89 protein-coding genes and 3 tRNA genes (1 of these 92 only partly in view) are annotated in these 106,495 nt (G+C 65.3%); 39 read left to right on the forward strand and 53 right to left on the reverse strand.

The window, feature by feature from the left end; genetic code table 11:
- Positions 1 to 257 carry the beginning of a methyltransferase domain-containing protein gene (locus tag NZU74_07900; GenBank protein MCS6881243.1) on the reverse strand. Its footprint begins 424 nt before the window's first position, so the window shows 257 of its 681 coding nt (coding positions 1-257); it begins with the start codon at positions 255 to 257; its stop codon lies beyond the left edge, outside the window.
- Positions 258 to 368: 111 nt separating this feature from the next.
- Positions 369 to 722: a 50S ribosomal protein L19 gene (gene rplS, locus NZU74_07905; GenBank protein ID MCS6881244.1), complete on the reverse strand. Its 354-nt coding sequence runs from the start codon at positions 720 to 722 to the stop codon at positions 369 to 371.
- Positions 723 to 1,350: 628 nt separating this feature from the next.
- Between rplS and glnA the strand changes: the two genes are divergently transcribed.
- Positions 1,351 to 2,772 carry a type I glutamate--ammonia ligase gene (glnA, locus tag NZU74_07910; GenBank protein ID MCS6881245.1) on the forward strand — a complete coding sequence of 474 codons (1,422 nt, stop codon included), beginning with the start codon at positions 1,351 to 1,353 and terminating at the stop codon, positions 2,770 to 2,772.
- 143 nt (positions 2,773 to 2,915) lie between these two features.
- On the opposite strand, the gene NZU74_07915 is transcribed toward glnA, so the two are convergent.
- Positions 2,916 to 3,197, reverse strand: coding sequence for a hypothetical protein (locus NZU74_07915; protein ID MCS6881246.1), 282 nt, complete (start codon positions 3,195 to 3,197; stop codon positions 2,916 to 2,918).
- Between the two features lie 563 nt (positions 3,198 to 3,760).
- On the opposite strand from NZU74_07915, the gene NZU74_07920 reads away from it, so the two are divergent.
- From NZU74_07920 to NZU74_07950, 7 genes are all read left to right on the forward strand, one after another.
- Positions 3,761 to 4,429, forward strand: coding sequence for a hypothetical protein (locus tag NZU74_07920; protein MCS6881247.1), 669 nt, complete (start codon positions 3,761 to 3,763; stop codon positions 4,427 to 4,429).
- Positions 4,426 to 5,505, forward strand: coding sequence for a hypothetical protein (locus NZU74_07925; GenBank protein MCS6881248.1), 1,080 nt, complete (start codon positions 4,426 to 4,428; stop codon positions 5,503 to 5,505). The genes NZU74_07920 and NZU74_07925 overlap by 4 nt, the downstream gene beginning before the upstream one ends.
- A 13-nt stretch (positions 5,506 to 5,518) precedes the next feature.
- Entirely contained in the window at positions 5,519 to 7,309 is a 1,791-nt protein-coding gene (locus NZU74_07930; protein MCS6881249.1) for a hypothetical protein, read from the forward strand.
- Between the two features lie 193 nt (positions 7,310 to 7,502).
- On the forward strand, positions 7,503 to 7,871 hold the full coding sequence (locus tag NZU74_07935) for a phage holin family protein (GenBank protein MCS6881250.1): 369 nt from the start codon (positions 7,503 to 7,505) through the stop codon (positions 7,869 to 7,871).
- Between the two features lie 162 nt (positions 7,872 to 8,033).
- The gene (locus NZU74_07940; GenBank protein ID MCS6881251.1) at positions 8,034 to 8,747 is read left to right on the forward strand and encodes a polysaccharide deacetylase family protein; all 714 of its coding nucleotides are present in this window, start codon (positions 8,034 to 8,036) and stop codon (positions 8,745 to 8,747) included.
- A 22-nt stretch (positions 8,748 to 8,769) separates the two neighbouring features.
- A complete protein-coding gene (locus NZU74_07945) occupies positions 8,770 to 9,738 on the forward strand; it encodes a DUF937 domain-containing protein (protein MCS6881252.1) in 969 nt (322 codons plus the stop codon).
- A 175-nt stretch (positions 9,739 to 9,913) separates the two neighbouring features.
- Positions 9,914 to 10,930: a hypothetical protein gene (locus NZU74_07950; GenBank protein ID MCS6881253.1), complete on the forward strand. Its 1,017-nt coding sequence runs from the start codon at positions 9,914 to 9,916 to the stop codon at positions 10,928 to 10,930.
- 214 nt (positions 10,931 to 11,144) lie between these two features.
- Here NZU74_07950 and NZU74_07955 read toward each other — a convergent pair whose 3' ends face one another.
- A complete protein-coding gene (locus NZU74_07955; GenBank protein ID MCS6881254.1) occupies positions 11,145 to 12,371 on the reverse strand; it encodes a radical SAM protein in 1,227 nt (408 codons plus the stop codon).
- A 445-nt stretch (positions 12,372 to 12,816) separates the two neighbouring features.
- On the opposite strand from NZU74_07955, the gene NZU74_07960 reads away from it, so the two are divergent.
- The 5 genes from NZU74_07960 (at position 12,817) to NZU74_07980 (ending at position 17,880) form a co-directional block, all read left to right on the forward strand.
- Positions 12,817 to 14,226, forward strand: a complete 1,410-nt coding sequence (locus NZU74_07960; GenBank protein ID MCS6881255.1) for an alpha-glucosidase/alpha-galactosidase — start codon at positions 12,817 to 12,819, stop codon at positions 14,224 to 14,226.
- 214 nt (positions 14,227 to 14,440) lie between these two features.
- Complete coding sequence (locus NZU74_07965; GenBank protein ID MCS6881256.1) at positions 14,441 to 15,832, forward strand: MFS transporter; 1,392 nt, start codon at positions 14,441 to 14,443, stop codon at positions 15,830 to 15,832.
- 194 nt (positions 15,833 to 16,026) lie between these two features.
- On the forward strand, positions 16,027 to 16,608 hold the full coding sequence (locus NZU74_07970) for a TetR/AcrR family transcriptional regulator (GenBank protein ID MCS6881257.1): 582 nt from the start codon (positions 16,027 to 16,029) through the stop codon (positions 16,606 to 16,608).
- A 444-nt stretch (positions 16,609 to 17,052) separates the two neighbouring features.
- Positions 17,053 to 17,577, forward strand: a complete 525-nt coding sequence (locus NZU74_07975) for a glycine/sarcosine/betaine reductase selenoprotein B family protein (protein MCS6881258.1) — start codon at positions 17,053 to 17,055, stop codon at positions 17,575 to 17,577.
- A gap of 18 nt (positions 17,578 to 17,595) precedes the next feature.
- Entirely contained in the window at positions 17,596 to 17,880 is a 285-nt protein-coding gene (locus tag NZU74_07980; protein MCS6881259.1) for a hypothetical protein, read from the forward strand.
- Positions 17,881 to 18,051: 171 nt separating this feature from the next.
- On the opposite strand, the gene NZU74_07985 is transcribed toward NZU74_07980, so the two are convergent.
- On the reverse strand, positions 18,052 to 18,321 hold the full coding sequence (locus NZU74_07985) for a 4Fe-4S binding protein (protein ID MCS6881260.1): 270 nt from the start codon (positions 18,319 to 18,321) through the stop codon (positions 18,052 to 18,054).
- A gap of 362 nt (positions 18,322 to 18,683) precedes the next feature.
- Between NZU74_07985 and NZU74_07990 the strand changes: the two genes are divergently transcribed.
- Positions 18,684 to 19,355: a Crp/Fnr family transcriptional regulator gene (locus tag NZU74_07990; protein ID MCS6881261.1), complete on the forward strand. Its 672-nt coding sequence runs from the start codon at positions 18,684 to 18,686 to the stop codon at positions 19,353 to 19,355.
- Between the two features lie 116 nt (positions 19,356 to 19,471).
- Here the strand turns inward: NZU74_07990 and NZU74_07995 are convergent, their stop codons facing one another.
- A complete protein-coding gene (locus tag NZU74_07995; protein ID MCS6881262.1) occupies positions 19,472 to 20,194 on the reverse strand; it encodes a response regulator transcription factor in 723 nt (240 codons plus the stop codon).
- Positions 20,191 to 21,237 (reverse strand): histidine kinase, encoded by a 1,047-nt coding sequence (locus tag NZU74_08000; GenBank protein MCS6881263.1) that lies wholly within the window; start codon positions 21,235 to 21,237, stop codon positions 20,191 to 20,193. Before NZU74_08000 ends, NZU74_07995 begins: the two co-directional genes overlap by 4 nt.
- Positions 21,238 to 21,444: 207 nt before the next feature.
- Here NZU74_08000 and NZU74_08005 point away from each other — a divergent pair, with 207 nt between their 5' ends.
- Both NZU74_08005 and NZU74_08010 read left to right on the forward strand, forming a co-directional pair.
- The gene (locus NZU74_08005; GenBank protein MCS6881264.1) at positions 21,445 to 22,293 is read left to right on the forward strand and encodes a DUF2085 domain-containing protein; all 849 of its coding nucleotides are present in this window, start codon (positions 21,445 to 21,447) and stop codon (positions 22,291 to 22,293) included.
- A 190-nt stretch (positions 22,294 to 22,483) separates the two neighbouring features.
- Positions 22,484 to 23,563: an NAD(P)-binding domain-containing protein gene (locus tag NZU74_08010; GenBank protein ID MCS6881265.1), complete on the forward strand. Its 1,080-nt coding sequence runs from the start codon at positions 22,484 to 22,486 to the stop codon at positions 23,561 to 23,563.
- Positions 23,564 to 24,033: 470 nt separating this feature from the next.
- Here the strand turns inward: NZU74_08010 and NZU74_08015 are convergent, their stop codons facing one another.
- From NZU74_08015 to NZU74_08025, 3 genes are all read right to left on the reverse strand, one after another.
- Complete coding sequence (locus NZU74_08015) at positions 24,034 to 24,258, reverse strand: type II toxin-antitoxin system RelE/ParE family toxin (GenBank protein ID MCS6881266.1); 225 nt, start codon at positions 24,256 to 24,258, stop codon at positions 24,034 to 24,036.
- 184 nt (positions 24,259 to 24,442) lie between these two features.
- Positions 24,443 to 25,996 carry an ABC transporter permease gene (locus NZU74_08020; GenBank protein MCS6881267.1) on the reverse strand — a complete coding sequence of 518 codons (1,554 nt, stop codon included), beginning with the start codon at positions 25,994 to 25,996 and terminating at the stop codon, positions 24,443 to 24,445.
- On the reverse strand, positions 25,989 to 26,981 hold the full coding sequence (locus NZU74_08025) for an ABC transporter ATP-binding protein (GenBank protein ID MCS6881268.1): 993 nt from the start codon (positions 26,979 to 26,981) through the stop codon (positions 25,989 to 25,991). The genes NZU74_08020 and NZU74_08025 overlap by 8 nt, the downstream gene beginning before the upstream one ends.
- A gap of 668 nt (positions 26,982 to 27,649) precedes the next feature.
- Between NZU74_08025 and NZU74_08030 the strand changes: the two genes are divergently transcribed.
- Both NZU74_08030 and NZU74_08035 read left to right on the forward strand, forming a co-directional pair.
- A complete protein-coding gene (locus tag NZU74_08030; protein ID MCS6881269.1) occupies positions 27,650 to 27,916 on the forward strand; it encodes a ribbon-helix-helix domain-containing protein in 267 nt (88 codons plus the stop codon).
- On the forward strand, positions 27,906 to 28,253 hold the full coding sequence (locus NZU74_08035) for a type II toxin-antitoxin system PemK/MazF family toxin (GenBank protein ID MCS6881270.1): 348 nt from the start codon (positions 27,906 to 27,908) through the stop codon (positions 28,251 to 28,253). Before NZU74_08030 ends, NZU74_08035 begins: the two co-directional genes overlap by 11 nt.
- Before the next feature lie 187 nt (positions 28,254 to 28,440).
- On the opposite strand, the gene NZU74_08040 is transcribed toward NZU74_08035, so the two are convergent.
- The 11 genes from NZU74_08040 to NZU74_08090 form a co-directional block, all read right to left on the reverse strand.
- The gene (locus tag NZU74_08040; protein MCS6881271.1) at positions 28,441 to 29,262 is read right to left on the reverse strand and encodes a CPBP family glutamic-type intramembrane protease; all 822 of its coding nucleotides are present in this window, start codon (positions 29,260 to 29,262) and stop codon (positions 28,441 to 28,443) included.
- 473 nt (positions 29,263 to 29,735) lie between these two features.
- Complete coding sequence (locus NZU74_08045; GenBank protein MCS6881272.1) at positions 29,736 to 30,974, reverse strand: glycosyltransferase family 4 protein; 1,239 nt, start codon at positions 30,972 to 30,974, stop codon at positions 29,736 to 29,738.
- 104 nt (positions 30,975 to 31,078) lie between these two features.
- Positions 31,079 to 31,312 carry a hypothetical protein gene (locus NZU74_08050; protein MCS6881273.1) on the reverse strand — a complete coding sequence of 78 codons (234 nt, stop codon included), beginning with the start codon at positions 31,310 to 31,312 and terminating at the stop codon, positions 31,079 to 31,081.
- 79 nt (positions 31,313 to 31,391) lie between these two features.
- Positions 31,392 to 32,705, reverse strand: coding sequence for a hypothetical protein (locus NZU74_08055; protein ID MCS6881274.1), 1,314 nt, complete (start codon positions 32,703 to 32,705; stop codon positions 31,392 to 31,394).
- 126 nt (positions 32,706 to 32,831) lie between these two features.
- Positions 32,832 to 33,644: a DUF1616 domain-containing protein gene (locus NZU74_08060; protein MCS6881275.1), complete on the reverse strand. Its 813-nt coding sequence runs from the start codon at positions 33,642 to 33,644 to the stop codon at positions 32,832 to 32,834.
- Positions 33,641 to 35,548 carry a hypothetical protein gene (locus tag NZU74_08065; GenBank protein ID MCS6881276.1) on the reverse strand — a complete coding sequence of 636 codons (1,908 nt, stop codon included), beginning with the start codon at positions 35,546 to 35,548 and terminating at the stop codon, positions 33,641 to 33,643. The genes NZU74_08060 and NZU74_08065 overlap by 4 nt, the downstream gene beginning before the upstream one ends.
- A gap of 25 nt (positions 35,549 to 35,573) precedes the next feature.
- Complete coding sequence (locus NZU74_08070; protein MCS6881277.1) at positions 35,574 to 36,872, reverse strand: polysaccharide pyruvyl transferase family protein; 1,299 nt, start codon at positions 36,870 to 36,872, stop codon at positions 35,574 to 35,576.
- Positions 36,853 to 38,016 (reverse strand): glycosyltransferase family 4 protein, encoded by a 1,164-nt coding sequence (locus tag NZU74_08075; protein ID MCS6881278.1) that lies wholly within the window; start codon positions 38,014 to 38,016, stop codon positions 36,853 to 36,855. Before NZU74_08075 ends, NZU74_08070 begins: the two co-directional genes overlap by 20 nt.
- Positions 38,013 to 39,011 carry a glycosyltransferase gene (locus NZU74_08080; protein ID MCS6881279.1) on the reverse strand — a complete coding sequence of 333 codons (999 nt, stop codon included), beginning with the start codon at positions 39,009 to 39,011 and terminating at the stop codon, positions 38,013 to 38,015. Before NZU74_08080 ends, NZU74_08075 begins: the two co-directional genes overlap by 4 nt.
- A gap of 15 nt (positions 39,012 to 39,026) precedes the next feature.
- The gene (locus tag NZU74_08085; GenBank protein MCS6881280.1) at positions 39,027 to 40,277 is read right to left on the reverse strand and encodes a glycosyltransferase family 2 protein; all 1,251 of its coding nucleotides are present in this window, start codon (positions 40,275 to 40,277) and stop codon (positions 39,027 to 39,029) included.
- 713 nt (positions 40,278 to 40,990) lie between these two features.
- Positions 40,991 to 42,016: a hypothetical protein gene (locus NZU74_08090; GenBank protein ID MCS6881281.1), complete on the reverse strand. Its 1,026-nt coding sequence runs from the start codon at positions 42,014 to 42,016 to the stop codon at positions 40,991 to 40,993.
- 454 nt (positions 42,017 to 42,470) lie between these two features.
- Between NZU74_08090 and NZU74_08095 the strand changes: the two genes are divergently transcribed.
- Positions 42,471 to 43,004: a DUF308 domain-containing protein gene (locus tag NZU74_08095; GenBank protein MCS6881282.1), complete on the forward strand. Its 534-nt coding sequence runs from the start codon at positions 42,471 to 42,473 to the stop codon at positions 43,002 to 43,004.
- A 392-nt stretch (positions 43,005 to 43,396) separates the two neighbouring features.
- Here the strand turns inward: NZU74_08095 and NZU74_08100 are convergent.
- Positions 43,397 to 43,491: transfer RNA gene (locus NZU74_08100), tRNA-Sec, on the reverse strand.
- Between the two features lie 408 nt (positions 43,492 to 43,899).
- Between NZU74_08100 and NZU74_08105 the strand changes: the two genes are divergently transcribed.
- Positions 43,900 to 45,237 carry an IPT/TIG domain-containing protein gene (locus NZU74_08105; protein ID MCS6881283.1) on the forward strand — a complete coding sequence of 446 codons (1,338 nt, stop codon included), beginning with the start codon at positions 43,900 to 43,902 and terminating at the stop codon, positions 45,235 to 45,237.
- A 324-nt stretch (positions 45,238 to 45,561) separates the two neighbouring features.
- Here the strand turns inward: NZU74_08105 and NZU74_08110 are convergent, their stop codons facing one another.
- Complete coding sequence (locus NZU74_08110; protein MCS6881284.1) at positions 45,562 to 46,173, reverse strand: (2Fe-2S)-binding protein; 612 nt, start codon at positions 46,171 to 46,173, stop codon at positions 45,562 to 45,564.
- 85 nt (positions 46,174 to 46,258) lie between these two features.
- Entirely contained in the window at positions 46,259 to 47,269 is a 1,011-nt protein-coding gene (locus NZU74_08115; protein ID MCS6881285.1) for a tagatose 1,6-diphosphate aldolase, read from the reverse strand.
- Between the two features lie 457 nt (positions 47,270 to 47,726).
- Between NZU74_08115 and NZU74_08120 the strand changes: the two genes are divergently transcribed.
- Both NZU74_08120 and NZU74_08125 read left to right on the forward strand, forming a co-directional pair.
- A complete protein-coding gene (locus tag NZU74_08120) occupies positions 47,727 to 47,897 on the forward strand; it encodes a hypothetical protein (protein ID MCS6881286.1) in 171 nt (56 codons plus the stop codon).
- A gap of 102 nt (positions 47,898 to 47,999) precedes the next feature.
- Entirely contained in the window at positions 48,000 to 49,742 is a 1,743-nt protein-coding gene (locus tag NZU74_08125; protein MCS6881287.1) for a long-chain fatty acid--CoA ligase, read from the forward strand.
- 63 nt (positions 49,743 to 49,805) lie between these two features.
- On the opposite strand, the gene NZU74_08130 is transcribed toward NZU74_08125, so the two are convergent.
- Positions 49,806 to 50,246, reverse strand: a complete 441-nt coding sequence (locus NZU74_08130) for a phage holin family protein (protein ID MCS6881288.1) — start codon at positions 50,244 to 50,246, stop codon at positions 49,806 to 49,808.
- A gap of 606 nt (positions 50,247 to 50,852) precedes the next feature.
- Here NZU74_08130 and NZU74_08135 point away from each other — a divergent pair.
- Positions 50,853 to 51,638: a class I SAM-dependent methyltransferase gene (locus tag NZU74_08135; protein ID MCS6881289.1), complete on the forward strand. Its 786-nt coding sequence runs from the start codon at positions 50,853 to 50,855 to the stop codon at positions 51,636 to 51,638.
- Between the two features lie 136 nt (positions 51,639 to 51,774).
- Here the strand turns inward: NZU74_08135 and NZU74_08140 are convergent.
- From NZU74_08140 to NZU74_08155, 4 genes are all read right to left on the reverse strand, one after another.
- Positions 51,775 to 51,850 (reverse strand) — tRNA-Ala (locus tag NZU74_08140).
- A gap of 232 nt (positions 51,851 to 52,082) precedes the next feature.
- A tRNA-Ile gene (locus NZU74_08145) sits at positions 52,083 to 52,159 on the reverse strand.
- 47 nt (positions 52,160 to 52,206) lie between these two features.
- Positions 52,207 to 52,521, reverse strand: coding sequence for a hypothetical protein (locus tag NZU74_08150; protein ID MCS6881290.1), 315 nt, complete (start codon positions 52,519 to 52,521; stop codon positions 52,207 to 52,209).
- Positions 52,522 to 52,778: 257 nt separating this feature from the next.
- Positions 52,779 to 53,774, reverse strand: a complete 996-nt coding sequence (locus tag NZU74_08155) for an oxidoreductase (GenBank protein MCS6881291.1) — start codon at positions 53,772 to 53,774, stop codon at positions 52,779 to 52,781.
- Positions 53,775 to 53,856: 82 nt separating this feature from the next.
- Between NZU74_08155 and NZU74_08160 the strand changes: the two genes are divergently transcribed.
- The 3 genes from NZU74_08160 to NZU74_08170 all read left to right on the forward strand — a co-directional run bounded on the left by NZU74_08160 (position 53,857) and on the right by NZU74_08170 (position 57,155).
- Positions 53,857 to 54,624: a VOC family protein gene (locus NZU74_08160; protein ID MCS6881292.1), complete on the forward strand. Its 768-nt coding sequence runs from the start codon at positions 53,857 to 53,859 to the stop codon at positions 54,622 to 54,624.
- 146 nt (positions 54,625 to 54,770) lie between these two features.
- Positions 54,771 to 55,790, forward strand: a complete 1,020-nt coding sequence (locus NZU74_08165; GenBank protein ID MCS6881293.1) for an inositol monophosphatase — start codon at positions 54,771 to 54,773, stop codon at positions 55,788 to 55,790.
- A gap of 6 nt (positions 55,791 to 55,796) precedes the next feature.
- Positions 55,797 to 57,155 (forward strand): hypothetical protein, encoded by a 1,359-nt coding sequence (locus tag NZU74_08170; protein ID MCS6881294.1) that lies wholly within the window; start codon positions 55,797 to 55,799, stop codon positions 57,153 to 57,155.
- Here the strand turns inward: NZU74_08170 and NZU74_08175 are convergent.
- The 6 genes from NZU74_08175 to NZU74_08200 all read right to left on the reverse strand — a co-directional run bounded on the left by NZU74_08175 (position 57,148) and on the right by NZU74_08200 (position 64,466).
- Entirely contained in the window at positions 57,148 to 57,984 is an 837-nt protein-coding gene (locus tag NZU74_08175) for a phosphonoacetaldehyde hydrolase (protein ID MCS6881295.1), read from the reverse strand. The genes NZU74_08170 and NZU74_08175 overlap by 8 nt on opposite strands.
- A 196-nt stretch (positions 57,985 to 58,180) precedes the next feature.
- On the reverse strand, positions 58,181 to 59,443 hold the full coding sequence (locus NZU74_08180) for a PAS domain S-box protein (protein MCS6881296.1): 1,263 nt from the start codon (positions 59,441 to 59,443) through the stop codon (positions 58,181 to 58,183).
- 461 nt (positions 59,444 to 59,904) lie between these two features.
- Positions 59,905 to 61,602 (reverse strand): putative 2-aminoethylphosphonate ABC transporter permease subunit, encoded by a 1,698-nt coding sequence (locus NZU74_08185; GenBank protein MCS6881297.1) that lies wholly within the window; start codon positions 61,600 to 61,602, stop codon positions 59,905 to 59,907.
- 298 nt (positions 61,603 to 61,900) lie between these two features.
- On the reverse strand, positions 61,901 to 62,971 hold the full coding sequence (locus tag NZU74_08190) for a putative 2-aminoethylphosphonate ABC transporter ATP-binding protein (protein MCS6881298.1): 1,071 nt from the start codon (positions 62,969 to 62,971) through the stop codon (positions 61,901 to 61,903).
- Positions 62,972 to 63,055: 84 nt separating this feature from the next.
- Positions 63,056 to 64,123 carry a putative 2-aminoethylphosphonate ABC transporter substrate-binding protein gene (locus NZU74_08195; protein ID MCS6881299.1) on the reverse strand — a complete coding sequence of 356 codons (1,068 nt, stop codon included), beginning with the start codon at positions 64,121 to 64,123 and terminating at the stop codon, positions 63,056 to 63,058.
- A gap of 169 nt (positions 64,124 to 64,292) precedes the next feature.
- On the reverse strand, positions 64,293 to 64,466 hold the full coding sequence (locus tag NZU74_08200) for a hypothetical protein (GenBank protein MCS6881300.1): 174 nt from the start codon (positions 64,464 to 64,466) through the stop codon (positions 64,293 to 64,295).
- A 330-nt stretch (positions 64,467 to 64,796) separates the two neighbouring features.
- Between NZU74_08200 and NZU74_08205 the strand changes: the two genes are divergently transcribed.
- The 9 genes from NZU74_08205 to NZU74_08245 all read left to right on the forward strand — a co-directional run bounded on the left by NZU74_08205 (position 64,797) and on the right by NZU74_08245 (position 74,884).
- Positions 64,797 to 65,753, forward strand: coding sequence for an arsenic resistance protein (locus tag NZU74_08205; protein MCS6881301.1), 957 nt, complete (start codon positions 64,797 to 64,799; stop codon positions 65,751 to 65,753).
- A 307-nt stretch (positions 65,754 to 66,060) separates the two neighbouring features.
- Positions 66,061 to 68,109, forward strand: coding sequence for a hypothetical protein (locus tag NZU74_08210; GenBank protein MCS6881302.1), 2,049 nt, complete (start codon positions 66,061 to 66,063; stop codon positions 68,107 to 68,109).
- A gap of 394 nt (positions 68,110 to 68,503) precedes the next feature.
- A complete protein-coding gene (gene modA / locus NZU74_08215; GenBank protein MCS6881303.1) occupies positions 68,504 to 69,328 on the forward strand; it encodes a molybdate ABC transporter substrate-binding protein in 825 nt (274 codons plus the stop codon).
- Entirely contained in the window at positions 69,325 to 70,008 is a 684-nt protein-coding gene (modB, locus tag NZU74_08220; GenBank protein ID MCS6881304.1) for a molybdate ABC transporter permease subunit, read from the forward strand. Before modA ends, modB begins: the two co-directional genes overlap by 4 nt.
- 191 nt (positions 70,009 to 70,199) lie before the next feature.
- Complete coding sequence (locus tag NZU74_08225; GenBank protein MCS6881305.1) at positions 70,200 to 71,360, forward strand: ABC transporter ATP-binding protein; 1,161 nt, start codon at positions 70,200 to 70,202, stop codon at positions 71,358 to 71,360.
- 321 nt (positions 71,361 to 71,681) lie between these two features.
- Complete coding sequence (locus tag NZU74_08230; GenBank protein MCS6881306.1) at positions 71,682 to 72,368, forward strand: glycosyltransferase family 2 protein; 687 nt, start codon at positions 71,682 to 71,684, stop codon at positions 72,366 to 72,368.
- 16 nt (positions 72,369 to 72,384) lie between these two features.
- Positions 72,385 to 72,984, forward strand: a complete 600-nt coding sequence (locus tag NZU74_08235) for a CDP-alcohol phosphatidyltransferase family protein (GenBank protein ID MCS6881307.1) — start codon at positions 72,385 to 72,387, stop codon at positions 72,982 to 72,984.
- Positions 72,985 to 73,007: 23 nt separating this feature from the next.
- Positions 73,008 to 73,976, forward strand: coding sequence for a hypothetical protein (locus tag NZU74_08240; protein ID MCS6881308.1), 969 nt, complete (start codon positions 73,008 to 73,010; stop codon positions 73,974 to 73,976).
- 5 nt (positions 73,977 to 73,981) lie between these two features.
- Positions 73,982 to 74,884 carry a phosphatidate cytidylyltransferase gene (locus NZU74_08245; protein ID MCS6881309.1) on the forward strand — a complete coding sequence of 301 codons (903 nt, stop codon included), beginning with the start codon at positions 73,982 to 73,984 and terminating at the stop codon, positions 74,882 to 74,884.
- Between the two features lie 5 nt (positions 74,885 to 74,889).
- Here the strand turns inward: NZU74_08245 and NZU74_08250 are convergent, their stop codons facing one another.
- From NZU74_08250 to NZU74_08270, 5 genes are all read right to left on the reverse strand, one after another.
- Positions 74,890 to 76,095: a BtrH N-terminal domain-containing protein gene (locus NZU74_08250; GenBank protein MCS6881310.1), complete on the reverse strand. Its 1,206-nt coding sequence runs from the start codon at positions 76,093 to 76,095 to the stop codon at positions 74,890 to 74,892.
- A 161-nt stretch (positions 76,096 to 76,256) separates the two neighbouring features.
- Positions 76,257 to 78,236, reverse strand: a complete 1,980-nt coding sequence (locus NZU74_08255) for a hypothetical protein (protein MCS6881311.1) — start codon at positions 78,234 to 78,236, stop codon at positions 76,257 to 76,259.
- On the reverse strand, positions 78,233 to 79,153 hold the full coding sequence (locus NZU74_08260) for a bifunctional riboflavin kinase/FAD synthetase (protein ID MCS6881312.1): 921 nt from the start codon (positions 79,151 to 79,153) through the stop codon (positions 78,233 to 78,235). Before NZU74_08260 ends, NZU74_08255 begins: the two co-directional genes overlap by 4 nt.
- Positions 79,154 to 79,222: 69 nt before the next feature.
- Entirely contained in the window at positions 79,223 to 82,270 is a 3,048-nt protein-coding gene (mutS, locus tag NZU74_08265) for a DNA mismatch repair protein MutS (GenBank protein ID MCS6881313.1), read from the reverse strand.
- A 153-nt stretch (positions 82,271 to 82,423) separates the two neighbouring features.
- The gene (locus NZU74_08270) at positions 82,424 to 82,933 is read right to left on the reverse strand and encodes a shikimate kinase (GenBank protein MCS6881314.1); all 510 of its coding nucleotides are present in this window, start codon (positions 82,931 to 82,933) and stop codon (positions 82,424 to 82,426) included.
- A gap of 335 nt (positions 82,934 to 83,268) precedes the next feature.
- On the opposite strand from NZU74_08270, the gene NZU74_08275 reads away from it, so the two are divergent.
- Positions 83,269 to 84,432, forward strand: coding sequence for a glycosyltransferase (locus tag NZU74_08275; GenBank protein ID MCS6881315.1), 1,164 nt, complete (start codon positions 83,269 to 83,271; stop codon positions 84,430 to 84,432).
- Positions 84,433 to 84,502: 70 nt separating this feature from the next.
- Here the strand turns inward: NZU74_08275 and NZU74_08280 are convergent, their stop codons facing one another.
- From NZU74_08280 to NZU74_08340, 13 genes are all read right to left on the reverse strand, one after another.
- Entirely contained in the window at positions 84,503 to 85,270 is a 768-nt protein-coding gene (locus NZU74_08280; protein ID MCS6881316.1) for an inositol monophosphatase, read from the reverse strand.
- Between the two features lie 379 nt (positions 85,271 to 85,649).
- Complete coding sequence (locus tag NZU74_08285) at positions 85,650 to 86,450, reverse strand: 5'/3'-nucleotidase SurE (GenBank protein ID MCS6881317.1); 801 nt, start codon at positions 86,448 to 86,450, stop codon at positions 85,650 to 85,652.
- Positions 86,451 to 86,532: 82 nt separating this feature from the next.
- The gene (locus NZU74_08290) at positions 86,533 to 86,901 is read right to left on the reverse strand and encodes a DUF192 domain-containing protein (GenBank protein MCS6881318.1); all 369 of its coding nucleotides are present in this window, start codon (positions 86,899 to 86,901) and stop codon (positions 86,533 to 86,535) included.
- A 16-nt stretch (positions 86,902 to 86,917) separates the two neighbouring features.
- A complete protein-coding gene (locus tag NZU74_08295) occupies positions 86,918 to 87,832 on the reverse strand; it encodes a type II secretion system F family protein (protein ID MCS6881319.1) in 915 nt (304 codons plus the stop codon).
- A 245-nt stretch (positions 87,833 to 88,077) separates the two neighbouring features.
- Positions 88,078 to 89,067 (reverse strand): type II secretion system F family protein, encoded by a 990-nt coding sequence (locus NZU74_08300; protein ID MCS6881320.1) that lies wholly within the window; start codon positions 89,065 to 89,067, stop codon positions 88,078 to 88,080.
- An 18-nt stretch (positions 89,068 to 89,085) separates the two neighbouring features.
- Entirely contained in the window at positions 89,086 to 90,468 is a 1,383-nt protein-coding gene (locus NZU74_08305) for a CpaF family protein (protein ID MCS6881321.1), read from the reverse strand.
- Between the two features lie 20 nt (positions 90,469 to 90,488).
- A complete protein-coding gene (locus NZU74_08310) occupies positions 90,489 to 91,763 on the reverse strand; it encodes a response regulator (GenBank protein MCS6881322.1) in 1,275 nt (424 codons plus the stop codon).
- Between the two features lie 237 nt (positions 91,764 to 92,000).
- The gene (gene cpaB, locus NZU74_08315; protein ID MCS6881323.1) at positions 92,001 to 93,002 is read right to left on the reverse strand and encodes a Flp pilus assembly protein CpaB; all 1,002 of its coding nucleotides are present in this window, start codon (positions 93,000 to 93,002) and stop codon (positions 92,001 to 92,003) included.
- Between the two features lie 799 nt (positions 93,003 to 93,801).
- Positions 93,802 to 96,534: a hypothetical protein gene (locus NZU74_08320; protein ID MCS6881324.1), complete on the reverse strand. Its 2,733-nt coding sequence runs from the start codon at positions 96,532 to 96,534 to the stop codon at positions 93,802 to 93,804.
- A 600-nt stretch (positions 96,535 to 97,134) separates the two neighbouring features.
- Positions 97,135 to 99,714, reverse strand: a complete 2,580-nt coding sequence (locus NZU74_08325) for a pilus assembly protein TadG-related protein (protein MCS6881325.1) — start codon at positions 99,712 to 99,714, stop codon at positions 97,135 to 97,137.
- 643 nt (positions 99,715 to 100,357) lie between these two features.
- On the reverse strand, positions 100,358 to 100,993 hold the full coding sequence (locus tag NZU74_08330) for a pilus assembly protein (protein MCS6881326.1): 636 nt from the start codon (positions 100,991 to 100,993) through the stop codon (positions 100,358 to 100,360).
- A gap of 13 nt (positions 100,994 to 101,006) precedes the next feature.
- Complete coding sequence (locus tag NZU74_08335) at positions 101,007 to 101,588, reverse strand: pilus assembly protein (protein ID MCS6881327.1); 582 nt, start codon at positions 101,586 to 101,588, stop codon at positions 101,007 to 101,009.
- A gap of 194 nt (positions 101,589 to 101,782) precedes the next feature.
- Positions 101,783 to 104,440 (reverse strand): pilus assembly protein TadG-related protein, encoded by a 2,658-nt coding sequence (locus NZU74_08340; GenBank protein ID MCS6881328.1) that lies wholly within the window; start codon positions 104,438 to 104,440, stop codon positions 101,783 to 101,785.
- 653 nt (positions 104,441 to 105,093) lie between these two features.
- Here NZU74_08340 and NZU74_08345 point away from each other — a divergent pair.
- The 3 genes from NZU74_08345 to NZU74_08355 all read left to right on the forward strand — a co-directional run bounded on the left by NZU74_08345 (position 105,094) and on the right by NZU74_08355 (position 106,227).
- A complete protein-coding gene (locus NZU74_08345) occupies positions 105,094 to 105,570 on the forward strand; it encodes an SRPBCC family protein (protein MCS6881329.1) in 477 nt (158 codons plus the stop codon).
- 66 nt (positions 105,571 to 105,636) lie between these two features.
- Positions 105,637 to 105,882, forward strand: a complete 246-nt coding sequence (locus NZU74_08350) for a hypothetical protein (GenBank protein ID MCS6881330.1) — start codon at positions 105,637 to 105,639, stop codon at positions 105,880 to 105,882.
- An 18-nt stretch (positions 105,883 to 105,900) separates the two neighbouring features.
- A complete protein-coding gene (locus NZU74_08355) occupies positions 105,901 to 106,227 on the forward strand; it encodes a peroxiredoxin family protein (protein MCS6881331.1) in 327 nt (108 codons plus the stop codon).
- The last annotated feature ends 268 nt before the right edge of the window (positions 106,228 to 106,495 follow it).

A 106,495-nucleotide genomic window follows, 5' to 3' on the forward strand; every position in this document is an offset into this window, starting at 1 on the left:
CGGGCGGCGATGCGCGCCATCTGCGGCGAGGCGTCAATGCCGGCGACATCCGGGCGCGCGGCCAGGGCGAGTTGCAGGTGACCGGTGCCGAAGCCCAGTTCCAGCACTCGCCCGCGCACTTCGGGCAGAGCGGCCCGCACCCAGCCGAACCACAACCCCCCCGATACTGCCCAGGCCACTGCATCGAAGGTCCAGGCGAACTCGCGGTAAAAATGGTGAAAAACGCGCCGGATGAAACGGCGATACAAGGCGCTCATCCCCTCATATGACCGACAAGGTTTCTCAAGGCGGGCGCCGGCGGGACGGAAAGCGATTTCCCGGGAGAGCCTCGCCCTCCCGGAGCCTGCCGCGTGCAGCCTGTCCGGGCCTCAACTCCGTCGCTCTTTGATGCGCGCGGCCTTGCCTGAGCGCCCGCGCAGGTAGTAGAGCTTGGCGCGGCGCACCTTGCCGCGGCGGATGACCTTGATCGAGTCCACCCGCGGGGCGTGGAGCAGGAAGGTGCGTTCGACGCCGATGCCGTGCGAGGCGATGCGGCGCACGGTAAAGTTCTCGTTGATTCCCCCGCCGCGGCGGCGGATCACCACGCCCTCGAACTCCTGGATACGCTCGCGGTTCCCTTCCACCACCTTGACACCCACGCGCACGGTATCGCCAACGCGGAAATCAGGGATGTCCTGCTTCATCTGGCGCTGGGCCAGTTCCATCAAAATCTGATCCGACATCGCCGGACGCTCCTTGCCATCGTACCAGGCCGGCGCCAGGCGCCCGAACGCCCTCGGGACTGGCGGGCCACTCCAGTGACACAACAAATCTGGCAGGCGCGCGTGCCACCTGCCAGATCGGCTACCGACGGGATTATAGCACAGCCCGGCGCAGCCGGCAAGCGCGCTGGCGCCGGGCGGGAGCCTTCCCGCGGAAGGGAGTCGGGCAACCCGGGATCCCCACGTTCATCGCGCCAGGTGATGCGGGGCGCGGCGGATTGGCCTATTCATCCAAACTGCCGTGGCCTGAGATTGTGCAGGATCACCGTAGCCCCGACCGAGGACTAAGATTAAGATAACGTGAAAGGTTCCGCTGGAGGCAACTCGCCTGATCCCACGCAGGAGATCATCGCATCGTGGCGCGCAAGGCACACGATGTGTCCGACTTAGCGACGGCGCACCGAGTCGACACGATCGGTTCACCCCATCTCGCCTCAGCAACACTCGCCAGCATAACTGCCGTTCCGGCCGTTGGCTGGCCTTTACCCGTTGAATCCGCTGTGCCACCGGCTAACGTCTCGCGGCGCGCGGACGCCCTGCATGCGCCCGTAAGACCACGTTCGTCTGTTGCGACAAGGAGACCAGAGGTATGAGCATGACCCCGAAGGACGTCCTGAAACTCATCAAAGACAACGGCATTCAGATCGTTGACACGCGCTTTACCGACCTGTTCGGCGGCTGGCAGCACTACTCGATCCCCGCCTCGCGTCTAACCGAGGACATGTTTGTAGACGGGCTGGGCTTCGATGGCTCTTCGATTAAGGGCTTCCAGGTGATCAATGAGAGCGACATGCTCATGGTTCCCGACCCCAACTCGGCGTTCATTGATCCCACCCTCAAGGTGCCGACGCTGGTGCTGATCTGTGACATCATCGATCCGATCACCCGGCAGCCCTACACGCGCGATCCGCGCACGGTGGCGCGCAAGGCCGAGGCCTATCTGAAGAGCACCGGCATCGCCGATACGGCCTACTTCGGACCCGAAGCCGAGTTCTTCCTCTTCAGCGATGTGCGCTTCAGCCAGGCCGCCGACCACGGCTTCTACTTCATTGACAGCCCCGAGGCGGTCTGGAACACCGGGGCCCAAGTCGAGGGCGGCAACAAAGGCTACCGTATCCGCCACAAGGAGGGCTACTTCCCCGTACCGCCCACCGACACCCTGCAGGACATCCGCTCGGAGATGATCCTGAAGATGATGCAGATCGGCATTGAGATCGAACTGCACCACCACGAGGTGGCCACCGCCGGCCAGTGCGAGATTGATATGCGGTTCGACTCGCTGGTCAATATGGCCGATAAACTGCAGAAGTACAAGTACATCGTGCGGAACGTGGCCCGCGCCCATGGGCTTACCGCCACATTCATGCCCAAGCCGATCTTTGGCGATAACGGCTCAGGCATGCACACCCACCAGAGTCTGTGGAAGGACGGCGAGCCGCTGTTCTTCGATGAGGCGCGCTATGCCCTGCTCTCCGAGATGGCGGAGTACTACATCGGCGGCATTCTGCATCACGCCCCGGCGCTGCTGGCGATCTGCGCGCCGACTACCAACAGCTATCGCCGCCTGGTGCCCGGCTTCGAGGCGCCGATCAATCTGGTGTACTCGGTGCGCAACCGCTCGGCGGCCATTCGTATCCCGACGTACTCCTCCTCGCCTAAATCGCGCCGCATCGAGTTCCGCGCCCCCGATGGCATGTGCAACCCCTATCTGGCCTTCGCGGCGATGTTGATGGCCGGTCTGGACGGCATTCAGAACAAGATCGCCCCGCCCAAACCGCTCGATGTGGACATCTACGAACTCTCGCCAGAGGAGAAGGCCGGCATTCGCGGCACTCCCGGATCGCTCAGCGAGGCCCTGGACGCCCTCGAAGCCGATCATGCCTTCTTGATGAAGGGGAACGTCTTTACGGAGGACGTGATCGCCACCTACATCGAAGGGAAGCGCAAGGAGGCGGTCGCCATCTCTCTGCGCCCGCATCCCTACGAATTCATGATGTACTACGACGCCTGATGGCAACCGCCTCGCACGGAGCGGGGGCGCACAACGAGGGGCGTGGGGAAAGCAAGTTTCCCCACGCCCCTTCCAATGGCACCAGGGTAGCGCAACCTTCCCGTCTGGCCCCGGACTGGCGAACGAAACCCCGCCGGCTGCAGCTACGGGCGGGTGCGCGGCGGGCGCGCGCGGGCCCCGGCAAGCACGAAGAGGGTCAGCAGCGCAGTGGTCAGGCCAACGTACAGCGCCGCGGCATCGGTCGCCATCAGGCCGGCCAGCACGAAGCTGCCAAAACCGGGCGTCATCCACGCCACCCAGCTACAGATCAGCATCCCCCGGCGTTCGTTCGCATTCAAACGGGGCGAGTCCTGCAACAGGAGGATGGTGGCCGCCCATCCCATCAGCGCCAGAAAGAAGCCCGGAACTTGCATCAGGATCTCCATCTTGAGCCTCCACACGCCTCATTGCAGTGTCGGTAGCCCTATCCTAGCAAACCTCCTGTACATTTTCAACAACTTGAAGGTTGTGATTTATGTACTTTTTGCACAAATTGTGAGAGATAATGGCGCTTCGCGGCGTAGACCCGCCATGGCGGGGAGGGTAGCGCAACCCTCAGGGTTGCGCACTACTTCGGCGGGGGCGCGGAGCAACTCGGGAGGGCTGCACCTTCCCGGCAGGGGCATGTTGTGGTAGCAGGCGGCCGGGGAAACCCTTTACTGCCGTGGGCGCAACCTGGAAGGTTGCGCCCACGGTCAGTCTATGCCGCAATTGTCCTCCAGGATCAGCGACAACTATCCTTTTAGCCATTTCCTTTCCCGGACTCTCATTGCACAATACACTGCACGTGAGCGGTTCACTCCTCGCCACTAGCTGTGTGGAGCGCGGATGCGCACCCCTGCCGATGTAGCGCAATCCTGAGGGTTGTACGCAGCCAGGGGAAACCCTGCTTCCTGCAACCAGATGTCAATCGTCCGGGGAAAATCTCTTAAGCGGCAAGTGAGGGAAGATGTTCGAGTTTATCAGAGCCATGTGGGTGGGTACGATAGAAGCCATGCGCCTCAATCCGCGCGCCTTCGAGATCGTGGAGGCGAATCCCCGCACGGGCTGGGTGGTGCTCGCCGTGGCGATCGTGGGCGGCGCGTCGCTGTTGCTGGGCCAGAGCGTGATCCTCTTCGTCAACCGCGTTCGCCCGGGGCGCTTCGTGCTGAGTTTGCTGCTCAACGGCGTCGTCTTTGCGCTAAGCCTGATGGTCTGGGGAGCGGCAATCTGGCTGACGAGCAAGGCGCTCTTTCCCAATGAGATCCCGCTCTCGAAGGCCCTGCGCCTGACGGCCATGGGCGCGGCGCCGTATGTCTTCGGCTTCCTGGTGCTTTTGCCCTACGCGGGCAATTTCATCGGCAAGGTGCTGGCAGTCTGGAGCTTTCTGGTGGTGCTCGCGGCGATGACATCGCTGGCCAACGGAAACTTTGGCCCGGCGCTGGTTTGCACGGTGATCGGCTGGCTGCTCGTTATGGTGATGAGCGCGACGATCGGGCGGCCGGTGATCTACGCGCGGAATGCGATCTACCGGCGCATTACCGGCGCCGATCTCGACGCGAGCGTGCAGGATATTCTCACCCAGTTCGCCGCTCCGCCTGAAGAGGCCTCCAGCAAGAGCCGGAAAGGTGCGCCATGATACTCTCGACGCTAAGCCTGTTGCTCACTGGTCTGATCCTGCTGATTATCCTTGGCGCGCTGCTGGCCCCCTTCGAGAGCCTGGGGTGGTGGGCGGGCTGGTTCGGCGAGAAACCGGCGTTGCCCGGTCAGAAGATGACCGAGGCGCACAGGGCGATACCGGAACATCCGGCGGGATCGGCGGTGGTGTACCTGTCGGGCATCGGCGCGATTGACGCCGACTCGATCCCCCAGGAGGAGATAGACTGGGGAATGATGGCGATCAAGCGCCTGCCGGGGGTGCTGGTGGTGCCGGATGTGTATCCCTACTCGGTCACCAACGCCGGGTTGACCGCTGATCGCGGCTTCTCGCGGATCTATCGCTGGATCGAGCAGCGGCGCCTGGAGAACCCCTACGACCTGTTGCAGTTTGTGATCAACCTGCGCAACCTGTTCCAGGTGGCCGTATCGGCCGACCGGCGCTACGGGCCGATCTACAATCTGGGGGTGGCGAACGAGATTGTCAAGGCCCTGGCGAACCGCGGCTACCGGGTGGGCAGCGGCAAGCCGGTGACGCTGGTCGGCTTCAGCGGGGGGGGGCAGATTTCCCTGGGGGCGGCGACCTACCTTGCCCCGGTGCTGAAGGCGCCTATCCGCATTATTTCGATCGGCGGGGTTATGGCCGATGATCCGGGGTTGAACCACATCACCAGGCTCTACCATCTGTACGGTGAGGCCGACCCGGTGCAGAAGCTGGGCCACTGGCTCTACGCCGGGCGCTGGAAGTGGTTCCCGCAGAGCGACTGGAACCGCGCTATGGCTGCGGGCAAGATTGAGATGATCAGCATGGGGCCCATGGCTCACAACGGCGCGAAGAACTACTTTGGCTGGACGGCCTTCACCCCCGAAGGAAAGTCCTATGCCATCGCCACGATTGACAAGATCGGCGATCTGCTGGCGAAAGACGGGTTGATCGACCCGGCGGCGTTGCAGGCGGCACGCGCGGCCAATGATCCTGAGGCCAGGGCCTATGAAGCTGCGCGTGTGGCCGAGGCCGCCCGCGCGAAGGAAAAGCAACGCCAGGCCAAGACAGCATAGTGAGGATTGAGCCATGCGGCGCAAACGAGAGCGGGTTCCCGTCGAGAGCAACTACGCGCGCTACCGCGCGGCGCAGTTCAATCGGATCGAAGAGTATCCCGTCGCCCAGAGCCTGGACCCGGCCCGCTACCGCCCGGTGGGGGCGTGGATGGGGCGACTGGTCCTCCCCGCCATTCAGGAGCGGGCGCTGGTCCTGGGCGCCTGGATGGAGGTGCGTCATGCCCCCGAGTCCCACCGCGGGCTGGTAGGGACGCAGGTGCGCCTGCGCTGGATGTCCACCCCCGATCTCAACGCCCGGCTCTGGGGCGCGTCGCGCACCGTCGTGCTCGACGAGAACGCCTGGGAGTCGGTGGAGAAAGGGACAGTGGTGGGCGAGCGTCTGCACGGTCTGACCCACGTCAACCCGCTCGAGTCGCTGGCCGGCGCCCATCCCTACGATGACATCCTGGTGCGCCTCGATGGACCCGTCGCGGTGGATCTGGCTCCGGGCGATGGAGGCCCGCCAATCGTGACGATCAGCCGGATGCCGGTGGAGATCAGCGCGCCGTTCTACGCGCTGGCGCGGTTCCTCGGTCCTGCCGAGGCGCCCGACACCTACCGCGTGGTCCATTATCAGGCTGCGGCTGGCGACTTTAGCGGCCCTGAGGAAGTAGTGTACATGCCCGAGGTGATCCCGGACATGCACGATACGCGCAATTTCACCGTCGCGGGCATCGAACGCTCGCCCTGCAACGAGCAGGGCTGGTACCTCTATGGCGCGCAGGATCGCCAGGGGCGCTTCGTGGTGCGGGCCGTGGCAGCGCGACAACTCTTGCGCCTCAATCCGCTCGCCGTGGTGGTGGGAAGCGGGGAAGCGATGGACTACCTGCGCCCGCGGCAGTGGCGGCGGGCCGCGGCCAAGGGGCAGGCCACCCAGGTCCTGCTGGTCCCCGACGGGATACACCCCGAGGCGGCGCGCGCCGGCTGGGGCGAGGGCGATCAGGCCCTGGTCATTCACATCTACGGCGGCATCGGCGGCAACAAGACTGAACCGGCGGCCCGCACGCCGCTCTACTGGGGCCATGTCGCCTTCGGCGTCGCCACGGTCGTCCATGAGCCGCTGGCCGGCGAATTGAGCTTTGATATCGTCTATCACCAGGTCTACGCCCACAATGCCGATGGCCTTGCCTCCGGGGCGATCCACTACAGCCGCTACAGCGGCGACCGGCAGTTCGGCTGGGCAGGCGTCCGGCCCATCCAGGATCTGCTGGTCAAGATTGACGCCCTGAGCGGCGCGTTTACGATCTTCGACACCGAAGTTGCCGCGCTGGAGCAGATCTGCAAGTACCTTGAGGTCATGGAGGCGCGCTATCGGGTGGCCGACGGGCGCGGAGCCACCTTCGTCGGCGCGCTCAACAATTGCGCCCAGGACTCGGCCCAGGCGCTCTACATCGCCGTGCGCGAGGTGGGACGCATACTCGGGTCGCGGGCCGATGTGCGCGCCGAGATGACCGATACGCCGGAGGAGGCCCGGCGCCTCGAAGCGCTACAGGAGCTGGGGGAGGAGATCCGGCGGGTGTTGCTGCCCTGGGGGTCGGCGCGCAGCGACTGGGAGTACGAGGCCGCGGTGCTCGGCGGCGGTGGCTCCGGGCTGCTCGGCGCTATTGGCGATGCTATGAAGAGCTGGCGCACCATGCTGCCCCCGGTGATGGCCCGCGCCCTGGCCGAAGTCTTCCTCGAACAGGGCGCCACAATCTACGCCCTGCGCACCTACCAGGTCGGCGGCGATGACCCGGATGTTGAGCCGATTGTGCCGAATGTGTAACTTCCCGGAAGGAATACGGCAACAACGGGTTTCTCCTGCCAGCGCAACCCGGAGGGTTGCGCCAGCGGGGAAATCCAGTTAGCCCCTTGTTGCCGAGGGGAGTGGAGTTCCGGGAGAGAGTCGCCCTCCCGGAAAAATTCGCTTGCAGCCCATTGTCGCGCGGCGAAGCCGCACTGATGAAAGAGGAACCTGTATGCAGCTTCTGCTGCGCTGGCTGTTGACGGCCGTGGCGCTGGCGATTACCGCCTGGATCGTGCCGGGCATCACCGTGGAAGGTCAGACGGGCATCTTCGCCGTGCTGGTGATGGCGGTGGTCTTCGGGTTCGTCAACGCCTTTATCCGGCCCTTGCTCAAACTGCTGTCGTGTCCCTTGATTATTCTGACCCTGGGCCTGTTCACCCTGGTCATCAATGCCATCAGTTTCTCCCTCTCGTCGTGGATCGCCCAGAACGTGTTCGGGGCGAAATTCATCGTTGATGGCTTCTGGCCGGCCTTCTGGGGGGCAATTGTAGTGTCGATCGTCTCGTTCCTTCTCTCGCTCTTGCTGCCAGATAAGGATTAGCGTCGCAAAGGGCTTATCCGGCTATCTCCGGTCTGGGAGGGCTGCGCCCTCCCGGGAACGCTCCTTACGCACTCGCCTGTGAGGAGGGCGGGGAAACCAGGTTTCCCCGCGCCCCTGCCGATGGAGGGTTTGGGAAGGCTGCGCCCTTCCGGGAACTTCCCGATGAAAGCCTTGCTCCAACTCGTAGAAGCCTACACCGTTGCCTCGCTCAACGACGCGGTGCGGGAGCTTGAGCGGCAGTTCCCGGAGGCGCTCTGGTCGGTCGGGCGCGACTCGAACCAGGTGGCCCTGACCTTCGATGACGGGCCGCACGAGCGCGATACGCCCGCGCTGCTGGCGGCGCTGGCCAGACACGGTGTGACGGCCACTTTCTCCTGGCTTGGCGAGCGGGTGGAGCGAATGCCGGAACTGGCAGCCGCCGCAGCCGCTGCCGGTCACCAGTTGATGATCCACGGCTACCGGCACCGTTCGTTCCTCGTGGAGCGTCCCGAGGCGCTGCATGCCATGCTTGACCGGACGCGGGAGTTGCTGGCGCGCTACAGCGGGCGCGATCCGGCGACGATCACCTGCGTGCGCCCGCCTTACGGGCACTTGAGCCGGACGCTTGCCCGGCGCCTGCTGAGCTGGGGCTACCAGCCGGTCATCTGCAGCATTATGCCAGTGCACTGGCTGTTGCCCGCGGAACTGAGCGTGCGCCAGGTTGTGCGCCAGACGGAGGGCGGATCGCTTATTGTCCTGCATGAGACGCTGCCCGGCCCTCCGGTGGCCGAGTTGACCGATCAGATTCTCACCCGGCTGGCCGATCGGGGCTTCAGCTATGTTACGGTCGATACCCTACGCGCAGAGCGCGCCGCGCTGGGCGGCGCGCTGGGTTAGCTCAGGTAAGGAGAGCATGCCAATGTCCACGATGTTTGCTCCGCTTGAGGCGGTGATGACGCCAGAAATGTACGCGAAGGTTGGCGAGCGGTTTGGGGTTCCTGGCGACATGGTGCAGAAGGGCATCAACGTCGCCCTTCCGCTGCTGACCCGGGGACTGTCTATGGCCGCCGACACCCCTGAAGGTCAGGTCGCGATTGCTGAGGCGGTAAAGGAAGCTGACGCGGGAGTGCTGGGCAACCTGACCAGTTTTCTGGGCTCGCTGAGTGGAAGCGAAGCCGGCGCAACCATGTTGACGCGACTCTTCGGCGATGAAAGCCGTGTCGTGACCGCAGGGATCAAAGAGGCTACCGGACTTGATATCACGCCGGTCGTCGGGATGCTCGGCCCGCTCATCCTCGGCTTCCTCAACAGCACTGCGCAGAAAGAAGGCATGGACACCAATGCGCTGATTAAGAAGATCAAGAGCGAGGCGCGCAGCGTCGAGCGGCGCAAGAGTGACGAGGCCACCCTGGTCAACGACGTGCTCGGGAAGGTCACCGAGGTGCGCGCGATGAAGGGGCGCTTCTCGGCCCAGGAGTGGGCGCAGGTGCGCAACGGGCCGATGGCGGCCACGACCCTGGTGATCGCTGCCTCGCCCTCCAGCGCCGGCAAGACGGCCCAGGAGATGGCCGCGGCGCTGGACTCGGTGCGCGAGTCGGTGAAGGATGCGGCTCCGACCAGCCTGCTCGCGGCCCTCTACCACCCTGGCGTGGATGATCTGACCGCCGAGGGCATTACTGACGCGCTGGGGGCGGCGAAGCAGGCGGCGGCGCTGGTGGAGAAGAACGTTCCAGAGGAGGCTAAGGCGTACAAGGAGTTGCTGGTGAAGGCCGCCTACGCCGCGGCAGAGTCGGTCAAAGAGGGCGGGTTCCTGGGGATCGGCGGCAAGAAGGTTACGCCCGAGGAACAGGCGGCGATTGACGCCCTCGTCGCCGCCCTAGGGGTATAGCCCCGGCCTTCTTGCCGCGAGGGTCCGCGAGGGCTGCGCCCTTCCAGGAACTCTCCCTCGCCGGTCGGTTGTGAGGGGGGTGGGGAAACCTGGTTGCCCCACGCCCCTGCCCGAGGGAAGGGTCCGGGAGGGCTGCGCCCTCCCCGTAGCGTTTCATCGAAACAAGGGAGTCCTCATGCGCGTCGTTGCGCGCCTCGCCGCATTACTGCTGGCCGTGCTGGCAGCAGTCTTTCTCGGCATTGGCCCGGCGCGGGCCCAGGATGTCAGCGTCTCGCCCGACATCGGCCCCCCCGGTACGACCTTTCACTTCAGCACCGGCGGCTTCGCGCCCAATGAAATCGTGCGCGTGGCGTATCGCACCCCCTCGGGGCGGGTCCTCCGCTTCGCCGATAGCGCCGGCTTCGATATTAACCTCTTCGCCGATAGCGCCGGACGGGTGACGTGGAGCTATACCAGTTCGCCAGACGCCGAGTCGGGGGTGTACATCGCCGAGGCCAGCAACATCGGCGAGCGGGTGCAGCGGCGCCTCGGCTTTGTGATCCAGGCTGGCGCCGTGCCCCAGGAAACCCTGCCCCCCGTGCCGCAGGGCAGCGTGGTGGTGCGCCCTAAAGTGGGGCCGCCCGGCCAGTTGTTTGTCTTTCGCGCCGGCGGCTTCAAACCCACCGAGCGGGTGGGCATCTGGCTGCACTCTCCCGATGGGAGCGTTTCGACCCTGACCATCGACATCAGCGGGCGCGCCGTGTTCTTTGCCGATCGCAACGGCGACCTGCAATGGACCGTGGGAACCCGCGCCGATACTCCCGAGGGGCGCTACGTGGCGGTCGCGGCAGGTACAGTCAGCGGCGAGGTGCGGATCGCTGATCTGATCGTTGATCGAAAGGCCGGTCAGAGCGCGCCCGGGCCGACCGACAACGCTTTCGTGACGCCGGTTACGGGGCCGCCGGGTACCAGCTTCGCCTTCACGGCCACGGGCTTCTTGCCCCTGGAGGGGATCGGGATCTGGATCCACCGGCCCGATGGCAGCATTGCCGCCATCAGCGCCGATGGGGCCGACGTGCAGGCCGATCGCGCCGGCGCGGCACGCTGGAGCGTCACTGCCGGCCCGGGACTTGCCGCTGGCGTGTATGCCATGGTCGCCGAGGGCATCATCAGCACCCAGGTGCGGGTGGTGCGCTTCGAGGTGCGCCCCTGATACCCATGTCGCCCCCTGCTCGCGGAGAGGGGCTGAGAGAGCCGCGCCCGCTCGGAGCGCAAGGGGAGGATCCGGGAGGGCTACGCCCTCCCAGGAGAATCTAACCCGACCATCGGGGGCGCCGGGTTGCCCATCCCCCGCCTGCCCGCGGAGAGGGGCTGAGAGAGCCGCGCCCGCTCAGAGCGCAATCGGATCCAGGTTATTGGATTGCGCTCTAATATAGCCACTCCTCGATATGGTAGAGGGCCACGCGGGGGCGCCCGGCGGTGGCCGCGCGCGCGCCGGTTTTCAACTCTTCAAGCTGGGCTGCGAGTTCAGCGGGGGACAGGGGCGTGAGGCCCAGGGTGCGGGCGCGGCGCGCGTAGTCGCTATCGTCGGCCACGATCAGCGGCGAGATGTAAACCAGGTCGTCCGCATCGAGTTCCATGGCCGAGAGCGCCGCCAGCGACCGGGCCACGTGCCGGCGCGCGAGATCGGCCCCGCCCGCCCCGGCCAGCAGAATGACACCCACTTGCAGGCCCACCGCTTTCAGTTGCACCACCGTTTCGACCCCCTGCTGCGGCGAGCCGGGCTTGTTGAGCAGGCGGAACACCGCGTCGTCGCCGCTTTCCAGCCCGATGTAGACCCGTCGCAGCCCCAGGTCGCGCAACTCGGCGTACTGCTCGCTGCTCTTCCGCGCAGCGCCGAAGATGTCGAGGAAGGCGTAGAAGTCGGGGGAAGGTCCCTCCTCGCCGCCGGGAAACTCCTCGCGAATGACTGCGAACAGCTCGCGCAGGCGCGGCTGGGGAACGATAAGCGCATTCGCGTCGCCGAGAAAGATCGAGCGCCGCAGGCTGATGCCGCGCCCGAGGAAGGCTTTGACCTGGCGAATGTGCTCCCGCAACGCCGCAGCCGTCTTAATCCGGAAGCGCCGATCGCGATAAAAGCTACAGAAGCTGCAGCGGTTCCAGCTACAGCCCTCGGTGACCTGTAGCACCAGGGCGCGATACTGATCAGGCGGGACAATGCTGACCGGCCGGTAGATGCGTAGAAACCGTTCCCGATCCGCGCGCGCGCGGGCCTCGTCCCAGGCCAGAATATGCTCAAGCCAGGCGCGCACCTCGTCCGATACCGATTCGGCAATGCCGGCGGCGATGCGGCGCACATGCTCGCGCACGGTGGCGCGCAATTCAGTCGCCTCGTCGTTAGAGAGGAGTCGGCGCAGCTTAGACGCGCCGGGGCGGGAGACCTTCATGAGGATCAGCCCCGACAGCCCGAAGCGGTAGTTGCAGCCATTGAGGAAACAACTCACCGGCCGCCCCTCACGGTCGAAGACGAAGGTGGCGCGCAGGTTGTCGGAAAGCGTCAGCGCCCACGGCTGCGCATTGACATAAATGTTGCCTGTCTGTGGAGTGCTGATCACCTGCGTGGCAGGCGCGACCGCCGTACCTTGCGTGTTCATCGGCGATCTTCCTTCTGTGGTTCGGCATATCCATCGGCAGAGAGAGGCGCCTGCGAGGCGCAGCTCTCCCAGCCCCTGCCGTCTACAGGACATGTTCGCGTTTATGTTGCATCTCATCATAGCGCACCGGCGTAATGATGGGAGTAACAAAGTCTTTACGCCCGGTGAGCAAGTCGGGCCGACGGATGAGCGCCGCTAATCCTTCGGCCCGACCGGGCGAGGGTTCTGGCCCAACCGGACGAGGGCCGGCCCATCACCCGGGCTCGGACGGAAGAGACGTGTCAGATGAGTAGTCTGTAAAGTAAGTTTCGTGGCATTTCCGCCCCCCTCCCAACCTCCCCCCGTTGGGGGGAGGAGCCGGACACCCTTCCCCAGCGGGGGAGGGTTGGGGAGGGGGCGGAGGTGTAGCGAGAGACTTCGTTTACAGACTAAAAGGATGTTCACCATGCCCACGATTGCCTTCATCGGCGCAGGAAGCGCCGTCTTCGCGCGGAACCTGATTGGCGACATTCTCAGCTTCCCCGAACTGCGCGAGTCCACCATCTTGCTGTTCGACATCGACCCGGAGCGCCTGCGCGACTCGGAGCGCATGGCCCATCTCCTGGCGGCGCATCTCGGCGCGCGACCGCGGATCGAGGCCACTACGGTTCGCGAGCAGGCCCTCGAGGGGGCCGACTATGTGATCGCGATGTTCCAGGTGGGCGGCTACCGGCCCGCCACGGTGACCGACTTCGAGATCCCCAGACGCTTCGGCCTGCGACAGACCATCGGCGACACTATCGGCATCGGCGGGATCATGCGCGGGTTGCGCACCATTCCGGTGCTCCTGGACATGTGCCGCGACATGGAGCGCCTCTGCCCCGATGCGACCTTGCTCCAGTATGTCAACCCGATGGCGATGAACTGCTGGGCGATCAGCCGCGCCAGTCGCATTAACGCCGTGGGCCTCTGCCACAGCGTGCAACACACCATTAGCGAACTGGCCTATGACCTGGGCCTGCCGGAGGAGGAGATTGACTACCTCTGCGCCGGGATCAACCATATGGCCTTTTACCTGCGGCTGGCCCATCGGGGTGCGGACCTCTACCCGCGCCTGCGCCAGATCGTGGAGGAGAACCGGGCGCCGGCATGGAACCGGGTGCGCTACGAACTCTTCCGGCGCCTGGGCTACTTCGTGACCGAGTCGAGCGAGCACGTGAGCGAGTACACCCCCTGGTTCATCAAGCGCGACCGGCCCGACCTGATCGAGCGGTTCAACATCCCGCTCGACGAATACCCGGCCCGTTGCGAGCGGCAGATTGCCGAATGGGAGGGGATGCGCCCGTTGCTGGAGCATGGTGACGCAGCGGCCCTGGCGCGCTACGAGCAGGAGACGCGCGAACGGCGTCTGGCCGAGATCGCCGCGCGCGACCCGCACCTGGCGGGCTACCTGCGGCAGCGCTGGGCGCGCGAGCGCCAGGAGGGGGGCGCGCCCTCCGGCGAGTACGGCGCGCTGATCATCCATGCGATGGAGACCGGTCAGCCACGGGTGATCTACGGCAACGTCGCCAACCACGGGCTGATTGACAACCTCCCCCAGGGGTGCTGCGTCGAAGTGCCCTGCCTGGTGGACCGCAACGGCGTGCAGCCGACCCGGGTGGGGGCTCTGCCACCGCAGCTTGCCGCGCTGATGCAGACCAACATCAACGTGCAGGCGTTGACGGTGGAAGCGGCGCTCACCGGGAAACGCGAACACATCTACCATGCCGCCATGCTCGATCCCCATACTGGCGCCGAACTCGATCTCGAGCAGATCTGGGCGCTGGTGGATGCGTTGATCGCCGCCCATGGCGACTGGCTGCCGGCCTATAGCTGATGCTCCTCATATTTCGGATTGTGGATTTTGGATTTTGGATGTTGGATTGCCATATAGGACATCAAGAAGTGATCTGGCGATGAGGCGCATGCATGTCAGCCGGAATTTGTATAAGAGGATTGTAGGGAAGCGGCGAAGCCCCTCCAGGCCTCTGCCAACTGTGGTACAATAGTCTATGACTGACCGACCGGTCGGTAACTTGAGGAGGTGCACCATGGAACCTTCGCCTGAACGACGGCGCAATCAGGTGCTGGGGCTGCTCTTTGTCGGCGTCTTGATGGCGGCGCTGGACATCGCCATCGTCGGGCCGGCCCTGCCGGCCATCCAGGGCGACTTCGGGGTGACCGAGAAGGCCCTGGCCTGGGTCTTTTCGCTCTATGTGCTTGGCAACCTGGTCGGCACGCCGGTGATGGCGGCCCTATCGGACCGCGCGGGCCGGCGCTGGATCTACGCCCTGTGTGTCGGCGGCTTCGCCCTCGGCTCGCTGATCGTGGCCCTGGCCCCGACATTCGCCATCCTGCTGGCGGGACGTCTGCTCCAGGGGTTCAGCGCGGGCGGCATCTTTCCCGTGGCGAGCGCGGTGGTGGGCGACACCTTTCCGCCTGAGCAGCGCGGTTCGGCGCTGGGGCTGCTGGGCGCGGTCTTCGGCATCGCCTTTCTGATCGGCCCCATCCTGGGCGGCGTGCTGCTGCTGCTGGGCTGGCCGTGGTTGTTCCTGATCAACCTGCCCATCGCGCTGGCGGTGATCGCCCTTAGCCTGCGCCTGCTGCCCACGGCCAGCGCGCGCGCCGGGGCGCCCTTCGACCTGGCCGGCACGCTGACCCTGGGGGCGGCCCTGGCGGCCCTGGCCTACGGCCTCACCGTGCTTGACCCGGCCCAGATCAGCCAGGGTCAGATCGATCCCCTGGCGCTGCCGATGCTGGCCGCTGCAATCCTGCTGCTGCCGGTGTTTCTCTGGATTGAGCAGCGCGCCGGGGCGCCCATCCTGCAACCGGCCCTCTTCCGCTCACGCCCGATCCGCCTCACGGCGGCGCTGGCGGTTGGCGCGGGCATTGCCGAGACAGCGGTGGTCTTCATTCCGGCTTTGCTCACCCTCGCCTTCGGCGTCAGCGCCTCCACCGCCAGCTTCATGCTCCTGGTGGTCGTCCTGGCCATGTCCGTCGGCTCGCCCATTTCAGGGCGCATGCTCGACCGTTTCGGCTCGCGGCTGGTGATTGCTGGTGGTACACTGTTGAGCGCGGCAGGGTTGCTGCTCCTCGGTCTGTTCCCCAGCAACCTGGTGTTGTTCTACGTGGCCTCAGTGCTGCTAGGGCTGGGGCTGGCGGTCCTGCTGGGGGCAGCCCTGCGCTACGTCTTGCTCAACGAAACCGCCGCCAGCGAGCGGGCCGCGGCGCAGGGCCTGCTAACGGTGACGATGGGCGTGGGCCAGTTGCTCGGCGCGGTGGTGGTCGGCCTGATCGCCGCGAGCGCGGCGCTGCCTCTCGACGGCTACGCGCGCGCCTTCCTGGCTATCGGTCTGCTGATGGCTGCACTCACCATCGCTGCTCTAGGATTGCGCGACCGCGCCGCGGAGCGCCGGCGGGCGCTGGAAATGGCGACGCAGTGATGCCGATGGGATGACCATTCCTCACCCGCCCCCGCCTCGCTGCGCTAGGTGCGCGGATGGAGGAAGGGGAGCGTTGCGCGCGCGCTGACGTCCTCACCCGCCCCCGCCTCGCTGCGCTCGGCCCCCCCTCCCTCCCCACCGCAGGTGGAGAGGTAGGGGGCCGGGGGGAGGGTGAGGAGCAAAGGAGTTCCGCCATGAGCGGATCAGCGGATAGCGTCCGGGAAACGATCATTGTCGAGGCGGCGCGGCTCATTGTGGCCCATGGATACGACGGCGTGGCCATGCGTGAAATCGCCGAAGCGGCGGGGATCTCCAAGCCCGGCCTGTACTACCACTTTCGCGACAAGGAGGATTTGCTGGAGGCGGTGCTGACGCACTGGGTCGCCGAGACTGAGGCGCTGGTGGCGGCGGCGCGGCAGGCGCCCGACACGCGCGCCCGGTTGACCGTGCTGGTGCGCGGGCTATTCGCCCAGGCGCCTCTCCAGCGGGCGCTCATCCGCCTCGGCACGCAGGATCTGCCCCGTCTGGGCGAGGCTACGCGAGAGCGAATCCAGCGCTGCTACGCCAGCGGCTTCCTGGAGCCAATCGAGGCCATCATCCGCGATGGGGTGGCGCGGGGCGAGTTGCGCCCGATCAACCCCCATCTGGCCACCTGGCTGCTGCTGGGGATGCTCTACCCTTTCTTCCATACCGACCATCCCTGCGCCCGCCTGGCCGATGAGCAGACGGCAACCCAGATCGTTGAGATTCTGCTGGATGGGATTGCGGCGCAATAGGGGCAACCTCATTGTACTATTTTGGATTTGGGATTTTGGATTTTGGATTGCCGGATATAGCGTTCTCATTGGTCTGTGAACAGGTTTTTTTCTCAACCCGCCCCCTCCTCAACCCTCCCCCGCCGGGGGAGGACGTCTGGCACCTCCCCCCAACGGGTGGAGGCTGGGTTCTCAGGTGTAGGGTTTTTCGAGCGAGCAGGGGTTTTCGGCATTCCAATGCGCTTGCGATTCCTCACCCCCCCGCCCTCCTCTCTCGCTCGCGGGAGAGGGGAGAGTCGGGCGTCCCAATGCCCCGGATGGCGCATGCGACGCGAGCCTGCGCTGGAAAACCCTACACCTGAGAATGCAGGCCGGGAGGAGGGCGGAAACGCCAGGAAACTTACGTCACAGACTATTCACGACGCCTGGCGCGATGTGTGTGCATTGACTCACAGGAATGGGATCATGAGCGATTTCGACTGGCTGCGGCAGCGCCTGGAGAGCGCCTTCGGGCAGTTGCTCTCCCAGGCCCCTGAACTGGCGCGGATCTGGGGGCAGTGGTTCGAGGCCCTGGAGGGTGAACCCGTGCCCCTGGCGCGCCTGGAGAAGCCGCTACGGGAAGTGCGGCTGGCCCTGGTGACGACGGGGGGCGTGCATCTGCGCGCGCAAACGCCGTTTGACATGCGCGACTCGCGCGGCGATCCCACTTACCGGGCCATTCCCGCCGATACGCCTGTGAACGAGCTGGCGATCACCCACGACTACTACGACCACACCGACGCCGAGCGCGATCTGAACATCCTCTTTCCGCTGGAACTCGCGCGCGAACTGGCGGCCCGCGGCGCCATCGGCGGTCTGGGAACCTGTTACGGCTTCATGGGGCACATCGAGCCGCCCCACGTCGAGACGCTGATCCGCCAGACCGCGCCCGAGGTGGCGGGCATGCTGCGGCAGGAGAAGATTGATGCGGTGCTGCTAACCCCTGCCTGAGGGCTGTGCAATCAGTCCGTGGGACTGATCGCCAGGGTCATCGAGAGTTTTGGCATCCCAACCGTGTGCATTATCGCTCTGCGCGAGATCGCCGAGCGGGTGCGCCCGCCGCGCGCCATTCATCTGAAGTGGCCCTTTGGTCATCCCCTGGGAGAGCCGGGTAACCGGGCGCAGCAACTCTGCGTGCTGTACATTGCGCTCCAGGCTCTCTATACCGTGCGCGAGTCGGGGACGATCTATGATCCAGGCTGGCGTTGGCGCCGCGAGGAGTATGAAGAACCCGATCGCTGGGATCTGCCTTGAGGGCAGCTTCGCGAGGCGGCACTCCAGCGCTGTTGATTGTGTGACGGCAAAGCAGTCGCCGACCATGGCCGCGTAGCGGGCCGCGCCGGGGTAGGACGATGCTCCCTCCCCTCGCCTGCCCGTCTGGCCTTGCGTCCTGCTTTCACGCACCCTCGGGCGCATAACGGGTCCTCACCCGGACCGGTCACGCCGCTTGCCGCGTCCGGAGAGGCGAGTGGCGTCCGGGGCGAAGGTGATCGTGAAGGGACGCTCGATGGCCCCCTCAGGGCAGTAGCTCTCGCACACCTCGCAGAAGGTGCAATCTTCTGGCCGCGTGATCACGGGCAGACCCCCCAGGATCGTCACGGCACGCGTCGGGCAGAGCTCGACGCACAGGCCGCAGCCGGTGCACAGCCGAACGTTGATCAGCGGAAGGACGTACTGGTACTGGTGGGATGCCATGCTCCCTCCTGCCTGCCATCCGCAGCGGGCAGTTGCCGAGCGGTGCGGCCGGTATCCGCGTGCCGGCAGGCGCCAGTGTAGCACCGACGGGCGTCCCTGGAAGCGACAATTCTCACAGGGATGGTGTGGGACCTGGCGTGTATGCCACGGGGTCGCTCCCTTAAGTGTGATGAAGGTATAATGCGTGAGGAGTGGGCCGGTTGCCTTCGGCGCCGAGGGAAGCGCCGAGCGCCGGCAGCATTTCTCAAAACGATTGATCCGCAACGATGGCGGCGCAAGCGTCGCGAGCCGCACGGCTCAGGGTTCTAAACGGATCGATCATTCCGGTCAGTACTCTGTGGTTGAGCGATGAGGGGCGGCCAATGACCAGTTATGCGCCGATGCTGGAGCAGATGCCCCCGTTCGCCGGCCTGCCCGAAACGACCCTGCGCGCCCTGGCGGCGATCATGACGGTCCTGGAGCGTCCAGCGGGGACGACGCTGCAACTTGAGGGCGAGCCGGCTGAGGCGATGTATCTGGTCGTCGCCGGACGGGTGAAGCTCTACCGCCTTTCGACCGGCGGTCGCGAGCAGGTGCTCGGGATCGTCGGGGCGGGCGGGCTGTTTAATGCCGTGCCGATCTTTGATGGCGGCCCCTGCCCCGCCAGTGCCGAGACGCTGGATGACGCGGTGCTGGCGGCTTTGCCGCGCCAGCGACTGCTCGAGCTCATCGACTCGCACCCGGCGCTGGCACGGGCGCTCCTGAGCGAGCTTGCCGCAAGGCTGCGTCACATGGTTGACCTGGTTGACACCCTTGCCCTGCACACGGTGCAGGGACGCCTGGCCCGGCTGTTGCTCGAGCAGGCCCGGGCAGCCGAACGGGGCGCGCCGGTCGCTCCGCTTACCCAGGCTCAGATGGCCGCGCGTCTGGGAACGGTGCGCGAGATGGTGAGCCGCACCCTCAAGAGCTTTGAGGCCCTCGGACTGATCCGCATGGAGCGCAACGCGATCCATGTGCTCGACCGGGCAGGTCTCGAGCGCCAGACCGACCTGTGACGGGCAACGAACGTGAACGGCGCCGAGGTCCGCAACCCGCTTCAGAATGGCAAAAACGCAGTGCCGGTTGCGGACCTCGGCGTTGTGGCGCGCCGTTGTTCCGGGAGAGGCGGACACTACTCCGTGGAGGACGGATCGCTGCTGAGGGTGTAGCCCATTTTGATCCAGCCCTTCTTGATAGCGTAGATCACCGCCATCGTGCGGTCGTTGACCTGCAGCTTGGAGAGGATGGAGGTAATATGGTTCTTGACCGTCTGCCCGCTGATGGACAATTCGTTGGCGATTTCCTTATTGGAAAGACCGCGAGCAATGCAGTCGAGGATTTCGATCTCCCGGCTGGTGAGGGGGGCGAAGAGATTTGAGGTCTGTTCATCATCGGTGGCGGCCAGTTCGCGGAACTGGTGGAGCACTCGGGTGGCGACGGCGGGGCGAGCCAGCACGGCATCGTTAATCAAATAGCGACCCTTCGCAACCTCGCGGATGAACATCAGCAGTTCCTCAGGGTGCACATCCTTGGACGAATAGGCGGCCGCGCCGACCTTGATCGCCTGGAACAGTTGATCATCGTCCTCATAGACGCTGAGCACAATGATTCCGATGCGCGGGTCACGGCGTTTGATCACCCGCGCAACCTCCAGACCGTTGAGGCCAGGCAGATTGATATCCACCAGGACCACATCGGGGTTGAGGCGCTCAGTAAGCTTAAGGGCTTCCTGACCGTTTTCCGCCTCGCCGACCACCGTAATATCATCGGCGTCTTCGAGACTCCAGCGGATCCCCTGGCGGAAAAGAGGGTGATCGTCTATGATCAATACGCGGATGGGATTTGGGTTCGTCATAGGGGCCTCGATGGAGTTCCTGCGCCGCGCAGCGGCAAACTGACCGCAACCTCGGTTCCATGGCCGGGGCGGGTCGTAACCACAAAACTGGCGCCGATCAACTCGGCCCGTTCGCGCATACTGGTCAGCCCCCAACTCTCGCGCCCGGCGCGTCGGGCCACCTCACGCAGATCGAAGCCGGGCCCCTCGTCGCGAATGAGGAGCACCAGGCGGTCGTCACACCGCGTGAGTACAAGGTGTATCGGCGCGCCGGGCGCGTGCTTGCGAGCATTCTGGAGCGACTCCTGGACGATACGGTACAGGACGATCTCGGCCTCGGCCGGCAAACGCGGGAGCGGATCGAGGTCAAGGCTGACCGGAACATTGACCGTGTCACGGTAGCGCTGCACATACTCGCGGACGGCGTTGGCAAGCCCCTGCTCCTCGAGCTTGCCTGGGCGGAGATCGGCGATGAAGCCGCGCACCTCACGCAAGCCTTCGCGCGCGTTCTCGCCAAGTTGCCCAAGCATCTCTTGCAGATGCTCCAGCCGGCGTTCGGCCAGCAGCATCTGGCAGCGTTCGAGCCCCATCAGCGTGTTGGCCAGCACCTGGGCAGGACCGTCGTGCACCTCGCGGGCCAGGCGCGCCCGTTCTTCTTCGCGGCCCATGATGACCTGCGAGCGCAGAGCCTGCACCCAGGGATCAGCGGTGTCGCCCTCGCCGCCACCCGCCAGAGTAGCGCTGCTCATATCAATCTGGCGCACCAACTGGTCGAGCTGACGCAGGGCGCGGCGCATCCGCTCGTACTCCCGCGTCAGGGACTCGTGGGCGGCGCGCAGGCGCCGCTGGCGTTCGGCCAGCGTCGTGGCGCTAACCTGGCCACGCTCCGACGCGAAGCGCGCCTGGATGATCACTTCGTCGAGCTGGCGCTCCAGGCGGCGCACCTCGGCTTCGAGCCGGGCAAGCTCCTGCTGCGCGGAGGCGTATAACGCTCGCAGACGGGCGATCTGCTCGGCAACAATGGCATGCGCCGCCTCTAGCAGCGCTGAAGGCTCCGGATGCACAGGACCTGCTCCCTGCTGAATATAACGTGTGCTCAGTATAGCATGCGCCTGAACGAGCGGGCAACACGCGCGCCCAGGGTTCTTGACGCGCCTTGACATTGGATGGCTGCTCTGTTACAACTGCCGATGGAGATGATAGCAATGGCCTGTAGGCGCAACCCTCCGGGTTGCGCTGGCTTTGACTCCACGTGGAGGGCTGCGCCACATATGCCGCCGCGTCCCGATGAAATTCTTGAACTGGCCCGCGCGCGCATCGCGGAGCAACGCGCGCGCGAGCAAAGCGCCGCCGCTGAACGACGCCAGCGGTTCTGGGAACTGGTCTTTCTCGCGTTCGTTGGCGCCATTATTCTGACGTTCGCCCTCTGGCCTGGCGCCACTCTGGAGTGGAAGCTCTATGCAGCCGTACACGGCCTGGTGGCCCAGAAGCACCTGGTCTTCCTCGGCGAGCGGCCCCTGCCGCTCTGCGCGCGCAACGCGGGGATTTACAGCAGCTATCTGCTCAGCCTGGGATACCTGTTTGCGCGAGGGTATGGACGGGCCGCGGCGCTGCCCTCCCGCCCGCTTCTGGCGGTGCTGGCTCTGGGCGCCCTGGCGATGGTCGGTGATGGGGTCAATTCGGTGCTGGAGGATACAGGGCGGGCCTACCTCTACATGCCGCGTAACGACCTGCGCACCATCACCGGCGTTCTGTTCGGCATCGCGCTGACGCCGATCATTCTGTTCGTCTTTAACCGCGCCCTGCGCGCCAACGCGGAGATGCAGCGCCCGGTGCTGGACTGGCGCGGCTTTGGCGGCTTGCTGCTGCTCAACGGGCTGCTGGCGCTGGCCATCCACAGCGGCCTGGAAGCCCTCTACTGGCCGCTGGCGCTGCTCGGCGTAGCGGGGATCATCGCTGAACTGTTCACCATGTTCCTGCTGCTGGCGGCGGTCGCGTCCGGCTATACCCGCCGGGTTGTCGCGCTGCGCCAGCTCGCCTTCCCCGCCTGTATCGCCCTGGTTCCCACCCTGCTGGTGGTGGCCGGCCTGGCCGCGCTGCGCTTCGCCGAGGGCGGATGAGGTCGCTTGAATGCCCTGGCGACCAGGGAGCGGTGGGGCAGCAACGACCGGCTGGTTGCCCCGACCAGGCTCGACGTGCAGGAAAGCCGGGTTCTGAACCGTAGTGCGTGAGGCCAACCCGGCGCACAGCCGGGATAGTATGATACTCGCAGGAGGGCACAACGCCGCCGTCCCAACGCAAGGGGTTCCCATGACGGAAACGCCTGTCTACGAACTGGCCATCATCGGCGCGGGGCCGATTGGCATCGAACTGGCCGTGTGCCTGCGGCGCGCAGGGGTGGAATACCTGCACCTTGATGCGGGGCAGATTGGCCACACGATGACCTGGTGGCCGCGAAATACGACCTTTTTCAGCACCACCGAGCGCCTGGCCATCGCCGGCGTGCCCATTCCCAACAACCACCAGAACCGTATCACCGGCGAGGAGTACCTGGCCTATCTGCGCGCGGTGGTCGAGCAATTCGACCTGCCGATCCACACCTACGAGCCGGTCACCAACCTGAGCCGTGACGCCGACGGCTTTACCCTGATCACTGCGCCGCTCACCGGCGAACGGCGCTACCGGGCGCAGCGCGTAGCTCTGGCGATTGGCGACATGCACTACCCGAACCGGCTGCACATCCCCGGCGAGGATCTGCCCCACGTCTCGCACTACTTCCGCGACCCGCACGACTACTTCCGGCGCCGCCTGCTGATCGTCGGCGGCAAGAACTCGGCGGCGGAGGCGGCGTTGCGCTGCTGGCGCGCCGGGGCGCGGGTGACGATCAGCTACCGCCGCGCCCGCTTTGACGAACGGCGGATCAAGCACTGGCTCCTGCCTGATCTGGAGGCGCAGATCGAGGCCGGAACCATCGCCTTTCTCCCCGAAACTGCGCCTGTGGCGATCCATCCGGGCTGCGTTGAACTGGCGCGCACCGAAGACGGACGACCAGTGGACGGGCCTCCCCTCATGCACGAGACGGACTTTGTGTTGCTCGCCACCGGCTTTCGCGGCGATCAGCGCCTGCTCGAGCAGGCGGGCGTGGAACTGTGGGGACCGAATCGCGTCCCGGTCTACAACCCGGAGACCATGGAGACGAATGTGCCGGGTCTCTACCTGGCAGGCACGGTGGCGGCAGGCATTCAGCAGCGTTATACCATCTTCATCGAAAACAGTCACGAGCACGTGGGGAAGATCGTGCGCGCCCTTACCGGGCAGTGGCCCGCGGCCCTTGGCGATGTGCCGGCGCGCAGCTATGGGCTGGCCTTTGAGCGGTACGAAGCTAATTAATTGCGGATTTTTGATTTTGGATTTTGGATTGGGCGTGGCGCATTTCCTCTTCCTGACTTAACGCATTCCTGGAGGTTGCGGGGAAGCGCCGCCTCCCCGCAACGGGAAATCCTGCAGGTCGTAGGCCCCTGCAACCCCTGCCGACACGAAGTCTCGTTATCGTCTTAGAGATCAAACAAAAAACGCCGGGCGGATCAGGCGATCCGTCCGGCGTTTCCGCCCAAAAAAGGGGCGTAGCCGGGGAGGACCAATGTCCCTTTCGCCTCTACCATCAGAGACTACCGGCTACGTCTGGCTATAGAATAGCATGTGTCAAGCGACAGATCCAGTGTCAGCGCGATCACCTGGAGTTGCGAGGGCGCAACCAAACAAGATCGCCGCCCGGACACGACACATGGGAGAGGTTCTTCTGTGTTGCCGGGGCCACGCACCGGGCGGGTACGGCCTGCCACAGACCCCTGACAAACGCTTCAACTCGTGGCCAGTAACTGCTCCAGATCGCCATAGTCGTAGGGCGGACGTTTGCGGACGGTCAACACATCAATAGCCTGATCCGCTTCGGTAATTGCATAAACAATTCGCCAGCGTTCCAATCGGATACGGCGCAACTCGCGCACGGGCTCCGAAGGAGCTTCTACAGACTGTTCTGGCGCGGGTTGAGAACGCGCGGTTCCGCCACCGGATGGATACAGCAACTCTTTGCTCTCAGAAGGACGGGGCTCATCGGCCAGCTCGGCAATGACCCGCCGTACTTATTCCGCGGCAGAACACCGGTCCGCACTGCGCCAGGGCGCACACCCGCTGTCGGCGGACCGGGAGTTGCGGGGAGGCTGCGCCTCCTCACACCCCTTCAACGGCGCCTCAGGTGTCAATCGTGTCTTACGCCTTGAGCAACTGCCGGCGGGTGATCAGCGCGACGAGGGCAAAGGTTATCACTGCAATCAGGCCGAGGCCGATCCAGGTCCAGAGATTGGGGAGGATGCCGCGCAGCATCATGTCCTGGAACCCGGCGAGGCCGTGGGTCATGGGGATGGCGTAGGCGACGATCAGGGCAGGCCAGGCAAAGCTGTCCAGAGCGATGAAAAAGCCGCTGAAGAAGATAGAGAGCAACAGCGAGATCATAGCCAGTTGAATGGCCTGGCTGTCGGAGCCGGAGAGGGCCGAGATCAGGAAGCCGACCCCCAGGGAGGCGACGATGAGGAGCAGGATCAGCGCGGCGAAGAGCAGCCAGTTGCCCAGCAGCGGCACGCCCAGGAGGGTCATGGCCACGATCAGCGCCAGGGTCGCCAGGCCGATGAAGACGGTGTAGCCCAGGTACTTGCCCACGATCAACTGGGTCAGGTTCACCGGGGCGACGCGGAAGACCTCGAAGGCGCCCATGAGCCGCTCGCGCACCAGGGCCAGGGCGCCGAGCGTCACCGCGGTGTGCTGCACCAGCAGCGCCAGCACTCCCGGCGCGTAGTAGACCACGGCGGGGTAGGCGCCGCCACGAAGGTTGCGGTAGCTCTGGGTCACGGGAGACACCAGGCGCTCCGGGGGGGTATTGACGAAGATCTCCAGACTGCCGTTCAGCGTGCGCAGATCGTTCTTTGCCGCTGAAATCTCCGCCAGCGCCTCGGCGAGCTTATCGTCGGCGATGGCCCGGTCAATGCGGTCAAGGTTCGTCTTCAGGCGCTCGATGGTCGGGCGGAGCCGGGCGCTCTCGCCGCCCTGGGCGGCCAGAAACTCCTGCGAGGGCAGCACCTGCTCCAGGGCCTCCAGGGTGGCCCGGATTTCGCGGATGTCGCGCCGGGCGGCCTCGGCGCGCGCCTCCAAGACCCCACGTTCCAGCTCGGCTACCTTGCCCTCGGCGTCCACCACGCGCACGCGAATGGTGGTGGCCTCCTGCTGGGCCTGGGCAGCGGTGGCGCGCAGGATGGCTTTGTTGATCTCGTTCACCTCGGCGTAGGCCAGGTACTGGATCCAGCCTTCCACCAGGGGGTTGATCGCGTTCGAGATGAACTCGATCTGCGGACTGACGCCCTCCTGCAGGGCGGTGGCGGCATTCTCGGGGATAATCTGCACCAGGTCGAGGTCGCCAGCGGCCAGTTGGGCCTCGGCGCTGGCCCGGTCGGTGGTAATCGCCCGCAGGTCAAAGTTCAACCCGATCACCTCGCGGATCTGTTCCTCGCTGATACCGGGCGCGCCGCCCGGCGGCAGGACTACAGCGGTGCGCACGCGGGGGGTGCTATTGACGTAGGTCGCGCCAAAGAGGATAAGCACCAGCAGCGGCCCGACGATCAGGCTCATGATCAGCAGGGGCTGGCGGCGGATCTCATTGACTTCCTTGAGAAAGTAGGCCCGCGCGCGGATCAGCCAGCGACGCCAGGCTGGCGCATCGCCGGGTCGGGCGCGCGCGGGCGCGGTCTTCTCGATGAGCGGCGTCTCAGCCATGGCGAGCCTCCTGGGCGCGCTGGTCCATTTCCATAATCTTTATAAACACCTCGTCGTAGCTGACCTCGACCGGCGCGGCGCTTTCGACGCCGATGCGCGGCTTCTGATTCTCCAGACGGTTCAGCACCTCGGGCAGCCATTCGCGGGCGTCCTCGACCACGACGTGGATATCGGCCTCCGCGTCGGGGTCCGGCGAGCGATGGGCCGTCCGGACCACATCTTTCCAGCGCCTGAGCACCTCCAGGGCGCGGTGCACCTCTTCGGGGTTCGTCAGCGTCAGGTCAATAATTTCGCCGCCGAGGGCCATGCGCCGGAGATTCTCGGGCGTATCCACGGCCAGAATGCGCCCCTTGCGCATCACGGCCACGTAATCGCAGTAGACGGCCTCACTGACCACCTGGGTGGTCACTACCAGGGTGCGGCCCTGATCGCGGAGCTGGCGGAAGTACTCCCAGAAGCGGGCGCGCAACACCGGGTCAATCCCGGCGGTTGGCTCGTCGGCGAAGAGCAGCACCGGGTCGTGCATGAGCGCCCCGGCGAGCATCAGGCGGCGCTGCATGCCGCCGGAGAGGTTCCGGGCAAGGCGATGGCGGGCGTCGCTCAGGTCCACAAAGGCCAGCAACTCGTCGAGCCGGGCGCGCACCTGGCGGGCGGGCATACCGTAGAGCGAGGCGACGAAGGCGGCATTCTCGGCCACGCTCAGCCGAGGGTAGAGTACGAACTGCTGGGGGATATAGCCGATCCGCTCGCGATCGGCAGCGCGAAACCGGGCCGGATTGCGGCCCAGGGTGGTGATGCGTCCCTTCTGGGGGATCAGCAGGCCCAGGGCCACGCGGCAGGTGGTGGTCTTGCCGCAGCCCGAGGGGCCGATCATGCCCAGAATAGTCCCCTCCGGCACCTGATAGTGCTGATCGAAGATTCCGGACCCATTGCCAAAATCCAGTTCGACCCCTTCGGAGAGGATGACAAGGTTCCTGGTAGACACGGGCTTGCTCCTGGTGGTGGGGCAACCTGCATGCAGGGCAACCTGGAAGGCTGCCCCACCCGGATTGTTCGCACACCGGTACGCAGGGCACGGGGAAATCTGGTTTCCCATTATCGTTGATCACGACGCCTCGGTCGCTCACGCAGTCACGGGGGATGTAGAGAGTTTCTCAGGTGCAGGGTTCTTCGGCCCATCCTCGCGTCGCATTCGCCATGTAGGGCATTGGGACGCCCGCCCTCCCTCTCCCTGAGCGGGAGCTGGGGGCGGGGGGTGAGGACCGTAAGCGCATTGGAATGCTGAAAACCCCTTCTCACTTGAAAAACCCTACACCTGAGAGATGTAGAGAGTCGGGGTGCCAGTCACCTTCGGCTTTCGCGTTCCGCTCAATCGTGAGCGGCTGCATAGAGCGCCCGACCGCTTGTACCAGAAAGGGTCGCCGAGAGAAACCGCTGCTGTGTCCCCCTCAGGGCTCGTACAACGTCCGCCGCCAGCGGCGGGGTGTGGGGTGGCGTAGACGTGCCAGGGATGCTTCTGGCGCGATTACCAGCGAAAAACCGGGATCAGGGGCTTGCCCGAGTTACACAAGCCCCGCCATCTCCAACGTCCTTGTCTACATATCTGCTATAATATCGTAGACTATAATGTAGACAGCGAAAGGGTGGGGGACGATGGCGACGACGACCATTCGCGTGTCAAAGGAAACGCGGGACCTGCTCAACCAGCTTGCCCGGGCCGCGGGAACGTCCATCCAGCAGGTGCTGGAAACTGCCCTGGAGCAGTACCGTCGGCGGCAGTTTTTAGAGTCCTTGAATGTCGCCTATGCCGCGTTGCAAGCCGACCCGCAGGCGCAAGCCGAGGCGGCGGCTGAAGCTGCCCTGTGGGATGTGACCCTGCTCGATGGACTTGACCAGGAGGAGGAGGGGGATGGGTCTTGAACCGTCACGGGGTGAAATCTGGCTCGCCAATCTCAATCCTGTTCGTGGCCATGAGCAAGCAGGCACGCGCCCGGTGCTGATTATCTCGACCGACCTGTTTAACCACGGACCTTCCGGACTGGTGTTTGTGATCCCGTTGACCCGAACGGATCGCCGTATCCCGGCGCATATTGCCCTCGATCCGCCTGAAGGAGGGGTCAGCACCCGGAGTTTTATCCTGTGTGACGCCCTCCGCTCGATCTCGAAGGATCGTCTGCAAGGAAAGCCCTGGGGAGCAATTACGCCTGTGACGATGCGACGAGTAGAGGACACGTTGCGTATCTTATTGGAGTTATAATGCCCATTCGATTTCTGGGGGAGGTTCGGAAGGACGTAGCCCCTCGGGGCTGATGCAACGTCCGCCTCCAGGGGGGAGGCGACATGGCTGTCCGGTATGTCCTGGTTGCGCACCAGGATGCAATGGTCTGGGTAGGCCTGGCCCTCCCAGACCATTTCAGCGAGCAGGAGCGCCGCACGCCCCCTGGTTACCCCGCCGCCGCCCGCAACTCCTGCGGCAGAATGCCCAGCCCATCGGCCAGGCGCAGGGCGCTCTCCGGGTCGAGGGGGGCCAGGCCCAGCTCAATCTCCGCCAGCAGCCGCGCCGGCAGCCCGGCCCGCTCCGCCAGGTCAATGTAGGTCAACTGCGCCGCACGCCGTAGTCGGGTGAGCTGGCTCGCCGAAAGGAGCGGCGCGCCCGTCTGGGCGGCGGCAAGCGCAGCCCCCGCGCCCATCGCCACCCGCGCCGGGGCCGGCGGTTCACCCGCGCCCATCGCCACCCGCGCCGGGGCCGGGGCCGCGCCCGCTGGCGCCCGCGGGGTCAGGCGCGCCAGCGCGAACAGCAGCACGGCAATCCCCGCGCACACCCCGCCGATGAGCATCGCCAGCGGCAGCGCCGTCGCCACCGGCGAGTCCTGGTTGGCCCGCGCATAGGGCATCACCAGCAGCATCACGATGCTGGCCACCCCGTGGGCCAGGGCCACGCCGATGATCGAGCCGCTCAGCCGCACCACCCCGGCGAAGACCAGCCCCGTGATGAAGGCCAGCAGGGCGTAGAGGGGCGAACCGAAGCCCAGTTGCACCAGGGCGAAGATGGTTGCCACATAGAGCGGCCCCCAGCGTCCCAGCGCCGGCCCGCTCACCGTTTGCAGCAGGCCGCGGAAGATCAACTCTTCGGCGAAGCCGGCGAAGACCAGCAGGGCCAGGGCGAGGGCGGCGACGGCCTGCCAGGAGACCAGGCCGGCGGGGAGTTCGGGACGCAATAGGACCGCCCCGGCGTAGCCCAGGGCGATGCCGCAGCCCGTCACCATCAGTTGCATCCACCATTCGCCGAGGGTCAGGCCCACCTCGCGCGGGCGCAGCCGCAGGGCGCGGATCACCAGCGCGGCGGCGACGAGGATGCCCGCCCCGGCCAGGGTGATGCTGAGCAGCAACGCGCCGGACGGCGGCAACGCCAGGGCGACGATGCGCAGCAGAGGGACGAGCAGCAGGGCCAGGGCCAGGTTGCGCTCGTGTCCGGCGCGGCCCAGGGCGCTGTGGTAGATGAGGGCCAGGGCCAGGGCGGCGTGGAGCAGCAGGCCCGCCAGGGGCCGCCCGCCGGCCACCAGCAGCTCGGCAATGGCCAGGGGCGCGGGGTAGAGCCAGAACCATAATCCCGGCGCCAGCGCGCGTTCAGAGCCGCGGGTCTCAAAGGGGAGCGATGAGGTTGTCATTGTAAAGTTCCTCCTTTTGTGCGTATAGCCGGTTGGAAGAGGGAAAATCGCGTTCTCTGCGCCACTGTCTGTCAAACGGGCACGGTTCGTCCGGCGGGTTCCAGAAGTGCGGCGTACAGGGCTTCGATCCGCGGGATGACCGCGTGCGCCTGAAAGGCGGCCACGCGCCGCTGCCCCGCCGCGCCCATGCGCCGTCGCGCCGCCGGGTCGCCAAGCAGGCGCGCCAGGGCCGCCGCCAGCGCCCCGGCATCGCCCGGCGGCGTCAGCAAGCCCGTTTCCTCATGCGCCACCAGGTCTGGCAGGCCGCCGATGCGCGAGGCGACCAGCGGGCGGCCTGCCAGCATAGCTTCCATCGCCACCGTCGGGCAGGGTTCGGGCCAGATGGAGGGCACGATGCCGATAGCGCAGCGCTGCCATGCATGCATGACCGCGGCGTGGGGCCAGTGCTCGAACACTTGCGCCCCCGCGGGAAGCCGCAGATCCTGCTCCGCCCACGCGCCAATAAGCGCCAGCGGCGGCGCGTCCTCAAGGCGCGCGTAGGCCTCGAGGAGCACGTGCAGGCCCTTGTGACGATTGAGCGCCCCGACGAAGAGGAGGAAGTCGCCGGATGGAAGCTGCGCCGCGAGGTCCCCCGCATCGTTGTCTGACATCTCGATGCCATCGGCAATGAAGTTAGGGATCACTTCCCAGGCGCGCCCACTGCCAGCCAGACCGTTGCCCTCCGCCACGGCCTGGCTGACGGCGATAAAGCGGTCCACTGCCGCGAGCAGCCAGGACAGGGTCGCCCGCTGCGCGGCCAGGGTCGCGCTGGCTTTCAGCAGGCCGTAGTGCGCCGCGGCGCACCCCGGGCAGCGGTCCGGCGCCGGGCCGGTACACGGGTGATCCTGGCGCAACAACATTTTGGTGGCGCAATGCAGACCGTAGTCGTGCAGGGTGACCACTAGTTTCGCGCCGCTCCCGGCCTTAAGCGGCAGAAAGGAATGGACGATCCAGCTATGGGCGTGGACGATCTCGGGGCGTTCGCGCCGGAGAATGCGCCGCAAGGCCCACACTGTCTCAGGATCAGGCGCCGGCGGGGCGAAGCGGCGTCCCGTCTGGCTGAACAGCGCCGAGGCGCGCTGCACAGTCCCCTGGATGCGGTAGATCCGCACCCCCCGGTCCTCCTCGAAGCGTTCCAGGCCCTCGTGCCAGAGGGTGGCTACGGCTACCCGGTGCCCCCGGTTTGCCAGTTCGAGGGCCAGGTTCTCGACGTGGCGCTCCTGGCCGCCAATCAGGGGCCGATAGAAATCAGTGAGCATTAAGATCCGCATGGCGCAATTCGAGGTTGTAGCTTGATGATCGCCGCCTGAACATCGAGCATCTGAGCGTGGTTGCTGGTGCACCGACGCCTCAACAGGCTCAATGCCGTTCACTTTCAGCCGGCCAGCGCGGCGGTAATGCGCGTCGCCACCACCAGCGCAAAAACGCCCACCAGCGGCGCAATCGCCACCCACAGGGCTGCCCGCATCCGCCCTGCGCGTGCGTGCGCCAGGCTGCTGATCGCTTCGCGCTGTACCAGCACGCCGATCAGGAACAGCGTGGCGGCCAGTCCCATAGTTGATGCCGCGCCGGTGAACCCCATGTCGAGGATGAGTGGATGCACGGTCATGTCCTCCCTTCAGATGAAATTCCGTCTAAAGTTCCAAAACCGCCTGATAATTCGTCTGTGGAGGTGTGGAGATGTTCTTTCACCTCCACACCTCCACACCTCCACACCTGGACCGCCACAGCGGGCGCAGGGCCGTGCCCAGCATGAGCAGCGCCAGGCCGCCCTGGGCGATCAGCTTTGCCCAGCCGATGGCCAGGATGCCCAGCGCTGGCAGCATCAGCGCGCTGAGGCTCAGCAGCAGGCCGCAGTTCGCCGCTTGCAGCGCCACGATCACCCGTATGCGGTTTTCGACCCGCGCGATGCTCATTGCCAGCGCCAGCACCGCCTGTGGAACGCTCGACAGCACCAGCAGGCGCAACAACTCGGCGCTGGCATCGGCGTACTCCTGGCCGATGATCCGTAACAGAAGGGGCGCGCCGGGCAGCATGACCACTGACGCGAGCGCCAGCAGGATCAGCATTTGCCCGAGCACGCGCCGGCTGTAGACAATCATCTTCGCGCGCTCGCGGGCGGCTTCCACGGTAAACGAAGCGGTCATGTTTGCCGCTAACAATTCCAGTGCTCCTACCATCACCCAGGGCAGATAGAAATAGGCGTTCGCCTCTGTCCCCAGGGCGATTGCCACCAGTACGGGCACGAGCGTCGTGGATGCCAGGGCAAACAGCGATCCCAGATAGTCCCCGGCCACAAAGCGAACCAGGCGCTCGAAGCTCATCTGCTTCTCCGCCTGGTCTGAAGCAGCGCCGTGGGCCGGCAACCAGCGCGAAAAAATGAGATAGTTGGCGGGAATGACCAGCGCCAGCATAGGGACGGTGTAGGCAAAGTAGATTGCGGGCTCCAGGGCGCTGCCGGCCAGGGCAATCAGCAGCGCGATCTTGATCAGCGAGTAGATCAGGTTTTCGACTGGCACCCAGAGCGTGCGGCGCAGCCCGGTCACCACGTGATCCTGGAGCGCGAAGATCGTCTGCGCCGCCACCGAGATGATGAACCACGCGGCGAAAGCGGGTCGTGTGATGATGAAGGCCTCTTCAGGCAGCCACCGGCGGGCGACCAGCAGCGTCGCGCCGCCACACAGCAGGCTGGCGCCGAGGCTGGCGGCGTAGGCGCCGAGGATCAGCCGGCGCGCCGCCAGACCGGCCAGCGGCAGGAAGCGGATCAGCGCGCCGCGCAGGTTGAGCTGGGCGATCCCCGCCAGGAACATCAACAGGGAGACCAGCGCTGAACTGGCCCCGACCGCCGCTGGAGGATACAGGCGGGCCGCCAGCACCCAGAAGACGAAGCCGAGACCGGACATGGCTATGGCGCTCGCGATCAGCGCATAGCCGTTGAGGTACAACGGCGAGCGTAACCCGGCGACAATACGGGTAAACGAAGTTCTGGCCTGAGTGAGCATGGTTTTCGTTCCTAACCTGCCGGTTTCCCCGCCTGGCCTGTTCTGTCAGCGTTCGGGCGAGGCGTGGAGACGGAGTCTCCCCGCGTTCCTCCAAACCCGTGGGGTGAGGTTGCTTCGCGGACGGACCTAATTCCCCACCAGATGCACTGTCCGGTACGGCTTGTTCTCCTGATCGCGGAACAGCAGCACCTCGGCTCGTCTGCTCGCTCCTAGATCCAGGCGTTCAGGCAACGGTATGCGATAGGTCTGGCCAGGCGGCAGCGTGCCCGCCCAGGCGCCAATAACGTTGCCGTCCGGCAGGCGCACCTCCAGGCGATAGGCGACCGGGGCATGCTCGTGATTGGCAACCACCACGGCCTGACGCACGGCGCCATCAATCCTTGCCGGCTCTATCGCCAGCACGGTGAAGGGTTTGGTTTCAACCTGGGCGGCCCGGTACACCGCTGAGCCGGCCCATCCCGCAGAAAGTATCACCAGCGCCGCGGCCAGCGCGCCGGTTAGCAGACGGCCTGGCTGTCGCGCCGGCGCCGCGCCATCCGGCGCCTGGCGGAAGAAGCCGCCCGCAGCGCCGCCTGAACGTTCCAGGCGCCAGGCTCCAATGACGAGTCCCGTTATCGTGATCCCCCAGCTCAACGCGGCAAAGAGCACGCCTGAGAAGGGTAGGGCCGCGAGATCCATACCGGCGCCCACAAGGATGCCCAGCGCCAGACTCAAGGGGATGCTCAGGGCCGCCTGTTGCAGGTGATGGGCCTCGCGTGGAAAGAGGGCGAAGAGCACAGCATAGCCTGGCGCAAAGCACGCCAGCATCAAGCCCAGCGGCGCGCGGAGCGCCGGCGCCTGCACATTGCTCGCTGCCAGCAGCATGGCCAGCGTGGCGCTCAGCCCGACCAGAGCGGGAATGAAGAGCGGTCCGGGCCGGCGAGTAAGGAGCGTGTTCATCGGGTCACCGCCTTTCGGTAGAGAATGATGTCGCCGTTGTCATAGACGCGCTGCAGATCGCGAATGCGATCGAACTTCTCCAGACGCTCGACCGGCACCGGTTGGGTCGGTCGCTGCTGGCCGAAGGGATCGGCGTCGCCGAAGTAGGTGCTGTAGCGCGGCAGATAGCGCGACACCCGCCGGTCCACGCTAACGAAGTCAATCTTGTGCTCGTTGAGGAACCAGATCGCGCCGCCGGGATCGTCGTAGTAATAGAGGTGCCCGACGCCCCAGATCCGGGTCCGCTGGTTGCCGAAGGCGCCAAAGGCCACCTGGCTGGCCCGGTCGCCGGCGACGCGGTGGTGCGGGCCGTAGTGCGCCTCCAGCCAGCGCGCCGCCGCGACCAGATCATCGGTGATGGCTTCCGGCCCGGAGGCGGCGAAGATCTGGTGGGTGTGGAAACGTCCCGCCTGGTTGTCGCCCAGCACGATCCCGCCGATCAGCAGCGGTATGGCGATGCCGAACGCTGCCAGGCTCTTTGGAGCGCGCGGACGGCGCGTTTCGGTCTCAACGCCGTAGAGGGCGATGATCGCGTACAGGGCCACCCCCAGGAAGAGGAACGGCCAGGAGCGATAGGCCGCGTCTTGATTGACCGTCAACACCAGGGGCGTGGAGAGGAGCCAGAGGACCGGGCCGAATATTCCCAGGACGAGAATGCCTGCGTAGGGCGTGAGATCCTGACCTCGCCTGACCCAGAAGAAGCGCGCCGCCCGCGCCGGGCCCGCCGCAATGAGCGCGGCAATCAGCGCGGGGTAGAGGTAGGCAACTATGCGCTCGGCCAATGGCAGCGGCGAGTTGGCGAAGAGCGGGCGTAACCGCCAGGCATCACTGCCGGGTGACGCCGCCGAAGCACTCAAGGCCGCCTGCACCCCGTTGAAGAATGCCACCGTCCGATTCGTGATGGTCAGGACGACGTACTGAATGCCCCGATCAGACTGGAAGGCAAGCCAGGCCAGGCCGAAGAGGGCCGCGAAGAACAATAGCCCGCCAAAGAGTCGGCGTTGTTTGTGACCTACCGACCAGGTCACCAGCGCGCATATGAGCAGCCAGGCCAGACTGATGAGGGTGCTGAAGTGATGGGTGATGCTTATCGCCGCGATCACCGGCAGCAGCAGCAGATGAAATGGCCAGGCCGATGGCGTCTCTTGCCGTAGCAGGTTCAGGCTGAGCAGCGCCACCACCAGGAACAAAAGGGTGCCCAGGGTCTCATAGCTGAAGACGCTGTGGAAGAAGAAGAAACTGCGGTTGCTCATGTAGAGCAGCCCGCCTACGAACGCCAGGCGCTCCGGCACGCGCAAGGCGGCCAGCGCAGCGTAGGCGAGCACCGGCATGGTGAGGTGGACTATCAGCGGCACGAGCCGCACCGCCCATTCCGAGGGCAGACCGGCGCTGCTGACGATGTGCAGCCCGAGCAGGGCCAGACCCGGATAGTCGCGCGGAACGGTGAAAAAGGTGAGATTCACCTCGCGTGTTCCCTGTTCGCGCATCAGGGTCAGGGCCTGGTAGTGGTACAGTTCATCGGCGAAGATCGGATAGGCCGGGCTGCGCAGAAAGGTGGGCGCGTACAGCGCGCCGCCAAGCAGGGCGAGCATCAGTACGCGCTGCCAGGTCGTGCCGGCGGGCGCTATGCCGGTGATGAGCGCCCCGCCCATGCACAACCCCAACCCGGCCCAGAACCATCCATAGGCCGCCGGAGTGTTGGCCTCCACGATATATGCCTGCGCCAGCACGCCCAGACCAAGGAAGAACAGGGCCAGGCTCACGGCGTAGATCGGAGGGCGCCAGCCGCGCGCCTGCACGCTACTGAAGGCCAATCCTCCCGGCAACGCGGTTTGTCGCTGTTTCATTGGAACGTGAACACTCATGGGATCTCCTTTTCTTGGATAAGGTTCATTCGGTCGCTACTGCCGCCCGGTCTGCCACCGCGCGCTGTCTGGCGATGCGCTGGCAGATGGCCGCGCTGGCCAGCGCCCGCGCGCGCTCCTGCGCTACCCCGGCGTTCAACGTGGCGATAACCGTCTCCCGTTGCGCGAGCTGCGCTTCGATCAGTTCGATCAGCCGCGCCCCGCTCACTGTTTCGATAGGGACGATCCACTGGCCGAGGTCCATGCGCCGCATGATCCCGGTGGTCTTGTGCTCATAGGCAATCGCCACTACGGGCACACGCGCGAGCATGGCGAAGATCGCCGAGTGAAAGCGCGTGGCCAGCAGCATGTCCATTCCGCCCAGCATCTCGATCAGCTCAGATGGCGCCAGATCGTCTGCGATCACCCGCACCCGATCCGGGCGTTTCAGCCGCGCGGCCAGCCGCCGCTCCACGAGGCGATCGTCATCATTGCCGGGACCGATGACCTGGGGCAGGAAGACGATCTCGGCGTCGTGAACGGCCAGCAGATGGGCCAGGGCCTCTACCAGCGCGTCTTCGTAGTGTCGCTGCGCCGCCTGGCGATCCAGCGAATGGGGGAACGACCAGTTCCGCGCCGTGACCCCGACCCGCAGACGGCCCGAACGGGGCATGCTGACGTGACGGGCGGGCCGGTCTCGGTCCAGCGCGAAGGCCATGTCGGCGCCAAAATGCAACCGCTCCGGGGCGATGCGCATGGCCTGGATAGTCGCCAGCGACTCGCTCTCGCGGATCACCACTGCGTCGGCGCGGCGCAGCACGTGGCCCACGAGCGAGCGGAGGAGCGCGCTGCGGAAAGGGCCAACGCTCTGGCCGAGACAGACCACAGGGACGCCGGCCGCCAGGGCCGCCATCACCTGTGCCACGTGGACGAGCACGCCCGGCCCCCAACTGTCCTGCCAGAAACCGCCGCCGCAACTGATTGCCACATCGGCGCCGGCGATCGCATTCGCCAGATCACGCAGCCCGGCGGACCACCGGCGCGGCAGCGACCGCCGAGTCAGGCGGCTGGCGAGCAGCGCTCCGAGCAGGGCCAGATACTCGCTCGCAAAACGCCCAATACGTGCCGCCACCGGGATGTGTGCGGCATACAACAACCCGAAGGGACCGGCCACGACCCGCAGGTTTTCGGCGGCATAGCGGGGCCGATCAATTTCTGGCGTCAGCGAGACAAGCGTGATGTCGGCCTCGGGCGCGACGGCGCGCACCGCGCGGACGGTGCCGAGCACGATCGCCGCGTCGCCCTTGTTGAGCCAGCTATAGGTGTTAAGAATGACGATGCGCATCGCCTGCCACCTCCACAACAACCGCCTGACGGGCGCGCGACGCCCCGGATCGGGCCGCCGCGGCGTAGATCGCCAGCATCGAGTCGGTAATGGCCGATCGGGTGTACGGCCGCAGATCGGGCGGCGCGCCTGTCTCCCGCCGGACCGTCGCATCAATCAGCGTTGCGAGTTGCCCATCGCTGGCATCCGGGGGAACCAGCGTCACCCATGCCGGGTAGCGCCGGGCGAACTCACGGTGCGCCGGGATATCGCTGCATACTACCCGGCACCCCAGAGCCAGTCCCTCGATGATGGTGCGCCCGAACGACTCGGCCTCCGAGAGCGACGCCAGCGCTCCCGCGCGGCGGTACCAGGCGCGCAGGTCGGCGTCGCTCACCCGGCCGGCCAGATGCACCCTTGAGCGCACCCCGTACCGCTCGGCTAACCGCTCCAGCCGCTCGCGCTCCGGCCCATCGCCAACCAGGGTCAGCGTGTAGGTGGCTGGCAGATGAGGCAGGGCCGCTATTAGCCGATCCATCCGCTTATGGGGCGCCATCCGTCCAACGCTGAGGAGGGAAGTGGGCGTCCGCACCTCTGCCAGGAGGGGCAGCTCCGCGCTGGCGTGAGCTTCGTCAACCAGGGCCACAATGACAGGAACGATGCTGACCTGGCGCGGGCCGAGGCCAAAGGTTCGGCTGACCAGGGCTGTCTCGGCCTCAGAAACGCACACGATCCTCTCTGCGCGCCGGATTAATCCTCTGGTGGCCGGCACATAGAGCCGGTGCAATAGGTTCGCCAGTGAAGTGTGCCCCTTGCCGTGGTAGTACAGGCTGAGCACCAGCGGCGCCGGGCGAGCGACACAGGCCAGGATCAGGGGCAGGGCGTGGAAATTGTGGGCATGCGCCACGTCCCAGGCCCCGGCATGCGCTCGCAGATAGCGCAGCATACCCGAGGGGTAGCGGTACACCCCTCGTCCAACGGCAGGGAAGCGCCGCACCTCCACGCCGTCAATCCATTCCACCGGCGCCAGATCGCGTCGCCGGCTTTCGGCCAGCACCGTCACCTGATGCCCGCGCCGCACGAGCGCCTCACTGAGCAGTTGGATATGGGCCTCGATCCCGCCCAGGTCGGGATAGTAACCTGACGAAATCTGCACAATTTTCATCGGGCGCCTCGCGGAAGCAGATACTGAGTGAGACGGTAGCGTCGCCGAGCGTCGAGATGCGCCGCCAGCGCGCCGGCCACATAGCCAGAGCCGGTTATAGCCAGACCGGCCAGGATAGCCGCCGAGCGCCGGATGCCGCCGGGATCGCGCCCGGTGACGGTCTCCGCCAGCCCCCGCAGCACACCCGAAGGCAAGACGCGGGCCACGTAGTCGCGTTCGGCGGCAAGCCCATCGCGCGAACCGACCAGGCGGGCCATCTGGGCCTTGGAGAAGCCCTCGGCATAGCATCGCGCGCGGAAATAGGCCCAGCTCGCGCGGCCCTCGGTCACCCGATGGCGTACCCGGGCCTGTGGCACAAAGAGCAACACGTGATCGCCGCGACGTTGCCACAGGCGGATAGTGAACTCGGTGTCGTCGCTGCGCATGAGATCGTGGCCAACCTGCCCGATCTCGCTGCGGAAACCGCCTGCCAGTTCGAACGCCTCGCGCCGGAACGACATATTGCACCCGATGAGGCGCTGCACTGGCGCCGGCGCAGTCGGCACGCCACGGTACGTGCAGCCGACCACCCAGTCGAACTCCTCGGGGAACCATCCCGGTCGCGCGACCGGCCAGAGCGGCTCAATCGCCCCGCCGGCGGCAATGACCTGAGGATCGCGGTACGCCTCGAGGAGCAGAGCCAGCCAGTCGGGCTCGGGGATGGCATCATCATCGAGAAAGGCGATGATTGCCCCGGTCGAATGGGCCACGCCGGCGTTCCTGGCCCCTGAAAGCCCTCGCGGGCCACCATTGGCGATCACCCGCACGCCCTCCAGGGCCGGTTCGTCACAGGCCCGCTCGAAGAGCGCCGGATTGTGATCCACCACCACGATAATCTCGTGCGGCGGCGCCTGTTGCGTCCGCAGCGCGGCCACGGCGGCCAGCAGATCGCTCCAGCGGGCCTCGGTGTAGGCGCAAATGATCACTGAGACAGGCAGATTCCTTGAGGATGCCACGACAAACCTCCTCTCTCAATGCGTTGCCTCGACGCCTGGAAAACGGACGGCGACGCTTCGCTGATCCTGCTCACGCTGCTTGCTTGCAGAGTGCGAAGCAAACAACGCCATAAGCAGAGTGGTGGCGAAAAGTTTCGTGCCGCCAACCACCATCGCCAGTGCGACGATCAGGGCCTCGCTCGAATAGAACCCGCCGGGAGCGCCCGAAACCCACTGGACGGCCAGGCCGAGGGTCCAGAGACTACCGGCAAGGATGAGCAGCCCGGCGAACCCGTAGGTGGCGAGACGAACCGGCTGCCGCGTCAACAGATCCAGGATGCGGTTGGGCCGGCGCATGCCGTAATGGGTAGTGTACAGATGCACTACTCCGCCCAGCATGACTAACTGGAAGCCGGTTAGAAAAGCCATGGCGCTGAAGATCATCGCGTGCAGAGTTGGCGCGCCGCCGGAGAAGCCGGAGGGGCCATGGCGCAGTATCAGCAGTGCCGCAAAGGCGAGCAGCCAGAGCAGCAGGCCAGGCAGAATGTAGGTGACGAAGGGATTAAAGATCGCCGCCAGGCGCAGGACGCGCAGGAGGATCGCCCAGCCGTCACGCAACGGCTTCAGCTTCTTTTCGCCGATGCGCTCGTGGTACTGAATGGGCATGCTATGCGTCTTGAGGGCCAGCAGGCCCGCCTTGACCATGATCTCGGTCTCGATGTCGAAGCCGTCAGATTCAAGGCGCATCGCCAGCAGATGGCGCCGGTGCAGCCCGTAGAGGCCGCTCAGCACGTCGTTGCCCTCAACCTGGTGCACGCTGCGGATCAGATGATCGAAGAACAGGTTGCCCAGCCGGTTGACGAACGGGATCTTGTCGCGTCCCTCCTGGCGCACACAGCGCACCAGATCGTAGTGATCGAGCTGGCGCGAGATTTCGGGGATGGCGCTGGCAGGGTAAGTAGCGTCGCCATCAATGAAAATCACCTTTTCGCCGCGAGCATAAGCGAGGCCGGTCCGCATTGCGGCGCCTTTGCCGCGATTGGTCTCGTGGCTGATGATCCGGCAGGGGTAACGCTGTGCAATCGCGACGGTGCCATCACGGGAACCGTCGTCAATTACCAGGATCTCGTAGCCTGGCCCCACGCTGGCCAGCACCTCCTCCAGCACCCGGGGTAAGGCTGCTTCTTCGTTGTAGACGGGGATCAGGACAGTCGTGTGGATGGGTGAGCGGGCATCCTCGGACACGCCGAGCAGGGTCGGATAGGGGTGGAACGTCGTTGAGACCACAGGCTCCTCCTCGTCACTGGGGTTAGATGTAGTAGAAAGATGGGTTCGGAAGGGAGCGCGACGTTATTATTCGATTTTTTACACGGTATCGGCGCTGAATTACCAATTTGTTACCAGAAGTTCACATTTTTCGTTGTAGTCTTTCTGTAATCTAATTACTTTTGTTAGTACTATGGTGAATATATATGATTTGATACAAGGTAGCGTTTGATTGGAGCGCCCATTCTGTGGGCAACGATATCGAGAAACGAAGTTTCTCTCCATTCCGCCAGTTTGGGGAGATTGGCCCTGCTCGGCGGCTGTACACGACACGCATGTCACGCCGCTTTATATGCGCCGCTCTTGCAAAGCGCGTCCTGACGCGGAGATAGCAGGAGGGCAGGTTCTGAACCTGCCCCTGCGTGCGGATACTGTATCGCGCTGACGACCGAGGAGCGAACCGGCAGGAAAGACAGGGGCTAAACCGTTCCAATACTTGTGGGAATGCAGGAGAACTCGGCGGAGACTCTTACTGACACACGCGGCGCAGGGGAAGCAGGGGCAAATCATCTTTATTCCCCCTGACTTCCCCCCACCTCTGATGTTTCGGCGCGGCGAACGGGTCAGCGCAGATCTAGCCAGCGCGTTTGGGCATTAGCACGATGCCGCCCGCCTCCTGATGCGCTGCGCCCGATCCAAAATCCAAAATCCAAAATCCAAAATCCAAAATCCCATTACCCTACCGCCCGTTCGCGCTGCAACTGGGTGTAGACCCGCACCACCGGATCGTTGCCGGCGCGCGGGTCAACGCGGGCGGCCCGCAGGTAGTGCTGGAAGGCATGCTCCAGTTCGGCGTAGTGGCCCAGGCCGGCGTAGGCCCGCAGCAGCCAGACGGTCAGGTCGTCGGCGGCGGGGTCCTCGGATAGGGCCAGGTCGCAGAGGCGGGCGCATTCGTGGTAGCGGCGCTCATTGCAGGCATGCTCGGCCAGGCGTTCGACGAGGTTCAGGAAGTCGCCCGCCAGGAGGTTGCGGCGCTCGATCAATGCGCTCCAGGCGCCGGAGACATCGGCCATATAGGGGCCCCGGTACAGTTCGAGCGCCTGGGCGTAGAGCGGCGACGCCGCCGCCAGGCCCTCCTGCTCCTCAAGCTCCGCTGCCAGGGCGCAGAGGCGTTCAAACGTTTGCACATCGGTCCGCACGTGGTCAGGATGCAGCAGGCAGCGATCCTCGCTGATCACCAGGACGGCGTCGGCCAGCTCTTCGCCCCCCGCCTCGACGATCAGCGTGCGCAGCGAACTGAGCGTGCGTGTGAGGCCGCTGGCGGCGCTTTCCTGGCCCCAGACAGCGGCCATCAGCGCCTCGCGGCTGAGGCCGCGCCCCCCGGCGTGGATCAGCGCCGCCAGCACCGCCCGCAGCTTGTGGCTGCCCGCCCGGCCCCGGTCACGCTCGGTCACCTGAGCCAGGATGGGCACGCCCGCCACCCAGACCCGCAACACCCCCAGGCAGGCCGCCTGCACCTCCGGACCGGGGAGCGGCTCAGAGGCGGCCCGCGGCACGTAGCGCGTCAGGACCTCCTGGGCCTTCCGCACGCGCTGGCGCTCTTCAGCATCGCCGCGGGCCAGCAGGATCCTCAGGCGCCGGGCTGCTTCATCGCCGTAGCTGCTGTAGAGTAGCATCGCGCTCTGGCGTTGCACCTGCGGATCGTCGTGCAACAGCAGCGGCACGAACAGGTCGATCAGCGGTGTCGCATAGTTGGCCATAGTCCCTCCAGGAGCAGATACCGGGCGTGCATCGGGTCATACCGATACGCGGCGCGCGCCGGCCCGGCTGCGCCGCGCTGCCCTGATCGGGAATCGCTGTTCTATGCTCACTTGAACGAGAGTTGACCGATTTTTTTCGTAGACCTGGTGTGCGCCTTCCCGCCAGGCGGGGGCATGGGGAAACCAGGTTTCCCAACGGCCTGCGGGCAGATACGGGCAGGGAACCGGGGAAACCCGGTTTCCCCGCCCTCCTTCGCACAGCCGCGACGAGCCTGACCAAATGGGCAGGTGGAGTCTGATCAAAGGAAAGTGGCGGGAAGCATCCGTTCGGGTGAAACTCAACACACAAGCTGTTTTCGTGTGACCCGGAGCACCCCGTTGTGAAGCGCGCCTGACGGCGCGGCGCTTCTTCGTACTGTGCGCCGTCGTATTGCGGATAGAAAGGATGTTGCGTATGGCAACCACGGTTGTCCCGGCCCAGAGCAGGATTCCCTGGTGGATCGTTTTGCTGCTGGGGATCGCCTACATCATCGCGGGACTGTTCCTGGTGTTTCAGCCGCTGGCGAGCCTGGTCGTGATCGCCTTGTTCACCGGCGCGACCTGGTTTGTGTCGGGCGTGCTCGATCTGATCAGCCTCTTCCGTGACCGGACGCGCTGGGTGTGGACCATCCTCAGCGGGGTGATCGGCATCTGGGCCGGCCTGGTTCTGCTTGGGCAGCCGCTGGTAGGCGGCATTCTGCTGCCAGCCGTTTACATCATTATTCTGGCCCTGAGCGGGGTCGTTCTGGGGATCCTGCGGATCGTGCAGGGCGTCCAGGGTGGCGGCCTGGGGGTGATCATCTGGGGCGCGGTGACGACCCTTCTGGCAGGCTGGCTGCTGCTGCACCCCCTGGCAGGGGTGGTAGTTCTCCCGTTCGTGTTCGGCATCTTCGCCATCATCGGCGGGATCTTGACCATCATCGCGGCGTTTCAGATCCGCCAGGCGTAGGCGCCAGTCCCTCGTGGGGGGCACAACGAGAGAAGGGCGAAACCCTTTCGCCCTTCTCGTGATTCCCAGGGGCGCGGGGGCAACCTGGTCGCCCTCTGTGGTATACCGCCCGCATGGCACCGGAGGTTCGGATGTCTACTGATCAGCGCCAGGTTGGGTCTGGCCGGGGCCGCCCCGGTCTGGCTGCTCACGCCAGCGGGCTGACGTCGCCGCCGCTCCATCGCGGAGACAACACGGAGACCTGACAGGGAGTCGTTGGAGCGCCCGGCGTGAATGGGGATCATCCACGCCTCCCTGTCAGGTCTCACATTACGGTCTTTTTTCCTCTGCGATCCTCTGCGGTAAAGATCGGCGATCTCGAAGATGGGCAACGGCCTGCACCCGGGAAAACATCGAGAGCGCGTGGGAGTCGAACCCACCGGCGAGGCTCGTCACCCCGCCCACAGGTTTTGAAGACCAGGGCGGCCACCGGGCCACGTCCGCTCTCATGACGATTCTAGCCCTCCCTTACGACCTCTGTCAAACAGGCCCGTTCATGCTCCAGGGCGGTCGCAACGTCTCTGGGGCCGGCCCCGAACCCCGGGTGTTTCGCTGGTTTTGGCGGCTACGCCGCCCTGATCCCCTCGGAGGCGGACTTTGCATCAATTCTGAAGGTTGCAGAGTAAGGTTCCGGCGCACCTGGCGACGTTGCAACAGCCCCGGCGCATTCCTGGTGTCGCGTCCCCGCAACTCCACGCCTGGTCCGGAGTGCCCTGAAGGTGCAGACCACGTAGCAGGCAGATCCGATATCCTACCGCTACTCCAGGTAGCGGACTTGATTCTTCACCTGGCCAGGCGCCGTGCTACACTTAAAGATCGGCCCTGTAGCGCGCACGTAGCGAAGGGAGGTGATCATATGAACCGCTACGTGATCCTTGCGCTCGTGTTGTGTCTGGCGCTCGCCGGAGGCGCGGCCAGCCTGGGCCAGCCGCCGGCCTCGGCGCTCGCCGGTCCGGTGGTGCTGCAAGTGACCCCGTCGCAGGTGTACAACACCACCGCCAGTGAAGTGACCATCAAGGGCTCTGGCTTTGTCGCCACCCCGGTCGTTACGTTGACCCTGGGCGATCAGGCCCCGATCGTGCTCAGCCAGGTCAGGTTTGTTGACTATGCCACGCTCGTCGTGACGATACCAGCCGAGACCCCCGAAGGCGCGTATGTTGTCACCGTGTATAACCCTGATGGCTCAAGCCACCACACCGGCCCTGCCGGCTTGACTGTCGTGCGTCCTGGTGATCAGCGCATGCGCGCCTGGATGCCAACCACGCCCCTGCCGGGCGGCCGTTTCGCTTTCGCCGCCGTTGCCACAGCAGGAAACGTGTATGTAATTGGCGGACTCCTCGGAGGCGGTTCGGATCAAACCGTTGTGCAGGCGAGGATCATGCCCGATGGCCGGCTTGGACCCTGGCAGGACGCCAGCCAGTTGAACCGCTCTCGCGGCGGAATTGTCGGCGTCGTTAGTGGAGAATATATTTATGTAATTGGAGGCGCCATTGGCGCCGGGTTGCCCACCGAACGCACTATCGAGCGCGCCAGGGTGGCGCCGGATGGCGCGCTTGGCCCGTGGGAGGTGATCGGCGAATTGCCCGAGGTGCGCTACGGGGCTGCCGGGGCCGTGGTTGGCGAGTATCTGTTTATCATGGATGGCAGAACCGTAGTGGGTGATGTCTCCATGGATACGATACGCGCCCGCATCGCCCCCGACGGAACGCCGGGTCCCTGGGTGGAAGTGGCGCCAACCCGGGGGCGCAGTGTGGCCGCGGCCAGCAGTGGTCAGGCCATCTTCGTTCTCAACGATGATGGTTCAATCGAACGCAGCCGAATGAATGCCGACGGCAGCCTGGAACCGTGGACCACCGTCGCGCCGACCAGGGTCAACCATCGCGGCGGAGCGCTGGCCGTGTTCCAGGGGAGTCTGGTTGTGCTTGGCGGCTCTGGCGGCGCCCCTCCCAACGTGTATAGCCTGACTAATGTTGAGCGCGCCGACATCAGGAGCGATGGCTCGCTCGGCCCCTGGACGTCTGCGCCATCGCTATTGACGAGCCGGTCGGCCTTCAGCGTAGCAACATCGAACCAGTGGCTCTATGCCATCGGGAGTACGCCGAGCTATCCCTCTATCCCCGGCGAGCAGCCAGTGGAGTTCAGCGGTTCGGCGCTGCCGCCTCGACTCTACATGCCGCTGATCGGGCGCGAATAGCCGTCGTGATAGCGGAGAGCCTCACCCACTGCAAAGGGGGCGGGGAACCAGGGTTCCCCGCCCCCTTGCGCTGATTAGTCTGTAAACAAAGTCTTTCGCTGGACCCCTGCCACCTCCCCAACCCTCCCCCGCCGGGAGAGTGCGCCTGGCGCCTCCCCCCAACGGGGGGAGGCTGGGAGGGAGGCGGAAATGCCGGGAAACTTACTTCACAGACTAATAAGCTGCGCAACCCTAAACCGACTCTGCAACCCTCAGCGCCTCTGCGGTACACATTAGAAAACCCGGTTCACCGACCGTTTACGCATGCCCGCCGATCCCCACCGGCTACCCCTGGGAGGTCGCGTCTTCTTCGGGCGTGGCCGTCTCCCACTGAACACGCTGCACGCGCGGCGGGCGCTCCAGGCGCTCGACGCCCAGCACCATGCGCCGCACCACCCGCAGCGTGTCGCCGATGAAGCGTTGCCCGTCGCGAATGGGGAAGGCGAAGCGCAGCGGGCCAACCTTTGCCGCCACGCTGAGCACGTTGTTCGGGAAGAGCGCAATCTGGTCGCTCACATCGCTCAGGACCGCCGTAAGCAGCGCCTGGGCGTTCTCGGTGACAGTGGTTCCGGGCGGCGGCATGAGCACGTTGAGCGTCAACTGGCGCGCTATCTCGATGTGGCTCTGCACGCGGATCTCGCCTTCGCCGCGAATGATAGCCTGGCACGCCAGGCGCTGCCCATTGGCCAGGCGCGCCTCGGAGAGCCAGGCGCGCTCGATCTCGCTGGGCGGGCTGAGGTGCTCGCTCCCGGCGAGCACCTGGCAGCGACAGGCCTGACATGTGCCGATATTGTCGCACAGAAACCCGATATGGGCGGCGTTGCGCCGGCCAACGTTCAGCAGCCGCTCGCCCACCTTCGCTTCCATTGGCACGTCGTTCAAGATGACCGTAGGCACGCAAACTCCTTCTGTATTCAGTGGATGCTTCTGGCTGTCGGTAGCAGGCAACTTTCCAGGTTGCCTACGAGGTCATACCACATCCCTACACCACCTCAATCTGCTCCGGGCCGCCATATACGGCCCACCAGGGACTGGCGCCCTGGCTTACGGCCTGGTTAAGGGTCTGGAGATTCCGCACGCCGCGGTCCTCCAGCCAGGCTTCGAGGGCCGCCAGACCCTGGCGTCCGTAGACGGGCAGGCTCTCCTGCCAGATGGCGCGGCCGCAGAGCAGCCCGGCGAACGGCACATCGGACTCGCCGGCCAGTTCGATCGTTTCGGTCAATACGTCAATGCTCATGCCGGCGCTGAGGTAGATAAAGGGCTTGCGGGCCGCGCTGGCGGCCTGGCGGAACAGCTCCCTGGCCTCCTCGCGATCATAGGCTTTTTCGCCGCGAAAGGCGCGCATGCCCTCCACATACTGTGCCAGCACCGGCACTTCAACCATCAGCACGTCTACCTGGTATTGGGGCTTCGAGAACTCCTCCATCGCAGCGCTGACGTAGCGCGGCTTGACGCGGGCGAACTCCAGCGAGCGGATGTCCAGACGGTCATCGTAGGCGATCGGTTCGAGAAACAGGGCCATATCGTTCGCAGCGCACTCCGCCCCCACCCGCTCGACGAAAACGTGCTTGGCCTCGTTGATTCGCGGATCATCGAAGGGATTGTAGTACAGCAAGAGCTTGATCGCGTTCGCCCCGGCCTCCTTCAAGCGCCGAACGTTCCACAGGTCGAGCAGCGCGGGCAGCCGACCGCGCGCGTTCGTATCATAGCCGCTCTTCTCGTAGGCGAGCAGCACGCCCGTCGCGGGCGCGCGCTGGGCAAGAGCGGGAAGGCCGTACTCCGGGTCCATCAGGATCGCACTTGCGTAACGCGACAGAATGCGCGTGACCGCGATCTTGAACTCCGTCAACAGCCCATCGTCACCCTGCCGGTCCCGGACCCTGGCAATCGCGTTTTTCAGCGAGCCGCGTTGATCCATCGCCGCAGCGGCAATGATGCCACGCTCGTCCGCGCAGGCCTGAATCCCCTCGAACTTGCCTCGCGTGATGGTCATTCTGGCCATGGTTTAGTCTTCCCACCTTACTTGCGTTGAAACCATTATCCAGACGAGCGTTACAACGCTATTCGAGAATGATCCCGCAGGTAGGCGCAGCAGAGCGGCAAACCGGCTTGCCTCGCGTCCCCGCCGCAAACGTTCGTCCGCCTGAGAGGATGGCGACGAGAGGCCGACACCCTTCAGCTTTCATCTGCCACCTGGAAAAGAGAGTGTCTGGGAACGACTATGCTCTTCCAGAAAACCTCTTCACTCTCGACGCGGAGTATTCAGGAGGGCCTGCCCTCTCTCAGGAACGTCGCAACGATAGTTAAACATGCCAGACGCACCGACCGTGGAGTATATGACAATTATACCTGAAATAGCACGAAACGTGGTGCAGCGCGTCACGGCGAGCAGCGATGTGGTACAATAGAAATGCCTATGCACAGCTAACACCAGCAACTCTGGAGGACCTATGAAGCAGGCAGTTGGCGCCGTAACGTTTCTGCTCGGGCTGGTCTTTGGGTTGATCGGCGGCGCGGCATTGCTGGCGTATGCCTACCAGGCCGCTGGCCTCTACCCGCCCGATGATGCGACGATCAAGTTCATCGCCCGCGAGCGGGGGTGGCTTCGCGACGATGTGTAGCCGTTGAGGGAATGCCGCCGGCAATCGCCCGAACCCGGAGGTTGTCGCGCGCAGGCGCATTCCCCCGCGTCATAAGCGCGTAACAGCACGAGGAGGTGCCTGATGGAGAAGCCCTGGCTATCGGCTTATGAGAAGGGCGTTCCGCCGACGCTTACCTATCCCAACCTGACTCTGAACGAACTGCTGCTCAACGCAGCGCGGACCTACCCTGACAAAACCGCCACCAACTTTGTGCTCAAGTATATGCTCGGCGGCCGCTACACCGTTGGCGGGCGGTTGACCTACAAGCAACTCAACGAACTGGTTGATCGCCTGGCCACGGCCCTCTACCAGCTCGGAGTGCGCAAAGGCGAACGGGTGGCGATAATGCTGCCGAACTCGCCCCAGTACATCATCGCCTTCTTCGCCGCCATGCGCATCGGCGCAATTGTGGTCAATGTCAACCCCACCTATACCAGCCGTGAGTTGCAGTTCCAGCTCAGTGATGCCGGCGCCGAAACGATCATTCTCCTCAATCTCTTCTGGCCGCGGTTGCGCGAGGTCCGCAGCGAGACGCCGCTGAAACGCGTTATCGTGGCTTATATTTACGACACTCTGGGCTTCCCCTCGAACTTCCTGGTGCGCAGCGCGCAGAAGCGCACCCCTGAGTGGGTGGACGTGCTGCCCGAGCAGGACACCTTCTTCTTCCAGCATCTTCTGGAGAAGTATGGCCCCACTCCGCCCAAGGTAACGGTGTCCCCTGACGATACCGCCCTCTTCCAGTACACCGGCGGCACCACCGGCTTGCCCAAGGCGGCCATGCTCACCCATCGCAACCTGATCGCCAATGTGCACCAGGTCAATGCCTGGCTGCCCAGCGGCCGCCCCGGCGGCGAAAAGATGATGGCGGCCATTCCCTTTTTCCATGTCTATGGCATGACCGTGGCGATGCTCTACTCGATCCATCTGGGATCCGAGATTATCATTGTGCCCAACCCCCGTCCGATTGACAATGTGATGAACGTCATGCAGAAGGAACGGGCGACGCTTTATCCGGGCGTGCCGGCGATGTACATTGGCATTGTCAATCATAAGGATGTCGCGAAGTACGATCTGCGCAGCATCAAGGCCTGTATCTCCGGCTCCGCGCCGCTGCCGATGGAGATCCAGGAGCGCTTCGGCCAGATTACCGGCGGACGGCTGGTGGAGGGCTTCGGCATGACCGAGGCCAGCCCCGTTACCCACTGCAACCCCGTCTTCGGCAAGCGCAAGGCCGGCAGCATCGGCGTGCCCCTGCCCGATACCGACGCCAAGATCATCGATCTGGAGACCGGCGAACCCTTGCCCTTCGATGGCGAAACCCAGGGCGAGCTGTGCGTGCGCGGCCCGCAGGTGATGAAGGGCTACTGGAACCGCCCCGACGAGACCGCGGCCACGATTGACGCCGAGGGCTGGCTGCATACCGGCGATATCTGCAAGGTCGATCCCGAGGGCTACTTCTACGTTGTGGACCGGAAGAAGGACATGATTAACGTCTCGGGCTTGAAGGTGTTGCCCCGCGACGTGGAAGAGGTGCTCTTCATGCACCCCAAGGTGCTTGAAGCCGTGGTGGCGGGCATTCCCAACCCCACCCGCGGCGATGATACGGTCAAGGCCTATATCGTGCCCAAGCCCGGTGAGAACCCCACGGTCGAGGAGATTAAAGAGTTCTGCAAGCTCCACCTGGCCCCCTACAAGGTGCCGCGTGAGGTGGAGTTCCGTACCGAGCTGCCCAAGACTATGGTCGGCAAGGTGCTGCGGCGCCAGTTGGTTGAAGAAGAGAAGGCCAAACAGGCCGCCGGAACCACCGCGACCGCTACGGCCTGATGGCAACGGCAGAGCCAGGGCGAGGCGCGATTCGCGCCTCGCTCTGGCTTCACTGTGTTCTCGCTATCGGTCGTTGCTCTCCTGCTGGATCGTGATCACCCGCACGTTCGTATCGCCGGACAGCAGACTGAGCACAGTGGTGACGAACGAGATCACCAGCCCGCCCCAGAATGCATCCCAGAAGCTGTCAATGCGAAAAGCGATGTGGAGTTGATCCGCCAGAGCCGAGGTCAGGCCCAGCAGGATCGCGTTGATGACCAGCCCGAAGAGGCCAAGGGTGAGGATCACCAGCGGGCAGGTCAGCAGATAGAGCAGTGGGCGCAGCAGGGCGTTGAGCAGGCCGAAGATCAGGGCGACCACCCCGATGTGCCAGCCGGGGCCGCTGAAGTGGATGCCCGGCACGATCCAGACGGCGACGAAAATGGCCAGGGAACTGATAAGCCAGCGGAGAATGAGCCGCTGCCATGCCGGGCGCGCTGGCGCCGGGATCTGCTGGGGATTCATAGAAGTCAGGCTCCTGTGGCCTCCTGCTGCGACGAAGCGTGGCGTATGCGCCTCATGGCCCGCTTCCATGATACTATAACAAGCTGAAAAGAGGCGTTCCTGGAAGGAGCGGCCCTGATCTGGCGCAAGGTCCGCCTCCAGCGGGGGGATTGGGCCGGCATAGCTGCCTGATAATGTCATTTTTTGTTGGTTGTGGCGGCTATGCTGCCACAACCAACGCAAAACCCGGGGGATTGGGTTCTCAGGTGCAGGGTTTTTCTGGCCCATGCTCGCGTCGCATGCACCATCCGGGGCATCGGGACGCCCAGCTCCACCCTCTCCTGCGCGCGGGAGAGGGGGGCGGGGGGTGGGGATCGTAAGCGCATAGGAATGCCGAAAACCGCTTCTCGCTCGAAAAACCCTACTAAAGTCGGCCGTCCGCCTGTGCCGACGGCGGCATCCACGCCGGTGGACGCCCGGCGATTCGCCTGCCAGATGCAACTTCAGTCGCCAACCGCGTAACCCGAAGCGCCGTGTGGGTAATGCACAGGACCATGCGGGGAGACGGGGAAACCTGGCGCCCATACCTCCCGCCAACAGGCTATGCTCACATCAATACACCATCCGATGAGCACCGACCTCCTTTCAACTCCGCTATTCGCCGCCGTGCAACGCAGCGCCGAAGCCGACGGCAAGGCCGCCTACTTCCGTCTGCATCGCCACCGTTTTGCAGCCATGCTGCGGGCGATGGGCGACATCGGCGGCGCGGAGGTGCTGGAAGTGGGCGTCACCCCCGGGCAGTTCACCGAGTTGCTCGTCGGCGCGGGCGCTCGCGTTCGCGGCGTTGACCTTGATCCCGAACGGCGACAGGCGCTCTGGCAACGTCTCGGCGTCGAGGTGCGCCGCGCCAACCTGGAACGCGAGCCGCTGCCCTTCGCCGACGCCTGCGTTGACTGGGTGGTCTTCTCCGAAGTGCTCGAGCACCTGCTCTACTCGCCGCTGCCCGTACTGCGCGAGTTCTGGCGGGTGCTGCGTCCCGGCGGGCGCTTGCTTATCACTACGCCGAACGAACTGTACCTCAAGAGCCGCCTGCGCACCATTCTGCGCGCCGCCCTCTGGCTCAGCCTGAGCACCCGCGACGAGTTCCGCCAGCAGATGCTGCTGGAGGGCGAGGCGCGCTACACCACCCACGCCCGCACCTACACCATGGGCGAGTTGACCTGGCTGGTGCAGCAGGCGGGCTTCCGCGTCATCCAGCGCCGCTTCGAGGCCCCCTGGGAGCGGGTGGGCCTCGAAGCGACCCGCCTGCGCACCGCCCCCCTCCGCGTGCTGGCCAAGGGCCTCTTCGCCGCCGCCACCGCTGCCGTCCCGCCGACGCGTTCGATGTTGCTGGTGGTGGGGCAGAGACCGTAGCCGCAAGGTCCGCCACCTTCTACGGCGCCCGCCCTGCCAGGTGAGCCGGCTATCCCTCGAACAACCTCGTTCCTGACGGCAGCCAGAACGGGATAAAAATAACGCGGAATCTCGGAAGAGATTCCGCGTTCCAATCTGGTGGAGCGAAGGGGATTCGAACCCCTGACCTCCTGCTTGCAAAGCAGGCGCTCTCCCAACTAAGCTACCGCCCCGAGTCTCAGACTAGTCTTGGCGCCAGGCAACCCCAATAGTTCCTCCACGGTTTTACAACCAGTTTGTGGAGGTGTAGAGGTGTGGAGATGCGAAGGTGAGGGCCAGACCATCAAGCTCTTCTGCGACGTGCCTGAGGTCATTCACGATCAATGGTTAGCCGGCGCCCTGATCAGCGAAAAGGCAAAAGGTAAAAGTGTGCGTCACCTTTCACCCTTTGCCTTTGCCAGACCCTGGTGGGCGTAGGTGGACTCGAACCACCGACCTCGATCTTATCAGGATCGCGCTCTAACCGGCTGAGCTATACGCCCCTGCACCACTGCCGAGTATAGCACACGGCAGGGGGGGTGTCAAATCCTTAGTCCGTCTCCAGTTCAGCCTGCAGAGCGTTAATGGCGATGCGCACCTGGCGCGCCCGCTCTTCGAGGGTGGCGACCATAGCCCGCGCAGCGGACAACCGCGCGGCGCGCGCCCCCGCGACGGCGCCTGCCGGCACCTGTTCGGCCTCCAGGCGCTGAACCGATTGCCGGGCCAGTTCGATGCTTGGCGTGAGCGAGGCGAGTCGCTGGCTAAGTTGCGCGACCCGGCTGTGGAAGAAGCTCTCGGTCATAGGCTGATAGTTCTCCCCTCCATTGAGCGGCCCCATCATCAGGTGATGATGGGGCCATGTCACGCTCCTGTGCAATGAGTGATGGCGCTGGCGCGATCCTGGATTGTAGGTTGCGGATTGAGCGTATATCTGGATATGCCTGGCGTCATGCTCCTTCTTGCGCCAGCGTCATGAAATGCATTGCTTATAGTATACCACAATCATCCGCCTTTTGCACAGGTTGCGAACAGGAAAATGGTGCGAAAGGTGTTCAAAGAGGGGGGGGTCTGGGAGGGCCTGGCCCTCCCAGACCCTGCGGGGAACCCGACGTTCCCTATTCTTCATGCGTTCACATCCACCACGATGCGCCCGCGCACCTGGCCCTGGGTGATGGTCTCGCTGTACTCCGGCACGGCCGACATCGGAATCACCTGGGTGAGCCGATCAATCAGCTCGCCGGGGAGGTCGCGGGCGATGCGCGCCCAGGCTTCACGGCGCTGTTCGGGGGGGACCATCACCGACTCGACGCCAATAAGTTGCACGCCCCGCAGGATGAAGGGGAAGACCGAGGTGGTAAATTCGGCCCCGCCGGCGTTGCCGCAGGCCGCCACGACGCCGTAGTAGGCCACTGAGCGGAAGATGCCCCCCAGCACCGCGCCGCCTACCGTGTCCACCGCTCCGGCCCAGCGTTCGCTCTCCAACGGGCGGCCTGGCGCGGTCAGCACGGCGCGGTCAATCACCGAGGCGGCCCCCAGGCTCTTGAGATACTCTTCTTCCTGGAGCCGCCCGGTGGCGGCTACTACCTGATAGCCAGCGCGGGCCAGCAGGGCCACGGCCACGCTGCCCACGCCCCCCGCGGCGCCCGTCACCAGCACTTCGCGCCCGCCGGGCCGCACCCCGTGACGCTCCAGCGCCTGCACGCATAGCATGGCGGTAAAGCCGGCTGTGCCGATGGCCATGGCCTGGCGCAGGCTCATCCCCTCCGGCAGCGGCACCAGCCAGTCGGCCTTGACCCGGTTGAGCTGGCTGTAGCCGCCCCAGTGCCGCTCGCCAACCCCCCAGCCGGTCAGCACCACCTGGTCGCCCGGCTTGTACTGCGGCGAAGCTGACTCGACCACCGTGCCGGCGAAGTCAATGCCCGGAGCCATGGGCGTTGAACGCAGGATCTTGCCCTTCCCCGTAACCGCCAGCCCGTCCTTGAAGTTCAGCGTTGAGTACGCGACCCGCACCAGCACCTCGCCAGGCGGAAGGTCGCTCACCGGCACGTCACGCACCTCGACGCGGCGCGACCCGCCGCTCTCGTCCACCACCAGGGCGCGAAAGGTCTCGTCGCTCATGTTGTCCTCCTTGACACGTTGCTGGATTATAATAGAGCCGTGTCGCTTTGCCAACTTCGCCAGATTGGGATGGAGCAAGCCCATGATACGAGGAATCGACCACGTCGTGATCCTGGTGACGGACCTCGCGCAGGCGGTGCGGGACTACGAGGCCCTGGGCTTCCGGGTGGCGCCGGGCGGCGCCCATAGCGATGGAGCGACCCACAACGCGCTGATTGGCTTTGCCGACGGCACCTATCTGGAGTTGCTGGCCTTCGTGCGGGAGGCGCCCGAGCATCGCTGGTGGCGCCACGTCGCCGCGGGCGAGGGCCTGATCGAGTTCGCCCTGCTGGCCGGCGAGATCGAGGCCGCCGTGGCCGGGGCGGCGGCGCGGGGGCTGCACCTCGATGGCCCCTTCAGCGGCGGGCGCGAGCGGCCCGATGGCGTCCACATCCACTGGCAGAGCGCCTTCCCCGTTGCACCTGAGTTGCCGTTCCTCTGCGGCGATGTGACGCCCCGCGATCTGCGCGTGCCCCACGGCGAGGATTGCCACCATCCCAATGGCATTACTGGCATTGGTCGCATGAGCGTGGCCGTAACCGACATCGACAGCAGCGCCGCCCTCTACGCCGAGTTGCTCGGCCACGGGCCGACGATGGAGCCGGGGCGCCGTATCTTCAAACTGGGACCGCATCACGTCGCCCTCCAGGCCCCCGGCGCCGAGCTGGCCGACCATGTGCTGATCGAGGCGCGACTGGCCACCCGCGGACCGGGCATCGCCGGCCTGGTGCTGCGCCGCGACCATATGCCGGGCGAGCCGCAACCCCTTGATCCCGCCCTGACCCACGGCGCGGCCATTGCCGTCGCGTAAGGGGGCCTCGGCTGTTCTGGCCAGTGGAGGTGTGGAGCTGTGGAGCTGTGGAGCTGGATCTTTAAGTTTATGATAAAAGATCTGAAAACACCTCTACACCTCTACACCTCCACACCTCCACACTTCTTGCCGGACCAGACGCGCCTATGATCCCCGACCGCAACGCGCTGCTCGACCTGCTGCTGGCCCTTCAGGCGCGGATCCGCGACGCGGTGGTCGCGGCGTGCGAACGCCAGGCCATCGCCGATCTCTCGGGCGTGGCCGAAGATGAGGCTCAGGGCGACACGATCTACGCTGTTGACCGCGTGGGCGAGGCGACGCTGCTGGCCTTCTTCGCCGAACATGTGGCCCCGCGCTGGCCGCTGGTGTTGATCGCCGAGGGTCTGCCCGCCGGCCAGATCACCCTCCCTGAAGGTCTGCCCGAAACCGAGGCGCTGATCCGGGTGATCGTTGACCCGATTGACGGCACCCGCGGCCTGATGTACCAGAAACGCTCCGCCTGGTCCCTGGCCGGGGCAGCGCCCAACCTGGGGCCGGCGACGCGACTGAGCGACATCGAAATCGCCGCGCAGACCGAGATCCCCCTGGTGAAACAACACCTTTGCGACGTGCTCTGGGCTGTAAGGGGCGAGCCGGTCCACGCCGTGCGGGTCAACCGTCTCAGCGGGGAACGGAGCCCGCTGCACCTGCGGCCCTCCGCCGCGCCGAGCATCGCCCACGGCTTCGCCACCATCAGCCGTTTCTTCCCCGGCGCGCGCGATGAACTGGCCGCGATTGACGAGGCGGTGGTCCGGGCGACCCTTGGCCCGCCCCGGCCCGGCAAGGCCCACTGCTTCGAGGATCAATATATCTGCACCGGCGGGCAGCTCTACGAACTGATTGCCGGCCACGACCGCTTCGTGGCCGACCTTCGCCCCCTCCTCGAGCGCCACCTGGCGACCCGCGGCGAGAGCCTGGGGATCTGCTGCCACCCCTACGACATCTGTACCGCCCTGATTGCCCGCCAGGCAGGCGTGTTGCTCACCGATGAGCGCGGAGGCGAACTTGATCCGCCCCTGGTCGTTGATGCCGACGTCGCCTGGATCGGCTACGCCAACCCCGCCATTCGCGCCCAGGTCGAACCGGCGCTGCTGGGAGAACTGCGCCGCCGCGGGCTGATTGGTTGAGCGACGATGCCCACGGCATTCGACCACTTCATCACCGTGGCGCGCGGGCTGCGCGGCGACTTCTTCGACCCGCACCGGCCCATTATCGCCGCCCGCGCCCCTGGCTGGGTGGACCTGCTCGGCGGCGCGGCGGCGCCCGCCGGGGCGCTGGCCCTGGGCTGGCCCCTGGGAGTGATCGCCTGTGTCGCCGCGCAGCCCGACCCGGCGCCACGCATCGTGGTTCGCGACGAGGCCGGAGAGACCGCCACCCTGCCCCTTGCCAATCTGGTGGACGGCGAGGGCGCCCCGCGGCCCTACGCCGAGGTGAGCGCGCTACTCGCCAGGCGCCCGCCGCACCTGCGGCTCATCGGCGCGGTCTGGCTGGCGCTAATGCGCGAGGAGTTCATGCGCTTCCCGGAGGGCGCGCGGCTGCTGGTGCGCCCTCACCACGGCCCCGGCGCGACCATCAGCCTGCTGGCGGCGATGGCCCAGGCCCTGGTCGCGCTGGCCGGCGCGCGCCTGGCCCCGCGCGAACTGGGGCTGACCTGCCAGACCGCCCTTGGGCGAGTGGTGCATCCGGACCATTCTCACAGCGCCCTGGGGGCGCTGGTCAGCGTATGCGCCCCGGCCAGCGCCCTGCTGCTGTTGCATCCGCAGCCGGCGTGGATCTGGGGCTACCTGCACCTGCCGCCGGGAACGGCGATCTGGGCCGTGCGCGTGGGCGAGGGGCCGGGTCCGGGCGCGCCGGCCTTTACCCGCGTCGCCACGGCAATGGCCTACCGCCTGGCCGCCGAGGCCGAGGATCTGACTCTCGCCGATGCTGACGCCCGCTGGCAGGGCTATCTGGCTAACATCGGCCCTGACCGCTTCGAGCGCCACCTGCGCGACCTGCTGCCTGCCAGCCTGCGCGGACGCACCTTTCGCGCCCGCTACGGGCCGCTCCCCGGACTGGCGCTCGACCCTGCGCGGAGCTACCCGGTGCGGGCCAGCGCGGCCCTGGCAGTGGACGAGCACCTGCGCGGGCGGCTGGCGCTCGCGCTGCTGCGGGCCGCGGCAAGCAAGGATCAACGCGACGATGACCTGATGCTGGTGGGCGAACTGATGCTGCGCTCACACTGGGCGCAGCGGGCAGCGGGCTACGGCGACGCGCACGCCGACCAGCTGGTCAGCCGCGTGTATGGAACGGGCCTGGCGCGGGGGCTGTACGGCGCGCGGGCCGCTGTGGCCGAGAGCGGCGCAACCATAGCGGCGCTGGGGCGCGTCGAGGCCGAAGGCGCGTTGCGGAGCATCGCCGAACGCTATGCCGCCGAGGTCAACCTGCCGGTGACGCTTTACGGGGGAAGCATCTCCGGGTGCGCTGTAGCGGGAGAGCGGCGGATTACGTGAGCGGCGTCTCGCCCCGGTGCAGGCGGGCCTCAAGCGCATCAATCGCACCTGGCAGATCCCGGACCCCTTCGATCACCAGGTGCGCGCCGGCAGCCAGAAGTTGCCCCCCGATGCGCGCGTGGGCATCGGCGCGCTCCTGCGGGGTCAGGGCGGCCACCTCCGCGGCGGTCAAGCCCAGCGGGCTGCCAGTCAGGGTCACGCCCACCGTCCACATGCCGGCGTTCAGCCCCTCTTCCATATCCACCGGCGTATCGCCGACCTTGACCAGAGCGGCCATGGGGTAGACGCCCAGGCGCATAGCGTTCAGGAAACACATCCAGGGAGCAGGGCGTCCGGCGGGAACGTCGTCGGAGCACACCAGGCAATCGGGGGCGTAGCCCCGCACAGCGGCGGCGGGGGCGAGCACGTCCATCATGCTGCGCAGGTAGCCGGTGGTCGAGCCGATCTTGAGGCCGCGCTCACGCAACTCCGCCAGGGCCTCGAGCAGGCCGGGGATGGGATCGGCGTAGTCCGCCAGGACCGCCAGTTGCAAAGGCACGAAGCGGGCGAACAGGTCCTTGATGTCCCCCGCGGTCGGCGACGCCCCGTGAACGGACTCCCAGGCCGCGGCGACCGCCGGGCGGGCCAGGATGGCCCGCAGGTGTTCCTTCTTCATCAGGCCCATGCCGGCGCGCGCATCCTCGACGGTGATCGGCACTCCCCGTTCGGCGAACAAGCGCACGAAGACGGCGGTCGGGGCGAACGAGCCGTGGTCCACGGCGGTTCCCGCCCAGTCGAGGATGACGGCCCGAATGGGGCCGCGGTAGGGGCGGTGGGTGATGGTGGTCATGACTGGCTCCTGTGCGGTCCAGCCGCATGAGCTTGAGGTGAGTGCGGGTGATTCCTCATTCTCCCCCAGCCCCCTGCTTCTCCACCCCGGGTGGAGAAGCAGGGAGCGCCGAGTGCTGCGAGGGGGGGAGGGGGAGGAGCGGCGCCCTCGAAAGGCGGGGAAACCCGGTTTCCCCGCCCCCGCATCCGAAGTGGCGTCAGCCTCGCCTGTGTCCCGCCCCATTCAGCCTGTGCGCGCCCAGCCCGTCCAGCGCCTCGGCGATGCCGCTCTGGAGCGTGCTGCGGGTAATGATCCCGCTCAGATCGACCCCCAGGGTGACCAGAGTCTGGGCTACTTCAGGGCGGATACCGGTGAGGATCACCTGCGCGCCAAGCAGTTTGACCGCCTGCGCTGCGCGGATCAGGGCGTTTGCCACCTGGGTGTCAATCACCGGCACCCCGGTAATGTCAATGATCGCGGTGCTGGCGTGCTGCTCGGCAACCCCGGCGAGCAGCGTTTCCACCACCAGTTGCGCGCGGTTGCTGTCAACGCTGCCAATCAGGGGCATGGCAACGACCCCCTCGGCAATCGGGATGAGCGGGGTCGAAAGCTCGCGCAGCGCGGCCTGCTGGGCCCGAATGACCAGCTCCTGCAACTCCTGGCGCTCCTGTTCGCGCCGCTGCTCCTCGGTGAGATCGCGTACAAAGCTGATAAACACGTTCGACCCATCCGGTCCATCGAGCCGGTAGGACACGGTGCCCACGGGAACAACACTGCCATCGCTCCGCCTGTAGCGGGTTGCAAGGCGCACCACGCCTCGCTCGATGAGTTGCTGGAAATGGATCTGCACTTTTTCCGGCTCTTCGGCAACGAGACCGGGGCCAAAGGCGCCGATCAGGTCGTTCGCGCCGCGCAGGGCATGCATGGCCGGATTGGCGTAGATATAGTACCCCTGCGCGTCGGCAATCACGATCCCATCCGGTGCTCGTTCAACCAGATTCTTGAATATGTGCAACTCGGCTTCGCGCTGCTGTTCTACACTGATGTCGCGGATGATTGATGCGTAGGCGAACGGGTTGCCCTCGCCATCGCGAAGCAGCACGGCCGAGATCTCGGCCGGAAAGCGCCGTCCGTGCCGGTCCTGCTGCTCGACTGTACCGCGCCAGAAGCCCTGCGCGGCGATCTCCTGGCTGATCGTCTCAAGGCGGGCCAGAGACTCTGGCGGGTAGAAAACGCGCCAATCCACGCCGATAATCTCATCCCCATACCCGAAAAGCTTGCGGTAGGCAGGATTGGCGTAGGTTATTCGCCCATCGCTCCCCGAAATCCCGATAGCATCCGGGGCATGTTCGAAAAGAGTTTCAAAAATGCGGAGTCGCTGTTGCTGCTGTTGGAATGTAGCATCATCAATGGATGCGTTGGCCTGAGGCGCCGGCGTTGCGCCGGGAGAGCGAGGGTCGTTGGAGGACGTAGCGGGCATCGTCGGTTCGCTCCTCTGTTCGCAGATACACGCCTGGCATGCGTGGACGCGACTTTTGATGAGCGCATCCACAGAACCAGGCCGGTTTATCAGGTGCCGATGTCGTTAAAACGTTCGCTGAAGATGAGGGATCCTGCTGGAGTCCGCAAAAGCGAGTGGTTTAGTCGGGTTTCTGGAAGCCATAGCCCTTCGAGATCTTCCTTTGAAAGAGTATCATGGAGGCATTCCTGGAGCAGGCATTCTGAGGATGGTTCACTCTAACGGTCGCTCTCGTTCGATAATCCTGCGAAAGCGTTTTATCCGAATTGTAGATAGCGTTCATCTGGCGCCGGTCGGTCTAACGCCGTCATCAAAGTGTAAGGCGAATCCATACCGGTATATTACCACCGGCGGTGGCAAACCTCGCTCTCCCCGACCGGCCCGGGTCGGCATCGGGCGCACTGCGAGGCGCGCGGCGCGGATCAGCGCGCCTTCCACGCCTGGGCGCGCCGGGCGATGCCGCGGGTGGCGAGGTCGTAAAGCAGGCGCACCCCCACACTGGTGAGGATCACCAGCACCGACATGGCCGCGGCCGCAGCGGTGTCGCCAGCGTCGTCCATGTTAACGATGGCGACTGAAGCCAGTTTCAGGGCCGGCGAGTAGAGAAACACAACCGCCGAGACGGTCACCATGGCGTTGACAAAGTAGTACATCGCCATTTCGAGCATAGCCGGCAGGCTGAGGGGTACGGTAACCTTCCAGAAGGTGCGGTAGAAGGGCGCCGCCAGCGAGGCGGACACCGCCTCGAACTCCGGATCGAGTTGCTTCAGAGCTGTGACGGCGGTCATGAAGCTGACGGTGTAGAAGTGGACAATGTTCGACAGCACCAGAATGGCCATGGTGCCATACATAAAGGCGAACGGATTGGGAAAGGTCAGGCCGCCGATCCGCCATTCCAGCGGATTGAAGAAGAAAATGTAGGCCAGACCAATTACCATGCCCGGCAATGCTACCGGAAGCATCGAGAAAAAGTACGCCGCTGACCGCGCCGTTTTTAAGGGTGTTGTTTTCTCAATCAGATATGCGCTGATGAAGGTAATCGCCGTGCCCACTATGGCGGTGTACAACGACATGCGCACGCTGTTCCAGAACGCGCTGTAGCCGCCGCCCCCCACCCGCGAAAAGTCGAAGTGTTTGAGGCTCAGGGTGAGGTTGTAGGGCCACAACTCAACCAGCGCCGCCAGAAAAACCGTGGCGATTACCGCGAACACGGCCAGGGTCAGCAGCAGGCAATAGACGAACGCCGCGCGGTCCATCCAGGGGCGCGGGCGCGGCTGGAACGGCGCCGAGCGCGCCGACAGCGCTGCGGCCTGCCGGCGCTGAACGATGCGGTCCGCCAGAAAGGCGATCGCGGTGGGAATGAGCAGTAGGATGCTGATCGTCGCGCCCATCTCGAAATTTTGCTGGCCAATGACCTGTTTGTAGATGTCGGTCGCCAGCACATTGTAGTTGCCCCCCACTACTTTGGGGACGCCGAAATCGGTCAGCACCAGGGTGAAGGTGACGAAGATGGCGCTGACCAGACCGAAGCGCATACTCGGCAGGGTTACGGTGAGGAAGGTGCGCAGCGGCGACGCGCTGAGCGACTCGCTGGCCTCGTAGAGACGCGCGTCGGCCAGGCTTGCCGCAACCAGCAGGATCATGACGGCCTGGGGAAAGACGTAGAGCAGTTCGCCCAGCACGATCCCGGTAAAACCGTAGAGTTGAATGTCCCAGCCGGGGATAAGGCCGCCGAAGCCGGTAGTGACCAGCCCCTTGCGCCCAAACAGGTAGACCAGGCCAATGCCGTGGGCCAGGGGCGGCACGTAGAGCGGCAGCATGGCCGCCAGCAGGAAGGCGCGTTTCCCCGGCATGCACGTGCGCGTCAGGGCGTAGGCATACCCGAAGGCCAGGGCCACTGCCAGGATCATCGTAGTCAACGACACGCTCAGGCTGTTGGTGAAGGAGATCGCCAGCGCTGGCGTGCCAAAATAGCGCTGATAGTTGGCCAGCCCGACCCAGTTGCCTTCCTGGTCTGAAAAGCTGCGCTGCACCAGCGGCACAAGCGGCAACACGACCCCGATGAGCAGCCATGCCAGCACCAGCAGGATCAGGATGCGCTTGAGATGCTCTTCTTTCATTGCGGTTGCAGGTGGCTGCCCCCTCCCAGAAACCCTCTCTTTCACCCCGTCGGGGAGGCAAGGAAACCGGGTTTCCGCGCCCCTGCTCGCCGGGAGGGTTCGGGAGGGCAGCGCCCTTGCAGGAACACCCTCTATCCTCCTCAGGGAGGGGCGCGGGGAAGCAAAGCCTCGCCGCAACCTCTGACTCCGCCCTCGGCGGGCGCGCGCCCCGACGAAACCCGGACCGGTCTGCCGCCACGGGCAGCGCCAGCGGATCGCAGAGGGCTGCGCCCTCCGCACCTCCCCGCCGGGCGAAAACTCACGAACTGGCCGGGTAGACCCGCAGGTGCCGCGGCGGCAACTCGACGGGGATCGTCATGCCCGCGCTGATGGACGCCTCGGAGGAGTGTTCCGGCGGCATATAGGCAATTATCGGCGCTTCCTGGCCCAGACGCAGGTGCAGGCGGTAGAACGGCCCGATAAACTCGATTTCCTCTACCCGCGCCCGGAGCACGTTGACGGCCTGCCCATTACGCGCCACCTGCACCTGTTCGGGGCGGATCGCCAGCGTCACCGGCTGACCGGCGGGCTGATCGAGGCCATGGTCCAGTTCCAGGTCGGTATCCTGGAACCTCACCCGGTGGTCGCCGCACGCCACTGCCGGCAAGAAATTCATCAACCCCACGAAATCGGCCACGAAGGGCGTCGCCGGCTGGTGGTAGATAACCTCGGGTTCGCCCACCTGCACGATCCGGCCCCGCTCCATGACCACCACCCGGTCGGCCATGGTCAGGGCCTCTTCCTGGTCGTGGCTGACCATTACGGTAGTAATGCCAAGCTGCCGTTGCAGGCGGGCAATCTCGATGCGCAGGTTGGCGCGCACCCGCGCGTCCAGCGCCGAGAGCGGCTCGTCGAGCAGGAGCAGGCCGGGAGAAATCGCCAGGGCGCGCGCCAGCGCGACGCGCTGCTGTTGCCCGCCGCTCAGTTGCGCAGGGTAGCGGGAAGCGTACTCTGACAGGCCCACCAGTTCCAGCATCTCCGCCACACGGGCGCGGATCTTCGCGCGGGGTTCACGGCGGTTCTCCAGGCCGTAGGCAACGTTTTGAAAGACGGTAAGGTTGGGAAACAGAGCATACGATTGAAAGACGATGCCGAAATTGCGCCTGGACGGGGGCAGGCGCGTCACGTCCTGCCCGGCCTGGATGACGCGCCCGGAGGTCGGTTCTTCCAATCCGGCAATGATCCGCAGCAGTGTGGTTTTGCCGCACCCGCTCGGCCCCAGCAAGAAGACGAATTCCCCCTCGCCAATCTCAAGGGTGACATCATCGAGGGCTACGGTGCGGTCGAAGCGCTTGCTGACGCGGTCAATCTGTAAGTAAGCGTGTGCCATGCCGGTTGAGACCATCTCTGGCAAAGGATGTTTCCGGGAGGGCGCGAACCCTCCCGGACCCTGCGCGCAACCTGGAGGGTTGCCCTACTTCGGCTCAGACTTGGTATCGTAGCGCCGCATCCACTCCGTCAGGATGCGCTCGCGATTGGCGGCGGCCCAGTTGAAGTCGTTGGGGATCAACTGTTTGATCGGGTCGGGCGGGTAGCCTTCCGGCACACCCACTGTGGTTTCGGCGGCCGTGATGGGGTAACTGGCGGCGTATTTGACCATCACCTCATCACTGATCGCCCAGTCGAGGAAGGTGCGAGCCGCAGGCTTGATGCTGGCCTTCTTGATCAGGGCATTGGCCTCGATGTCCCAGCCCGAGCCTTCGGTGGGAAAGACCGCCTCAATAGGCTGGCCCTCAGCCTTCTGCTTGATAGCGCGGTAGTCGAACGAGATGCCGATCACCGTCTCGCCGGCGCCGGCCATCTTGCAGGGTTTGGAACCGGAGTGGGTGTAGGCGGCGATGTTCTCGTGCAGGGCGTCAAGGTATTTCCAGCCTTCCTCTTCGCCTTTCATTTGCAGAATGGCCGAGACCGACAGGTACCCCGTGCCGGAAGAGTTGGGGTTGGGCATCACAATCATACCGCGGTATACCGGGTTGGTCAGATCCTCCCAGCTCGCGGGCATGGGCAGGCCCTTGGCGGCCAGCTCGACGGTGTTGACGCAGAAGGCCGAGAACCAGGCGTCAATCCCCACCCAGTGGGGCGGATTGGCGCTGTCGCGGAAGTTGGCGCGGATCTTCTCCAGGCCGGCGGGAGCGTAGGGTTCGAGCATCTGCTGCTGATCGGCCAGCAACAGACTGGAAGCGGCCAGGCCCCACACCACATCGGCCTGCGGATTATCCTTCTCGGCCAGCAGCCGGGCGGTAATCACGCCGGTCGAGTCGCGCACGATGTTGACCTTGATGTTGGGATACTTCTCATTGAAGAGCGGCAGATACACGGCAATCTGATCGTCTTCGAGGGCCGTATACACGGTAATTTCGCCCGACGTGGCATCGCTCGCCGCGCCGCCACCGCTGGCGCCGCCGCCGCCGGCGCCGCCGCCGCCACACGCCGAAAGTAGCACGCCGAACACCAGCACCAGCAACCCGAGGCTCCTGAGCATACCCCTCTCCTTCCAGGCACAGCGGTTCCGCGGGGACAGGCATGAATGTAGTTGGATGCAGGTATTACCCTAGCGCCAGAAGGTTAAGTGAGTATAAAATAAATATTAAGTAAAAACTAAATTCGGGTGAGTAACCACAGGTTGATGCTGAACAAGGCTGCTCTCTTTGTCATGCACTACCCCATGCGTCGGGCCACAGCAACGCAGCCTCCAACCGCCCGATGTGATAGCGCAGAACCAGACAGTCGCAGCTCCGCTCAGGCTCCAGCGTCGCCGTGCGTTCCTGAAGCCTCGCCAGCAGGCTCGCTGGCGTAGCGCGCTGCGCCTCGATGAGCGCGCGCATCGCCGAGGGGCCATCTTGCCGGGCAAATAGAGCCTGGCCGGAAACTCCAGGCCGAAGTCGCGCCGCTGAGCGGCTGACGAACCATCGGCATGGCGACCATCTCTGGAGTATGGGACTGCTCGATCGTTTGAGTATGTGAGGCTTATCACTGTATAATACAGCCGCCCGCAGCGGGGTTTGGCAGTGGCCAGACCGTCCGATAAAGAGCTTGTTCGCCGGTTCCAGCATTGTAGCTGCCAGAACCAGCCCCCGAACGGTCACCCGCAAACAGCCGCGCAGCGAAACCATGTCTAACGGGACGCACCAAAGCGCCGGCAAGGCGCTCAGACAATGCAACGACCGCTCCTGGAACGCGCCCAACTGGGGGTGTACCTCCTGGCGATTATCAGCGGGGCGCTGCTCGGCGCGGCGCTGCCGGGAGCGTCGCCCTGGCTCGAACTGCTGCTCTGGCCCACACTGGCCAGCCTGCTCTACGCGACGTTTACGCAGATTCCGCTGCTGCACCTCCGTCAAATCTGGCGCCAGCCACGCCTGCTGCTGATCATTCTGGGGGCGAATTTCCTGATCGTGCCGCCGGTGGTATGGGGGTTGATGGCGACGATCGGCGACGATCCCGTCCTCAGATTGGGTGTCGCCATGGTCCTGCTGGCGCCCTGTACTGACTGGTACGTGACCTTTACCCATCTAGGCAGGGGCGACGCGCGGCTGGCGCTGGCATCCACACCGTTGCTGCTGCTGGCGCAGATGGCGCTGTTGCCGCCATTGATCTGGCTCGTAGCGGGAACGGAAACCGCTGCAATCATCGAATCGCAGGCATTTGCCGCCGTATTTGTCGGACTGATCCTTATTCCCCTTACCCTCGCGTGGCTGACCGAACGCTGGGCGGAGAGCGCCCGGCCCGGCGCACGCTGGATAGCGCTCATGAGCCACGCGCCGGCGCCACTGCTGGGACTCACCCTCTGGCTCATCGCGGCAGCCAACATCCAGCGCCTCACGCTCGAGGTCGCAATGTCGCTTGGGCATATTGTGCTCATCTACCTCGGCTATCTGGCGCTGGTCCTGCTGATCGCCCGCGTCCTTGGATGGCTGCTCAAACTCGAAGCGCGACCCGCGCGCACGCTCTGTTTCAGCATGGGAACGCGAAACTCGTTTGTCGTGCTCCCTTTTGCCCTGGCATTGCCTGAGACTATGCACCTGGTTATTCCAGTGATCGTCCTGCAATCACTCGTGGAACTCGCCGGTATGCTCTTCTACCTGTGGTATGTTCCACGGTTGTTTCCGGATTGACCATCGCGTCGCAAACCGATGCCGCCGAACGGTGGTTCGTATGCCGCATCCCGGAAGCGTGACCTTACAATCTTTCTTAAACCGGCGCGCCAACCGTCCGCCGGCGCCTGCGGAGCGGCCTGTCCCCCGCTTCGTCCGGCCACGTCGCCGCGCGCGAGATTTGTTATACTGCAATCCATGCTGGATGCGCTATCCTGAGCTTTGGAAGCCCGGTTGCAACCTCAAATTGGCGGAGAAACGCGCCGTGTGCATCCAGTATCCCGGCGAGACGCACGTCCCACCGGGCGCATCGCAGAAAGGCTCCTCCATGCCGCCCTTCCGCTTCCGCTGGCGCCGGCTCGGGTGCTGGCTCCTGTTCCTGTTGACCGGGTGCAACGGTCTGGCGCCCCTGCCCGCCACTGCGCCGCCCTTGCCCCCGCCGCCGCCCATTGTTCCGCTGAACCGGCTCGCCGGGCAACCTCTGGCCGGCCCGCTGACGCCCCTGACCCCCGCAAACGCTGCTCAGGCTGCCACCCTGGCCACGCTCGGCGGGATTGGCGCGCCGCGGGCGGCTTTCTGGCTCGACGACGGGCGTATTGCCCTTTCCACCGATCTGGGCCTCGCCATCTGCGATCCGGCCACCGGCCAGATCGGCCCCCTCTTCGGCCCCCAGCCGCCACGGCTGGCCGCCGGCGTCCTGCCGGGACAGCGCCTCCTGCTGCAGAGCTTCGATCCCACGGCGCCTCTGGACGAACTGCTGATCTGGGACGTGGCCGCCGATCGCGCCATGCCCGTGCCCATCCCCCTCACAGCGCGCCTGACCCTGGCGCCCGCTGGCGCGCTCCTTGCTCTCCACGCCGCCCGCATCGAACAGGTTGGGAGCAACCTGATCGCTGTCGAGGATGGGCGCCTGGTCATCACCGATGCGCAGGGCCGCGAGGTCCGCACCGTGACCGAACCCTCTGCCGGGGCTGTCGCGTTCTCCACTGACGGGCGCCTCCTGGCTATCGGTCGTGCCGATTTCGCCACCATGCCTCCGGCGCTCAGCGTCGCCCTGGTTGACCTGGCTTCGGGCGCCACCCGTCAGACGCTCACCGGTATCACCTATCAGGTCGAAACGCTGCTCTTCGTCCCCGGCGCGTCGGCGCTGATCGTGCAGGAGAACGGCGGCGGGACCAGCCTGTGGGACGTGGAGAGTGGTCACAAGCTCCGTGATCTGGGAACCCTGGCGGGGATTGCCGCCGCCCCTGACGGTCGGCAGGTCGCAGCGATTGAGGGACCAGTGGTGCGCCGCTGGGGCCTCCCGGAGTGGCGCGAGTTGCCGCCGCTCGCCGTGCCCGCCGAGGTCGCGCCTGGACTTTCCGGCGCCGCGCTGGCCTTCGCTCCTGATGGCAACCGCCTGATGGCGGCTGGCCCCGAGCGGCTTATAGTCTGGGATCTGGCCGTGCCCGACGCTGCGCCTCTGGTGCGCGCCTTCACCGCCGCGTTGCGGCAGGTGGCGATTGCCCCCGACGGAGCGACCCTGGCGACGGCGGGGGGCCAGGAGAGTATTCTCTGGGATCTCGGCAGTGGCGAGGCGCGCTGGCGCGTCTGGGCCAACGTGCCGGCGGTCGCCTTCACGCCTGATGGCAGCCAGGCGCTGCTCCGCGCGGAACCGGCGGCTGAGCCGGGCGATCGTATTGGCCTGCGCGATGTTGCCGGCGATGCGCTGACATTGCTTGCTCTGCCTGCCAACTCACCCGCGTTCGCGGTGTCGCCCACGGGGACCAGTTTCGTGATGTCCGCCTCGCGGCGCCTGTTGCTCTACGATCTGACCACCGGCGGGCGGATCTGGGCGATTGACACCCCGCCAACGCTGGGGGGCGCCTTGAGCGGCACGCCGAGTTCCTCGGCGCCGGTATTCTCGCCCGACGGGCGCTTCGTGGCCATGGGCGTGGATACCGAGGTCCGCATGTGGGATGCCGCCAACGGAACCGAACTGCGGATCTTTACCCACAAGAGCGCCATGTCGGGCGTAGATCAGGTGGCCTTCGCGCCCGGCAGCGCCGTGCTGGCCTCGCTCACCCTCGACAGCGTGATCCTCTGGGACGTGGCCCGTGGCGAGGCCATCCGCACCCTGAAGCTCGACGACCCCGATCGCCTGTTTCGCAACCTCGCCTTTGGCCCGGACGGTGCGCTGCTGGCCACCGCCACGACGCGCAACGCGAGCATCCCGGAGAGTCAGGCGCTGCTCTGGGAGGTCGCGACGGGCCAGGCAGTGGCAACGCTGCCCGGTCACCCCGGCGCGGTCACGTCCGTCGCGTTTGCCCCCGATGGAACGTTTCTGGCTTCGGCGGCCACTGATGGCACGGTGCGCCTGTGGGGGGTGCGGCCCTGAACCGGCGGCGACCCGGCGTTCCGGCTTATCGGGAAGAGGCGTGAATCTGTGGAGGTGGGGAGGTGGGGAACTGTGGAGGCGGGGAGGTGGGGAACTGTGGAGGCGGGGAGGTGGGGAGGTGAAGCGCGCAGTGGTATGCCAACTCCTGTTGAAGACGATGCCTGCGCGTCATCCCCAGGTCGAATCGAAACGCCATATCCAGCAATCTAAAATCCAGGATCCAGAATCCGCAATGGCATTTATTGTGAACTAAATCTTTCCGTAACTCCGCCCCCTCCCCAACCCTCCCCCGCCGGGGGAGGGAGTCCGGCTCCTCCCCCCAACGGGGGGAGGTTGGGAGTGGGGCGGAAAGGCAAGGAAACTTCGTTCACAGACTATTTATGCTGGAGGCGCCGTGAAATTGTCCATCCTCATCCCCCTGACCGGCATCCTGCTGCTCCTGCTCGCCGCCTGCGGCGCGCCGCGGACGGGCGAGCCTGCGGATCGGCCCGCGAGCGGCGCCGCGGCGCAGGCGACCTCGGAACTTGTCGTCGCAGCCGCCGCTGACCTGACGCCGGCATTCCGGGAGATCGGCGCGTTGTTCGAGCAGCAAACCGGCATCCGGGTGATCTTCAACTTCGGTTCAACCGGCCAGCTTGCCCAGCAGATCGAGCGCGGCGCGCCGATAGACCTCTTCTATGCGGCGAACAAGTCGTTTATCGAGGATCTGAACCGCGAAGGGCTGGTCATTCCCGAGACCATGCAGGTCTACGCCCAGGGCCGGTTGACACTGTGGACGCGCCCCGACAGCCCGAATAAACCCGAACGTATCGAGGACCTGGTCGCCCCGGTCTATGCGCGGATCGCCATCGCCAACCCCGAACACGCCCCCTACGGCCAGGCAGCGAAGGAGGCCCTGGAGCGCGCCGGGATCTGGGGGGCCGTTGAGCCGCGTCTGGTGTACGGCGAGAACGTCGCCCAGACCCTCACCCTGGCCGATACAGGCAATGTTGATGTGGCCATCGTGGCGCTGTCGCTCAGTGTGCAGGGGAACGGTTCCTGGACGATTATTCCGGCGGAGTTGCACCCTGACCACCCGCTGATCCAGATGGTCGCGGCGATCAAGGGCACGCCGCGCGAGGCCGAGGCCCGCCAGTTCATTGCCTTTGTCAACGGCCCCGATGGGCACGCTATCATGAAGAAGTACGGCTTTATTCTTCCCAATGAGATTGTCGAATGAACTGGCCCGCCTTCTGGCTCTCCGTCCAGGTGACAACGATCGCGACGGTTTGCATCACCGTGCTCGGTCTGGCGCTGGCCCTGTTGCTCACCCGCGTCCGGCTGCCGGGGCAAATTGTCTTCGAGACGCTCCTCTTGCTTCCGCTGGTGCTCCCGCCAAGTGTAATCGGCTACTATCTATTGCTGGCCCTTGGCCGTGGCAGCCCGCTGGTAGAATGGTTCAACGTGCGCATTCTATTCACCTGGCCGGCCGCCGTGGTCGCCGCGACGGTGGTCGGGTTGCCATTGATGATACAGAGCAGTCGGGCGGCGCTGGCGAATGTTGATCCGGTCCTGGAAAACGCCGCACGCACCCTGGGTTCGAGCGAATGGCGCATCTTCTGGCAGATCACCCTGCCGCTGGCCCGGCGCGGCATCCTGGCCGGCATGATCCTCGGCGGCGCGCGGGCCCTTGGCGAATTCGGCGCGACGCTGATGGTCACCGGCAATATCCCCGAACGGACCCAGACGCTCCCGGTGGCGATCTACGATGCCGTCCAGGCCCAGCGCTATGCCGATGCGCACCTGATGGTGCTGGTGATGACCGGCCTGGCCTTCGTCGGCCTGCTCTCGGTGCGCTGGCTGGAGCCGCCGCCACAGCGCGCCCGCCGTGAGACCCGCTCGGACGCGCTTGATGAGTGAGTCGTCGCGCCCCTCCCGCAGGGCGGGCCCGAGGAGGGCCTTGCCCTCCCGGAAATCTCCCTCTCCCCCGTGTGGGGAGGGCAGGGTGGGGAAACCGGGTTTCCCCACGCCCCTGCCGCAGGGCGGGCCTGGCTCTCCCAGAACATCATCGGATACCCCGGAGATACGGATAGGCGCAAAGGGTGCGATCCATGGCCCCACAATTACAGGTGGAGTTTGAAAAACGCCTCGGGCCGATGCTGCTCCAGATGCAGTTCAGCGTCGGAGCCGAAATCCTGGTGCTCTTCGGGCCGTCGGGGGCCGGCAAGACCCAGACGCTGCAGGCCATCGCCGGGTTGATGCGCCCGGATCGGGGACGGATCGCCCTCGATGACACGCTCTTCTTCCAGCGCGAGCCGGGGGCCCGTTCGGTCCATCTTCCGGCGCGCAAGCGCCGGGTCGGCTATGTTTTTCAGCAGTACGCTCTCTTTCCGCATCTGACAGCGTTGGAGAATGTGGCCTTTCCGCTGGCCGGGCGGCGTGACGCCCACACCCGCGCCATGGCGCTGCTTGAGCGCATGCGCCTGGAGCACCTCGCCCGGCGCATGCCGCATGAACTTTCAGGCGGGCAGCAGCAGCGCGTGGCAATTGCCCGCGCCCTGGCGGCCGAGCCGCGCGTGCTCCTGTTCGACGAGTCCTTCTCGGCGCTGGATCGCCGCATCCGCGAGCGCCTCCACGCCGATCTGCGCACCCTCCAGGCCGAACAGCGGTTGATCGTGATCTACGTAACCCACAACCTCGACGACGCCTTTGCCGTCGGCCACCGCCTGGCCGTGGTTCGCGACGGGCGCGTGGAGCAGATTGGACGGCTGGACGACGTCTTCACCCGTCCGGCCAACCGTCGGGTCCTGGAGATCCTGGGGATTCCCAACGCGATTGCGGCGCGGGTGGTGGAGGTCACTCCGGCGCAGACGGTGCTCGACTGGGATGGGAAGCTGCTGGCCGCGCCGCCGCTCGATCTGCCGCCGGGGGCGGAGGTGACGGCCTACATTCGCCCGGAAGACATCCGGCTGATCTACCCCGATCGCCCCTTGAACCGCATGCTCGGGCAGAACCTGCTGGAAGGGAAGGTGATCGAACGGCGGCCTGGACGGCACCTGCACCACCTGCGCGTGGCCCTCGGCGATGGCCACCTGATCGAGGTGGCCCATCCGGCCTCGTCATACACCACCCTGCCGCTGTTCCCCGGCACGCCGGTGCAACTGGTGCTGCGGAAGGAGAGCATCGTTGTGATTGCCCCCCGCAACGCCGAGGGCCGGCGCAATGTGTCAACCACCGTTCTGGCCGACCAGCGCGACCAGGAGATGGCATAAGTCGTCGCCAACCGCATGTTCATCACACCCAAAACCAGCGACGAGCGGAGGATGGCACGGCACAGAGGCTGGGAGGGGGCGGACAGGCCAGGAAACTCACTTCACAGACTACTCAATAATGTACAGAAAAAGACTTGACTGATCATCAAGCTTTTAGGTATAGTAATAGCATCCCTGAGTATAAACGGAAAGCGCCCAATGGACAGGCGCACAGCATCGCCTAGCACCCACGAACCTTGCTGGCCGCTCCGCCGGTTGCTTGCGTCTCATATCTATCGCCGGCATGCTCCCCCACGGCCGCGTCCCCTGCGCTTTTCGTTTGTGATTCCGGCGCTCGATGAAGAAATGTTCATTGAGGACTGCATTCGTTCGATCCAGGCGCAGCAGGATCAGCCCCATGAAATTATCGTAGTTGACAATGGCAGCACTGATCAAACGGCTGCGCTTGCCCAACAATTGGGATGCATTGTCGTTCGCGAGGAAAAACGCGGCCTCAGCCATGCCCGCAATAGAGGTGCGCTGGCGGCAAGTGGAGATATCGTCTGTTTTATTGACGCTGACTGCAGGTTGTCGAAGGGGTGGCTACGAAGCGCGCGGCGCTGTTTTGCGCGATCCGGCATCGGCGCTGTTTTGGGGCCAAGCATCTATGTCCATGCGAGCCTGCTGAAACGACTCTGGTACAACCTGTATGTGGTTGGCGTTGTTGTTGCGGTCGCGGTATCACAGGTGTTCTTCCGGCGCATGGTCTTTACGGGCAACAACCTGGCGATCCGGCGCGACCTGTTTCTACAACTGGGCGGTTACGAACCGGTGATTGGCGAAGGATACTGGTTCAGCCGAAGGTTCTGGCGGCAATCCGCCTATCAAGGACGTTTCTGCGCGCGCATGATCCTGTGGAATTCGCCCCGCGGCTTCGAGCATCATGGCTTTATACGCACTCTGGCATACTGGATTCGTGGAACGCTGCGCAGGGTCTCACAGGAAGGCTACACCTACAAGACCTATTAAAGAAAGCGATGCCGCTATGCGTGAGCGGTTGATGTTTCTTTCTGAGCAGATGAAGCTGCTTCCCAATCAACTGACGGCGGCGCGGATCGTTCTTTTGCCGATCCTGTGGATCTGCGCATTCCTGAAGTTGTCGATCGTGCTGGGCATCGGCCTGATCATCTCCTTTGCGACCGATGTGCTGGATGGCCATGTCGCACGGCGTCTCGGCCAGGTCTCGCCATTTGGCAGCAAGCTCGACTCGCTTGCGGACAACCTCCTCATTCCATCAGGCCTGATATGGCTCTGGATGCTGAAGCCTGCGGTATACCACGATCACGGCCTGATCTGGATCATCAGCATTACGCTCTATTTTGCCTCGCTCCTGGTTGGCGCCCTCAAGTTTCGCCGCTTCGCCAATCTGCATCTGCATTCCAAACGTTACGGCTCCGTGCTCATGTATCTCTTCGCGTCGCATGCATTTATCGCCGAGCAGTATAGTTTGACGCTGTTCTACCTCGCAATGGGCATGTTTATCATATCTTCAACCGAAGGCTTGCTGTTGCAGTTGATCTGCTCGCACGTGGATGAACATATGGGCTCAATCCTCTTCGTTCTCCGGCGCCGGCTCTCCAGGTGAGCATAACATACTCGATGGGGAAGATGATGCGTTTCATCGCTGATGTTGACTTTCGTCGGCAATGCGTCGAGCGGCTCAACTTCCCTGCCGTGCTCCAGTCGGTGCCGCAGAAATGGTTGGTGGTCGTCAATCCATCCGCTGGCCATCATACGCATGGATGGATGCGGGAAATTGGCCACCGTATGCAACGCGAGCTTGGAAGCAATGTCGCCTTCACGCGCAGCTACGAACACATCGCCGAACTTCTCAGGGAGGCCCCGGACGCGGACGGAATAGCGGTCGTTGGAGGCGATGGGACGGTTGCAGAGGCGGTCAATCATATGCGTCTCGACCGCCAGTATCTCCTGGTGCTGCCCGGGGGGACCGGCAACGGGCTGGCCCGCGATCTTGGGATCGTCTCCATCGATCACGCTCTGGCCGCCTATCGTGCAGAAAGGCGGCAAACCGTCGATCTGCTCCAGGTTCTGTTCGATACGCCCTATGAACGGATCTGCCGTTTGATGGTCAGCACCCTGTCATTAGGGTATGCAGCCGAAACCGTGGTGCTGGCCGGGCGACTCCCACGTGCGCTCAACGCGTTCCGCTACATTGGCGCCTCAATCGTCCAGACTGCGCGCATGCCAGACCTGACGCTGGCAGTCGAGATCGACGGATCACCGCCTCTGGAGATGCGCCTTACCAATCTGATGATAAATAACACCAGGTACGCAGGCAATTTCTGTGCGTTTCCCAACGCAAGCCTGCTGGACGGCCAATTTGATCTGCTGCTCGCTGAAAACAGCTTCTGGCAGCAGATCTTCAATAATCTGGCCGTCCTGTCACACACCCATATGTATCGAAGCGGGCGCGATACTCGCGCCCGCTCAATACGTATTCGCTCCGCTACGTCATTGCGCCTCATGCTGGATGGCGAGATCTGGGAGGATGTTCGCGAGTTGCGTGTGCGCGTGCTCCCACAACGCCTGTGTTGCTACTGCCGGTCAACAGGTTGATCGCCATGAGCGACCGGCATCTTCAGGTGTTGCTGATCTACGCCGCGTTTCTGGCGCTAAGCATCGGGTTGACGCTGGCACGGCGCTGGCTGCGGGCCGCCGACCGCGGGCCGGGTGTGTGGAGGAAGTACCCGACCTACATCGTGTTAAATTTGATCTTTGTAGCCGCCGCCTGGCTGCCACCGTCATGGCGCGGCCTGGCGCTATTGCTCGCTTTGATCGGGGGTGGCGCCAGTTGGGAGATCGCACGGGCGCTCCGGTTAAGCATACACGAGCGCATCGTTCTGACGGCAGCTACCGTCAGTCTGGTGCTCGCTGCCGAATGGTTGACCCTCTCAGCGTATCTGTCAATCTGGCTGGGAATGCTGCTGTTGGCCTTGGCCGCCGGCGCGCTGATCGATGCACGTGGACGGACTGGCCCGCGTGTGATGGGCATTGCGGGCGCGATGGTATACCTCCCCATCTGCCTGGCGCCGCTCCTCTGGCTCTGGCACGGCGAGGATGGCGGATTCAGAGTCGTCTTTCTTTATTTGATTATTGCCGGGAATGATGCCTTTGCCCAGATTACCGGGCAGTTGCTTGGCGGACGCTTACTCGCGCCGCAGATCAGTCCGGGCAAGACCGTCGCTGGTGCAATCGGCGGATTCGTCTGTGCCGTCATGTTAGGAGGGGTGCTGAGTACGACGATCGGCTGGTCGGTTGTAACTGGCGTATGCGTCGGAGCAGCGCTCGGAATCGCAGGGCAGATCGGCGACCTGGTCGAGTCGAGCTGGAAGCGCGCGCTTGGGATAAAAGATTTTAGCACCCTTCTGGGGGCCCAGGGTGGGGTTCTCGATCGTTTCGACGCCTTGCTCTTCGCTTCGCCGGTGTTTTATCTGATAGTAATCAGTCCACTGGTTGAGCCGTGAAATCTCTACTGCGCGCCCTGCCGCTCCTGTGCCAGGTACTGCGCACCACCACTGGCCCTGGCAAGGAACGCCGCGCCCGCCGCGCGCTCGGCTGCCGCCGCTTCGCGCAGCGCGGTCGCGATCCGCCTCGCCCCGCGCCGGTCGGCGACCCCGCCGCCGAGCGCCGCGAGCGCGATGGCATAGCCGTCCGCCGCCTGCTCGAGCCGTTCGGCCGCCCGGGCCATATCAGCTTCGTCCGGAAAGCGTTCGCGCAGGAAGCGCGCGTTGTCGCGGCGGAAGCGCGCGGCGCTTTCCAGGCTCTCCTTGATCGCCGCAACGGGATAGCGCGATCCCCGCCGTTCGATCTGGTCGGCCACACGCTCCAGCACCACGACGCCGGTGGGCGGCCCGTAGCGATTGCCGCCCAGCGTGGCGTTCGCCAGGCGCTCCCAGACCGGTCGCAGATCGTCGGCCCGCGGACCGGGCTCGAAGATCGTGAGCGAGTAACGCCACGGATAGGCGAACCGGCGCGCCAGGCTGGTCACCGCCTGCAGCAGGCGCGCTTCCGTGATGTAGATCCCGATCTCGCCCGGCGGGCGCTCGCCAGGCGCACAGGTGGCCGGCGGGACGCAGACGGTCTCGTACAGGTAGAATCCGGAGGCGTCATAGCCAATTAACACGTCGCTATGGGCGATGAACGTGGATGCGCCGTAGAGCGCGCCCATGTCCAGGGCCACGCGCACCGGGTAGCCGCGGGCCAGGAAGGAACGCAGCGCCCGGACGTAGAGCGCCGGGTCGTCGGTCACGTAGTAACGTCGGCGCAGGCCCAGGTAGGGCGCCGCGTCACGCAGGCCCACTTCGGGATCGACGCCGCAGGGCAAGAACATGTTCGTCCTCGGGATCGCGCTGAACCCGTAGGTGAAGGCCATGAGAAAATCAATATGCGCGCGGGAGCAAAGGGCGCCGCGCTGCGCGGCGATCATCTGGAGGCTGGTAGATTGGCAGGCCGGGACATCGGCGGCGATCCAGGGCACGTCGCGCAGATGCTGTTCGGCCGGATAGTCGCCCACATCCGTCGCCGCTAATCGAATTGGCGCATACGTCTGCTCATAGTAACGCCGCAAGAAACCGCGCAGCAGCAACCGCCAGCCGACCGCGCCGGCCAGCGTCAGCGCCAACGCGAAGACAAGCGCGCCTGTTACGGCGTTGTGCCTGGTCAGTGTACGTTGCATGGCCGCACCTCACACTCCCCCATGGATGCCCGCGCGGTCCGCCACGAGGCTGCACGGCGCCTCCGGGTTCGTCTATTGAGAAGAGGGCTGCGCGCAGCGTTGGGCGGCTATCGCGTTTCTCGAAATGATTACCCGCTCAGCGTCCTCAGTGGCTCAGTGTCCTAATGCGTCAACGGCACCAGCGACATCTTGATCCCCAGCACCGCGCCCCGGTACCACAGAAACGCTCCCAGCCAGACGATCAAGGCCAGCGCCACCAGCGCTACCCGACGCCCCGCCGGGCGCTCCCACAGTCGCCCCAGCGCCGCTGCGCTGGCCAGACAGCATAGTGGAGCGATAAAGTAGACATACCGAACCTGCATGGTGTTGAGGTAATCCACCGCCACGTAGATGAAGGGCGTGATCAGCCATCCCAGCACCAGCGCCCGCCCCAGCGGGCGCTCGGCCCGTTGCAGTAGCAGCGGAATCCCCGGCAGCAACATCAGGAAGGGCAGCATACCCATGCCCCGCCAGACGGCCACCGGCAGCACGTAGTTCAGATAGGCCCGGTGCTCGGCCATGCGCTCGGGCGAGAGCAGGTGCTGGTCGCGCATGATCGTCTGCACCGACGCCAGCATCGGCGGCGCCACCGCGCTCAGGTACACCAGCGCGCATACACCGAGGGCGCCGAGGCCCGCCAGGGTCACCCCGCTCCAGGCCATCGCCGAGGGGCGCGGGCGCAGCCAGGCCAGGCCCAGCGTGAGCAACCCGGCGGTAACGGTGAGGATCAACACTCCCACGTGCGAGAGCAGCACCAGGCAGAGGCTCAGGAACAGCAAGGCCGCCCCCGCCCGGCTCGGGGCGCGCGTGTAGCGCAACAGCAGCCAGAGCAGCAGCAGCAGGAACATCTGGCCGCTGATGTTGCCCAGGAACCCCCACCAGATCGCCGTCAGAAACACCGGGAGCGGCGCCAGCAGTCCGGCTGCGATGAGCGCCGCCCGACGCCCCAGATGCAATTCGCGCGCCACCAGCGCCAGCAATGGCGGCCCGCAGGCATCGGCGAGCGCCGCGCCGATGTGCAGCGCGAAGGGCAGCTTCGGATGGAGCAGGAGGAGCGGCAACGCCAGGGTGTACGGCCCGCTAGGGTAGAAGGTTTGCCCACGGGCAAACTCGTGCGACCCGACAAACAAAAACACCTCCCCCCGCAGCACGTTGCCGAGGAAGATCGTCTGGATGTCCAGGTCGTTGAACGCGAAGCCCGGCGCGCTGACGCCGATCAGCCGCAACCCCAGGCCCGCCAGGGTAATCCACCAGAGGCGCCGCGCGAACCGCGCCTCGGCGGGCGCGACACGGGACAGCAGCCGGCGCGCTGCCAGACTGGCTGCCGCCAGGGTCGCCCCGACCAGCAGCAGCGACCAGACTCCCACAACCATCCAGCCGCTCGCCGCCACGTTCAGACCGGCCAGCAGAGCCGTCGCGCCCAATCCCGCCGCGACCATCCCGGCCATACGCGCGCCGTTGGCCCAGAACAGCGCCACCACCAGACCCACCAGAGCTGCCTCGGCCAGCAACGGGGCCAGCGCAGGACGGGCCGGCCCCGGCAGCGGGCGCACTCCCACCTGACCCAGCGCTACCGCCAGTCGCCGGTCATCCCCTGGCGGGCTGACCGTCGGGCTGGCGAAGCGCAGCCGAATCACGCCCTGCTCGACACTTGCGGGTGGCAGCAGAATATGGTATTTCCGCGCCGCTGCGGGCACGTCAAAGCGTAAGCGTTCATTGCCGGCGTACATGGCGAAAGCCAGCGGCCGGTCCGTGGGCTGCGGCGCGGCGTGCATATCGGCGCTGAAGATCGCCGGTGCGTTCCGCCCCAGGGGCAGCAGCACTTCGGCATCCCCCCGCGCCCAGCGGTAGGTGCGCGCCGCAGGATTGCCAGGGTTCACAATCTCGGGCTGGTACACGCCGCGCAGGAAGATCCGGTCGCCGGAGCCGATGGCACCGACATCGAGGCTCAACGAGCGCGGCAAAGCCAGGGAGAGCCAGAGGGTTGTGCAGATGAGCAGGGGCAGCGCTCCCGCAAGCAGCGCGGCGCGCAGGAGCGCTGGCGAAGGGGGAACCAGAGGCGCCTCGCGTGCCGGAACAGGCGAGCGAGTGGAGGCGCTCATGGCCGCAGCAACTCCCGCGCCCGCGCCGCGTCCTGGCGGATCTGCGCCACCAGGGCCGCCGGCCCATCAAACCGCTGCTCGCCGCGCAGCCGGTGCAGGAACGTCACCCGGATCGAGCGTCCGTAGAGATCGCCGCTCCAGTCCAGCAGGTGCGCCTCCACCGTCCGGTGCAAGCCATTGAACGTCGGGCGCAGACCAACATTGGTCACCGCCGGTAGCGCTTCGCCGTTGAGATACACATGACCGGCATAGACCCCATCGGCGGGCAGCACATGCGTCGGATCGATGCGGAGATTGGCGGTGGGAAAGCCGATCGTCCGGCCCCGCCGGTCGCCCTCGACTACGATCCCCCGCAGACCAAAGGGCCGCCCGAGCAGGGCCATCGCTTCATCAACCGCGCCGCGGCGCAACGCCTCGCGCACCCGCGACGCGCTCACCGGCTCGCCGCCAACGATGACCTTGCGCACCGCGCCCACCGCGAAACCCAGTTCCACCCCGATGGTCATCAGCGTAGCCACATCGCCAGCGCGCCCGCGACCCATCGCGAAATCTTCGCCGACCCACAGCTCGCGCACCGGCGCCGCGGCGACAATCTGCCGCATATACTCCTCGGCGCTGGTGGCCCTGGTTTCAGCGGTGAACGGCGCCACAATCAGCAGATCTGGCCCCAGCTCGGCGATCAGCTCGATGCGCTCCTCCAGACTGGTCAGCAGTTGCAGCGGGACATCGGGCCGGATCACCGCGTTCGGATGCGGCTCCCAGGTCAGCACGACGCTCTGCATCCCCAGACTGCGGGCCCGCTCGACGGTGGTGTTGATCAGTTGCTGATGCCCCAGATGCACGCCGTCGTACTTCCCCATCGTCAACACGGAAGGACGGGTGCTCAGACCTGGCGTGAGGAAGCGAACTACGTCCACAAGTCTTCTCCAGTCCTTCGAATCGTGATACGGTCATCCCAAATCCCAAATCCCAAATCCCAAATCGCATCACTCCGCCTTGCCCGCCAGCTTCTGCAACTCGTACAGCAAGTTCAGCGCCTGCAGCGGGGTCAACTCGTTGATGTTCAGCCGGCGCAAATACTCCAGCACCGGGCCGGGCGCCGCCTCGAAGAGGCTGAGCTGCGCGTTGACCCGCCGGCGCCCCCGTGGGGGTGTTGCGGCTGCCAGGGGGCTTTGCGCGTCCTCCAGCCTCTCCACAACCTCTGCTGTCGTCCGGTCCTCTGTCTGACGACCATTCGCGCTCCTCGGCATCGCCGGGCTTCGCCGCCCCTCCAGTTCGGCCAGCAGAGCGCTGGCGCGGGCCGTCACCGCGCGGGGAATGCCGGCCAGTTCGGCCACGTGGATGCCGTAGGAGCGGTCCGCCCCTCCGGGGCGCAGTTCGTGCAGAAATACCACCTGCCCATCCTGCTCAACCGCGGCCATGTGGTAGTTGCGCACCCGCGGCAGCGTCCCCTCCAGCGCCGTCAACTCATGGTAGTGGGTCGCGAACAGGGTGCGACAACCCAGGTGCGGCTCGTTGTGCAGGTACTCGATCACGGCCTGGGCAATCGCCATGCCATCGTAGGTTGAGGTGCCGCGACCGACCTCGTCGAGGATGATCAGGCTTCGCCGCGTGCTCTGGAGCAGCAGGGCGGCGGTTTCGGTCATCTCGACCATAAAGGTCGACTGCCCGGTCGCAATGTCGTCCTGTGCGCCAATGCGGGTGAAGATGCGGTCTACCAGGCCCACTTCGGCATACTCGGCGGGTACGAAAGAGCCGATCTGCGCCATCAGGACGATTAGCGCCACCTGCCGCAGCACCGTGCTCTTGCCGGCCATGTTCGGGCCGGTGATAATCAGCAACTGGGCCTCTTCGGTGTCAAGGGCGATGTCATTGGGCACAAACGGCTCGGCCAGCATCTGTTCGACCACCGGGTGGCGCCCGCGCACGATCCGCAGGCGCGTGCTTTCGTCGAGCTGCGGGCGAGTATACCCGCAGCGCACGGCGGTCTCGGCGAGGGATTGCGTCGCGTCGAGGCGAGCAAGCGCCCGAACGACGCGGCGCAGCCGCTCCACGTGCGCGCTGATCTGCGCGCAGAGCCGCGCGAAGGCTTCGCGTTCCAGTTCGATGAGTTGCAGCCTGGCCCGGTCAATGATCTGTTCGTACTCCTTCAGTTCCGCAGTGATGTACCGTTCGGCCCCGACGAGGGTCTGCTTGCGCTCATAGTCTCTGGGGATGAGTCGTTCGTCAGTCGTGCGTGAAACCTCGATATAGTACCCGAAGACGCTGTTGTAGCCCACCTTAAGCGACTTGATGCCGGTGCGCTCGCGTTCCCTGGCCTCCAGCCGGTCAATGAACTCCTGGGCATGGCGGCTGGCCTGCACCAGGGCGTCAATCCGCGGCTCGAAGCCAGGGCGGATTACCCGCCGCGGACGTTCGCCGCCCTCATCGCCGCTCCGCAGGTAATTCGAGGCCCCGAGCAAGGCCGGCGGTTCATCGTCCAGCGCCCGTTCGAGCAGATCCAGCACGTCGGCGCAGGGGTCGAGGATGGGCGGTGGAGGTGTGGCCTCGCCTGCGGCTTCAAACAACTCCTCATCCGGCGCCGCGCCCTCTGGTGGCGGCGCCGCGCCGGCTTCCGGCGTCATCTCATCATCGGGGATGAGGTGCGCCAGATCGGCCCCGGCGGCGGCGAGCACCGCAGGCAGGGCGCGCAGCGAGGCCCGCAGTTGCACCAGGTCGCGCGGCGTTGCTACGGCCAGCCCCTGGGCGATACGGTTGAGGGCCCGTTCCATGTCGCCGACGGCGCCCAGGGCCTCGCGCAACTCCGCCCGTGCCATGGAGCGCTCCACCAGCCGGGCCACCGCAGCCTGGCGCGCCTGCAACGGGGCCAGACTCACGAGGGGCTGGGCGATCCAGCGCCGCAGCAGCCGCGCCCCCATTGGCGTGCGCGTCCGGTCGAGCACGTTCACCAGCGCCGTGCGCCCGCCCTGCCGCCCCGGTTCCAGCAACTCCAGATTGCGGCGCGTCTGCGGGTCGAGGAACATGAAGCTGGCCATCGAATAGACCCGCAGCGTATTCAACTGTGCCGCCTGGTGCCGCTGGGTCTCGTGCACATACTGCAGCAGCGCTCCGGCGGCGCGCGTGGCGAGGGGCCGCTCATCGAGCCCGAAGGCCGCCAGCGTGCCAACGCGCAGTTGCCGCCGCAGCACCTCCCGCGCCTCGGCCAGATCCCAGCGCCAGGCGGGCCACACCGTCACATGCCCGCGCGACCAGCGCGCTGCGCTCTCCCCGTCGAGCCGGCGCGCCACGCGCTCGTGGGGCAGCAACGCCTCGCGCTCATCGCGCGTCATCGGCGCCAGGTCACGGGTGAGCCGCGCCTCGACAGGGGCCAGCCCTGGAGGGCGCAGCGCTTCAGCCTCGGGAACCAGCACCTCGGCGACCTGCAGACGCGCCAGTTCACCCTGTAGTTGCTGGAGGGCCCGTTCGCCACCGAACTCGGTGGCGGCAAACTCCCCCGTGCTGAGATCGGCGTAGGCCAGGCCGGCGCGCGCCCCCTCAACCAGCGCCGCGGCCAGGTAGTTATTCGCCGTGGCCGTCAGCATCCCCGGATCCACCACCGTGCCGGGCGTAATGACGCGCACGATCTCGCGGTGCACCATCCTGCGCTCGATCTCGCCGGGCGCCGCGGGCTGGATGGCCGCCGCGAAGACCGAGCGCGGGCGCGTGTCGGTGCGCGTCGCCTCGGTTTCGGTGAGTTGTTCGGCGATCGCCACGCGATAGCCCCGACTCACCAGTTCGCTGACGTACCGCTCAACGGCGTGGTACGGCATGCCCGCCATTGGAGCGTACAGCTTCTGACTGTCGCGCGGTTTGCTCTTGTCTACGGCGTATTCCTTGCGCGTGAGGGTGACATCGAGTAGTTCGGCCACCAGTTTGGCGTCGTCGTCGAAGGTTTCGTAGAAATCGCCGAAGCGAAAGAGCAAAATGGCGTCGGCGGCCTGCGCCTTGAGCTTGCGGTACTGGCGATACCAGGCGTGGATCTCGATCTTGGCCATAACGGGGCGCGCTCCCGTTCGCACGTTCTTCTTCGTTCTACAGCATTTCTCGAAATGATTGATCCGCAACGATGACGGCTCAGCGGCCTCAGCGGCCTCAGCGCCCTCAGTGCTCTAACCGCGGATTATAGCACACGCGATCGTGGTGATGCCCTACTGTAGACAGGCGCTCAAGATGCGTCTGACCGCCTCTGCCGGGTCCATCCCCGCCGTCTCCAGGCGCAGGTGCGCCACCTCCGCGTAGAGCGCTTCACGCGCGGCCCGCAAGTCGGCCAGGCGCGTCAGGGCGTCGCCAGCGAGCAGCGGGCGTTCCTCGTCGTGGGCGCGCAGCCGCTCCACCAGCTCCGCGTCAGGAGCATCCAGCCACACCACAAAGGCCCGCGCCCGCAGCAACGCCCGATTGTCTGCCCGCAGCACCACGCCGCCGCCCGTCGCCACCACTGCCGGTCCCTGCTCCAGGGCCTGCGCCAGCGCCTCGGCCTCCAGATCGCGAAATGCCGCTTCGCCTTGCCGGGCGAAAATCTCCGCCACCGACAGTCCCGTCCGCTCCACCACCAGTGCGTCGGTGTCGGCCACCGGCCATCCCAGTTGCCCCGCCAGCATCCGTGCCAGCGTTGACTTCCCTGCGCCGCTCAGCCCCACCAGAGCAAGTGATCGCTCCATACCCGCCAGCCGTCGCCCTATCTTGTCAGGAACCTATGTACAACAATCCAAAATCCAAAATCCTGGCTGTCTCATCGGTCATCTTTCGCTTTAACCTCAGAGTTCAGTAATCTTCATCCTGCCAGACATGCGCCCGCCAGAGAGGGTTTCATACGGCCCGTCCCCTGCGCGCTCTGTGGTGAACCGCTAAGTGGCACAGGGCGCGGCTGATGAGAGGAACGCAATCTGCCAACCTCGTTCCTGCCAACCCCTTTTCATCTGCCACCTCTACAATCATTCTGGAATGACAACGCCGTCAGCCGCTCGCTGCGGTACGCCTGTCGAGGGGGGTGTCTATGGATGTGCTTCTTGTCTGCGGCGCGGCGCCTACGTTCGGTCATCCGCGCACCCATGGCTTTATCGCCGCCCTGGCCCGCTACGGACATACCGTAACCCTCGTCTTTGCCGACCGGGCAGGCACCACCTTTGATGACCTCAGCCGCTACTGCCGGCAGGTCATTCCCGTGCGCCACCGCCGCAACCTTGCCGGTGTCGTCGCTGACCTTATCGCCAGCGAGCGTTTCGACCTGGCGCACCTCGACATCCGCGCGGCCATGCTACTGGGCCGGCCTCTGCCCGTACCAACGGTTGTAGATGCCGTCACCTGCTTCTCGCGGCGCCTGGAGCACGCCCTCCGCATCAGCGCTCCCCTTGCCCGCGTCACGCGCGTTGCCCGGCTGGCCCGCATCCGCCGGCAGGAGTTCCGGCGGCTGGCGCCATTCGAGCATATTATTCTTACCGCTGAAGACGACCTTTGCGCCCTGCGCGCTCTGGGGATCGGCGAGACGACCGACGCACACATCTATACGGTGCCCAGCACTCTTGACCTGCAACGCTTCGCCCCCCCGCTCAACCTGCGCGAACCCGCCACCCTGCTGCTCGATCTGCGTGACCTGAGCCGCTCCGAGGCGCGCCATGCCCTGCGCCTGGCCGCCGCTACCCTCGCCATAATCTGGCGCACGCGCCCCGAAGTGCGCCTGACGGTGCTGGGAGCCTCTGACCGGCGTCTGCGTAGTGTTCTCACCGCCGATCCGCGGGTCACCTTCGTCAACCCTGTGCGTGACGCGCGCATCTATCTGACCGGCGCCACCCTGGCTCTGGCGCCCGTGGCGCCAACCGCGACCACACCTCACAGCGCGCTGGAGGCCATGGCCACCGCGCTGCCCCTGGCTGCCTGCGAGCGCCTAGCCCTCGATGTAGGCGGGCGCGACGGCGAGGAACTGCTCGTCGCCGAGGGTCCCTTCGACCTGGCGCGGGCTACTCTGGTTCTGCTGAACGAACCGCCCGTCCGCGGACGCCTCGGGCGGGCCGCCCGCCGTCTCGTGGAGCGTCGCCACAGCTGGGAGCTGGCCGCTATTGCCCTCACCGACGTGTATGCCGCTGCCAGCGGCTCCTCCCTGGCCGAATGGCGCCTGCAGGTGGGTCTCAATCGCCCTCTGCGCGCTCCCCAGAGCGACTGAACATCGAGGGGGACGTGCATTGCGCCCACTGCACCCATGGCCGCGCCGGAATAGCAGACGCCAGCGCGCATCAGCGCCGCGAGATGTAACCTCGCAGGAGGTCCACCAGTTGTGGCGGGGCGATAATGATCGGCTCGGGCAATTTGCGCCCATCGAGGAGTTGCGTTGTGTCCAGCGGCGCTCCGCTTAACCCTACGGCGACCGCCCCGGCGGCGCGGCTGATCGCCAGGCCGGCTGCCAGATCCCACAGATTGGCCCGCCCGATCAGCGCGCCAAGCGAACTGCCGCGAGCCACATAGCAGCAATCCGCCGCTACGCTGCTCAGACTCCGCGTCTTCGCCGGAAAGTCGATCCGGAACTGGCGATGCGCGTAGGATGAAATACTGATCCAGTCGTTGTTGTCAATCGTCGTGGTTCTGCTGGCGTGGATCGGCGTCTCATTGCGATAGGCCGGCCCCTCTGCCTCGGCCCAGTAGCAGTCATCGAGAATAGGCAGATAGATCGCGCCCAGGCAGGGTTGCCCATCGCGCAGCAGGCCCACCGAAACACACCAGGTGGGCAAGCCCGCTACGAACGACCCGGTGCCGTCAATCGGGTCCAGGCACCATACGAACTCGCGGTCGGTCGCTTCCAACCCCTGTTCCTCGCCAATGATCCCATGCTCTGGATAGCGGGCAGCAATTCGCTCGCGCAAGAACTGTTCGACTTCCAGATCAGCCCGGGTCACCCAGCTCCGGTCGGCCTTACGCTGCGCCTCCACGTTGTTAAAGTAGCGACGGGCGTGGAGCCCTGCTTCCCGCACCCACGCCCGTAGTTCGGACATATCAATGCTGCTCACGCGCCTACCTCATTCCTCTGACGATCGCCGCCGTGCCCGTATGTTCTTATCATACTCCGTCGGGTTGCACGCAACCCATCCGGCAGAGGCATGGGGAAACCCGCTTTCCCCCATGCTCCTCCAGCCGGCAGCGGGGCCTCGTTCTTCGCCAGTCTGTGAACTGGTTTTTCACTAAATCTCCCACCTTCTCCCTGATCCTCCCCCGCTGGGAGAGGGAGTCCGGCTCCTCCTCCAACGGGGGGAGGCTGGGAGGGGGCAGAAAAGCAAGGAAACGCAGGTCACAGACGACTCGCCCTCTCCTGCCTTGCTGCGTTCGGCGCCCCCCTCGCTTTCCACCGCAGGTGGAGAGGGAGGAGGCAGGGAGGAGGGTGAGGACACCTCACAGGCGCTCGATCGCCGCGCTGAGGTCGAGGTCGGTGGCGACCCCCATAGGGGTAAGCACGGAGATGGACACATAGCCCGAGCGGACTGCGCCATCGTCGGTGTAATCGGGGAATTCGGGAATGCGATCGCGCGCAAAGCGGATCAGCAGCCGTCGCCGACCATCGCCGTCAGCCGGGTCGGGCTCCAGTTCCATATCCACAACGTGGCCATAAAAGAAATCGGAGAGGCGGGTCTGTCGAAAGCCGCGCACATCGGCGATGTCGTGCAGGTGAGGGGCATTCACATTGAGCACCACCGGGCCGCGCCCCCGCAACCGTTCGAGCAGAGGGAAGCTCTTCACTGCGGCCCAGGTGGCCGTACCCCAGGGCATCGGCGCATCGCCCACGAACATCTGCGAGACGGCCATAGCCGGCAGGCCCCACAGGGCGGCGAGCATCGCGGCGCCAACCGTGCCGCTCAGCAGCACGTTGGTGCCGCTGTTTAGCCCGCGATTAACCCCCGAAACCACCACATCGGGGCGTGGGCCAAGCCTGGCCAGCATCCCGGCCAGCACGCAGCCTACCGGCGTGCCGCTGAAAGCATAGGCTGGAATGTCCCGGTGTATCGGATCGGGAGGGGGGACGGGGCGCAACGTCAGGTCGCGGCGCGGCGGTGGCAGCGCCATGCTCATGCCGCTCTGCTCTTCCTCGGGGGCTACGACCAGCACTGTGCCCAGCCCGGCCTCGCGCAGAGCTCCGGCTAAGGCCCACAGACCCGGACTATCAATCCCATCGTCGTTTGTCACGAGGATATGCATGCAGGAGCGCTCCTTGCGAACAGGCTCTTGATTCAGGCGGCGGGGCGCAGGCCACGCCGCCATAGGAGCATGATACCGCAGATCAAGGCCGGGTATGCGTCTCCTCCACACACAGCGCGTCTCCTACGCGCGTTCCCGTGGCGGCGATGGTGCCACTGGGCAATTCGACCACGTATCGCGCCCCCCAGGCGCCGGCATAGGGCCGGTTCGGCGGCATGGCCTCGGTGAGACCGACCACCCGGTTGTGGCGATCAACGAAGACCACGTCAATCGGGAAGCGCATGAAAAAGCTATGCACACTCGAGCAGGGACGGATCAGCAGGCCCTCGCCCGCGGCGAGGGCCTCACGCCCGATCAGGCCTCGGCTCCGGGCCAGAAAGCTGCGCGCCACCTCGCAGCGTTCCGCGAGCACCTGCTCGCGCGTCAGGTTGCGGATGCGCACCACGGTCACAGGCGGAAACCGTCGCTTAGAGGCCGCTGAAACTGGAGATGATGCGGGGCACCGCCGGCCCGAGGATGACCACGAACAGCGCCGGGAAGATCAGGAACACCATTGGAAACAGCATCTTGATCGGGGCCTGCTGGGCCAGTTCTTCGGCCCGCTGCCGGCGGCGCACGCGCATCTGATCGCTCTGGATGCGCAGGATCTTCGCCATCGAAACGCCCAGTTGATCGGCCTGGATCACTGCGGCGGTAAAGGTCTGCACATCGTCCACCCCGGTGCGGTCGGCAAGATCCTTCAGCGCCTCGCGCCGGGTGCGGCCCAGTTGGATGTCTTTGAGTACCCGCTTGAACTCCCGCGAGAGTTCGTCGTCCCACTTATCGGCCACCCGTTGCAGCGCCAGGTCGAAGGCCAGGCCCGCTTCCACGCTGATGCACAGCAGATCGAGCGCGTCGGGCAGGGCCCTGGTAATGGCCTTCTTCCGCGCCGTGATGCGCCGGCCCAGCCATATTACTGGCAGCATGTAGCCCAGCGCGAAGCCAATGGCGCTGTACATCAGGGCCTGCAGGAGGGCCATCGTGCGGAACGTCAGCAGGCTGATGATCACCCCAAGCACCAGGGCCAGCACTACCCGCAGGCCCACGAACATCGCCGGCGTAATCCCGCCTGGATTGCCGGCCATCTGCAAGTTGCGCCGCAAGCGTTCGGCGCTCTGTTTGGGGCCATACTTGCCGAGCGTCGCGAGGATGCTCTTCGTTGCGGGAATGATCACGCGCTCGTGGAACGGCTGTTGCAGTTCCAGTTCCTCCAGCGTCAGCGCCCGCTCGGTGTACTGGTTCAGCCGTTCGCCGACGACATCAGGCTGGCGCATCCGCGCCAGACTTACGCCGATCAGGCCCACCCCAAGCAGCAGGATCGCAACCGTCAACAGTGTTGCCATCGCTTCTCCTCGCTGTGAGCGTTACACGCGTGGGGAAACCGAGTTTCCCCTTACCCCTGTCCACCGGGAGGGCGCAGCCCTCCCGGGCAGCCGCTTGAGTACTTACTAGTCTGTGAACGAAGTTTCCTGGGATTTCCACCCCCCTCCCAACCTCCCCCGTCGAGGGGAGGAGCCGGACTCCCTCCTCCAGCGGGGGAGGGTTGGGGAGGGGGCGGAGTTATCGAAAAACGTAGTTCACAGAGTACTTACACTTCAATATCAATAATCTTCATAATCGCAAAATAGCCGATGACGATCATCACCGCCGCCGTTACCGGCAGGCAGCACCAGGCGTCCGGCGGCATGCCCAGGGTGAAGATCGGGGCCATATATTCTGGATTGACCATAGAGATAAAGATCGCCAGCGCCACCGGCAGGCCGGTAATCACCCATGCGGAGATGCGCCCCTGCGCCGTCAGGGTCTGGATCTCGCCTTTGATCCGCACCCGCTCGCGAATGGTATGGCCGATGGTGTCGAGGATCTGCGCCAGGTTGCCGCCCACTTCCATCTGAATGTTCACCGCGGTGATCAGCAACTCCAGATCATCGGAGGGCATGCGTCGCAGCAAGTTTTGCAGCGCCTCTTCGGTGCTGCGGCCCAGGCCCACCTCCTGCACCACCCGGCGAAACTCCGACGACATCGGCGCCGGGGCTTCGCGCGCGACCATGTCCAGCGTCTGCAGGAAGCTATAGCCGCCCCGCAGCGCGTTCGCCATCATGGTAATCGTGTCGCCAAGTTGATTGTTGAAGGCCTTGATCCGCCGCCGGGACTGGATGGCGAGGTAGAGGTTGGGGAGAAACGAGAACACCACCGCTCCCGCCAGGCCGCTGGCAAACATCGCTGCCGGGCTGGCTCTCCCGACGAAGGCCCCGAAGCCCGCTCCCAGCAGCGCGCAGACGATCTTGATAATGATAAACTCCGCGACCGTCAGTTTGACATCGGCTCGCGCCAGGTCGCGCTGGATGTTGCTCCCGCGCTTACTCTGCACCACCACGCGGTCAATGCGCTCGAGCGCCTGGCGCGGATTGGCTGCCGGCTGCGGTGTGGCTGGACCGACATACTCCGCCAGTCGCGAGGAAACATCTTTGTCCCTCTGGCCGCTTAACTGCCAGATCAGCAGGATGATCAGCAGCAGCAGCAACCCGCCGATCGCCAGGACGATCGGCAGCATCTCAGGCGAGAGAATACGATCCATAGCCATCTATTCCTTGTCTTAAAAGCTGAAGCGATCCCCTGAACCGAAGATGTTTGGCGGCAGAAAGATGTTCAGAGTTTCAAACTTCTCGACGAACTTCGGACGCACGCCCGTGGGCCGCAACTGGCCAACGATCTTGCCGCGCTCATCAATCCCCGTCTGCTCGAAGACGAAGATGTCCTGCATCACTACCACGTCGCCTTCCATGCCCGACACCTCGGTGATCTGCGTCACCTTGCGCGAGCCGTCCTTGAGGCGCGACTGCTGCACAAACAATTGCACCGCCGAAGCGATCTGTTCGCGAATCGCCCGCGCTGGCAGGTCCATGCCCGCCATCAGGCACATGGTTTCGATACGGCCCACGGCATCGCGAGGCGAGTTGGCGTGAATGGTGGTCATCGAGCCGTCGTGACCGGTGTTCATCGCCTGGAGCATGTCGAGCGTTTCCCCGCCGCGGCACTCGCCAACGATGATCCGTTCCGGGCGCATACGCAGGCTGTTGATTACCAGGTCGCGGATGGTGATCTCGCCGCGTCCCTCAACATTCGGCGGGCGCGACTCGAGGCTGACGACGTGGTCCTGCTGCAATTGCAGCTCGGCGGCGTTCTCGATGGTGATGATGCGCTCGTCTTCAGGGATGAAGTTCGACAGCACGTTGAGCAGCGTGGTCTTGCCTGAACCGGTGCCGCCCGAGACCACGATGTTGGTGCGCGCCTTGACGCAGGCGCCCAGGAAATCGGCCATATCCTGGGTCAGCGAGCCGAAGCGCACCAGATCGTGGATCGTCAGTTTATCCTTGCGGAACTTGCGGATGGTGATCGTCGGACCATTGAGCGCCAGCGGGCGAATGATGGCATTGACGCGCGAGCCATCGGGCAGGCGCGCGTCAACCATGGGCGAGGACTCGTCCACGCGCCGGCCCAGCGGCGCCACGATGCGATCAATGATCCGCAGCACGTGCTCATCATTGCTGAAGGTGACATCGGTTTTGATCAATTTGCCCCGTTTTTCGATGTAGATCTGTTTGGGGCCATTGACCATGATTTCGCTGATCTCGGGATCGGCCAGCAGTTGCTCCAGCGGCCCGAGACCGATAATGTCGGCCTCGATGCTCTCGAACATGCGCTGACGCTCGCTGCGCGTCAGCACAATGCTTTCGCCGTCGAGAATGGCCTGGAAAGCGTCTTCGACCTGTTTACGCACACGGGCCTTATTGGTGAGATCGAGTTTGGGGTCAAGTTCGTTGATCAGCCGGTTCTGCACCCGCAGCTTGATCTCGTTGAAGGTGTCGTCTTCGCGGGCCGCGGGCGCCCGCGGCGACGCGACGCCGCCCCCTGGCCGCGTCGCGGGAGTCGCCGGGGCTTCGCCAGGAGTGGCGCCGATACGTTTGAGCAACGACATGGTGGTTCCCCTTTATTGAATTACCGCTTGATCAGCCGTGTGAACAGGCCGCCGCTCTTCGGCCCTGCGACCTCGGTGGCCGCTGGCGCTGCTCCCGGCGTTCCCGCTGCCGCAGTCTTTGTCGCCAGCGTCAACTCGCGGGCCAGCATGCCAATATCGCGCGCCGCCCGATGGGTGGCCTTGCCGATAATCAGCGGCACTCCCTGGTTGATCGAGCTGATCATATCCGGCCCGGCGTCGCAGATCTGCAACTGGATCTTGCGCTGGATGTTCTTCTCCACCTCCTCGGCGCGGATGTCGGTGCGATTGGTGGCTTTGTTGAGCACCAGCATCACCTTTTCGCGCGGGTACTCCAGCAGTTCGGCCACTTCTAGAAACAACTTGATGTTGCGGATGCAGTGCATCTCCAGCGTCATCAGCGTAACGATGCGGGTGGCCATGTCGAGCACCGCCAGGGAGCGATCCTGGAACGAGGCCGGCGTATCCACCACGATGAAGTCGAACTCGCGCTTCATCCCTTCGAGGATGGCCCGCAGGTGATCGGCGGTGACCAGTTCGCCTCGCTGCGGATCAAGGGGCGCCAGCAGCACCTTGACCTGCGAGGTGTGGGTTGCCAGCACGTCGTTGAGCAGATCACGGTCCAGTTCCTCCACCCGTTGCGCCAGTTCGACGATGGTCTTATCCGAGCGCAGGCTGAGGATGACGCTCTGGTCGCCGAAGGTGCTGTTGGCGTCTACCAGGGCTACCTTCTTGTTGGTGAGCTGGCGGATGGCGATGGCCAGATTGGCGGCCACCACCGAGGTGCCCGCGCCCCCCTTGGGGCTGAACACAGCGATGATCTGTCCTTCGGGCAGGCTCTCTCCCGCCATGACCATGCCTGGCCCGGCGGCGCCCGCCACCGAACGGGGCCGCGTCGCGGCCCGCTTATGCACATGGCGGATGGACTTGTACAGATCATCGGCGCTGATAGGCTTGGTCAGAAACTCGCGCGCTCCGGCCAGCATCGCTCGCCGCAGGTAATCCGTCTCCCCCTGCACACTCATGATGATGACCTGGATCGCGGGATCCTGGCTCAGTATCGCCTCGGTGGCCGCGATGCCGTCCATATCCGGCATGTTGATGTCCATCAGCACGACATCGGGGTGATGCTGCTTGGCGAGCGCCACGGCTTCGCGGCCATTGCTGGCTTTCGCCACGACTTCGATGTCCTTCTCAAAGAAGAGCAGCTTCTCAAGCTGATCGCGTGTGTCAACGATGTCATCGACGATCATCACCCGGATCTTCTCGTCGGTCATAGAATAAACTCCTCACTTGTGCCGGGGATTGGCGTCTGACGATGCTCGGTCAGGCAACGTGGCCACCTGGCGCGAGGCGCGCGCTCCATACCGCCCCGAAAGGCGCCGGTGGATGCCACTATTATACCCCTTCGTCCGAACCAGGTCCGGTATCCAACAACAGCAAAATGTCGGAATCCGCGAACGGGTGCGCCCATCCGACGCGGGTATCGGGATACGCAATCCCGTGATTGGCCATCACGGCACGCGGGTGGGCGCCGGGGTGCGCGTCGGTTCGGGGGTCAGGGCGGTCTCGGGACCCACGACCTGTGGCGGCAGGGCGTATGGCAGGGGCAGCCCGAATTCGGAGATCAACAGATCCAGCGTGGCCCCGATCGTCGGCTCGAACTGGTCGTCGCCCGCTCCGCGCAGCACCAGCACCAGGCGCGCGTTCGACGCCAGGGCGAACTCCATCAACTCCACTTCCTGATCATTGAGCGCCAGCAACAGCGTCCACGCCTCGGCAGTGATCGGGCCGGACGCCTGGCCGGTCGCCGGGTCAATCGGCTGGCCCGAGGCGTCTACCTGGGGCAGGCTCCCGCTCGGCGGCGGGGCCGTTCCCGCCTCCGGCGTCGCCTCGGCGCTCACCGGCGGGCGGACGATCTGCAGCACCTGCGCTCGCTGAACGATGGTCTTGGTGCTGTTGAGGGTGAGGTCGTTCAGCAACCGTTCCGGGTTCACCACCTGCGGGTACGACTCGCGCCGGGGCACGCTGAAGGTCGCCACCACGTCCACGAAGTCTCCAGGGACGATCCGGTCGGCCACGCCCGAAAGGTTGTTTACGATGAATGGATAGGCCTTGTCTCGCGCCCGGTCAGGCTCGGCGGTGGGAATCTGCTGCGAGAGGCCTGGTTCGGTCAACCCCGCCCTGACAATGAACTCGTTGGCCCGGAATGGTCTCGTGGTGAGCTTGCCCACGATCTCGCCGGTGCTCGAGAAGTTCTGGTCTGGATCAAACTCTGTCTGAGGAATGGTGATGACATCGAGCAAAGTGGTGTCAACGATCAGCGTATTTGCCGGGATGTCTACGCGCGCCCGCACGATTTCCACCTCCGGCACCTCGGTGGGCAGAGCCGGGGTGGGTTGCGCCCCTCCGATCAGCCCCCCTCCGCCGGGTTGCGAAAGGAGAAAGAACAGGGCCCCGGCGCCTATGACCAGGATCAGACCGATGAGTAGAAAGACAATGCCGCCACGTCGCATACAAGAGCTTCCTTCCTTTCAGGAGGCTTCGCCCGCGCGCCACAGATACGAAAAGGGATCTGCCTGGGAGTCCGCCACCCTCCACACCTTCCCTCACAGATGAGGATTAAGAATCGCATCCGATATGCCACGCTGATCCTTGCGACGGCATCGCCTGCTGCGGGCTACAGCCCTCGCTCAGGACGTGGAAGCCCCGCACGGGCTCTCAAGAACTCAGTCAGGGCTAATTACTCGGTGAACGAAGTTTTTCGGCGCCTCCGCCCCCTCCCCAACCCTCCCCCGCCGGGGGAGGGAGTCCGGCTCCTCCCCCCAACGGGGGGAGGTTGGGAGGGGGGCGGAAAGGCAAGGAACCTTCGTTCACAGACTGCTAATGAAGATTAAGAAGATAAACCGGTATTCGCCCTGTAGCCCGGCGGCTGAAGCCGCGGGCTGCCGATGCGTAGCCCGCGAAGGCGGGCTATGCCAGATTATCTTCTTAATCTTCATTAACCCGCAGCGTTCGGCATACCAGATTTGTAACTGAGGCGATTTTTCCAGGAGAAACCATCCTCCCGGTTCCTCCCGCCGCGTGCAACCGTGCGGCTCCGCGAATTATAGCACACACTGGCAAGTCTGGAACGCGCTTTAGGGCGTTGCCAGCGGGTATGAGCCTTTACAGTTGGGCCAGCCGGCAGAGGGTCCGGGAGAGCCAGGCCCTCCCGGAAACCTCTGGCGCGGTGCCACGCGCCCCGTTCGAGCGCCAGGGCGCCGCCCGCTCAATCCCAAATCCCAGATCCCAGATCCCAAATCCAACGTCCCTCTACCGTCGCACCAGCGGCAGGTAGAGTTCGTTGGACGGCGCCGTCGGGTTGGTGACCGTGAAGTTGACCACCCAGGGCTGGTTGGGCGTTGGCCGGGCATTCTGCTCCTCGCCCCGGTTGTTGGCCTCCCCGGTCGGGCCTTCGTTGACATAGTTCCACGGGTCAATCAACACTGCCACCGCGTAGTTGCCCGGCTGGCGGAACAACTCGCGCACGTCGTTAATCGGCACGCCGACCACGCCGCCATTCTGGATCAACTGGCCCTGGTCGTCGCGCACCCGCGTCCAGCGTTGCGGGTTGCCGGTGGGGTCCGTTCCGGTGCGCAGGAGCATCCGCGCTCCGGGCGTCATCTGATACTTAAGCACCTGGTACATGGCCACCACGCAGTCAGGGAAGGTGAGATCGGCCATGGGCACCGCCGGGATGGTGCTGGCGTTGAGCGTCGGCGGCGGCTGCCCCACGTCGGTGCGCCGCACGCACAGCCCCACCCAGAAGCCGGTGTTGTCCGCCGGGCCGGTGGACGCCGGGGCGGTGCTCTCGATGCCCTGGGTGTTCAGGTTGTGGATCTGCACGTTGAAGGTGGTCAGGCCGCCGCTGGCCCCCACCGTGGCCGTGAAGTCCTGCAGGCGGATATCGGGCGTGCCCGTGGGCAGGATCTTCTCCAGCGCCACGCGGAACAGGCGCGGGGTGTCGCTCGCGCCGCCGGACCCCGGCTGGGCCGCCTGGTCGCCGCTCAGTCCGTTTTGCAGGAACCGCGCCCGGTATTGCAGACAGGTGGCGACGATGTTGGTGTCGCGCAGCGAGAACTGGTTCTCGCCGGAGGGCCGGCTGAAGAAGGCGCTGTCGGGATCGCCGTCAATCGTGGTCCACTGCGCGCTGGCGGGGAACACCGACTCGTCGGGGCAGTTGGGGTTCGCGCCGTTGACGGTGCGGAACTGCAATACCAGGTCGGCGTTGGGGTTGTTCTGGCGGCTCACCTCGGCGTACCAGCGGATGGAGAGCACCCGCGCGTCGTTGTCGCGCTCATTGGCGCGGATGGTGACCGGGAAGACGTGAGAGTAGAACCAGCCCTCATTGGCGCGGCTCTGCAGGGTGAACTCGTTGCTCCCGCCCAGGCGCCCGCGGAAGAGCGAATCCGTCGGGAGGCCGTTGCGGTTGTTGCCGCCCACCACGAACACCCAGGCCGATCCGAGAGAGTCGTTCCCCGAAGGGTTATCGGGCGGCGGCAGGGCGTCCATCAGCGCCGCGCTGACGCTGTAGCGCCCGTCGGTCGTGTCGGTCACCGGCAGCACGTTCGGCCCGGCGTTGCCGATGAAGTACTGGGTGGCCCCGGGGATGCGCTGGATGTTCATCTGGTCATCGTGCAGGGCGGTCAGCACCTTCGCCGAGGCGTTGACATCGGTCCCGCGCCCGCCGATGGCGTAGAGGCGGTTGTTGTAGGCCACCCCGGCCATACCGTAGCGCCGCAGGCCCTCAAGGCTCACCTGGTCGTTATGAACGTTCGGTCGGTTGCTCCAGGTCAGTGCGCCGGTGGCGGGGTTGACCACGGCGCGGAAGACGAACTCGTTGATGTCGCTGGGATTGTTGCTCAAACGCCCCCCGGCGACGAAGATGGCGTGCCGCGGGCCATCGCTGGCAATTGTCGTCGTCGCCATGGCGGCGTGCTCAAAGAGACCCAGGGCCGTCTCCGGCAGCGGCAGGTCGGCCGCCCGCGCCCACACCCCCTGCACCGGCAGGCTCCCGCCCACCGGAGGCGCGCTGAAGCTGCCGTCGGCGTTGACCTGGGTGTAGAAGACCGCCCGCGAGTACATGTCGCGAGTGGAGGAGGCGTCTCCCACAAAGCCCTGGTAAGCGGCGAAGCCGCCGATCACATAGAGGAAGGCCCGGTCGGGGGCCACGCGCACCAGGACCGCCGCGGCGTTCTCCAGGCCCAGCAGCCGCGTGCCGAAGCCGGGGCCGCTGGTGGTAACGTTTGGCGTCGCAGTGTTTTGCGGCAGGGGGCTGGGCAGGTACAACGGCTCGCGCCAGGTGATGGCATCACCGTTGACCGCGGCGACCTGGATCACCGGGGTGGAGAGATCCTGCTGGTGGCAACCGCTGGCCGAAGTCAGCACACTGCCGCCGATGACGAATAGGTAGCCGCTGTCGGAACCGGTGGGCATAGCCGCCATCATAGCGCGGGTGCGGGCCGGGCCGGGCTTCTGGCCCGGCGCGCAGGCATTCGACGGCTGGATCATCTCTGCCTGGGGCAGGGCGCTGCGCAGCCAGTTCTCGTTGCCGAAGAAGCGGCTGTCGGTGATGCCGTGGGGGATGGCCCCGCCGGTGACCTGGTTAAAGTTGGCCCAGTAGACGTAGGGGCTGCTGGGCGGATTGTTGCCCGAGGCGCGGGTGCCGCCGGCCACGAAGAGGCGCCTGCCGATCACTGCCGCCCCGGCCCCGGAGAGGGCCTCGGGCAGGCCCACGCCGGCGCTCTCCCAGGTGTTGAGGAAGCCGATGGGGGCCAGTTGCACCGCGCCGGGCTGGTCGCGGGTGTCGCCAGTGTCGCGATCGGGGCCGAGCGAGGTGCGGTAGAACGTGCCGCGGGCGAACTCCTGCTGGCCATTGTCAAGATCCTGGATGACGCCCTGCTGGGCGCGGGCGCCGCGTCCGGGGGCCAGGGCCGCGAGCGCCGCGACAATCAGGAGCAGATGGAGAAGCGCAATAGGTCGCCGCGGGCGATGTTGTGCCGTCACGGGCCACCTCCTTGTACGATTGCGGATTTTGGATTTTGGATTTTGGATTGCCGTATGTGGCGTCCCGGTAAGACCGGGGGATGACGGGTATGCGATTTTGGATTTTGGATTGCCGTATGTGGCGTCCCGGTAAGACCGGGGGATGACGGGTATGCGATTTTGGATTTCGGATTGCCGTATGTGGCGTCCCGGTAAGACCGGGGATGCCGGTATGGGATTTGGGATTTGGGATTTTGGATTTGGGATTGCCAGATGTGGCGTCCCGGTGCGACCGGGGGACGACGGGTGTGCCATAATGCGCCTTCGTCGCATCGGGGCGAGCCGAGGGACCGGCCCCGCAGAGACGCCTTGCGAAGGAAGGGTCTCGTTGCCATGCCATCATAACCGGCGGTTGCGACCAGATGAGAACCTGTTCATCTCAACGGCCATAAAAAAAGTCCGTTCGGACGAATCTTCAGGGCAGATGTTTCTGGGAGGACTGCGCCCTCCCGGACCCTCACATCCGGGGCGGTTTCCTCACCCACCCCCGCCTCGCTACACCTGGCGCCCCCTCCCTCTCCACCTGCGGTGGAGAGGGAGGGGTTGGGGGAGGGTGAGGACTCAACTCGTCCTGCAGACGTCTTCAAGGATCCGGAGTTGCAGATCCTGGCGCATGGTCTGGGTGAACGCGCCCACGCTGGTGTTAGGGGCGACATTGATCACGATGTCGGAGACGGTCTCCTCGTTCTGATAGATCAAGCCGTACTCGCGTGGCCCGACCCTGGGCAGATCGAGCGAATGGCGGTAGAACAGGCGGGCGACGAGCCGGTACGAGCCGGCGGGGAGGCGGTCGAAGCGATAGCTCAGCGCGCCGCCGCGGCTGGCATCGGCGCGGATGGGCGCAGTGTAGGTCGTGCCGGTGCTCTGGTCAACCAGGGTAACGGCGCCCACAACGGGGTACTGGAGCCCGTTGATGGCCTGGAAGTTCGATGCCGGAATGACGTTAGTCCAGGCGGCGTCGGAGCGCGGCTCGCAGAGACCGGTTTCGACCATAATGTTGATCGCCTGCATGATCGCGTCCACATTCGTGCTGCCATCGGCGTTGCGCTGCAGATCCCTCGCCGAGAAGAAGTAGCTGGGGAAGGAGGCCACGCCGTCGCGCAAGCCGGTATCGGGGATGTGGGAGAGCGCAACCACGTACACTTCGGTCCCGTTCGCCTGGATATCCTCGCGGCTGACGCGCACAGCCTGGGTGATGGGCCGGTCGAGACCGGCGCGCACGCCGCCGCCGCCGGTGGACAACCCGCCCACATCGGTGGTCTGGCAGGCGGCGTTCTCGATCACCAGGGTTCCGAGCGAGCGGCAGAAGTGCCCGGGGGCGTAGGTTTCGGCGCGGCTCTGTCCGGCGAGCAGGTTTCCCTGGACGGCGTTACGATCCATGAACTGGTTTGCCACGCCGTCGGTTACGAAGACCACCGCGCGCTTGTACTCCCAGGTCCGGCCGTTCTGGGTCACCGTGCGGGGCGCGTTGTTCAGCACCAGCGACGCCCGGTAGAGGGCGCCGGCGCTATTGGTGCCGCCAGAGGTGCGGTAGCGGTCGCCGTTCAACGCGCCAGCGGCGTCAATATTCTGGATAATCGTAGTGGGGTTGGAGGAAAAGCCGCGGGTGAAGCTTGACGGCACTTCGTGGTTGTACCAGACCAGGGCCATCGTATCAGGCGGGCGGCTGGGGTCGTATTCGGCATTGCCGGGCATATTGGTCGAGCGCACCAGGGTGTAGAGGGCGCGCTTGGCGACGGTGATGCGCCGGTCCGCCTCAACGCTCCACCAGTACTCCGGGCCGGTGCCGGTCACTTCGGCGCGCGGGGGGTTGGAGTTGGGCGGGGCCTCGGCGCAGCGCCACCAGCCGCGTTGCTGCCCGGCTGCGTGTCCTGCCTCCTCACCCGGTCTCCCTGCGCTCCGTGTGGTGCGGTCGCAGCGCCCTTCGAAGTCGGCGCTCATAGAGCCGGAGACGTCGAGCACCACCACGTACTGGATGGGCCGGCGGGCCTGGGGCCGGTGCGCATACTCGGGCCAGAGGGACACCGAGCCGACCAGTTCGACGACGCCCTCGGTGTTGGGGTCAATCACGCCGGTATAGAGACAGGCGCGCTGCTGGGGGCGGGCATCGCCGAGGAAGAGCAGGTCGAGCCATTTATCGTTGCGGGTCTGCCCCTTGTCGAGCAGGACGAAGAGGCCCAGGCGCACGATGTGGAAGCGCGAGTTATTGCCCTGCAGGACGTAGCCGCTGTGGATGGGCAGCACCATGCGCGTGCCGACGCGGATGTGCTCATCGAGGGCGTTGCGCACATCGTTAGAGTTCATGTACCCGGTGGCGCCCCAGACCCAGTCGCCCACGTTCAGCACGCCGGGCTGTTCGGGATAGGTAGCAGGGCGGTCCTGGGGGGTGGGCCAGGGGGCCTCTTCAAAGCCCTCGCCGAGGTTGCCTTCGCCGGTGAGGCTGGCGGCCAGGCGCGGCTCGCTGGTGGCGTCGGGGATGCTATCGCGCCAGCGCAGCCAGCTAAAGTTGCCCGGCGTGGTCGCGCCGCTGACAATCACGCGCATGGCGGTGAAGCGCCCGGAGATGTCGGGGCTGTCGTAGTCAACCTCGCGCCAGTTCTGGTCGGGGTTGTTGGGGTTAATGAAGCGATTGCCATCAATCACGCGGCTGCTCACGGTGATCGGGTAGACGCCGGAGTTGCTGCTGCAGACGCCAGCGTGGGCCATGGCGTTGATCGGCAGGTCGTTGCGGCCGACCACGCGGGCGAAGGTGGTGTCCACACGGCCCCTCAAATTCACCTGAATGAAGGAAACGTTATTCGGCAACGGGTTGGTATCGGGCGTAATGAAGGGCGAGCCGGTGGTGATGGGCCGGCCCTGGGCGTCAAGGTACAGCGCCTGCAGGGTCAACTCATCGCGCTGCGGCTCGGCGCCGGGCGCGGTCACCTGCACGCCATGGGCATTCAACGAATTCACAATCGCCTGGTACACGATGCGGTTGGTCGTACCTTCCGAACGGCCGATGTAGGCGTTCATGCCTGCCAGGGCGGCGGTATTGGCAGCGGTCACGGCGCGCCGCTCCTCGGAGAAGGTGTTGCCCACATCAACCGATAGACCAACCATACCGACGATAATCGCGATCATTAAGCCAATAAGGGGCAAGCTCTGACCGCGTGCCCGGGGGCGCGTGCTAATATGCTTACGACGTGCGTTCCCCATTGCGATCCCTCCGTTTGGTGCTGGATTGCTGGCTATCATGCGCGGACGAATCTGAGCGCGCGGGGGTTACCAGAATCTTCGCTTCTCCTTATAACGATTAACAATCCGTTCTAAAACGCATGAGCCTTTTACAATGTCCCGTTCCCTTCCCGAGGTTGAAGGAAGCCGGGGCAATCGGGTTGCTCCGTGCCCTGGTTGTAACGACTTAGAGCCTATCCGAATAACTCCTGTAGGGGTAAGCGGGGAAACCCGGTTTCCCCACGCCCCTCCCTGACGGGAGGGGCTGGGAGGGCGTAGCCCTCGCAGAAAAGGGATCGGATAACCAGGTTATCCGGATAGGGTCTCAGGAGGATTAAGAAAGGAATCCGGTGTGCCACGATGATCCTCGCGATGGCATCGCCCGCTGAGGGCTAAAGCCCTCGCTCAGGACCTGGAAGCCCCGCAGGGGCTTTGATGAACTCAGCCAGGGCTTTAGCCCGCAGCGTTCGGCGATACCGGATGCAATTCCTAACGGTCATCAGTGTTTCCTCGTTGCCCTCCCCGGAGCCTCATCAGACATCCCAGGTGTCTGAACAGGCTCGCACCATCACTGGTTCGGCGTATTGGCATACGAACTGCGGATGGGCATCACGGCGCTGGTCTGCAGGCGCACGCTGTTGGCGAAGGCGGGGGCGAGGGGAAACATGAACTGGTAATCGGTGCGCACGGTAACTCTGACCCAGCAGTTGCGCCCGCCGGCCTGCATATCTATGCCGCGCATATCGGTGCGGCAGGGCCGTGGCGGCGGCTGCTGATCGGGTTGCGGAGGGATGGTACTATATAACAGTTCAATACGGATGTAGGCATTGGGGTTGGACCAGTCAGTATGCTCGGCGCGGCCGGTCTCGTTCTCATCCCAGATGCCATTGTTATCGAGGTCGCGCAGGTTGGCGAAGCCGCTGCGCTGAGGGCCGCCGGCGCCGCGCACGCGGCGCACGATCTCGGCATAGTTGAGATCAACCCGCTGCAACTGGCCGTTCTGCATCACCTGCACGGGATAGCTGCCGAAGGTGGCGCCCTCCTGAGCGGCGGCGCGGAGGCCCTGGAGGGTGAAGAAGATTAGCCCCAGATCGACGGCGGCGGCCAGCAGGAAAAAGAGCAGCGTACTGGCGAGGGCCAGTTCCACCAGCGCCTGACCCCTGGCGCGAGGCTGTCGGCGATGTGTACGAAGTCGGCGCAACATGGATTCCACTCTCCTACCGATTCAACTCACGCCATTCGGCCATATTGCGGGCGCAGGCCACGCCGGCGGGCCGGGTGGGATCGAGACCGAGGTTCTCGATTGAGCGCCGCTGCACGACGCGCAGGGTAATCGTGCCATCACTGTTGCCGATGCGCAGCAACTGGTACAGCGGGGTCAGGCCGGTAACGGGATAGTTGATCTCTACCTCAATCGGCCCGCGGTCGCGGAGGTTGCGGGTATTGCCGCCGTTGGGGTAGCGGATGGTGACGAAATCCACCACACTGCGCCCCCGATTGATAGTGCCAGAAAAGAGGGTCGTATCGCTCTCCACGGCCGCCAGCACCGTATTGACGCAGGCATCGCCGCGGAAGCCAGGGTAATCCGCGTCGCGAGGCGGATTATCGCGATAGGCGAGCCAGGACTCATACGGCGGCACCTGGGCGGCGGCTTCGGCCCCGTTGCGGGCGGCCTGGGAGACGGTTGAGTAAGCCCAGATGAGGTAGCCGAACTCCATGATGCCGAAGAGCACCAGAAGCATGAATGGCAGGATCAGCGCCATTTCGACGATAGATTGACCAGAAGCACGGCGATCCATACGCTGCTCACGCTCCTCCCGCGATACGCGATCGTAGGGCGATTATAGGTCAGGCGCGTTTGAAGGCTCAATAGTCAAAAGGTACCGAGTGGCAAGGCGGGGCGCAGATGGATCGGGGCGTGGGGAAACCAGGTTTCCCCACGCCCCCGCCGGTCAGGAGGGTGAAAACCCTCCCGCGAGCATGCCCCGAACGGTCAACTGGTAGCGCAGACATCGCCGGAGAGGCGGAGTTGGAGATCCTGGCGGATCACCCGCGAGAAGCCGCCTACGTTGGTGTCCGCGGTTATGTTAACCACGATGTCGGCCCGGGTCTCATTATTCTGTTCGATAAGGCTGTAGCGTCGCGGGCCGGCGTCAGGCGCATCGAGGGGATGGCGGTAGAACACGTAGGCCTCCAGGCGATAGGAACCGGCGGGCAGTCGGTCGAAGCGGTAGCTCAGGGCGCCGCCGCGGCTGGCATCGGCGCGAATGGGGGCGCGATACTGGGTGCCGGTGTTCTGGTCGGTCAGAATAACCTCGCCGACGTTGGGGTAGACCAGACCGGCCACCGGGCGGAACTCGGCGGGGGGGATGTTGTTGGTGCGGGGATCGGCGCGCCGCTCGCAGACGCCGCTCTCCACGATGTTGTTGATCGCCTCCATAATCGCGTCGACGTTGGTGCTGCCATCGGCATTGCGCTGCAACTCCCGGGCCGAGAAGAAGTAGCTGGGGAACGAGGCGATGCCATCGCGCAGGCCCGTGTCGGGGATGTTGGAGAGGGCGACCACGAAGACCTCGTACTGGCGCGACTTCATCTGCTCGCTGACATTCACCGCCTGAGTGATGGGACGATCCAGTCCGGCGGGGATGCCGTTCGCGGCGATGGTCCGGCCGCCAAAGCCGGTGGTCTGGCAGTTGGCCATCTCAAGCGCGAACCGGGAATGGCAGACGTGGTCGGGGGGATACGTACTCCGGTCACTGATGCCAAAGGTCAGATTGGGCGCATTGGGATTGAATAGGTAGTTCGACACGCCGTCGGTAATGTAGATCACCGCCCGCTTATACTGCCAGACCTGGCCGTCGGTATGGGTGACGGTGCGCGGGGCGCGATCAAGCAGCAGGGAGGCGCGGTAGAGGGCCCCGGCGCCGTTGGTTCCGCCCTCGGAGAGATAGGGGTTCCTGGAGCGGTGGGTAGTAGCCTGCCGGGTGACGGCGTTGATCAGTTCCTGTGGCTCGTCGGAGAACGCCTCGCCGCCGAAGTTGCCGACGAAGCTTGCCGGCGCCTGCCAATTGAACCAGACCAGGGCCATCTGGTCGGAGGGGCGGTCGGGGTCATAGTCGGCGTTGCCGGGCATGTTGGTCTCGGCAATCAGGCGTTCGAGGGCCTTCTTAGCCACGTAGATGCGCCGATCGCGTTCGTTGCTCCACCAGTACGCCTCGCCGGTGCCGATCACTTCGGCGCGCTGGACGGGCCAGTTGGGGTCGGCCGGGACCTCGGCGCACTGCCACCAGCCGCGCTGGGCGCCGTTAACATGGCCCTGACCGTTGTTTCTCCGGTGATACTCGGCCGTGGGGGCGCTGGCGTCGAACACGTCGCACTGGCCGGCGAAATTGGCGCTCATCGAACCGGAGACGTCAAGCACCACCACGTACTGGATGGGCGGGCGGCGCAGGGGCTGGGTGCGGTATTCGGGCAGGAAGGAGACCGAGCCGGCAAGGCCTAGCTGGCCGTCGTTGCTGGCGGTGGGAGCGTACAGGCAGGCGCGCTGCTGAGGGCGCGGCTCGCCGAGGAAGAGCAGATCCAGCCAGCGATTGCTGCCGGTCTGCCCCTGGCCAAGAAGCACAAAGAGGCCGAAACGCACGACGTGGAAGCGCGAGTTGTCGCCATCGCGGAAGGCGTCGCGATGGATGGGGAGGATCATGCGCGTGCCCAGACGAATGTGCTCATTCAGGGCCGCCTCGACGTCGCGGGAGTCGGGCCAGGCGGTGCTGCCCCAGACCCAGTCGCCGGGGGAGAGCGCCCCGCGTTCGGGGGGGTAGACGCCGTCGGGCCGGTTCTGGGAGCTGGGCCAGGGGGCCTCCTCGAAGCCTTCGCCGAGGTTGCCCTCGCCGCTCAACGAGCGGGCCAGGGTAATGGCGCTGCGCGCCCCGGGGACGCCGTCGCGCCAGCGGAGCCAGCCAAAGTTGCGGGCGCTCTCATCACCCACCACCACGCGCATCGCGGTGAAGCGCCCGGAGATATCAGGGCTGTCGTAGGGCACTTCGCGCCAGTTGAGGGCGGGATCATTGCTGCGCACGAAGCGATTGCCATCAATAATGCGGGTATTGATGGTGATGGGGTAGTACCCGGAGCTGCTGGTGCAGGTGCCGGCATAGGCCAGCGCATTGAACGGCAGGTCGTTACGGCCGACGATGCGGGCGAAGGCCGTGTCCACGCGGCCCCGGAGGCCCACCTCGATGAAGGCGACATTGGCAGGTACAGGGTTGGTGTCGTCGGTAACGATCGGCGAGCCATTGCTGATCGGCAGGCCCTGGGCATCGAGGTAGCGCGCCTCGAGAGTAACGTCGTCAGGCTGCGGCTCGGCGCCGGGCGCGGTGATCTGGATGCCATGGGCATTGAGCGCATTGACGATCGAGGTGTATACTACCCGATTGGTGGTCGCCTGCGAGCGGGCGATATAGGTGTTCATGCCCGCCAGAGCAGCGGCATTGGCGGCGGTGACGGCGCGACGCTCTTCGGAGAAGGTGTTGCCGACATCAACCGACAGGCCGACCATGCCGATAATGACGGCGATCATCAGGCCAATCAAGGGCAGGCTCTGGCCGCGCGCGCGGGAACGCGTCGCATGCCGTTTGCTGCGAACTTTCCCCATCGGGATTCCTCCGTCCGTCTGACTGCGGGATTGCCGACCTGGTTGCGTTCCCCTCGATGGCGGGCGGCGCCGATCGCGCGCGGTCGTCAACGCGGGCGCCTTTCCACACGGTTACGGCCGGGGCCAGCGCCGCATATCGGGCGCAAAACGGCGCCGGCCAGAAGCTGGAGAGCGCGGAACCGCGCCAGTAGCGCTCGCGGGGCAAGGGCAACGTTGCGTGCATCGGCCCGGCCCGCCGCGCCGGCAGGTAGCGCCGTTGATAGGGGTAGGACGGAGGCTGGAATGGCTCAGAAAGGCGCTGAGACGCCTTTCACGGCGACTGACGCTGCGCAACCGCAGACTTCGCTACGTCCGGGCAGAACGGGGAGAGGGACGAGGTAGCAGGCGAGGTCGGATGGGACGTAAGAGACGAAGCGCGTCAAACTACTGGCGCCGTCTTGCAAAGAGCGCGCACGGCGCTCCGGGCGCGGCAACCGGACTGTTTCTCCAGTGATATGCCTTCAGTACCCCAAGTATAGGCTCGCTATTCCCCCATCTCAATAGTCAAAAGGTACCGGGTCGGCGGGAAGGGGCGAGGAAGCGCCGGCCCGCCGGGCCGGCGCTTCCTGTGCAAAAGGTGGACAACGCATGCCAACCGGCGTATACTAGAGAGTATGGAGCACCAGTACACATACCTTCAGGAAGAGTTCGTGGTGGTCGAGGCCCCGCTGACGCGGGTCGAGGCGGTGATGACCGAGCGCGACTTGATGACGCGCTGGATGTCGCCAGCGGTGCGCTTTGAACCGCTGGAGACGTGGAGCTTCGAGCAGGGAGCGCGCTGGCGGCTCACCCTGACCGGGCTGGGCCGGGCGCTGGAGGCGCACTACGTGGTGTACGATCGGCAGCCGGGGCTGGTCCTGTGGGCCTTCAACGGCTTCTGGGAAGGCTTTGACGCCTGGCACTGGCGCCCGTTCCAGGGTCAGGCAAATCGGACGTTGATCCAGAACCGGATCGAGTATAATCTGTGCATCCCCATTCTGGATGTGCTCTGGCCGGCGACGGTGGGACCATTGATGGGGTGGGACGCCAGGGTGCAGATGCGCCGCCTGAAGAGCGTGTGCGAAGAGGCCGGAAGCGCGGCCACGGCGTAGGGGGATTTGGGATTTGGGATTCTGGATTGGGCGAACTGGAGCAGGTCTGCTTGATGGAGGGGAGTGATGGCACGGCCCATTCTTCCGATGACCGACCAGTGGCGGCGCGAGTTTCTGCGGCCCCGCGGCCCGTCGAATGTGCCGCAGGTTGGCGAGGTCGCGCCGGACTTTACCCTGCCCTACGCTCAGGTGACGCGCAATGCCGACGGCGGGGAGCAGGTGGAGTACGGGCGCACGTTGACCCTCAGCGAGTTGCGGGGGCGCCCGGTGGTGCTGAACCTGACGCGCATCGTCAGTGACCGCTTCTTCTGACCGAACTGCGCGCCGCAGCTGGATGCTTTGCGGGAATGGTATGACGAGTTTGTTCGACGCGACGTGCGCCTCCTGGTGGTGAGCAGCACCGACCTGGAGATGACTAGCTTTGTGGCCGAAACGCTGCGCGCTCCATACCCGGTGCTGAGCGACCCTGAATGGTCGGTGTTCTACCGCTATGGAGTCGGTTCGGCGATGGGCGTGCCGCTGCCCGGAACCTTCGTGATAGACGCCGAAGGCGTCATCCGCTGGGAATGGGTCGCGCCGCTGTCGGTGGTGTTTTCGCCGCCGCGCCCGCCAGAACTGTTACAGGTGATTGACGAGCTGGGCCTGGCAGGAGGATAGCCAGCCCTGGCGGGGAGGCTCTGGGAGGGCGCAGGCCTCCCATTTTTAACCTCAAAGCTGGTTCCAGAAGTCTGGGAAACCTGGTTTCTCCACGCCCTGCCCGTGCGGGATGGTCCACCCTGTCGAGGTTTTCCCGCGCTCTGTCAGGACACCATAGCCGGTTGCAGGGGGATGGGGGAACCTGGTTTCCCCATCCCCCTGGCCATGGCAGGGTTGCATCCGCCCGCCAATCAGTAGTCTGTAAACAAAGTCTTTCGCTACACCCCAG

Source organism: Chloroflexaceae bacterium, from assembly GCA_025057155.1.
Classification (GTDB): Bacteria; Chloroflexota; Chloroflexia; order Chloroflexales; family Chloroflexaceae; genus JACAEO01.

Bases quoted from the DNA above. Each gene is read 5' to 3' on its own strand.
- rplS (MCS6881244.1), bottom strand. From the start codon at position 722: ATGTCGGATCAGATTTTGATGGAACTGGCCCAGCGCCAGATGAAGCAG.
- glnA (MCS6881245.1), top strand. From the start codon at position 1,351: ATGAGCATGACCCCGAAGGACGTCCTGAAACTCATCAAAGACAACGGC.
- NZU74_07915 (MCS6881246.1), bottom strand. From the start codon at position 3,197: ATGGAGATCCTGATGCAAGTTCCGGGCTTCTTTCTGGCGCTGATGGGA.
- NZU74_07920 (MCS6881247.1), top strand. From the start codon at position 3,761: ATGTTCGAGTTTATCAGAGCCATGTGGGTGGGTACGATAGAAGCCATG.
- NZU74_07925 (MCS6881248.1), top strand. From the start codon at position 4,426: ATGATACTCTCGACGCTAAGCCTGTTGCTCACTGGTCTGATCCTGCTG.
- NZU74_07930 (MCS6881249.1), top strand. From the start codon at position 5,519: ATGCGGCGCAAACGAGAGCGGGTTCCCGTCGAGAGCAACTACGCGCGC.
- NZU74_07935 (MCS6881250.1), top strand. From the start codon at position 7,503: ATGCAGCTTCTGCTGCGCTGGCTGTTGACGGCCGTGGCGCTGGCGATT.
- NZU74_07940 (MCS6881251.1), top strand. From the start codon at position 8,034: ATGAAAGCCTTGCTCCAACTCGTAGAAGCCTACACCGTTGCCTCGCTC.
- NZU74_07945 (MCS6881252.1), top strand. From the start codon at position 8,770: ATGTCCACGATGTTTGCTCCGCTTGAGGCGGTGATGACGCCAGAAATG.
- NZU74_07950 (MCS6881253.1), top strand. From the start codon at position 9,914: ATGCGCGTCGTTGCGCGCCTCGCCGCATTACTGCTGGCCGTGCTGGCA.
- NZU74_07955 (MCS6881254.1), bottom strand. From the start codon at position 12,371: ATGAACACGCAAGGTACGGCGGTCGCGCCTGCCACGCAGGTGATCAGC.
- NZU74_07960 (MCS6881255.1), top strand. From the start codon at position 12,817: ATGCCCACGATTGCCTTCATCGGCGCAGGAAGCGCCGTCTTCGCGCGG.
- NZU74_07965 (MCS6881256.1), top strand. From the start codon at position 14,441: ATGGAACCTTCGCCTGAACGACGGCGCAATCAGGTGCTGGGGCTGCTC.
- NZU74_07970 (MCS6881257.1), top strand. From the start codon at position 16,027: ATGAGCGGATCAGCGGATAGCGTCCGGGAAACGATCATTGTCGAGGCG.
- NZU74_07975 (MCS6881258.1), top strand. From the start codon at position 17,053: ATGAGCGATTTCGACTGGCTGCGGCAGCGCCTGGAGAGCGCCTTCGGG.
- NZU74_07985 (MCS6881260.1), bottom strand. From the start codon at position 18,321: ATGGCATCCCACCAGTACCAGTACGTCCTTCCGCTGATCAACGTTCGG.
- NZU74_07990 (MCS6881261.1), top strand. From the start codon at position 18,684: ATGACCAGTTATGCGCCGATGCTGGAGCAGATGCCCCCGTTCGCCGGC.
- NZU74_07995 (MCS6881262.1), bottom strand. From the start codon at position 20,194: ATGACGAACCCAAATCCCATCCGCGTATTGATCATAGACGATCACCCT.
- NZU74_08005 (MCS6881264.1), top strand. From the start codon at position 21,445: ATGCCGCCGCGTCCCGATGAAATTCTTGAACTGGCCCGCGCGCGCATC.
- NZU74_08010 (MCS6881265.1), top strand. From the start codon at position 22,484: ATGACGGAAACGCCTGTCTACGAACTGGCCATCATCGGCGCGGGGCCG.
- NZU74_08020 (MCS6881267.1), bottom strand. From the start codon at position 25,996: ATGGCTGAGACGCCGCTCATCGAGAAGACCGCGCCCGCGCGCGCCCGA.
- NZU74_08030 (MCS6881269.1), top strand. From the start codon at position 27,650: ATGGCGACGACGACCATTCGCGTGTCAAAGGAAACGCGGGACCTGCTC.
- NZU74_08035 (MCS6881270.1), top strand. From the start codon at position 27,906: ATGGGTCTTGAACCGTCACGGGGTGAAATCTGGCTCGCCAATCTCAAT.
- NZU74_08040 (MCS6881271.1), bottom strand. From the start codon at position 29,262: ATGGTGACGGGCTGCGGCATCGCCCTGGGCTACGCCGGGGCGGTCCTA.
- NZU74_08045 (MCS6881272.1), bottom strand. From the start codon at position 30,974: ATGCGGATCTTAATGCTCACTGATTTCTATCGGCCCCTGATTGGCGGC.
- NZU74_08050 (MCS6881273.1), bottom strand. From the start codon at position 31,312: ATGACCGTGCATCCACTCATCCTCGACATGGGGTTCACCGGCGCGGCA.
- NZU74_08055 (MCS6881274.1), bottom strand. From the start codon at position 32,705: ATGCTCACTCAGGCCAGAACTTCGTTTACCCGTATTGTCGCCGGGTTA.
- NZU74_08060 (MCS6881275.1), bottom strand. From the start codon at position 33,644: ATGAACACGCTCCTTACTCGCCGGCCCGGACCGCTCTTCATTCCCGCT.
- NZU74_08065 (MCS6881276.1), bottom strand. From the start codon at position 35,548: ATGAGTGTTCACGTTCCAATGAAACAGCGACAAACCGCGTTGCCGGGA.
- NZU74_08070 (MCS6881277.1), bottom strand. From the start codon at position 36,872: ATGCGCATCGTCATTCTTAACACCTATAGCTGGCTCAACAAGGGCGAC.
- NZU74_08075 (MCS6881278.1), bottom strand. From the start codon at position 38,016: ATGAAAATTGTGCAGATTTCGTCAGGTTACTATCCCGACCTGGGCGGG.
- NZU74_08090 (MCS6881281.1), bottom strand. From the start codon at position 42,016: ATGGCCAACTATGCGACACCGCTGATCGACCTGTTCGTGCCGCTGCTG.
- NZU74_08095 (MCS6881282.1), top strand. From the start codon at position 42,471: ATGGCAACCACGGTTGTCCCGGCCCAGAGCAGGATTCCCTGGTGGATC.
- NZU74_08105 (MCS6881283.1), top strand. From the start codon at position 43,900: ATGAACCGCTACGTGATCCTTGCGCTCGTGTTGTGTCTGGCGCTCGCC.
- NZU74_08115 (MCS6881285.1), bottom strand. From the start codon at position 47,269: ATGACCATCACGCGAGGCAAGTTCGAGGGGATTCAGGCCTGCGCGGAC.
- NZU74_08120 (MCS6881286.1), top strand. From the start codon at position 47,727: ATGAAGCAGGCAGTTGGCGCCGTAACGTTTCTGCTCGGGCTGGTCTTT.
- NZU74_08125 (MCS6881287.1), top strand. From the start codon at position 48,000: ATGGAGAAGCCCTGGCTATCGGCTTATGAGAAGGGCGTTCCGCCGACG.
- NZU74_08130 (MCS6881288.1), bottom strand. From the start codon at position 50,246: ATGAATCCCCAGCAGATCCCGGCGCCAGCGCGCCCGGCATGGCAGCGG.
- NZU74_08135 (MCS6881289.1), top strand. From the start codon at position 50,853: ATGAGCACCGACCTCCTTTCAACTCCGCTATTCGCCGCCGTGCAACGC.
- NZU74_08155 (MCS6881291.1), bottom strand. From the start codon at position 53,774: ATGAGCGACGAGACCTTTCGCGCCCTGGTGGTGGACGAGAGCGGCGGG.
- NZU74_08160 (MCS6881292.1), top strand. From the start codon at position 53,857: ATGATACGAGGAATCGACCACGTCGTGATCCTGGTGACGGACCTCGCG.
- NZU74_08165 (MCS6881293.1), top strand. From the start codon at position 54,771: ATGATCCCCGACCGCAACGCGCTGCTCGACCTGCTGCTGGCCCTTCAG.
- NZU74_08170 (MCS6881294.1), top strand. From the start codon at position 55,797: ATGCCCACGGCATTCGACCACTTCATCACCGTGGCGCGCGGGCTGCGC.
- NZU74_08175 (MCS6881295.1), bottom strand. From the start codon at position 57,984: ATGACCACCATCACCCACCGCCCCTACCGCGGCCCCATTCGGGCCGTC.
- NZU74_08180 (MCS6881296.1), bottom strand. From the start codon at position 59,443: ATGCCCGCTACGTCCTCCAACGACCCTCGCTCTCCCGGCGCAACGCCG.
- NZU74_08185 (MCS6881297.1), bottom strand. From the start codon at position 61,602: ATGAAAGAAGAGCATCTCAAGCGCATCCTGATCCTGCTGGTGCTGGCA.
- NZU74_08190 (MCS6881298.1), bottom strand. From the start codon at position 62,971: ATGGCACACGCTTACTTACAGATTGACCGCGTCAGCAAGCGCTTCGAC.
- NZU74_08195 (MCS6881299.1), bottom strand. From the start codon at position 64,123: ATGCTCAGGAGCCTCGGGTTGCTGGTGCTGGTGTTCGGCGTGCTACTT.
- NZU74_08200 (MCS6881300.1), bottom strand. From the start codon at position 64,466: ATGCGCGCGCTCATCGAGGCGCAGCGCGCTACGCCAGCGAGCCTGCTG.
- NZU74_08205 (MCS6881301.1), top strand. From the start codon at position 64,797: ATGCAACGACCGCTCCTGGAACGCGCCCAACTGGGGGTGTACCTCCTG.
- NZU74_08210 (MCS6881302.1), top strand. From the start codon at position 66,061: ATGCCGCCCTTCCGCTTCCGCTGGCGCCGGCTCGGGTGCTGGCTCCTG.
- modB (MCS6881304.1), top strand. From the start codon at position 69,325: ATGAACTGGCCCGCCTTCTGGCTCTCCGTCCAGGTGACAACGATCGCG.
- NZU74_08225 (MCS6881305.1), top strand. From the start codon at position 70,200: ATGGCCCCACAATTACAGGTGGAGTTTGAAAAACGCCTCGGGCCGATG.
- NZU74_08235 (MCS6881307.1), top strand. From the start codon at position 72,385: ATGCGTGAGCGGTTGATGTTTCTTTCTGAGCAGATGAAGCTGCTTCCC.
- NZU74_08240 (MCS6881308.1), top strand. From the start codon at position 73,008: ATGATGCGTTTCATCGCTGATGTTGACTTTCGTCGGCAATGCGTCGAG.
- NZU74_08245 (MCS6881309.1), top strand. From the start codon at position 73,982: ATGAGCGACCGGCATCTTCAGGTGTTGCTGATCTACGCCGCGTTTCTG.
- NZU74_08250 (MCS6881310.1), bottom strand. From the start codon at position 76,095: ATGCAACGTACACTGACCAGGCACAACGCCGTAACAGGCGCGCTTGTC.
- NZU74_08255 (MCS6881311.1), bottom strand. From the start codon at position 78,236: ATGAGCGCCTCCACTCGCTCGCCTGTTCCGGCACGCGAGGCGCCTCTG.
- mutS (MCS6881313.1), bottom strand. From the start codon at position 82,270: ATGGCCAAGATCGAGATCCACGCCTGGTATCGCCAGTACCGCAAGCTC.
- NZU74_08270 (MCS6881314.1), bottom strand. From the start codon at position 82,933: ATGGAGCGATCACTTGCTCTGGTGGGGCTGAGCGGCGCAGGGAAGTCA.
- NZU74_08275 (MCS6881315.1), top strand. From the start codon at position 83,269: ATGGATGTGCTTCTTGTCTGCGGCGCGGCGCCTACGTTCGGTCATCCG.
- NZU74_08285 (MCS6881317.1), bottom strand. From the start codon at position 86,450: ATGCATATCCTCGTGACAAACGACGATGGGATTGATAGTCCGGGTCTG.
- NZU74_08295 (MCS6881319.1), bottom strand. From the start codon at position 87,832: ATGGCAACACTGTTGACGGTTGCGATCCTGCTGCTTGGGGTGGGCCTG.
- NZU74_08300 (MCS6881320.1), bottom strand. From the start codon at position 89,067: ATGGATCGTATTCTCTCGCCTGAGATGCTGCCGATCGTCCTGGCGATC.
- NZU74_08305 (MCS6881321.1), bottom strand. From the start codon at position 90,468: ATGTCGTTGCTCAAACGTATCGGCGCCACTCCTGGCGAAGCCCCGGCG.
- NZU74_08310 (MCS6881322.1), bottom strand. From the start codon at position 91,763: ATGACCGACGAGAAGATCCGGGTGATGATCGTCGATGACATCGTTGAC.
- cpaB (MCS6881323.1), bottom strand. From the start codon at position 93,002: ATGCGACGTGGCGGCATTGTCTTTCTACTCATCGGTCTGATCCTGGTC.
- NZU74_08330 (MCS6881326.1), bottom strand. From the start codon at position 100,993: ATGTTGCGCCGACTTCGTACACATCGCCGACAGCCTCGCGCCAGGGGT.
- NZU74_08335 (MCS6881327.1), bottom strand. From the start codon at position 101,588: ATGGATCGCCGTGCTTCTGGTCAATCTATCGTCGAAATGGCGCTGATC.
- NZU74_08340 (MCS6881328.1), bottom strand. From the start codon at position 104,440: ATGGGGAAAGTTCGCAGCAAACGGCATGCGACGCGTTCCCGCGCGCGC.
- NZU74_08345 (MCS6881329.1), top strand. From the start codon at position 105,094: ATGGAGCACCAGTACACATACCTTCAGGAAGAGTTCGTGGTGGTCGAG.
- NZU74_08350 (MCS6881330.1), top strand. From the start codon at position 105,637: ATGGCACGGCCCATTCTTCCGATGACCGACCAGTGGCGGCGCGAGTTT.